General features: G+C 38.0%; 88 protein-coding genes and 6 tRNA genes (2 of these 94 cut by a window edge). 50 read left to right on the top strand and 44 right to left on the bottom strand.

What is annotated here, in order from left to right; genetic code table 11:
* A protein-coding gene (locus AC27H3_RS07465) for a lytic murein transglycosylase (protein WP_487104978.1) crosses the window boundary here: on the bottom strand, window positions 1-326 show its start. 958 nt of this gene lie to the left of the window's left edge; the window shows 326 of its 1,284 coding nt (coding positions 1-326); it begins with the start codon at window positions 324-326; the stop codon falls past the left edge of the window.
* Window positions 327-591: 265 nt separating this feature from the next.
* Between AC27H3_RS07465 and AC27H3_RS07460 the strand changes: the two genes are divergently transcribed.
* Window positions 592-1,374, top strand: a complete 783-nt coding sequence (locus AC27H3_RS07460) for a phytanoyl-CoA dioxygenase family protein (protein ID WP_487104976.1) — start codon at window positions 592-594, stop codon at window positions 1,372-1,374.
* Window positions 1,375-1,641: 267 nt separating this feature from the next.
* The gene (locus tag AC27H3_RS07455; RefSeq protein WP_487104974.1) at window positions 1,642-2,511 is read left to right on the top strand and encodes an MYG1 family protein; all 870 of its coding nucleotides are present in this window, start codon (window positions 1,642-1,644) and stop codon (window positions 2,509-2,511) included.
* A gap of 155 nt (window positions 2,512-2,666) precedes the next feature.
* Here the strand turns inward: AC27H3_RS07455 and AC27H3_RS07450 are convergent, their stop codons facing one another.
* The 8 genes from AC27H3_RS07450 to dnaK form a co-directional block, all read right to left on the bottom strand.
* Entirely contained in the window at window positions 2,667-3,992 is a 1,326-nt protein-coding gene (locus AC27H3_RS07450) for an aspartate aminotransferase family protein (protein WP_487104972.1), read from the bottom strand.
* Between the two features lie 603 nt (window positions 3,993-4,595).
* Window positions 4,596-5,300 carry a TorF family putative porin gene (locus tag AC27H3_RS07445; RefSeq protein ID WP_487104970.1) on the bottom strand — a complete coding sequence of 235 codons (705 nt, stop codon included), beginning with the start codon at window positions 5,298-5,300 and terminating at the stop codon, window positions 4,596-4,598.
* A gap of 19 nt (window positions 5,301-5,319) precedes the next feature.
* Window positions 5,320-6,537, bottom strand: coding sequence for a BCCT family transporter (locus AC27H3_RS07440; protein WP_487104968.1), 1,218 nt, complete (start codon window positions 6,535-6,537; stop codon window positions 5,320-5,322).
* 181 nt (window positions 6,538-6,718) lie between these two features.
* Complete coding sequence (gene betA / locus AC27H3_RS07435; protein WP_487104966.1) at window positions 6,719-8,404, bottom strand: choline dehydrogenase; 1,686 nt, start codon at window positions 8,402-8,404, stop codon at window positions 6,719-6,721.
* Between the two features lie 80 nt (window positions 8,405-8,484).
* The gene (gene betB, locus AC27H3_RS07430) at window positions 8,485-9,948 is read right to left on the bottom strand and encodes a betaine-aldehyde dehydrogenase (RefSeq protein ID WP_487104964.1); all 1,464 of its coding nucleotides are present in this window, start codon (window positions 9,946-9,948) and stop codon (window positions 8,485-8,487) included.
* Entirely contained in the window at window positions 9,939-10,544 is a 606-nt protein-coding gene (gene betI, locus AC27H3_RS07425; protein ID WP_487104962.1) for a transcriptional regulator BetI, read from the bottom strand. The genes betB and betI overlap by 10 nt, the downstream gene beginning before the upstream one ends.
* A gap of 665 nt (window positions 10,545-11,209) precedes the next feature.
* Window positions 11,210-12,781 (bottom strand): endonuclease, encoded by a 1,572-nt coding sequence (locus AC27H3_RS07420; RefSeq protein WP_487105062.1) that lies wholly within the window; start codon window positions 12,779-12,781, stop codon window positions 11,210-11,212.
* Between the two features lie 393 nt (window positions 12,782-13,174).
* A complete protein-coding gene (gene dnaK, locus AC27H3_RS07415; protein WP_487104960.1) occupies window positions 13,175-15,076 on the bottom strand; it encodes a molecular chaperone DnaK in 1,902 nt (633 codons plus the stop codon).
* A gap of 366 nt (window positions 15,077-15,442) precedes the next feature.
* On the opposite strand from dnaK, the gene AC27H3_RS07410 reads away from it, so the two are divergent.
* Window positions 15,443-16,207 (top strand): Crp/Fnr family transcriptional regulator, encoded by a 765-nt coding sequence (locus tag AC27H3_RS07410; RefSeq protein ID WP_487104958.1) that lies wholly within the window; start codon window positions 15,443-15,445, stop codon window positions 16,205-16,207.
* Between the two features lie 128 nt (window positions 16,208-16,335).
* Window positions 16,336-16,803 (top strand): type II secretion system protein, encoded by a 468-nt coding sequence (locus AC27H3_RS07405; protein WP_487104956.1) that lies wholly within the window; start codon window positions 16,336-16,338, stop codon window positions 16,801-16,803.
* Window positions 16,804-16,982: 179 nt separating this feature from the next.
* On the opposite strand, the gene AC27H3_RS07400 is transcribed toward AC27H3_RS07405, so the two are convergent.
* Window positions 16,983-17,930 carry a DnaJ C-terminal domain-containing protein gene (locus tag AC27H3_RS07400; RefSeq protein WP_487104954.1) on the bottom strand — a complete coding sequence of 316 codons (948 nt, stop codon included), beginning with the start codon at window positions 17,928-17,930 and terminating at the stop codon, window positions 16,983-16,985.
* A gap of 276 nt (window positions 17,931-18,206) precedes the next feature.
* Here AC27H3_RS07400 and AC27H3_RS07395 point away from each other — a divergent pair, with 276 nt between their 5' ends.
* The gene (locus AC27H3_RS07395; protein WP_487104952.1) at window positions 18,207-18,479 is read left to right on the top strand and encodes a GNAT family N-acetyltransferase; all 273 of its coding nucleotides are present in this window, start codon (window positions 18,207-18,209) and stop codon (window positions 18,477-18,479) included.
* A gap of 77 nt (window positions 18,480-18,556) precedes the next feature.
* Here AC27H3_RS07395 and AC27H3_RS07390 read toward each other — a convergent pair whose 3' ends face one another.
* Both AC27H3_RS07390 and AC27H3_RS07385 read right to left on the bottom strand, forming a co-directional pair.
* Complete coding sequence (locus AC27H3_RS07390) at window positions 18,557-19,024, bottom strand: hypothetical protein (RefSeq protein ID WP_487104950.1); 468 nt, start codon at window positions 19,022-19,024, stop codon at window positions 18,557-18,559.
* Window positions 19,025-19,083: 59 nt separating this feature from the next.
* Window positions 19,084-19,743 carry a PEP-CTERM sorting domain-containing protein gene (locus AC27H3_RS07385; RefSeq protein WP_487104948.1) on the bottom strand — a complete coding sequence of 220 codons (660 nt, stop codon included), beginning with the start codon at window positions 19,741-19,743 and terminating at the stop codon, window positions 19,084-19,086.
* Between the two features lie 612 nt (window positions 19,744-20,355).
* Here AC27H3_RS07385 and AC27H3_RS07380 point away from each other — a divergent pair.
* The 3 genes from AC27H3_RS07380 to AC27H3_RS07370 all read left to right on the top strand — a co-directional run bounded on the left by AC27H3_RS07380 (window position 20,356) and on the right by AC27H3_RS07370 (window position 23,618).
* Entirely contained in the window at window positions 20,356-21,960 is a 1,605-nt protein-coding gene (locus AC27H3_RS07380) for an ABC-F family ATPase (protein ID WP_487104946.1), read from the top strand.
* A 451-nt stretch (window positions 21,961-22,411) separates the two neighbouring features.
* A complete protein-coding gene (locus AC27H3_RS07375; protein ID WP_487104944.1) occupies window positions 22,412-23,101 on the top strand; it encodes a 2OG-Fe(II) oxygenase in 690 nt (229 codons plus the stop codon).
* A 40-nt stretch (window positions 23,102-23,141) separates the two neighbouring features.
* Window positions 23,142-23,618, top strand: coding sequence for a hypothetical protein (locus AC27H3_RS07370; protein WP_487104942.1), 477 nt, complete (start codon window positions 23,142-23,144; stop codon window positions 23,616-23,618).
* A gap of 87 nt (window positions 23,619-23,705) precedes the next feature.
* Here AC27H3_RS07370 and acuI read toward each other — a convergent pair whose 3' ends face one another.
* The gene (acuI, locus tag AC27H3_RS07365) at window positions 23,706-24,692 is read right to left on the bottom strand and encodes an acrylyl-CoA reductase (NADPH) (protein WP_487104940.1); all 987 of its coding nucleotides are present in this window, start codon (window positions 24,690-24,692) and stop codon (window positions 23,706-23,708) included.
* Window positions 24,693-24,749: 57 nt separating this feature from the next.
* Window positions 24,750-25,382 carry an acrylate utilization transcriptional regulator AcuR gene (acuR, locus tag AC27H3_RS07360; RefSeq protein WP_487104938.1) on the bottom strand — a complete coding sequence of 211 codons (633 nt, stop codon included), beginning with the start codon at window positions 25,380-25,382 and terminating at the stop codon, window positions 24,750-24,752.
* Window positions 25,383-25,613: 231 nt separating this feature from the next.
* Here acuR and AC27H3_RS07355 point away from each other — a divergent pair, with 231 nt between their 5' ends.
* The 7 genes from AC27H3_RS07355 to AC27H3_RS07325 all read left to right on the top strand — a co-directional run bounded on the left by AC27H3_RS07355 (window position 25,614) and on the right by AC27H3_RS07325 (window position 39,993).
* A complete protein-coding gene (locus tag AC27H3_RS07355; RefSeq protein WP_487104936.1) occupies window positions 25,614-26,735 on the top strand; it encodes a sensor histidine kinase in 1,122 nt (373 codons plus the stop codon).
* Window positions 26,736-26,738: 3 nt separating this feature from the next.
* Window positions 26,739-27,569: a LytR/AlgR family response regulator transcription factor gene (locus AC27H3_RS07350; RefSeq protein WP_487104934.1), complete on the top strand. Its 831-nt coding sequence runs from the start codon at window positions 26,739-26,741 to the stop codon at window positions 27,567-27,569.
* A gap of 264 nt (window positions 27,570-27,833) precedes the next feature.
* Window positions 27,834-30,473, top strand: coding sequence for a family 16 glycosylhydrolase (locus AC27H3_RS07345; protein WP_487104932.1), 2,640 nt, complete (start codon window positions 27,834-27,836; stop codon window positions 30,471-30,473).
* A gap of 130 nt (window positions 30,474-30,603) precedes the next feature.
* Window positions 30,604-33,555: a TonB-dependent receptor gene (locus AC27H3_RS07340; protein ID WP_487104930.1), complete on the top strand. Its 2,952-nt coding sequence runs from the start codon at window positions 30,604-30,606 to the stop codon at window positions 33,553-33,555.
* Between the two features lie 132 nt (window positions 33,556-33,687).
* A complete protein-coding gene (locus AC27H3_RS07335; RefSeq protein ID WP_487104928.1) occupies window positions 33,688-34,962 on the top strand; it encodes a sugar MFS transporter in 1,275 nt (424 codons plus the stop codon).
* On the top strand, window positions 34,962-37,592 hold the full coding sequence (locus AC27H3_RS07330; protein ID WP_487104926.1) for a glycoside hydrolase family 3 protein: 2,631 nt from the start codon (window positions 34,962-34,964) through the stop codon (window positions 37,590-37,592). Before AC27H3_RS07335 ends, AC27H3_RS07330 begins: the two co-directional genes overlap by 1 nt.
* A 211-nt stretch (window positions 37,593-37,803) precedes the next feature.
* Window positions 37,804-39,993 carry an OsmC domain/YcaO domain-containing protein gene (locus tag AC27H3_RS07325; protein WP_487104924.1) on the top strand — a complete coding sequence of 730 codons (2,190 nt, stop codon included), beginning with the start codon at window positions 37,804-37,806 and terminating at the stop codon, window positions 39,991-39,993.
* A gap of 463 nt (window positions 39,994-40,456) precedes the next feature.
* Here the strand turns inward: AC27H3_RS07325 and AC27H3_RS07320 are convergent, their stop codons facing one another.
* A complete protein-coding gene (locus AC27H3_RS07320) occupies window positions 40,457-42,412 on the bottom strand; it encodes a diguanylate cyclase (RefSeq protein ID WP_487104922.1) in 1,956 nt (651 codons plus the stop codon).
* Between the two features lie 816 nt (window positions 42,413-43,228).
* Here AC27H3_RS07320 and AC27H3_RS07315 point away from each other — a divergent pair.
* A complete protein-coding gene (locus AC27H3_RS07315; protein WP_487104920.1) occupies window positions 43,229-44,050 on the top strand; it encodes a M90 family metallopeptidase in 822 nt (273 codons plus the stop codon).
* A gap of 75 nt (window positions 44,051-44,125) precedes the next feature.
* Here AC27H3_RS07315 and katG read toward each other — a convergent pair whose 3' ends face one another.
* Window positions 44,126-46,348 (bottom strand): catalase/peroxidase HPI, encoded by a 2,223-nt coding sequence (katG, locus tag AC27H3_RS07310; RefSeq protein WP_487104918.1) that lies wholly within the window; start codon window positions 46,346-46,348, stop codon window positions 44,126-44,128.
* 296 nt (window positions 46,349-46,644) lie between these two features.
* Between katG and AC27H3_RS07305 the strand changes: the two genes are divergently transcribed.
* A complete protein-coding gene (locus AC27H3_RS07305; protein WP_487104916.1) occupies window positions 46,645-47,556 on the top strand; it encodes a LysR substrate-binding domain-containing protein in 912 nt (303 codons plus the stop codon).
* A 384-nt stretch (window positions 47,557-47,940) separates the two neighbouring features.
* Here the strand turns inward: AC27H3_RS07305 and AC27H3_RS07300 are convergent, their stop codons facing one another.
* The gene (locus AC27H3_RS07300) at window positions 47,941-49,278 is read right to left on the bottom strand and encodes an MATE family efflux transporter (RefSeq protein WP_487104914.1); all 1,338 of its coding nucleotides are present in this window, start codon (window positions 49,276-49,278) and stop codon (window positions 47,941-47,943) included.
* A 422-nt stretch (window positions 49,279-49,700) separates the two neighbouring features.
* On the opposite strand from AC27H3_RS07300, the gene AC27H3_RS07295 reads away from it, so the two are divergent.
* From AC27H3_RS07295 to AC27H3_RS07285, 3 genes are all read left to right on the top strand, one after another.
* A complete protein-coding gene (locus AC27H3_RS07295) occupies window positions 49,701-50,513 on the top strand; it encodes a tetratricopeptide repeat protein (protein WP_487104912.1) in 813 nt (270 codons plus the stop codon).
* Window positions 50,514-50,787: 274 nt separating this feature from the next.
* Window positions 50,788-51,987, top strand: a complete 1,200-nt coding sequence (locus tag AC27H3_RS07290; RefSeq protein ID WP_487104910.1) for a DEAD/DEAH box helicase — start codon at window positions 50,788-50,790, stop codon at window positions 51,985-51,987.
* Between the two features lie 180 nt (window positions 51,988-52,167).
* Window positions 52,168-52,428: a DUF2999 family protein gene (locus AC27H3_RS07285; protein ID WP_085304522.1), complete on the top strand. Its 261-nt coding sequence runs from the start codon at window positions 52,168-52,170 to the stop codon at window positions 52,426-52,428.
* Window positions 52,429-52,506: 78 nt separating this feature from the next.
* Here AC27H3_RS07285 and AC27H3_RS07280 read toward each other — a convergent pair whose 3' ends face one another.
* Entirely contained in the window at window positions 52,507-53,172 is a 666-nt protein-coding gene (locus AC27H3_RS07280; RefSeq protein ID WP_487104908.1) for a peptidylprolyl isomerase, read from the bottom strand.
* Window positions 53,173-53,439: 267 nt separating this feature from the next.
* On the opposite strand from AC27H3_RS07280, the gene AC27H3_RS07275 reads away from it, so the two are divergent.
* The 5 genes from AC27H3_RS07275 to AC27H3_RS07255 all read left to right on the top strand — a co-directional run bounded on the left by AC27H3_RS07275 (window position 53,440) and on the right by AC27H3_RS07255 (window position 56,746).
* Window positions 53,440-54,264 (top strand): DUF2059 domain-containing protein, encoded by an 825-nt coding sequence (locus AC27H3_RS07275; RefSeq protein ID WP_487104906.1) that lies wholly within the window; start codon window positions 53,440-53,442, stop codon window positions 54,262-54,264.
* Window positions 54,265-54,325: 61 nt separating this feature from the next.
* The gene (locus AC27H3_RS07270; RefSeq protein ID WP_487104904.1) at window positions 54,326-54,787 is read left to right on the top strand and encodes an RDD family protein; all 462 of its coding nucleotides are present in this window, start codon (window positions 54,326-54,328) and stop codon (window positions 54,785-54,787) included.
* Between the two features lie 259 nt (window positions 54,788-55,046).
* Window positions 55,047-55,874, top strand: a complete 828-nt coding sequence (locus AC27H3_RS07265) for an SDR family oxidoreductase (RefSeq protein WP_487104903.1) — start codon at window positions 55,047-55,049, stop codon at window positions 55,872-55,874.
* 93 nt (window positions 55,875-55,967) lie between these two features.
* On the top strand, window positions 55,968-56,372 hold the full coding sequence (locus tag AC27H3_RS07260) for an SHOCT domain-containing protein (RefSeq protein WP_487104901.1): 405 nt from the start codon (window positions 55,968-55,970) through the stop codon (window positions 56,370-56,372).
* A gap of 107 nt (window positions 56,373-56,479) precedes the next feature.
* Entirely contained in the window at window positions 56,480-56,746 is a 267-nt protein-coding gene (locus AC27H3_RS07255; protein ID WP_487104899.1) for a hypothetical protein, read from the top strand.
* A gap of 191 nt (window positions 56,747-56,937) precedes the next feature.
* On the opposite strand, the gene AC27H3_RS07250 is transcribed toward AC27H3_RS07255, so the two are convergent.
* The 4 genes from AC27H3_RS07250 to AC27H3_RS07235 all read right to left on the bottom strand — a co-directional run bounded on the left by AC27H3_RS07250 (window position 56,938) and on the right by AC27H3_RS07235 (window position 62,058).
* The gene (locus AC27H3_RS07250; RefSeq protein WP_487104897.1) at window positions 56,938-59,217 is read right to left on the bottom strand and encodes an FdhF/YdeP family oxidoreductase; all 2,280 of its coding nucleotides are present in this window, start codon (window positions 59,215-59,217) and stop codon (window positions 56,938-56,940) included.
* 72 nt (window positions 59,218-59,289) lie between these two features.
* Window positions 59,290-59,781 (bottom strand): GNAT family N-acetyltransferase, encoded by a 492-nt coding sequence (locus tag AC27H3_RS07245; protein WP_487104895.1) that lies wholly within the window; start codon window positions 59,779-59,781, stop codon window positions 59,290-59,292.
* A 27-nt stretch (window positions 59,782-59,808) separates the two neighbouring features.
* Window positions 59,809-60,684: a hypothetical protein gene (locus AC27H3_RS07240; protein WP_487104893.1), complete on the bottom strand. Its 876-nt coding sequence runs from the start codon at window positions 60,682-60,684 to the stop codon at window positions 59,809-59,811.
* Window positions 60,685-61,005: 321 nt separating this feature from the next.
* Window positions 61,006-62,058 carry a hypothetical protein gene (locus tag AC27H3_RS07235; RefSeq protein WP_487104891.1) on the bottom strand — a complete coding sequence of 351 codons (1,053 nt, stop codon included), beginning with the start codon at window positions 62,056-62,058 and terminating at the stop codon, window positions 61,006-61,008.
* 349 nt (window positions 62,059-62,407) lie between these two features.
* Here AC27H3_RS07235 and AC27H3_RS07230 point away from each other — a divergent pair, with 349 nt between their 5' ends.
* The gene (locus tag AC27H3_RS07230) at window positions 62,408-64,441 is read left to right on the top strand and encodes a methyl-accepting chemotaxis protein (RefSeq protein WP_487104890.1); all 2,034 of its coding nucleotides are present in this window, start codon (window positions 62,408-62,410) and stop codon (window positions 64,439-64,441) included.
* A gap of 82 nt (window positions 64,442-64,523) precedes the next feature.
* Here AC27H3_RS07230 and AC27H3_RS07225 read toward each other — a convergent pair whose 3' ends face one another.
* Window positions 64,524-65,042: a VF530 family protein gene (locus AC27H3_RS07225; protein ID WP_487104888.1), complete on the bottom strand. Its 519-nt coding sequence runs from the start codon at window positions 65,040-65,042 to the stop codon at window positions 64,524-64,526.
* A 174-nt stretch (window positions 65,043-65,216) separates the two neighbouring features.
* Between AC27H3_RS07225 and AC27H3_RS07220 the strand changes: the two genes are divergently transcribed.
* Window positions 65,217-65,780 carry a DUF2780 domain-containing protein gene (locus tag AC27H3_RS07220; protein ID WP_487104886.1) on the top strand — a complete coding sequence of 188 codons (564 nt, stop codon included), beginning with the start codon at window positions 65,217-65,219 and terminating at the stop codon, window positions 65,778-65,780.
* 540 nt (window positions 65,781-66,320) lie between these two features.
* Here AC27H3_RS07220 and AC27H3_RS07215 read toward each other — a convergent pair.
* The 4 genes from AC27H3_RS07215 to AC27H3_RS07200 all read right to left on the bottom strand — a co-directional run bounded on the left by AC27H3_RS07215 (window position 66,321) and on the right by AC27H3_RS07200 (window position 68,882).
* Complete coding sequence (locus AC27H3_RS07215; protein ID WP_487104885.1) at window positions 66,321-66,740, bottom strand: tetratricopeptide repeat protein; 420 nt, start codon at window positions 66,738-66,740, stop codon at window positions 66,321-66,323.
* 194 nt (window positions 66,741-66,934) lie between these two features.
* Complete coding sequence (locus tag AC27H3_RS07210; RefSeq protein ID WP_085304462.1) at window positions 66,935-67,129, bottom strand: helix-turn-helix transcriptional regulator; 195 nt, start codon at window positions 67,127-67,129, stop codon at window positions 66,935-66,937.
* On the bottom strand, window positions 67,126-67,560 hold the full coding sequence (locus AC27H3_RS07205) for a hypothetical protein (RefSeq protein ID WP_487104883.1): 435 nt from the start codon (window positions 67,558-67,560) through the stop codon (window positions 67,126-67,128). The genes AC27H3_RS07210 and AC27H3_RS07205 overlap by 4 nt, the downstream gene beginning before the upstream one ends.
* A 209-nt stretch (window positions 67,561-67,769) precedes the next feature.
* Window positions 67,770-68,882, bottom strand: a complete 1,113-nt coding sequence (locus AC27H3_RS07200; RefSeq protein ID WP_487104881.1) for an AraC family transcriptional regulator — start codon at window positions 68,880-68,882, stop codon at window positions 67,770-67,772.
* A gap of 118 nt (window positions 68,883-69,000) precedes the next feature.
* Between AC27H3_RS07200 and AC27H3_RS07195 the strand changes: the two genes are divergently transcribed.
* The 6 genes from AC27H3_RS07195 (at window position 69,001) to AC27H3_RS07170 (ending at window position 80,061) form a co-directional block, all read left to right on the top strand.
* Window positions 69,001-70,593, top strand: a complete 1,593-nt coding sequence (locus AC27H3_RS07195) for an FAD-binding oxidoreductase (protein WP_487104879.1) — start codon at window positions 69,001-69,003, stop codon at window positions 70,591-70,593.
* 107 nt (window positions 70,594-70,700) lie between these two features.
* Complete coding sequence (locus AC27H3_RS07190) at window positions 70,701-72,341, top strand: glycerol-3-phosphate dehydrogenase/oxidase (protein ID WP_487104877.1); 1,641 nt, start codon at window positions 70,701-70,703, stop codon at window positions 72,339-72,341.
* The gene (locus AC27H3_RS07185; RefSeq protein ID WP_487104875.1) at window positions 72,338-73,948 is read left to right on the top strand and encodes an FGGY-family carbohydrate kinase; all 1,611 of its coding nucleotides are present in this window, start codon (window positions 72,338-72,340) and stop codon (window positions 73,946-73,948) included. Before AC27H3_RS07190 ends, AC27H3_RS07185 begins: the two co-directional genes overlap by 4 nt.
* A gap of 122 nt (window positions 73,949-74,070) precedes the next feature.
* Window positions 74,071-75,414 carry an exonuclease subunit SbcD gene (sbcD, locus tag AC27H3_RS07180; protein WP_487104873.1) on the top strand — a complete coding sequence of 448 codons (1,344 nt, stop codon included), beginning with the start codon at window positions 74,071-74,073 and terminating at the stop codon, window positions 75,412-75,414.
* Window positions 75,414-79,364 carry an AAA family ATPase gene (locus AC27H3_RS07175; protein WP_487104871.1) on the top strand — a complete coding sequence of 1,317 codons (3,951 nt, stop codon included), beginning with the start codon at window positions 75,414-75,416 and terminating at the stop codon, window positions 79,362-79,364. The genes sbcD and AC27H3_RS07175 overlap by 1 nt, the downstream gene beginning before the upstream one ends.
* A gap of 529 nt (window positions 79,365-79,893) precedes the next feature.
* Window positions 79,894-80,061 (top strand): hypothetical protein, encoded by a 168-nt coding sequence (locus AC27H3_RS07170; RefSeq protein WP_198946910.1) that lies wholly within the window; start codon window positions 79,894-79,896, stop codon window positions 80,059-80,061.
* Between the two features lie 11 nt (window positions 80,062-80,072).
* On the opposite strand, the gene AC27H3_RS07165 is transcribed toward AC27H3_RS07170, so the two are convergent.
* On the bottom strand, window positions 80,073-80,825 hold the full coding sequence (locus AC27H3_RS07165) for an MBL fold metallo-hydrolase (RefSeq protein WP_487104868.1): 753 nt from the start codon (window positions 80,823-80,825) through the stop codon (window positions 80,073-80,075).
* Window positions 80,826-81,237: 412 nt separating this feature from the next.
* Between AC27H3_RS07165 and AC27H3_RS07160 the strand changes: the two genes are divergently transcribed.
* The 3 genes from AC27H3_RS07160 to AC27H3_RS07150 all read left to right on the top strand — a co-directional run bounded on the left by AC27H3_RS07160 (window position 81,238) and on the right by AC27H3_RS07150 (window position 84,348).
* Window positions 81,238-82,125: an EamA family transporter gene (locus tag AC27H3_RS07160; protein WP_487104867.1), complete on the top strand. Its 888-nt coding sequence runs from the start codon at window positions 81,238-81,240 to the stop codon at window positions 82,123-82,125.
* A gap of 168 nt (window positions 82,126-82,293) precedes the next feature.
* Entirely contained in the window at window positions 82,294-82,788 is a 495-nt protein-coding gene (locus tag AC27H3_RS07155; protein WP_085304447.1) for an FKBP-type peptidyl-prolyl cis-trans isomerase, read from the top strand.
* Window positions 82,789-83,043: 255 nt separating this feature from the next.
* Window positions 83,044-84,348, top strand: a complete 1,305-nt coding sequence (locus AC27H3_RS07150; protein WP_487104865.1) for a metal-dependent hydrolase family protein — start codon at window positions 83,044-83,046, stop codon at window positions 84,346-84,348.
* A gap of 100 nt (window positions 84,349-84,448) precedes the next feature.
* Here AC27H3_RS07150 and AC27H3_RS07145 read toward each other — a convergent pair whose 3' ends face one another.
* From AC27H3_RS07145 to metG, 5 genes are all read right to left on the bottom strand, one after another.
* On the bottom strand, window positions 84,449-85,360 hold the full coding sequence (locus AC27H3_RS07145) for a DMT family transporter (protein ID WP_487104864.1): 912 nt from the start codon (window positions 85,358-85,360) through the stop codon (window positions 84,449-84,451).
* Window positions 85,361-85,457: 97 nt separating this feature from the next.
* Window positions 85,458-86,219, bottom strand: a complete 762-nt coding sequence (tsaA, locus tag AC27H3_RS07140; protein WP_487104862.1) for a tRNA (N6-threonylcarbamoyladenosine(37)-N6)-methyltransferase TrmO — start codon at window positions 86,217-86,219, stop codon at window positions 85,458-85,460.
* Entirely contained in the window at window positions 86,219-86,641 is a 423-nt protein-coding gene (gene rcsF / locus AC27H3_RS07135; RefSeq protein ID WP_487104860.1) for an Rcs stress response system protein RcsF, read from the bottom strand. Before rcsF ends, tsaA begins: the two co-directional genes overlap by 1 nt.
* A 60-nt stretch (window positions 86,642-86,701) precedes the next feature.
* On the bottom strand, window positions 86,702-88,825 hold the full coding sequence (locus AC27H3_RS07130) for a cation:dicarboxylate symporter family transporter (RefSeq protein ID WP_487104859.1): 2,124 nt from the start codon (window positions 88,823-88,825) through the stop codon (window positions 86,702-86,704).
* A 182-nt stretch (window positions 88,826-89,007) separates the two neighbouring features.
* Entirely contained in the window at window positions 89,008-91,131 is a 2,124-nt protein-coding gene (metG, locus tag AC27H3_RS07125; protein ID WP_487104857.1) for a methionine--tRNA ligase, read from the bottom strand.
* Window positions 91,132-91,251: 120 nt separating this feature from the next.
* On the opposite strand from metG, the gene apbC reads away from it, so the two are divergent.
* Both apbC and dcd read left to right on the top strand, forming a co-directional pair.
* Window positions 91,252-92,355, top strand: a complete 1,104-nt coding sequence (gene apbC, locus AC27H3_RS07120; RefSeq protein ID WP_487104856.1) for an iron-sulfur cluster carrier protein ApbC — start codon at window positions 91,252-91,254, stop codon at window positions 92,353-92,355.
* Window positions 92,356-92,538: 183 nt separating this feature from the next.
* The gene (gene dcd, locus AC27H3_RS07115; RefSeq protein ID WP_487104854.1) at window positions 92,539-93,132 is read left to right on the top strand and encodes a dCTP deaminase; all 594 of its coding nucleotides are present in this window, start codon (window positions 92,539-92,541) and stop codon (window positions 93,130-93,132) included.
* A gap of 147 nt (window positions 93,133-93,279) precedes the next feature.
* On the opposite strand, the gene AC27H3_RS07110 is transcribed toward dcd, so the two are convergent.
* Window positions 93,280-94,209: a gluconeogenesis factor YvcK family protein gene (locus AC27H3_RS07110; RefSeq protein WP_487104852.1), complete on the bottom strand. Its 930-nt coding sequence runs from the start codon at window positions 94,207-94,209 to the stop codon at window positions 93,280-93,282.
* A gap of 442 nt (window positions 94,210-94,651) precedes the next feature.
* Between AC27H3_RS07110 and AC27H3_RS07105 the strand changes: the two genes are divergently transcribed.
* The 5 genes from AC27H3_RS07105 to AC27H3_RS07085 all read left to right on the top strand — a co-directional run bounded on the left by AC27H3_RS07105 (window position 94,652) and on the right by AC27H3_RS07085 (window position 95,540).
* Window positions 94,652-94,727: transfer RNA gene (locus AC27H3_RS07105), tRNA-Ala, on the top strand.
* 136 nt (window positions 94,728-94,863) lie between these two features.
* Window positions 94,864-94,939, top strand: a tRNA-Glu gene (locus AC27H3_RS07100).
* Window positions 94,940-95,084: 145 nt separating this feature from the next.
* Window positions 95,085-95,160: transfer RNA gene (locus AC27H3_RS07095), tRNA-Glu, on the top strand.
* Window positions 95,161-95,296: 136 nt separating this feature from the next.
* A tRNA-Glu gene (locus AC27H3_RS07090) sits at window positions 95,297-95,372 on the top strand.
* 92 nt (window positions 95,373-95,464) lie between these two features.
* Window positions 95,465-95,540, top strand: a tRNA-Glu gene (locus AC27H3_RS07085).
* A 647-nt stretch (window positions 95,541-96,187) separates the two neighbouring features.
* Here the strand turns inward: AC27H3_RS07085 and AC27H3_RS07080 are convergent.
* Window positions 96,188-97,108 (bottom strand): LysR family transcriptional regulator, encoded by a 921-nt coding sequence (locus AC27H3_RS07080; protein WP_487104851.1) that lies wholly within the window; start codon window positions 97,106-97,108, stop codon window positions 96,188-96,190.
* Between the two features lie 178 nt (window positions 97,109-97,286).
* On the opposite strand from AC27H3_RS07080, the gene AC27H3_RS07075 reads away from it, so the two are divergent.
* From AC27H3_RS07075 to AC27H3_RS07065, 3 genes are all read left to right on the top strand, one after another.
* Window positions 97,287-97,973 (top strand): type 1 glutamine amidotransferase domain-containing protein, encoded by a 687-nt coding sequence (locus AC27H3_RS07075; protein WP_487104848.1) that lies wholly within the window; start codon window positions 97,287-97,289, stop codon window positions 97,971-97,973.
* Between the two features lie 73 nt (window positions 97,974-98,046).
* Window positions 98,047-98,475 carry an organic hydroperoxide resistance protein gene (locus AC27H3_RS07070; protein WP_487104846.1) on the top strand — a complete coding sequence of 143 codons (429 nt, stop codon included), beginning with the start codon at window positions 98,047-98,049 and terminating at the stop codon, window positions 98,473-98,475.
* Between the two features lie 248 nt (window positions 98,476-98,723).
* On the top strand, window positions 98,724-99,896 hold the full coding sequence (locus AC27H3_RS07065; protein ID WP_487104844.1) for an iron-containing alcohol dehydrogenase: 1,173 nt from the start codon (window positions 98,724-98,726) through the stop codon (window positions 99,894-99,896).
* Window positions 99,897-100,294: 398 nt separating this feature from the next.
* Here AC27H3_RS07065 and AC27H3_RS07060 read toward each other — a convergent pair whose 3' ends face one another.
* Window positions 100,295-101,866: a cation:proton antiporter domain-containing protein gene (locus AC27H3_RS07060; protein WP_487104842.1), complete on the bottom strand. Its 1,572-nt coding sequence runs from the start codon at window positions 101,864-101,866 to the stop codon at window positions 100,295-100,297.
* 6 nt (window positions 101,867-101,872) lie between these two features.
* Window positions 101,873-102,547 (bottom strand): arylesterase, encoded by a 675-nt coding sequence (locus AC27H3_RS07055; protein WP_487104840.1) that lies wholly within the window; start codon window positions 102,545-102,547, stop codon window positions 101,873-101,875.
* On the opposite strand from AC27H3_RS07055, the gene AC27H3_RS07050 reads away from it, so the two are divergent.
* The 3 genes from AC27H3_RS07050 to AC27H3_RS07040 all read left to right on the top strand — a co-directional run bounded on the left by AC27H3_RS07050 (window position 102,546) and on the right by AC27H3_RS07040 (window position 107,088).
* On the top strand, window positions 102,546-103,331 hold the full coding sequence (locus AC27H3_RS07050; RefSeq protein WP_487104838.1) for an ABC transporter ATP-binding protein: 786 nt from the start codon (window positions 102,546-102,548) through the stop codon (window positions 103,329-103,331). The two genes, AC27H3_RS07055 and AC27H3_RS07050, sit on opposite strands and share 2 nt — an antisense overlap.
* Window positions 103,332-103,333: 2 nt before the next feature.
* Window positions 103,334-105,916 carry an ABC transporter permease gene (locus tag AC27H3_RS07045; RefSeq protein WP_487104836.1) on the top strand — a complete coding sequence of 861 codons (2,583 nt, stop codon included), beginning with the start codon at window positions 103,334-103,336 and terminating at the stop codon, window positions 105,914-105,916.
* 119 nt (window positions 105,917-106,035) lie between these two features.
* Window positions 106,036-107,088: an AI-2E family transporter gene (locus AC27H3_RS07040; RefSeq protein ID WP_085304411.1), complete on the top strand. Its 1,053-nt coding sequence runs from the start codon at window positions 106,036-106,038 to the stop codon at window positions 107,086-107,088.
* 709 nt (window positions 107,089-107,797) lie between these two features.
* Here the strand turns inward: AC27H3_RS07040 and AC27H3_RS07035 are convergent.
* The 5 genes from AC27H3_RS07035 to AC27H3_RS07015 form a co-directional block, all read right to left on the bottom strand.
* Window positions 107,798-108,274: a DUF2947 family protein gene (locus AC27H3_RS07035; RefSeq protein WP_085304407.1), complete on the bottom strand. Its 477-nt coding sequence runs from the start codon at window positions 108,272-108,274 to the stop codon at window positions 107,798-107,800.
* A 154-nt stretch (window positions 108,275-108,428) separates the two neighbouring features.
* Window positions 108,429-110,357, bottom strand: coding sequence for an alpha/beta hydrolase family protein (locus tag AC27H3_RS07030; RefSeq protein WP_487104834.1), 1,929 nt, complete (start codon window positions 110,355-110,357; stop codon window positions 108,429-108,431).
* A 185-nt stretch (window positions 110,358-110,542) separates the two neighbouring features.
* A complete protein-coding gene (locus AC27H3_RS07025; RefSeq protein WP_487104832.1) occupies window positions 110,543-111,736 on the bottom strand; it encodes a leucine-rich repeat-containing protein kinase family protein in 1,194 nt (397 codons plus the stop codon).
* 129 nt (window positions 111,737-111,865) lie between these two features.
* A tRNA-Val gene (locus tag AC27H3_RS07020) sits at window positions 111,866-111,942 on the bottom strand.
* 165 nt (window positions 111,943-112,107) lie between these two features.
* Window positions 112,108-113,442, bottom strand: a complete 1,335-nt coding sequence (locus tag AC27H3_RS07015) for an MATE family efflux transporter (RefSeq protein ID WP_233131410.1) — start codon at window positions 113,440-113,442, stop codon at window positions 112,108-112,110.
* A 108-nt stretch (window positions 113,443-113,550) separates the two neighbouring features.
* Between AC27H3_RS07015 and AC27H3_RS07010 the strand changes: the two genes are divergently transcribed.
* Entirely contained in the window at window positions 113,551-114,174 is a 624-nt protein-coding gene (locus tag AC27H3_RS07010) for a riboflavin synthase subunit alpha (RefSeq protein WP_487104830.1), read from the top strand.
* A 136-nt stretch (window positions 114,175-114,310) separates the two neighbouring features.
* Here the strand turns inward: AC27H3_RS07010 and AC27H3_RS07005 are convergent, their stop codons facing one another.
* Together AC27H3_RS07005 and fdxA are read right to left on the bottom strand one after the other, a co-directional pair.
* Entirely contained in the window at window positions 114,311-114,517 is a 207-nt protein-coding gene (locus tag AC27H3_RS07005) for a CPXCG motif-containing cysteine-rich protein (protein ID WP_487104829.1), read from the bottom strand.
* A 523-nt stretch (window positions 114,518-115,040) separates the two neighbouring features.
* Window positions 115,041-115,343, bottom strand: the 3' portion of a protein-coding gene (gene fdxA, locus AC27H3_RS07000; protein ID WP_487104827.1) for a ferredoxin FdxA. The gene runs 30 nt beyond the window's last position; 303 of the gene's 333 nt are visible here — the last part of the coding sequence; the start codon falls outside the window, past its right edge; it ends in the stop codon at window positions 115,041-115,043.

Here is a 115,343-nt window from a genome sequence, read left to right as displayed (position 1 = left end):
TTTAGCTTTTCTTTGCCAACGCGAACATGATAATTACTTACTCTGGCTTTGATGTATTGCTCGTACGTTTGGCTAAATTCAGGCTGCTTTTTATCTAAAGTAATTACTCGCTCAATAGGGGTAATATTATTAATTACGGTTTGCGTGATATAAGTGGAGAACCCTGTGTTCTTTGCACGCTCAGCTAAGTTTACCTTGCACTGCTGAAAATTTTCGTCAGCAATAGTTGCGTTTGCCATCATGGGTAAAAGTGCACAAGTGGTTAGAAGCTTTCGGTAATTGAAAAATGTGATAATTTGTTTGACTAGATAGTTCGATGAGGCCATGAAAGAAATATTCCTTAACTAATATTGTCGGTGAATTTGAGAAATAATACGAGAGTACAATACCATGGCTAAATAATACATTGATGACAATCTTTTATTAAATATTTAATTGTTTATTTAACGGTTCATTGTATTAGAAAATGTTGTTTGCACATTATTTGTCAAGCGCTAGCTGATAACAACAAAAGCAATATACTGACTAGGCATTCGTTTTTTCAAACGGTTATAATAACCACCATAAAGTATCTTACGGCAAGCTTCGGTAATGTTAGAAAGTAGTAAAACATGGCAACATAGTTATCAAGAATTAGGTTTCTTTGTGGTTAGAAATTATTTCAGTGCCTCTGAAATAGAAGCGCTTAGAGCTGTAGTGTTAAAGTTTCATCACTTGTGGCAACAAGACAATGCCAAGTTTTATCAAGAAGAAGCCTTTAACTCTTCTTTAATTACCGGTAGTGAGTACTTAGCTACACAAGAGCGTATTTCGCTTTTTAACTTTATCAGTTCAAAGAAAGTCATGGCGGTTGTTGATGCCCTCATTGCTAATAATCCTGCGTTTATGAATACTCAATTGTTCTTTAATCCTGTTAATCCGGCGCAAAAAGATTTCTGGCATCGTGATTGTCAGTATGATCATGATCTTGAAGGACAAAAGAACGCGATTGCACAAACTCAGGTTGTGCATTTACGCGTGCCACTTTTTGATGAATTAGGCATGGAGCTAGTTCCAGAAACACATAAGCGCTGGGACAACGAAGAAGAGTTTAATGTTCGCCAAGAAGAAAAAGGCAAAGTAAGTAGTGATGACTTATCTACGGGTAAAAAAATAGGCTTAGCGGCAGGCGATTTATTAGTGTTTTCTGCCGATATGATCCATCGTGGTTTATATGGTTTAGACAGACTAGCGTTAGATATTTTGGTGTTTGATTCAGCAGGAGATTTTGCCGATTTTGTTGATGATGACTGTTTACCCGATAGCTCGATGTTAGATGAAATTGTTGAGCCAAGGCTATTTATTAATACCCTTAATTTAAAGGTTAGTGGCTAGCTTTAAAAAAAACATTAGCTTTATATTCAATGTTTTTTTCAGTACAAGTTATGTATTAGTTATGTATAGACTCAATGGCTAGATTAGTTTTTTCTCAGTCGTATTCTTTATTCAGTATGTTTAATTTACGCTATAGAGTTTTAAAGTTAGCTGTTGTTATGCGTGGTATTCAGATAGAATTCGGCACTTACTTTTTCGCTACTTTTAAACGTAATATTTAATTCGCAGCATCTTTCTCTTTTTCTAAAACGGCATGAAACAAAATAAATGAATGATAAAACAATAGTAACTCATAATGGTAATTTTCATGCAGATGATGTGTTCAGTATCGCTGCGCTTAAGAGTATTTTTCCTGACTTTAACCTTGTACGTACACGAGATTTAGCGGTTATAGCGCAGGCTGATATTGTGATTGATGTGGGCGGTGAATATAACCCAGACACTGGCCGATTTGATCATCATCAACGTGGTGGTGCCGGTGCGCGTGAAAATGGTATTCCTTACTCATCTTTCGGTTTAATTTGGCAAAAATATGGCGTAGAAATATGCCAAGGCTCTCAAGAAGTAGCTCATTCGGTTGATGCGGGTTTAGTATCGACAATTGACGCGATTGACTGTGGTCATGTTGAAGGTGTGTCACAAGGTATTAGTCTCAGCCAAACTATTTCAATGTTTAACCCAACGTGGCAAGAAGAAAGTAATTTTGATACTTGTTTTGATGAAGCGGTGGCGTTTGCATCACGCGTTTTAACTCGCTTTATTGCTTCTGCTAGCGGTGGCATAAATGCGAAATCAATTGTTGCAAAAGCGATTGAAAATGCAGCAGACCCAAGAGTTATTGTATTAGAAAAATACACACCGTGGAAAACAACGGTTCATACGTTATCTAAAGAAGCTTTGTATGTTATTTACCCGTCGGGCTCTGGTCCGTTTAGAATTCAAACCGTGCCTGTTGAACTTGGGTCATTTGAAGACAGAAAACCATTGCCTAAATCATGGGCGGGTTTAGCTGATAAAGCGCTGCAAGATGTAACGGGTATTGATGACGCTATGTTTTGTCATAATGGTTTATTTATTGCTGGCGCACAATCGCTAGAAAGTACAATGAAAATGGCCGCTATAGCGCTTCAAGAATAGAAAAATGCTTTTATACCTAGTTATGTGATGTACCTAATACAGGGTATTTAGTGTGATTTATAGCTAGGTTTTATGCGTTTACCTTTTATTTTGGTCGGTAAACGCATAATTTAAAGTGGTGGTTGTTGGGCGCGAACTGAGTGCCTATTTAGCATTTACTGCGCTTTAATTGCTGCCGCCATCGATTTTTCAGCCACTTGCTCTAACCAATTTAAATCCATGGTTTGATGCGCTTCACAAATAAACCAAGGTTCACGCGAATCCGGTTCTAACATTACACCATTGTCTATTAAGTTAAGGGCGAATTGCGTGTATAAATCGCTGTTTGTTCTTTTCCAGTCACGATAGTTTTGCGGTACGTTTGTGCCAAAATGCACCCCAAACATGGCGTTAGGGCCTGCAAAACAGTGTTCAACACCAAACTTGGTAAACACACGTGAAAGTAATGTTTGAATTTTTTGGCCAACCAGGTCAATGGTTTCAAGTGCATCAGTTTCTTTAAGTAATGTTAATGTTGCTTTTGCCGCACTTAATGCCACCATGTTTGCGGTATAAGTACCGCCATGAGTAACGCCACCTTTATCAAAAGAAATAGTGTCCATTACTTCAGCTTTACCACCAAAAGCAGCAACAGGATAGCCATTACCCATAGCCTTAGCATAAGTGGTAATGTCGGCGTGTATATTATATAAAGCTTGAGCGCCACCTTTAGCTACGCGAAAACCTGTTTTTACTTCATCCATTATCAGTACAGAGCCATTGCTGTTACAAACATCGCGTAGTTTTTGCATGTAGGCTTGTGTTGATGCAATAGAGCCACAATTACCCATAATAGGCTCAATTAAAATGGCCGCTATGTCATGACCATATTCTGCAAAAACAGCGTCTATAGCTGAAATATCGTTTAGTGGCACACTAACTTGGTGTTCGCGTGTACTTTGTGGAATACCCGCACCAAAAGGAATTATTTCTGGTGAGTTTTTATCGTCTGCATCCCAGTTATCAACGTCAGACTTCCACATAACTTCGTCATGTAAACCATGAAAACCACCTTCAACTACAACAATTTTATTGCGCTTGGTATAGCCTCTAGCAGTACGCACAGCGCCAATAACTGCTTCGGTGCCTGAATTGGAAAAGCGCATTTTATCAATGTTAGGGCAGAGTGATTTAACTAATTCAACTACATCAGAGTCAAGCCCAGTAGAAAAACCAGAAATAGTACCGACGTTAGTAATGGCATTAATAACTTCGTTATCTACACGCTCATCACGATACCCTAATATAATTGGGCCATAGGCTAAACGAAAATCAACGAATGTTTGTTCGTCACAATCAGTAATAGTGCAACCTTGCATGCTTTTCAAAAATACGGTGTTTTCTTCACCCCAATAACGGTAGCTGTCAGCAACGCCTAAAGGCATATTGGTGTGTGCTCGTTTAAGCATTTTGGCACTATTTGGCTTGTGTGTTTTGGTCATTATTTTTTTCCAATCTAACGGGTGTATTTTCTACATTTGGGCGGTAAATTTAATGGTGCAGATAATACAGGGATAGTTTGATGTCAGGAAGTGCTACCTTTGCTTTTTCGATACTTAATGGTGAAATTAGCTTGTTTTTAGGGAAAGTTTTCAAGTAAAGCTTTTATGTAAACTTTCTAAGCAAGATTTTATCTATGGTTTAACCCAATGCTTTTTTTATTTTATGTCATTAAGGTAATTGCTAAGACTTACTTTTTACTGGTGAATTAGTAAATAACCTGAACTCTGGATAACTGGATAAGCGCCACTTGCTCAATGCTCCTTTTTAATGCAGATAATTGCATAAAATGAAGCATTGATGGTGTCTATTCTTAATGTTCACCTTTCTACGGCATTTACTTTACCACCTAATTTTTTGGTTCACTTGAATATCAAGCACTCATTATCCAGAGTTCAGGTTAAATAAAAAAGCGCCCTTACATACGATATGTAAGGGCGCTTGTATGCAAATGTGCGACTAATATTTAAGTTTGGCCATTCATATTATTAGCCTAATGTTTATAGGCCTGGATATTATTAACCTGGCTCTTAACAATTAGCGCCTTATAAGCCAAAAGTACGAGATACAGATAAAATAATGCGTGAATCTGCACTATCAATATTCATATTCGTGTCTTCAACAGCAAGATTAAAATCGAAACCTTCATAGCTAGTCATGTATTCGAGACGAACATGGTTGTATGACTTATTGCCGTTCCACGCCCATTTGTTTACATCATTTGACGTTGAGCGGTCAAAACTTGCTCTAATGTTATGGCCTTGTGTTACTTCAAAGGTATGAGCAATCATTGTTATATAGTGACCAGCATCAAGCCCGAAATAATCCCAGCTGTACCAAAAGTTTAATTCTGTATCACCCAAAGATGAATTATAACTAAACTTGGCATATGCCTCTGGATAATTGTAAGTATCTGAAGCTGAGTCGCCATGATAGGTATAGTAAGCAATACCGGCATCTAGGCCAATTTTTTCATCAAGCTGAAAAAATTTACCTGCGTATGCGTCTAATTCAAGATTGGTGTCTTCACCGCTACCAAAGTCAACCGTAGACGCCCAAACACCGGCGTAGAAACCGTCAGTGCCAGCGTAATCTAGACTTGCTTGTAATGCGGGATCGTTACCCGTTTGGCTTACACCATTAAAGGTATAGTCAGAAGTTACGTTTACGGTGGTAGATACGTCAGCTAATGCAGCTGATGAAGTTGCTAGCAAACTACATGTTGCTAGGGCAATAAGATTGCTTTTCATTACTTGTATTCCCATTTTATTATGTCACTTGTTCTAATTTAGTAAAATCAATTTTATTTTCTTTTGGTGAGCTTTCTATTGCCGCTACTTCGTTAAATTTTCTGAAGATAATATAACCAAAGCAAGAGAAAAATAGCCCAATAACTAAAGCGCCAACCCACTGAATTGCTAAGAAATCTAATTTAAAGAGTAAGGTAAGCAAACTTAAGGCAACAAGATTGCCTAAGAAATATTTAACTTTACCTATACGGGTTACTCCTATGTTCAAATTATCAGTGTATAAACGGATCAGTGAATCTAGCGAGTTAACTACAAAGGTAATGCCAACCAATACCATGGCAATATTATAGAACCCTGTAGTTTCTATAGCGTTCATGCTGTAGTAATACAATACGCTGAACCATAATGCGATCGGAATAGACGGAAATATCAACATAGCCAAGAGCACTTGATAGGTACGTAAACCACCAACAAAACGTGATGTAAATTGGCCGATCATAATGCTCCATGCAAACCACCAGTAAAGATAGAATTCATGATAAGCATTCATTGGCAGAACAAACTCGTGAATGTTACCGAAGTAGCCGCCTAACAGAGAAAAGGTAGTGGCAAATTGACCGATATTCGAGCTTTCACCTAAAAATGCACCGCCCCACATCACGGCAATTAATGCGATAAAAAGCCAAGTGGTTGCTAGGCTTAAAATGCGTACATAACGTATGTTGGTACTTGAATAAACCGCAAAGGCAATAACGAATAATACGATTAAGTAGAAGCTACCGATAACAGATTCACCATCACCAAGCTCTGGCATATACCAAGGTAAGTTAGACAGTAATAAATAAGCCGTAAATGCACAGGTACCTATTATGACAACATTATTAATGAATTTTACCAGCGGAATTTCAAAGAACTTTACGCGTGGCTCAATAACACAAAAATAAAAACAAGTAAGGAAGTAAAAACTCCAGATAAGAAAAGCCCAAAAACCAAACTCTATTGCTAGCGGGTTAGTAAACCCGTATTCAGGGCTGGAGGCTAAGTCTGCGTAGCCTGCAAACTCAGTTAATGGGAACATAATAAGCCCCACATCGAGTCCTGAAGTAAATAGAATAGCAATAAAGGTGAAGGTTTTAACCGGTGTTACACCAACACAGCGAATGTTTCCCCATCGATATAAAATGAATGCGATAGCTAAAAAAGTAAATAATATTCCGGCAGATAACCATGCAGTCATGACAATTTCCTCGTAAAGTTTTTAAACAATTTAAAGATAAATTAACTCCTATTTTTTCTCATAATTATAGTGATTATTTCTAGGCGATTAAGCTTAAATATTGATGGTTGCCATGGTCTATGGCGAGGTAGAAACCATGGCGATAATCATTAATGTTTGAAATAACACTGGCGATAAAACATTATTTTGTTGTGCGCTTTGGTGCATTTGAACGTTGTTGTTCTTGCCAGTTAGGTGCTAGCGTAACGTTTGCGTTAGCTGGCGCTAATAGTGTTCGCTTACGTATTATATCGGCGGCACGTTCAGCAACCATAATGGTGGGTGAATTGAGATTACCATTAGGAATTGTTGGGAATATTGACGAATCAACCACTCTTAATCCTTCAATGCCATGAACACGTGTTTGTGGGTCTACCACTGACATTGCATCTGTACCCATTTTACATGAGCAAGAAGGGTGGTAAGCACTTTCAACAGATTGACGTACGAAAGTATCAATTTCTTCATCTGTTTGTATTTGAATACCCGGCTGAATTTCTTCCCCACGAAACGCATCAAGTGCTTGCTGGTTAATAATTTCACGCGTTAGACGAACACAGGCACGAAACCCTTCACGGTCTGCTTCGTGCTCAAGGTAATTAAATCGAATTTCTGGATGCGCTTTAGGATCGTTTGAAATAGCTTTGATCTGCCCACGACTTTTAGGTTTGTTATGGCCAACATGTACTTGAAACCCGTGACCGGCAAACGCTTCTTTACCGTCATATCGCATTGCCGCCGGTAAAAAATGATATTGAAGATCTGGCCATTCAACACTTGCTTTTGAGCGAATAAAGCCACAAGATTCAAAATGGTTAGTTGAACCTAAGCCTTTTTTGCTTAATATCCAGCGAGTGCCTATGAGTAATTTACTCCACCAATCTAACTTACCATTAAGTGTAATTGGCTGCTTGCACTTAAATTGAAAATAAAACTCTAGGTGATCTTGTAAGTTTTCACCTACGCCAGGTAAATCGTGTTTCACTTCAATATTGGCGGCTTCAAGCACGGCTTTAGGGCCAATACCTGATAATTGCAATATGTGTGGTGAACCGATAGAGCCAGCGGATAAAATAACTTCTTTATTTGCTGCCACATCAATTATTTTGCCTTTATGCTCGTACTTAACGCCAACAGCTTTTTTACCTTCAAGTATAACTTTATGTACCAAGGCATGTGTAATAACCGTTAAGTTATTACGCGACATTGCTGGTCGTAAATATGCATTTGCTGTAGAAGCGCGCACACCGTTATTAACCGTCATGTGCATTGGGCCAAAACCTTCTTGTTGAGCCGCATTATAATCTTGCGTTTCAAAGTAACCGGCTTCAACTCCCGCATTAATAAATGCTTTGTAAAGCGGGTTTTTCATTTCATTGCCGTTGTTTACGCCTAATAGACCGCCTTTTGCGCGATATTCATTGGCACTAAATGCCCAGTCTTCAGATTTTTTAAAATAGGGTAAACAATGATCGTAATCCCAGTCTTGGGCACCATGTTGCTGCCATTCATCAAAATCTTTTGCATGTCCACGTACATAAACCATGCCGTTAATTGAAGATGAACCGCCTAATACTTTACCTCTAGGGCAGTGCATGCGTCGATTGTCAAGAAACGGCTCTGGCTGGCTTTCAAATTGCCAAGCGTATTTTTTTGAATTCATCGGAATAGACAAGGCCGTTGGCATTTGAATAAAAATACTTTTATCGCTGCCACCTGTTTCAATCAGTAATACGTTGTTATTACTGTCTTCACTAAGACGATTTGCTAAAACACAACCCGCAGATCCTGCGCCAACAATAATGTAATCAAATTTTTCACTTTTCATTTAAAACCTTTAAAATAATTTAGGACATGAAGACTTTTTACAGCCAAATTAACGAACAACAAACTGAGTTGCTCTATTGCTTAAAAAGGACTGTCTAGTGGCTGTAACCCAACATAAACCGCTTTTATTTGAGTGTAATGGTTCAGAGTAGCAAGGCCATTTTCTCTACCAATACCCGACTGTTTATAACCACCAACAGGCATTTGGGCTGGTGATGCACCATAGCTATTGATCCAACAAATACCGGCTTGCATTTGATGAACTACGCGGTGTGCGCGGGTAATATCTTGGGTAAATACACCGGCGGCTAAACCAAACTCTGTAGCATTGGCTCGGCTGATCACTTCCTCTTCATCGGTAAATGTTAATACGCTCATTACCGGGCCGAAAATTTCTTCACGACAAATGGTCATTTCGTCTGTACAGTCACCAAAAATAGTAGGCGCAACAAAGTAACCGTTTGGCGCACTGTTTGGTTGTAACGCTTTGCCACCATGAAGCAGAGTTGCGCCTTCTTTAACGCCAATATCAATGTAGCTTTCTACTAATTTTTTGTGTTTAGCTGAAATTAGTGCACCAAAGTTTGTGTTAGGGTCCATAGGATCGCCCGCAACAATATTATTTTTAGTGCGCTCAAGCAGTTTTTCAATAAAGGTTGGATATAGTGACTCTTGAACGAATACGCGAGTACCGTTTGTACAAACTTCGCCTTGGGTATAAAAATTACCTAACATGGCGGCAGAAACGGCATTATCGATATCGGCATCATCAAAAATAATCAGGGGTGATTTACCGCCGAGTTCCATAGTGACATCTTTAAGTGAGCTTGCAGCTGCAGCCATAACTTTTTTGCCAGTTCCTACTTCACCAGTAAATGAAACTTTAGCAATTTCTGGATGATGTGTTAACCAAGCACCTACTTCACCCGCGCCTTGCACAACGTTAAATACGCCGTTAGGCAAGCCTGCTTCGGTAAATATTTCGGCTAATTTTAATGCGCCAAGTGGCGTTTCTTCAGAAGGTTTAAAAATCATTACATTACCGCAAGCTAATGCAGGCGCTGCTTTCCAGCAAGCAATTTGTAATGGGTAATTCCAAGCACCAATGCCTGCGCAAATACCTAAAGGTTCACGACGGGTATAGTAAAAATCACCATCAACAGCTTGTTGATTACCTTCAATACCAGGAGCTAGCCCAGCAAAAAATTCGATTGAATCAGCGCCTGATAATACATCAACTACTGAAGCTTCTTGCCATGGCTTGCCAGTATCAAGTACTTCAATTTTGGCTAATTCTTCATTACGTTCATGTAATAACGCAACAGCTTTAAGCAAAATTCGGCTACGTTCAGTAGCGCTCATTGCAGACCAAGTTTCAAAACCAAGCTTCGCGCTGGCGATAGCTTTTTCTTGAACTTGTGCATCAGCAACTTCAACTTGATAAATAACCTTTCCTGTAGCGGGGTTAATCACATCAAATGTTTCACCACTGGCATTATCTATATAAGTACCATCGACATAATTTTTATAACATATTAATGACAAGTAATATCTCCATATTGTTTAATTTGTTCGTCTACAAAGCTTTTACATAGTTGCTCAGCTTTGATGAATTCTTCTTCAGGTGAAGAACTTAAGGCACAGCGTAACCATAAGCCATCAATCATCGCTGCGGTTTTTTGAGACGCCATTATGGCAACATCTTCTGCTAATAACTGACGATATGAAAAAAGCAGATTGCTATATAAACGCTTACTATTGATATTTTGTAATCTTTTCAGCTTTGGATCATGCATTGACTCTGCCCAAAAACTCAGCCACGTTTTTATGGTTGGAGTAGAGCGCTGAAATGAGGTGAAATTTGCCTCGATAATCATATTGAGTCGTTCAGCAGCATTAAGTTTTTTTGGCGACACACGTTCAAGTAAAACTACTTTTAATTGCTCTAAAAGGTGCATTATTGTTGCTTCTATTAGGCCTTGTTTACCTCCAAAATAATGACTAATAATGCCGGAGGATAACCCCGCGATTTTACTGATGGTTATAATGGTTGTACTTTGTAATCCATGTTCACCAATAGATACTAAGGTTGCATCAATTAACTGTTGTTTACGCAGAGATTTTACTCCAACTTTAGGCATATTATGGCTTCTTTTTTATTGATTGAACGTTCAATTAATTTTTATTCTAATGGTTTTTGATGGAATTATCAACTCAGCTTTAAAAGCTGACCTTAGCGGAATGAACCTGGAAATAAGCTTTTCTTTGTATTGGATATACGTTATGGGCGAGTATTGAACGCTATTAATTAAATTATAAAAAGGTAATTAAAGGTTAGTGGTCTAACTATATTTTTACCGTGGACTGATAATCGTGTTGTTGTTTAATTTATGAATTAGAGGCCTAAAAAAGACTTAACAAAAAATAATCGAATTTATTCGAGGGAAAGGGATAGTCAAGCTGTAGTGAAGTTGATGATTAAATATTGATGGACATATCTATCGTCATTGCTAGCCAATTACAATTTAGTTTGCCACTCTAAAATGTTTAAGTTTTTATAAGCAATGGTGAAACGTGGATCATTAAATTTATCTGAAGGAGGGATAGTTTCTAGAACAATATCTGCCATTATTCTCTGATCACTTTTGAATTAGGTTAAGGCTCATTATTGTCGTTGAAGTTATTATGAATCGCTTGATAATTGTTAAAGTGTACCTGACCCCACATAATAACTTTAAAATTGTGAGCGAAAATAGGAAGTAAACGAAATGGTGACTTTCACACCATTTCATTTACTAGGAGGTTGTTAATTAACTGTCCAAATTCTTTCTACATATTCAGGGTGGTCAACAAATGGGTTGCGATTACCTTGATGTAAATAAGCCGCTTCATTTCGGTCAATTTCTTTCTGACTAACGGGGTCATTTGCATGCCAGCGTAGCAACATATTTAACTGCCATGTTTCAAACACTTTATTGCTGCTACCATCTAATATTGCATTGCCGTAAGTGCTATTAGTTTGCCAAGATGAAATAACGTTTTGATAGCGAGTTGCCATATAAAGTTGAGCGCGTGCTAAATCACCTTTGAATTCATCAATAGGTTCGAATACGGTGCCGTTATAACCTAGTGCAGACGTTGCCGAGCCTAGTTTACTATTGTTGGTCGATGTAAAGGTGGCGCTTGCTACTTCACCGTATGGAAAGCCACTTCGCTTAGCATTTACAAAACCATCGGTAGCGAAAATATGATGAATGTCTGAATTCATCGGCTCTATTTTGCCGCCAAACCAGCTTTTTGGAAATGAATGTTCACGGTTGTAACAATCACCTTCGCCGCTATAAGAGCCACATTGATTAGTTACTTTGGTATAAGAATAACTGTCGCTACCGAAAGGTTTTTCAGCATAAATATCTAAAATTGTACCGTCGTTATCGTAATAGGTATCTAATGAATGATTAGCGTAGAAGGTCCAAATTGCGCCATAGCCTTGAGCGGTGTGGTTTTTAATTAGATTGTGTAAAGCGGTTTTAAGGCTGTAGCCGCTTTGCGTTGTAATCCCTTGATAATAAGTACCTGGATTACCGCCAGAGCCGCCACCTGCAGTACCAAGGGTGAAGGTTTTACTTTCTGTTTGAGTAAACGTACCACCTGAAACAAGTGAAGTACCTGCAAGCGAGATATCATAAGAGCCGTTACCATAAGTACAGCAAATTCCATCGCCATAGCTATCGTTTATAGTGAAAGTATAATCGCCATCGGTTAAGCAAATGTTTTCGCTATAACTAGTAGAATTAGTTAAATTACTGCCACTGGCTTGCTCTACATTACTACTATTTTTTATTGACCAACTGGTTTCATAGCCATATTGATCTGTAGTTAAGCTAAAGGTGATTTCATTGCCTGAACAGCCAGCTCCGCCGCCTGTGCCTGCACTTGCAGTGGGTTCAAAGTCATCAACATAAACGGTTTCAGAGCCGTCGAAGCCTGTGGTGTCATAAAAGCGCAAGCCAACTGCTATTTCTTTTGTGGTGCTGGCTGAGTATGTATAACTAACTTGTTGCCATTGATTAACTAAATTAGGATCTGAATAACCTCGATAACCGTCAGCGAAAAGTCTAGCTTTAACACCTCCTTCGGTATGATAAACCCAAACAGAAAAATCATAATTTTGGCCTGCGGTTACGGCTATATTTTGTAAAAAATCGGTTGAGCCTTGTGTTGCGGTATTAACCGAAATAGCGGCAGAGCTTGTGCCAGTTTTTATCGTAGTGGTGTTTTGGCTAACGCTGATGCCCGTGTCTACAGTTGTCCAATTGTTGGCACTTGCATTTGACCAAGCTTCGAAATTACCATTAAGTACATCAGCATTTGCCATAAAGCTAAGGCTACTGAGTAGAGTAAGTATTAATTTTTTATTATGTTTCAAAGAATGTTCCTTCTTTTTATTATGCTTGCAATACAGAGTAAGATAAGTCACTCGTTAGATCACAAAATTATATAACCAAATAGTTAAGTCTTTAATTTTAACAGTTTGTTGTAGTGTGTTTACAAACTGTTACATTTGAAGCAGTGCGCATATTGCCTCAATTTGTAGACCATTAATAGTGATAGTTTTACTTAGGATAATGAGGTGTAGGGTTTAGTTGACTAACTGGTTTGTTTTTATTGGGAAAATTTAATAAAAAACCCTGACAATAAATGTCAAGGTTTTGTCGTTAGCACTTTCTTATGAATATTTAATGGTGCAAATTTAGTGCATTGTTAGTATTTAACCGTTACTAACTTCTTCAAAGTCTGCATCAATAACATCCCCTTGGTGAGCTTCATCATTAGCAGCATTTCCTTGTGGTTGTTCTGCTTGCTGTGACTGCGATTGTTGAGCTTGCATCATACTAGTGTAAGTTTCTTGTAATGCTTTTTGTCGCATTTCAATTGCGCCTTTATCATCACCATTAACCGCCATTTTCAGTTGCTCGATTAAGGTGTTAAGCTCGCCTTGTTGTTCCTCGCTTAACGTGTTCATCGACGTTTGTACGGTATGAATTAATTGATCCGCTTGGTTACGTTGCTCAACTAACTCACGCTTTTTCTTATCTTCAGTTGCATGCATTTCTGCATCGTTCACCATACGGTTCACTTCATCTTCAGTTAAGCCACTTGAGGCAGTTATTTTAATACTTTGCTCTTTACCTGTTGCTTTGTCTTTTGCGGTAACATTTAAAATACCATCGGCGTCAATATCAAAAGTAACTTCAACTTGAACCGTGCCGCGTGGGCCAGGGTTAATATCCGTTAAGTTAAATTGCCCTAACGATTTATTATCTGTTGCCATTTCACGCTGGCCTTGCAGTACATGTACCGTTACCGCTGCTTGATTGTCTTCAGCTGTGGCAAACGTTTCAGATGCACGAGTAGGTATCGTGGTATTTTTATCAATAAGCTTAGTCATAACTCCGCCTAAGGTTTCAATACCTAATGATAATGGCGTTACATCGAGCAATAACACATCGCCAACGGTTCCTGACAACACGCCTGCTTGAATTGCAGCACCCATAGCAACGGCTTCATCTGGGTTTACATCTTTACGTGGTTCTTTACCAAAAAAGTCTTTTACGGCTGCTTGCACTTTTGGCATACGAGATTGGCCGCCCACTAAAATTACTTCGCTGATATCGCCTTTACTTAAACCCGCATCTTTTAATGCTTGCTCACAAGGGGCAATAGTACTTTTTACTAGATCATCAACCAACGACTCTAACTTAGCGCGAGTAACTTGTATTTTTAAATGTTTTGGCCCACTAGCATCAGCGGTAACGTAAGGTAAGTTAACGTCGGTTTGTAATGCTGATGACAACTCGATCTTAGCTTTTTCAGCCGCTTCTTTAATGCGCTGTAAAGCTAAAGGATCTTGTTTAATATCAATACCATTTTCTTTTTTGAACTCATCAGCTAGGTAATTTATTAAGCGTAAATCAAAATCTTCACCACCTAAAAAGGTATCACCATTGGTTGCTAATACTTCAAATTGTTTTTCACCGTCAACATTGGCTATTTCAATAATAGACACGTCGAAGGTACCGCCGCCTAAGTCATAAACTGCTACTTTTTGGTCAGCTTTACTGTTTTTGTCAACACCGTATGCTAATGCTGCCGCTGTTGGCTCATTAATAATACGTTTAACATTAAGCCCTGCAATTTTACCCGCATCTTTGGTTGCTTGACGTTGTGAATCGTTAAAGTAAGCCGGTACGGTAATTACGGCATCGGTTACAGTTTCACCTAAGTAGGCTTCGGCGTCTTTTTTCAACTTACGTAAAATTTGTGCTGACACTTCTTGCGGTGATAACGCTTTGCCGTTTACTTCAACCCAAGCATCACCATTTTTAGCTTTTACAATTTTATAAGGCGCTAATTTGATATCTTTTTGTACTTCTTTATCTTCAAATTTTCGTCCAATTAAACGTTTTATAGCAAATAGCGTGTTAGCCGAGTTAGTTACCGCTTGTCTTTTTGCTGGCTGACCAGCTAATGTATCGTTGTTAGCATAAGCAACAATCGATGGTGTAGTGCGGCTACCTTCTGAGTTTTCTATAATTTTTGCAACGCCGCCTTCCATAACAGCAACACATGAGTTTGTTGTACCTAAATCAATACCAATAGTCTTAGACATAATAATCACCTATTTTAAACTTCGTAAAAGGTCTGATGCTTAAGGCTATTTCCCAGTAAGCAATTTGACCGTATAAACAAACTTGTATTAATGGTTTAATGCAAGCTGTTTGGTTAGTGGGGCTATAATACGGAAGGTGGAGAACTGCTTCTGTCACAAATATGACAGTTGTAATGATTTAATGTTTTTTATGATTAATGACGCCGTACTGCACTTATCAACGGCTTAAATTGTTCTTTAAATAATGCTGTTGTTATTCATGTTTTTAGATTATCCGCATAAACCTGAAGATTAATTTTTGCTATATAGCTACAACTCAGTAAAATAAAATTACTCGTTTACGCCAAAGCTTAAATCACACTCCTTATGAAGAAAGATGTTACGCATTTACCCCATAAAGCCAGCCCAGTGTTAGTTAAACAAGCTAATATTTTTGCCGACTTACCGACCAAGTTAATTGAAGACTTTCAACAAGAGTTTCAACTTGATGAATGGCAAAAAGGTGATTACTTTAATTCAAGTTTATTAACTCAGCGCTTTTATGTTTTGCTTGAAGGCAGTATAGAAATAAAACAAAGTAATCCCGAAACTGGCAGAGAAGCAACCGTAGATATGCTTTATGCTGGCGATTGCTTTGATTTAATTGTGTTATTAGATAACCAGCCTCACGAGGTGATAGTCTCTCCTTTAACAAAGGTTAAATTATTATCAGTTAAACTCGCTACTATGCGAGATTGGTTATGGACTTATCCCGAATTTAATCAGCAGTTTATGCCTTATTTAGCACAAAAAATGCGTGAAAAAGAGCAACAAGCGAGTAGTTTAGTTTTACATGATGTAACTACGCGTTTAAGCCGTATTATTTTAGAGCATATTAATAAAATTAAATTTTACACGGGTGCAAAATCTCAAGAACATCAACATCATTTAGTCAATGGCTTGAATGATGAAACCTTGGCGAGAATGAGTGGGTCGGTGAGGCAAGTGATTAATAAGCAATTACAGCTGTGGAAGAAACAAGATATTATAGATAAAAAACGCAATCAATTGGTAATCAAAGATTTAGAAGCTCTAGAAAAAGAGGCAAAATATACTCAAACCTTAGCTAACGCGCCGTCGGTTAAACGTTAGTCAAATATGTAACGTTTTTATTACGAACGAATAAATAGCCTTCACACTGATTAGAGTGACAATATTTTCATTAAAAATAGAGAGATGTTAAGTTACGCGAAAATTCCATTATAGAGAAAAGTTGTCCTATGAAGAAACAGTCCGGTTTCACATTGATCGAATTGGTTGTTGTAATTATTATACTGGGAATTTTATCCGCTACGGCATTACCTAAATTTATAAACCTGCAAGATGATGCAAGACAAGCGGTAATGAATGGCTTGAAGTCCTCACTAGAAGGGGCATCTAATTTAACTTATACAAAAGCAATTATTGAAGGTCTTGGTGACTCTTTTGATGAAGAGCTCGAATCAGGTATAAGAATTCGATATGGTTATCCATTTGCTACACAGGCAAATTTAAAAAAAGTGCTTAACTTTACTGAAGATGAATTTAAGTTAACCGGTTCAAACCCCGCTATTACTTTCACACTGACAAAAGATACTGAAGATTTGAGCACAAGTGAAATTGACAGTGCAGATGTTTGCAAACTCGTGTATACCCGAGCAGAGAAGGGTGAACGTCCCGATATCACAATCTCTGGTTGTGTTGATTAAATATAGAGTCCTTATCGCATTTGTTGTTTAATGCATAAAATAAAGCGCGATATTATTACCATAAGTGGCAAAAATATCGCGTTTCAATTCAAGCAAGTCAATTTCTACTAACCTTTATCTTTCTCAGCAGCTGCATTACATATAAAAGCTTAATTAAAGACTTGCGCGGCGCTGAGTATTTAGGTTTTACTCCCACTATATACATTCGTTTCTATTGTTTTTAACGATTGATAAAGGGTTTCCTCTTCTGTTGAAAGCGTTTTAGGGAAAGCGATTTTCAGTTTTACAAAAAAATCGCCCGCAACTTTACACGGTAATCCACGGCCTTTTAATCGCATTTTACTGCCACTACTGATCAATTTTGGTAAACTTAAATCAATATGACCAGTAGGTGTTGGCACTTTTACTTTTTCACCTAGCGCCGCTTGCCATGGGCTAATGCTAACTTCTGTTGTAACATCAGCGCCTTCAATAACATATAGCGGATTTGGATTGAAACCAACTTCAAGGTATAAGTCGCCATTTGGTGCGCCGCCAATACCTGCTTGTCCTTGCTTTTGTAAACGTATTTTTTGACCCGGCTTAATCCCCTTTGGAATGCTCACTTTTAATGTTCGATCTTTAGACTGTGTTCTGCCTTGTTGATCAACTACTTGGTCTTGCAGCGTAAAATTACGGGTTGCTCCAGTGTAAGCGTCTTGAATGTCGATCAAAATTTTTGTGTTACTGTCTTGTCCTTTCATAGAACGTCGGCCACGGGGCGCTTGTTGTCCTCCGGCGAAACCTCCACCAAATAATGATTCGAAAAAATCACTAAAATCGCCTTGACCACCAGCATTGGAATTTCCATTGCCTTGTTGATATTGATTTTGCCAACTTGGCGGTGGCGTAAAGCCAGATTGACCTGCCTTCCAATTACTGCCAAGTTGATCATAAGCTGCACGCTTTTCTTTATCGCGTAATACTTCATAAGCTTCGTTTATATCTTTGAAGCGAGTTTCGGCATCTTTTTCTTTACTTACATCTGGGTGAAACTTACGTGCTAGTTTCCGGTATGAGGTTTTAATTTCATCTTGGGTAGCAGTTTTATCAACGGCCATGATTTTGTAGTAGTCTTTATAATTCATACTGACCTCCTGCGTATAATTAATTTCATTAGCTTTGTATATCTTTTATATAGTTGTAATAAATAGAGTTGATAATTTTTTAAATTCAAGCGAGAAATCACCAACGAATAATTTGAGTAAATCCTATTCGATAGTATGAGTATAAATATAAATACTTAGGAAAATGACTAATGTCAGCAATATGACACTGGCAACGAATTATGACATGTACCCGTTAAGGTTTCGTGTTATTTTCAGAAGTAAAAGTTAACCCTGACGATTTCAACGGAGAAATTTATGGCCACATTAATACATAACTCAAAAGACTCTAAATATGAATTCCATATTGATGAACATATTGCTTACATAACTTACGACGATCAAGATGGAAAAATGCATTTAACGCATACCGTTGTACCTGAGGCACTTTCAGGTAAAGGGTTAGCTAAAACTCTTTTAGAAGAGGTACTCGAGCAGATTAAAAATGATAATAAAAAAGCTGTGGCTGATTGTTCGTATATTGTGAACTATCAGCAGAAACACCCTGAAAAAAGCGACTTATTCGTATGATTAGAAGCAATAAACGAGGCTGTTAAAAGTTATAACGGCTAATTTTATAATGGATATATTACGTTAGAAGTTAGAAGTTAGAATTTAAACTTAACAGATTTAAAAATGCGCTCTGCCTCTTCAGCTTTCAACGTATCTTTATACTCTAGCAGCATAGAGAATCTATCATTACCTGCTATTTTCTCTATGGTGAGTGCTATGGTATTTTTAAAGGTTAGTACTTTTCCTGTATAACCATCAACCATTATTGGTGTTGAGCTAGCCGATGTTAGTTCGCGAAATGTTGACGCATACAGCCCTAAATCATAATGCAAAACAGTATTATTATTCTCTAACTGTCCGGCAAGCGAGTCAATTACTTGTACGCTAGCAGGTTTTAAACTTGCAGGGTGCTCAAAACACAGTCGTTTACTTGGACAATACTCAATCCAACTCTCTATTGCCGTTTGCTCATGGCTATTCGCTGAGCTTGCATATATTAAGACAAAAAATATGGTAAATAAAACGTACTTTAGCGTTTGCATAACAGTCCTGCTATTTAACATAAAAAAACCTACGCGATTACCGTAGGTTTTAATATTGATGATTATTGGTAAAGTTTAAACTAGCTTTTTAAACGATTTTTTCTCACTAAAAAACTAATAGCTAATAAGAGTAATAATAAAGTGCTAGGCTCTGGTACTTGTGTCGTAGCGGCAGCGACTATTGCTACAGGGTTGATGTTAATCCAAAAGTTTTGGCCATCAGTTTGAACTAATCTACTGCTTCTGATAGTTGAAACTTCAGTTGAACTTAATAATGTACTGTTATTAATATTAGGGTCCATTAAGCCGCCTGAGCGATGGTCTAATCCTAAGTTATGACCCAACTCATGCGCTAATAATTCACTGCCATTAGAACCTGCTGCAAAACTTGACTCTACAACAAAGTCGTTCCCTGGAAATTCACCACAGCCAACAAAACTGTTGTTAGTGTCGTTGCCACAGGCACTGATGAAGTCAATAAAGTAAAAATTTACAAAATCAAATGGACCAACATGCTGGTTAAAAAGTTTAGTCACTTGTTGTTTGGTGGTTATGTTTAGCAGGTCTGGAAATACTAATTCGGTTGCTGTGCCAATACGAATGTCGATAGGACTATTATCAAAACTCGATTGAGAAAATATGCCATCAAGCGCTGATTCATTGATAGTGATAAAGCCAGCTTTGGCTTGAGAAGCCACTAGTAAGCTGAAAGCTAAAAGTAATGTTTTTAACGCGTTCATAAACGTTCCTTATTTCAAGAGAAAACTATATTGGTTATTTGTTTTTTGCATTGATTTTAATTATTCATTATTAGCGAAAAACACAATATGTACAGTATGTGATGTGAATAAATTATAGCGGAAAAATGAATTATAAGGGGAATATTTTTTAAAAGTTTACATTAAGTATATTGAAAAAATTGTGGCTTAATTAATACAAGAGTATTTTATAAAATTAATAATGAAATTAAACACTTAACATTGATGTTGGTGTTGTTAGCAATTCGTCTGTATTGTTCATAATTACTTTTAAAGCAAATTGAACATTTAAGTACTTATTATTCATGTACTTTAATGACTGCTTTATGAGTGTAATGCTTAATGGCTGTAAGGAAAGTGCGTAAAGAATAAAGTAAACTGGCTTTGTCTATAAAATAATCATTTTAAAGCAAAGTTTAAGTGGGGATCATAGTGTTATTACTGTATAATGCGCGCCTTTATTATGGTGGCTGGCAGTTGTTTATCAATATAACTGGCTTGGTTACAGCAATTACAGTATTAACTCTTACTTTAACGCTAACTTTTAGTCGTTGTTAATTGGTGAGTTTAGTTAACAGAAAATAGGATTATCTCTTGATCACGACATCGAACATTACTATGCAATTTGGCGCAGAGCCGTTGTTTGAAAACATTTCGGCTAAATTTGGCAACGGTAACCGCTACGGTTTAATCGGCGCAAATGGCTGTGGCAAATCTACATTCATGAAAATATTGAGTGGCGATTTAGTGCCAAGCTCAGGTAATGTGTCGGTTAGCACAGGTAACAAGGTGAGTACATTAGGGCAAGATCAGTTCGCTTTTGAAGCACACAATGTTATTGATACTGTAATCATGGGTGATATGCCGCTTTGGAAAGTTAAGCAAGAGCGAGATGCTATTTACGCACAGGCTGAAATGAGTGAAGCCGACGGCATGCGCGTTGGTGACTTAGAAAGCCAATTTGCCGAAATGGACGGTTACACTGCTGAAAGTCGCGCGGGTGAAATACTGCTTGATGCCGGTATTGAAGAGTCTTTTCACTATGGCTCTATGCAGCAAGTTGCGCCAGGTTGGAAACTACGTGTATTACTAGCACAAGCTTTGTTTGCAAACCCTGATATTTTATTACTTGATGAGCCAACCAACAACTTGGATATTCATACGATTAGTTGGTTAGAAGGTGAGTTGAATAAACGTAAATGCACCATGATCATTATTTCCCATGATAGACATTTTCTTAATTCTGTTTGTACTCATATGGCCGACATTGATTACGGTGAATTACGTATTTACCCTGGTAACTATGAATTCTACTTAGCTCAATCGGCTTTATTACGTGAGCAGCTATTAGCGGGTAACGATAAAAAAGTAGCTGAAATTGCTGAACTACAAGACTTTGTTAACCGTTTTGGTGCTAACGCGTCAAAAGCCAAACAAGCAAGTTCTCGTGCTAAAAAAATGGATAAAATTAAGCTTGATGACGTAAAATCATCAAGTCGTATTACACCTAAAATTGCTTTTGCTCCCGGTAAAAAAATGCACCGTCAAGCCCTAGAACTTGAAGGCTTGAGCCATGGTTTTGATGGCGAAGTACTATTTAAAGGTGGCGATTTATTACTAGAAGCCGGCGCCAAGTTAGCTATTATCGGTGAAAACGGTGTTGGTAAAACTACACTATTGCGCTGTTTAATGAATGAATTTGAAAACGTTGAAGGTGTAGTTAAGTGGTCTGAAAATGCTTCAGTTGGCTACTGTCCACAAGATAGTGGTCACTTTTTTGATAATGACTTAACACTAATGGACTGGATGTCTCAATGGCGTAGACCTTGCCACAACGATTTAAGTGTTCGCGGCATGTTAGGCCGTATGTTATTTACTGATGACGACGCTAATAAAAAAGCCCGTAACTGCTCTGGTGGTGAGAAGAATCGCTTGTTATTTGGCATGTTAATGATGGCTGATGTTAATGTGTTAATTATGGATGAGCCAACTAACCACATGGACATCGAAGCCATTGATGCTCTAAACAATGCCTTAAAAGATTTTGAAGGCACGTTAATATTTGTTAGTCATGACCGTGAGTTTGTTTCAAGCCTAGCGACTCGAGTTATTGATATTAAAGATAAAAAATTAATAGATTTTCAAGGCTCGTTAGACGAGTACCTTGATACCGTTGAGCAAATGAAAAAAACAGCTTAGTTAACTCGTTATATAAATAGCGAGTTAAAACCTGAATTGTTAATAACGCTTAAATATAGTTTATAACACTGTATTTAAGCGTTTTTTAATTTATGGTTAGTACAATCATCTATTTAAAAATAAAATTTAGGCGACATGCTAAATATGATATCGAAGGCTTATTTGAACTGTAAGTTTCATGCCTAATTTCGTGGTGTTAACTCCAGACGTTAACTCCAGACGTTAACTCCAGATGTTATCTCTAATCGTTAACTCAGAAATAGCTATTGATAGCCGTGACAATTATCGAAATTTAGTCGTTTAGCCTTGCTTAGCAGATCATCTGAACAATTTATTCAATTTATAAAACAAAGCTTAAGTTAATGCCGATACTTGGTGTTACTATGGCGCATATTCAATTTTATTTAATTAGCTACGCCATGTTAACTTTCCTCACCAAGACATATTCTCGTTGAACCATATTCAAAAAGTTGCGCTTACAAAAGACCTTACATTATTTGAGCCACTGTTTGAGCGCATATCGAATGATATTATCGAGAAGGGCTTTAGTATTTGTCCTTACGCTTTACCTGAAAGTTTAACCACTTTGTTAGCAAAGCATATTATCGACATGCCACAAACCAATTTTAAGCGTGCTGGTATAGGTCGAGCAACAGATCATGTTATTAATAACTTTATTCGCACAGATGAAATTTGTTGGATAACAGGTAACAGTGATGCGGGCTCTGCTTGGATAGAATGGACCTCAGAATTACAGCATTATTTGAACAGGCGACTGTTTTTGGGCTTATTTTCTTTTGAAAGTCACTTTTCACATTATGCCAAGGGCGATTTTTATAAGAAGCATAAAGATGCCTTTAAAGGTGAGGGTAATCGCGTATTATCTGTGGTGGTGTATCTTAACCAAGAGTGGTCTGCTGATGATGGCGGCGAGCTTGTGCTTTATCCAGACAAAAAAGCCAGTTCTTCATTAATAGATAATAGGAATATTTCGATAACGCCAAGTTTTGGCACTATTGTGGTGTTTTTAAGTGAAGAGTTTCCACATGAAGTACTACCAGCAATGCGAGATAGATATGCCATTGCAGGTTGGTTCCGTTTAAATAGCAGTATTGCTAACAACATTGATCCGCCACGTTAGTACTAAACTTTAGATTAAAGAGAAATTAAGGAAACTTTCATTGCCAAAGAAACTGACTAAACCGTTGTATGTTATGCGTGATCTTACTGATATTAACCAAGAGTTATTGCCGCTTAAAGCATTAGCCGATCGTGAACTTGCCTCTATTTATGGCCTAACAGGTAAAGTTTATACACCACACATTGATGCATATATGCTGGTTAGTATTAAAAAAGCTGAAATATTAGCCAGTTTAAAAACTCAAGGATATTTGCCTTTATCGGAAGTTGAAATAATTACCGCAGCACTAGACTTTTTACACAAAAGAGCGCGAAACAATGCTGTTTTCGAATACCAAGGTAATGAATACAAGCGCCGTTTTTTGCCACTTAAGTTGAGTAAGTCAGGTAAAAATGTGCAAAAGTGGGCTAAGTTTTGGCTATTACAATTACCCGATGGCAAAGTTGACCCACAATGGGAGCGAGAAGTGCGAGAGATTTGGCCAAGCTATTTTCTGATCAGAACAGTCGAGATGTAGTTGCTGATATTAGTTTTATACATCAATAAAAAGACATCAGGAAAAGACAGACATGAAGATAAACTTCTTTGTCTGTCTTTTCTTTATCTATGCGTTTACATCAACAACAACACGACCAGTAACCTCACCATTGAGTAACTTCTCAGCTACGGCGATTGATTCTTCTAAACTCACGGTAGTTGATATTTGCTCTATTTTTTCGGCTAGTTTTGACTGTTCAAGTCGACTCCAGGCTTCTAGCCTGTCTTCTTGAGAGCGCATAACGCTGTCTATTCCTAATAACGAAACGCCTCTTAATATAAAAGGGACAACCGTTGACGGAAAGTCCATACCCTGAGCTAAACCACAAGCAGCAACACAGCCGCCATAGTTTATGCTGGCACAAACGTTTGCAAGTGTTGTGCTGCCAACAGAGTCAATAGCTGCTGCCCAACGCTCTGGCATTAATGGTTTGCCTGGTGCAGATAACTCAGCGCGATCAATAATTTCTTTTGCACCTAGTTTTTTTAAGTAAGCGGCTTGTTCTTCGCTGCCGGTTGAAGCAGTAATGGTATAACCCAACTCAGCAAGAATTCTGATAGCAAAACTACCAACTCCGCCCGTTGCACCGGTAACTAAAATATTGCCGCTTTCAGGCGTAATACCGTAGTTTTCTAATGCCATTACACATAACATGGCTGTATAACCAGCGGTGCCAATAGCCATTGCATTAAAGGGAGTTATTCCTTCTGGCAATGGAATAAGAAAATTACTTTTAATTCGTGCTTTTTGTGATAAACCGCCAAGGTACTTTTCTCCAACACCAAAACCATTTAAAAGCACATGATCGCCAATGTTAAATTTATCATTATCACATTGCTCAACAACACCGACCAAGTCGATACCAGGTACCATCGGAAAACGTCGAATTACCGGAGCTTTGCCTGTTATCGCTAAAGCATCTTTGTAATTAATTGTGCTATATAGCACTTTAATCAGTACATCACCGTCGGTTAAACTCTCTTCAGAAAGCGCTTCAATACCTGTGTGATAGCCTTGACTATCATTTTTATTAATGACTAAACTCTTAAACATGTTTATCTCCGATGTAGATTGATTGTTTATATGCAATCAACATTATTTTGTAATTACTTATTTTTTAACTAATAGTAGAAAAGTATCGATAAAACCATCAATTGGCGCTAGGTTTTGTGTCAATTTACTTTTAGCAATCGCACCTTCCCATCCTACCCAAAAAAAACTTGCTAAGGCATTACAATCTAATGAAGTGGCTATGGCATTTTCCTGTTGTGCTAATTGTAGACAAACGGCCATTTTTCGCTGCCAATCCTCAAATGTCGCTAATAATTGTAGTCGATGACTTTCAGGCAATTGAGTAACTTCTTGTTCGAGGTTACCAATTAAACAACCGCGTTTAAAATTGTAACGTGTCATGCCTTCTTTCGCGTCAATGGCAAAGTTAGCTATACGTATTAATGGTTTGTTATTTTCATTAAGTAAATGTATATCTAACTTTTTAGCGAAGTAGCGACTATATTCCTCAATAACCGCAAGTCCAAAGGCTTCTTTACTCGAAAAATAGTGGTAGAAAGAGCCTTTAGGTACAGACACTTTCTTTAAGATCAGATCAATTCCTGAAGCGGCAAAGCCAAATTCAGTAAAGTATTCAACACCACTTTGTATCAGTAGTTGTTTCGTTTGGTTACTGTCGCGACCTGATTTAGCTGGTCGGCCACGTTTGGGTAAATTAGTATCTTTGTTCATTTTTATATATTAGACCGATCGTCTATTTAATTGCAATGGTTAATTAAAAATCTCTTTTAAAGTGCTTTTTACGTTTACGTTTACGTTTAGGTTTAGGTTGTGTTGTATTGAGTGAACTTAATAATAATGGGTTGTCGCAGATATAACTCGTCTTGACTCATTTCTTGCTCGTTGACTGCTATTTGTTATATCTTTAGCCATGACGTTGGCTAATCAAGTGACTTATCTACAATGGAAATAGCGCCAAAAAATCATGAAGAAGGCACTCTTGAATTAGGCCCGCAGGCTTTTTCCAAGCAAAGCCATCAGTTTTGGACCTTACAAATTACGGGTTGGTTAGGCTATTCCGTAGTGGTGTTCTTAGCTATTATCCGCCCGCAAATTGGGCTTGAAGGCTTTAATTTTTCTGGTCAAATGATAAATTTAGTACTGGAAACGCTCAGCGGCTTTATTTTATCTTATTTACAGTGGCAGCTGATCCGTAAAATTGTGCACTTGCCACTTAAAAAAACTTTATTCCTAAGTTTTGTTTCCGCAGCTTCATTGGGCTTGTTATTTAATGTGCTCAAATTAAGCTTTTTTAAAATGTTGGTTTATCAACAACAATGGAATGAAGCATGGAATACTTTAGAGTTTGGTGGCTGGTTAATGTTCTCATTGACCACTATGTTTGTATGGACTTCAATTTATTTTATTATGCTTTATAACACTAAGTTGCAAGGCGAGCATGAAATGTTATTACGTGCGCAAACCGCTACAAAAGACGCACAATTACAAATGTTGCGATATCAACTCAATCCGCATTTTATGTTCAATACGTTGAACGCCATTTCAACTTTAATTTATAAGAACGAGAATGAAACAGCCAATGAAATGTTAGATAAGCTGTGTGAATTTTTCCGTTATTCGTTAGATAAAAGTGATAAAAGTAAAACGAGTTTACAAAAAGAGCTGGAGTTAATTGAGCTTTATCTCTCGATTGAAAAAGTTAGATTTGGTGACCGACTTAAGGTGAAAGTTGATGTTTGTAACCGTGTTCTAGCTTGCCAAGTTCCTTGCATGTTATTACAGCCCTTAGTGGAAAATGCCATTAAATATGCCATTGAATTAAGAAAGTCTGGCGGTACAATCTGCATTAGCGCTAAACAACTAAATGATCGATTACTACTGCAAGTTATCGACAATGGTCAAGAAAGTCATGATAAGGTCAGTGATGGTTTTGGTATTGGTTTAAGTAATACTAAAGCCCGATTAAGTGCCATGTTTAATGGCGACTTTGAAGTAAATATTACCGATACTGCAGAGGGTGGAACTATGGTTGCTATTTCTATTCCATTTGAGAAAAAGGGTTAATTTATGATAAAAAAAACACTGACGGCAATCATTGTTGATGATGAACCTCTCGCCTTGGAAGGGTTAAAATTAAGGTTAGAAAAGCTACCTGAAATTAACGTTATCGCAGAAGCTAGTGATGGAGATGAAGCTATTCATTTGTGCCAAACATTATGCCCCGATGTTCTGTTTTTAGATTTACGCCTACCTGGATTAAATGGTATTGAGGTTGTGCAAGCATTACAGGCTGATATTATGCCTATGGTGGTTTTTGTAAGTGCTTACGGGGAGTACGCGCTAGAAGCATTTGAACTTAATGCTATAGATTATGTTTTAAAACCAGCTAATTTAGGGCGCTTACAAAAAACAGTAGAGCGTATACTACAGCGCATTGAACCTAAAGACTCCAGTAATGAAAAGTTCAAGCTTTTACGTGCATTAGGTGAAACGTCTGGTTTAGCGGTAACAGAGTTAGAGAACTGGCTAGCAACAGACTTACCTTTACCTACGCTTTTTAATCAAGAGTTAGTGATTAAAAACAGTGATAATGAAAAAGTATTCTTACCCATAAAAGCGATTCGGTGGATTGATGCCGCTGGCGATTATATGTGTGTTCATACGGCTAATGAAACCCATGTTGTGCGAATAACAATGAAAAAATTAGTGAGTCAACTCGACCCGAAAATATTCTCTCGAATTCATAAATCTACCTTAGTTAACGTTAACTGCATTAAAAGCATTAAGCCCTTGCGTAATAGCGAAAGTATTCTTGATTTAGGTGACGATGTGCAGTTAAAAGTAAGTCGTAATTTTAGCTCTAGTATCCAAACAATTGTTGAATCAAAACAGCTTTAACCACTTATCGTGCTTTTGTTTCGTCTTGTCGCTAATTTTTTGAAAAAAACCTTCTATGGCGCATGCTACAACCATGATGGCGCATTTCATTTGTAACTATTTGTAATTTAAATCAGTATGATTTTCGGGGGTAGTCTGTTCTGTTATGCAAATAACATTATGGCTGCCGAACTATGCTACTTGTGAACTCGTATCAGATAATATAATTACAATCATACGCGTTTCTAGTACAACAAAAATAGTTGGGTAATTGGAAAACAAATTATGTTAAAAGCTGCAAAAAATATAACACAGTTGCTTGCTTTGCTATCAACCATCACCTTAGTTGGGTGTGGTGGTAGTAGTGCTGAAACTGAAACAAAACCAGATAAAATTGATCCACAATTGCCAGTTAGCGACTGGGGATTAGTATGGAGTGATGAATTTGATGGCACTGCAATAAATAGCCAAAACTGGACGCACGAAGTTAACTGTGACGGTGGTGGTAATCAAGAAAAGCAGTGTTATACCGATAGTGCTGATAACTCTTATTTAGCCGAAGGCATGCTAAATATTGTCGCGCTACCTGCCGAAGAAGGCGCGGCACTGCCTTACACGTCAGCACGTATGATTACTCGTTACAAAGCAGACTTTAAATACGGCCGTGTAGAAATGCGCGCTAAAGTGCCTGCCGGACAAGGTAGTTGGCCAGCGTTTTGGATGATGCCGACAGATGAAGAGTACGGTGAATGGCCACGCTCTGGTGAAATCGATATTTTTGAATCTGTTAACTTAGGTGTTTCCGATGCTGAAGGTAACGTAGAGAGCAATGTTCACGGTACGCTACACTACGGAAAAAGTTGGCCTGATAATTCGTCATCGGGTAAGTCATATAGCTTAGCTGATGGCGCAAACCCTGCAGATGGCTTTCATACTTATGCTATAGAGTGGCAAGAAGGTGAAATACGTTGGTATATGGATGGTTATTTATATGCCACACAACGTCAATCAAGCGTTCGTTACAACAGTAAAGATGAAGCGGTAGGGCTTGCACATAAAGGTTGGTTTACCGAATATTATGAACAAGTATCAGGTGAGCTTAAAACCTTTTGGGATACCGCTCCTTTTGATAAAGAATTTTATTTAATTCTTAACTTTGCTGTCGGCGGAAGCTGGCCTGAAAACGTAAACGAATTAGGTGTTGATGCTACGGCTTTTCATGCAGACAACAAATTTGAAGTTGATTACGTAAGAGTTTACCAATGTTTGTCGAACCCAGAAACAGGTAAAGGCTGTGAAACAGTCAGAGCTGGCTACGATAGCTTAGAAGACGGTCTTGTTGAAGGTAAGGCTCCAGTGCCTGTGCCTCCTAGTGATGGTATTGCTAAAAACCTTAGTATTTTTTCAGGCGCTTTTAACCCAAATTGGCCTGCATGGGATTGTTGTGGTGGCTCAACACCAGCACTAGTTTCTGATGCAGACAAAGGCGATGTGGTTGAGTTTGTTATTGGTGGCGAGCCAACAGTAGTTGGCTTTATTTCACGTGATACTTTTATTACAGACCCCGAAGGTAAAGGCACTCCATTCGATGCTTCTCCGTTAGTAGATCTTAATGGCGTGATCACTTTTGAAATGAAACTGATCACAGCTCCAGCGGCTGGCGCAAACTGGAATTTCAAAGTAGAAAGTAACGATGCTGACACGGCAGCAGACATGCTGTTAAATCAAAGTAATGAAGGTGTAGAACCTGTTGTTGGCCAATGGCAAACCTATACATTTCCATTGTCAGCCTTTGTAGCGAAAGGCTTAGACGTTAGCGCAATTGACGTTGTAATGATATTTCCTGATTGGGGGGCTGGCGAAGGTGCCGTTTACCAAGTTGCTAATTTCTCAATTGAAGGCGATATAGGTGCTTCTCCTGAATTAGTTGTTTTTACTGATAACGAAAATCCAAGCTGGCCAATGTGGGATTGTTGTGGCGGTTCAACCCCAACGGTTGAACTTGATGATGACGCACATGGCAATGTGGCTGAATTTTCTATTGGCGCAACGCCAACAGTTATGGGCTTTATTTCACGCGAAGGAAATACTGAAACACCTACACCATTTGATGCCACGGGTATTCTTGCCAATGGTGTTATTCAATTTGATATGAAAGTAACCTCAATGCCGAGTGCTGACACTTGGCTTTTTAAAGTTGAAGCTGACAATAATACTTCGGCGGTTGAGCTGGCATTAACAGACAGTGTTGAAGGCGAAGAACCAGCCACAGACCAATGGCAAACATACACATTTAACCTGGCTGATTTAGCTGATGCAGGTTTGGATGTAAGCGCTATTGATGTACTTATGGTATTTCCTGCATGGGGTGCTGGCGATGGTGCAATTTATCGTATAGACAATGTGAAAATTTACGACCCAACTAGCGCACCACAAATCAACGTTTTATTTGGTGAAGCTGCTGCAACAGGCTGGTCTATTTGGGATTGCTGTGGTGGCTCTACTCCGACACTTGAAAATGATGATACTGACCATGGTATGACCGCAGAGTTTGTTATTGGTGCTCAGCCTACGGTGATGGGTATTCTTGCTGATGATGAGGTATTTCTAGATGCTTCAGCTATTTTAGCCAGTGGTGTTGTGCAATTTGACCTAAAAGTTGTTTCAGCGCCAAATGATGCTTCAGCAACGTGGCTATTTAAAATTGAATCTGATGGCGCAACTACTGCTGTTGAGTTGGCTTTAAATGCTAGTACTGAAGGCCTAGACCCTGTTGTTGGTGAATGGCAAACCTACACATTTCCATTACAAACACTATTCGATGCTGGCTTAGATATTAGTTTCATTGATGTAGTGATGGTCTTCCCTGCATGGGGTACTGGTGACGGTGCGGTATATCGTTTAGACAACGTAATGGTTTACTAGTCAATTTACCAATTTACCAATTTACCAATTTACCAATAGACGAATAATAGATAGCAATTAAAAAGTTAAGCGGCTTTTCAGAGAACAACAAGTCGCTAATAACAAACTATTTTAAGTAAGTAGGGCAATCATGAAACAATCAACTTTTACCAAAACGCGTATAGCATTGACTATATCGTCAATATTAGCGGCAAGTATAAGCACGCAGTTAGTTGCAGCAGAAGAAAATTTAATAGCAAACAATAATGATGAAGTAGAAGTCATTGAAGTTAAAGGTATCAAAGGTAGTTTGATCCGCTCAATGAATGTAAAAAGAGAAATGTCAGGCGTCGTTGATGCGATTTCTGCAGAAGAAATGGGTAAGTTTCCTGACACTAACTTAGCAGAATCTTTACAGCGTATTACAGGTGTTTCGGTTAGTCGTTCAAATGGCGAAGGTAGCCAAATAACGGTTCGAGGCTTTGGCCCTGAATTTAACTTAATTACCCTTAATGGCCGCCAAATGCCGGGTACGGGTAATTCTCGCTCGTATAGTCTAGAGAACTTGTCGTCAGACGGTGTTAGTGCTTTAGAAGTTTACAAAACTGCTCGTGGTGATTTACCTAGCGGTGGTTTAGGGGCAACCGTTAATATCCTTACGGTTAAGCCGTTAAATAGCCCAGGTGAAAAATATTCAGTATCAGCAAAAGCCATTTATGATGAGTCAAATGTACAAGGTGATGATGTTACACCTGAAGTATCTGCCTTATACAGCAACACTTTTGCCGATGAGACCTTCGGTGTAGCACTTTCTTTTTCACATCAACAACGTGACTTTCAGCAACAATCAGCGGGTATTCAAGGTTGGCAATTTCAACCTGATGCACAACTTCCTAGTTTAGACGCTGATAAAGTTGTTGATAACCGTTCTGCTAACGCAGCCGCTGGCGCATTTTTCCCGCGCGATATGAACTACGGTATTGCTGATGTTGAGCGCGAAAGAACTAATGCCAATGTAACTTTTCAATATGCACCGCTTGATAGCTTAGTCATGACCCTTGATTACACCACAGGCTTATCAACTACCGGCACAAATGCCATTGGTTGGGGCCAATGGCATGATTATGGTGGCAACATCAATGCGTACGAGTTAGATCAAAACGGCACCGTTATTTATGCTGACTTATCGGGTAATGATGGTTCATATACTGCCAATAGAGATACCACCGAAGTTGAAGAAAACTCAGTGGGTTTTAATATTGAATGGCAAGCAACTGACGAGTTAAGTCTTTCATTTGACTATCATAACTCAGAAAGTAGTACTGATAATGGCAAAGATAAAGGCATGAATGGTACTGGTTCACTAGTATTTGGTTCAGACCAGTTAGTAACCAAAACTTATGATTTTCGTGATGGCGATATCCCACAAGGCACTATTTTTTGGGATAATGGTTCAACTACGCTTGCACCCAGTGAAATGGATTCACATTTTAGCCAATTTATTCACAGCCCAGGGAAATCGGAAGTTGAGCAATTACAAATAGATGGTTCGTGGGATAACACTTTCGACATTCCATTGATGACGGTTAAGTTTGGTATTGCACGCACAGAGCAAAAAATGAGTGGTTCAAGTGCTTGGAGTGGCTTAATTGGTGGCTTCTTATTTAACCCTAATTACTCTGCTGCTTTTCCTGACAGTATGTTTACTTACAACACGACAAGCGGCTTTTTAGATGAGTTTTCAAATGGTGGCAGCCCTATTGGAGCTGGTTACTACTACAACTTTGATTTTGACGAGGCGGTTGCTCGTTCACAAGCTTACTTAAACCAAAGTTTACTTGGCGATGATTACTTCAGTACTGATCCTTACCGTGAAGGTAGTGTGAAGTCGCAAGGTTCGGTTGAAGAAAACACTAACAGTATTTATGTTTCTTCATTATGGGACTTCGATGTTGCAGACTTCCCCGTCCAAATTAACGTAGGTTTACGTTATGAAGAAACAAAAGTTGAAAGTAATGTCTTACAAGACGTGCCTACCAGTGTTTGGTGGTTAGGTGGTACAGAATGGCATACGCAATATACACCGGGTGAAAACAACTTTTATGTTGAAGAAGGTGAATACGATATTCTTTTACCTATGATCGATATTCGTGTTGATTTAACCGATGACATTGTGGCTCGTGCATCTTGGAGTAAAACAATTTCTCGTGCGCCATTAGGTAATCTTGCTGGTGGTTTAGCGTTAAGCCCAAGCCCAGGTTTAGACTCGCGTACTGGTAGCCAAGGTAATACGGATTTAGATCCTTACGAATCTAAGAACTTGGACTTTAGCCTAGAGTATTATTACGGCGAAGGTAGCTATGCTGCAGTGGGTTACTTTAGAAAAGACGTTAAAAACTTTATTAGCAGTCGCAGTACTAGCAGCCAATATGATGGTATCCAAGATATTTCTCAGGGTCCTCGTTATGCACAAGCCATTGCTGATTTAACGGCAGAAGGTATAGCAACTACAGGTGATAACGTCTTTGCAAGAATGCAAGAAAATGGTGCTGAGATAAATGCACAAGGTTACATCGTACCAAATGCTGATGATCCATTAATGGTTTGGAATATCAGTGAACCATATAACTCTGATGAAAAAATGGTTGATGGCTTCGAAGTTGCTATTCAACACCTTTTTGGTGAATCAGGCTTTGGTTTTGGCGCAAATGCTACCTTTGTTGATGGTGACGTTAACTTTGATACCGAAAGTTTAGAGCAACAATCTCCACTTGTTGGTTTAAGTGACTCAGCAAACTTTCAAGCATTTTATGAGAAAAATGGCTTGTCAGTTAAGTTAACTTACGCTTGGCGTGATCAGTACCTCATTGGTGTTGGGCAAGATCAAGGCTCTAACGATGCTCCTCCACAGTTTGCTAAAGAGTTTGGACAAATTGATATGAGCGTTAACTACGATGTTAATGAAAACTTAACAGTTTTTGTTGAAGGGGTTAACTTAAATAACGAAACTGAAGAGTCTTTTGGTCGTTACGAAGCACAGTTTTTATCTGCTCGACAATACGGTACAAGATACACTTTAGGCGTTCGTTATAGCTTTCAGTAAACGTAAACATAGCGCCTGTTTAACCAATAGGCGCGCACTTCTCTTTATTTAGTATTACCACTTGTTAAGTGTGCTTAATTGAACTCAACAAGACGATGGTATGACTAATTCCAAAGTATAGGAATTTATCTTATGGCTAGTTCTTCAGTCGTAGTAGACAAACAACTTAGCACTGCAGATTTAGGTGCACCCAACCAAAATCGATTTGCGCTGGTTTCATTAACATCGCTGTTTTTTATGTGGGGTTTTATCACCTGCTTAAACGACATTCTTATTCCACATTTAAAAGCTATTTTCGATTTAAGCTACACGCAATCGATGTTAGTACAGTTTTGTTTTTTTGGTGCTTATTTTATTGTGTCTTTACCAGCAGGGCAGTTAGTGAAGAAAGTAGGATATCAAAAGGGAATTGTTGCAGGTTTAGTGATCGCCGCCTTAGGTTGCTTAATGTTTTATCCTGCTGCATCAATGCACAGTTACCCAATGTTTCTTTCGGCATTGTTCGTTTTGGCAAGTGGCATTACCATTTTACAAGTTTCGGCTAACCCATACGTTACATTACTGGGGCCAACAGAGTCAGCTTCCTCACGACTAACCATGACTCAAGCATTCAACTCTTTAGGTACCACAGTTGCGCCATATTTAGGTGGTTTGTTTATCTTAAACGAAGCTGTGCATTCAATGGCCACAGAGCCTTCAGCCGATTCAGTAAAAGTACCTTATTTAGTATTAACTGCAGCGTTATTAATTTTAGCGGCTATTTTTGCTTGGTTAAAGCTACCTCATATTGCTAGCGCTGAAACTAAAGCGGATGAAGTTATTTCAGGTTCAGCTTGGCAGTATCGCCATTTAGTTTTAGGTGCATTAGGCATATTTGTTTATGTAGGTGCAGAAGTCTCTATTGGTAGCTTTTTAATCAACTTTTTTGGTGAAGCTAACATGGGGGGATTAGAAGAATCACAAGCGGCTAAATACCTCACTTATTATTGGGGCGGCGCTATGGTAGGGCGCTTTATCGGCGCGGCGGTAATGCAGAAAGTTGATGCTGGGAAAGTTTTAGCATTTAACGCATTTTTTGCAGTGATTTTAATTACCATTGCCATGCTAACCAGTGGCAGTTTAGCTATGTGGTCAATTCTCTTAGTTGGGCTTTGTAATTCTATTATGTTCCCTACAATTTTCAGTTTAGCGTTAAACAGCTTAGGTAAACATACTAGTCAAGGCGCAGGCATACTTTGTTTAGCCATTGTAGGTGGTGCGATTGTGCCATTAGTACAAGGTGTTTTAGCTGACATAGTTGGCGTGCAATTATCTTTTATCATACCAATAGTTTGTTATATTTATATTGTTTTTTATGGTGTGAACGGCTCCAAGCCTGCGGCGAATACTTTGAAGGAAGCAGCATAATGAATAAATTTTCCTACCTATTTATTTCAACTATCTCAGCATTAGGTTTAACGGCTTGTAATTCAGATACTAAATTGCAATATGCTGCAGAGACAACTGAAGTAGTTAAGCAGCAACTCGCTGTTGAAACACCGGCATTAGCCAAAAAAGATCTGTCAATTTGGCCTACGATTGATTCTGAAGTTAAAAGCGATGAAGCGATTGAGCGTAAAGTACAAAGCATCTTGTCTACAATGACTTTAGCGCAAAAAGTAGCGCAAATGATCCAACCAGAAATTCGTGATATTACGGTAGACGATATGCGTAAATATGGTTTTGGTTCTTATCTCAATGGTGGTGGTGCGTTTCCAAATAATAACAAACATGCCACACCACAAGATTGGATTGCTTTAGCTGAGTCTATGTATCAGGCATCAATTGATGATTCGCTTGATGGCTCAACCATTCCTACTATGTGGGGTACAGATGCGGTTCATGGTCATAACAACGTTATCGGTGCAACTTTGTTTCCTCATAATATTGGTTTAGGCGCGGCAAATAATCCTGCTTTAGTCGAAAAAATTGCAAAAATAACCGCCACCGAAGTTATGGTAACGGGTATTGATTGGGTTTTTGCTCCAACGGTAGCAACGGTTCGAGATGACCGCTGGGGTCGAACTTATGAAGGCTACTCTGAAGATCCTGAAATTGTTAGATCTTATGCTGCATCAGTGGTTAAAGGTTTACAAGGCCATGCGGGTAATGACTTTTTAGGTGACGATCGCGTGATCAGTACCGTAAAACACTTTATTGGTGATGGCGGAACAGTTGACGGTGACGACCAAGGCGATAACTTAGCGTCAGAGCAAGACTTATTTGACTTGCATGCCCAAGGTTATGTGGGTGGTTTAACCGCAGGCGCGCAATCAGTTATGGCATCATTTAATAGCTGGCATGGTGATAAAATTCACGGTAACCGTTATTTGTTAACTGATGTGTTGAAAAACAAAATGGCTTTTGATGGTTTTGTTGTTGGTGATTGGAATGGCCATGGACAAATTGTTGGCTGTACTAATGAAAGCTGCCCGCAAGCGGCAAACGCAGGCTTAGATATTTTTATGGTGCCAACAGATGCTTGGAAGCCATTAATGGAAAATACGATAGCGCAAGTTAAGCAAGGCGTTATTCCACAAGCGCGTATCGACGATGCAGTTAGCCGTATTTTACGTGTTAAGTTACGAGCAGGTTTATTTAATAAGCCTAGCCCAGCTAATCGACTTTTTTCAGGTAAAACTGAATTAGTAGGTAGTGAAGAACATCGTGAAGTTGCTCGCCAAGCTGTAAGAGAGTCTTTGGTATTGTTAAAAAACAAAGCTAATTTATTACCACTTTCACCTAAATTAAATATCTTAGTCGCAGGTGATGCTGCCCATAACATTGGTAAGCAATCAGGTGGCTGGAGTATTACGTGGCAAGGTACTAATAATAGCAATGAAGATTTCCCTGGCGGCACTTCAATTTATCAAGGTTTAGCTTCTCAAGTTAACGCTGCAGGCGGAAAAATTATGTTGAGTGAAAGCGGTGAGTTTTCACAAAAGCCAGATGTTGCCATTGTTGTTTTTGGTGAAGAACCTTACGCCGAAGGGCATGGAGATAAAGATAATTTAGCCTATCAACGTGGTATGCAAACCGATTTAGCTTTATTGAAAAAGCTTAAAGCCCAAGGTATTCCTGTCGTCAGTATTTTTATCAGCGGTCGACCTATGTGGGTAAATGCTGAGCTGAACGCCAGCGATGCTTTTGTTGCTGCTTGGTTACCGGGGTCTGAAGGTAAGGCTGTAGCCGATGTGCTATTAACCGATAAAAACAAGCAAATACAGCACGACTTTACAGGCAAGCTTTCTTTCTCATGGCCAAAAACGGCGACACAAATTGTTAACCGATTTGATGAAGTTTACGAGCCGTTATTACCTTACGGTTTTGGTTTAACGTACAGCAACAATAAAGGCCAAGTGCAATTATCGGATACACTATCTGAAGAGATGAGTAGTGATGAAGGCCTCGCCAAAAACACCTCGATATTTGCTGGAAAAGTGGCTAAACCATGGCGTATGTTTTTATCATCTGAGCAGCAACTTTCTGGTCAACAGTCATCTGAGCTACGTTCAAATAGTGCCAAACTTCCCGGTATTACTTATCGTACGGTAGACAAAATTGTTCAAGAAGATGCCTTTCGAATTGATACTTCAGGCACGGCAAAAGCAGGTGTGGTATTTTCAAGTAGTTTCAGAGAAGACCTTGGTTTTGAATTAGAACAAAATTCTGCCTTGGTAATTTCTGTTAAACGTGATTCAAACATAACTGCGCCAGTAACTGTTGAAATGCACTGTGAATCTATTGGTGACGCTTTAGGCAGCTGTCGAGCAGCTGTTGATATTACTGAGCAAATGCAAACATTAGTGCAAGGACAATGGCAAAATATCGCCATCGATTTACAATGTTTTGTCGAAAAAGGTATTGCGATGGACAAAATTGTTTCACCGTTTGCCCTTTATACCAACGGCGCTATTAAACTTTCAGTAAGCGATATTCGCTATCAACCTCAAGCTGAAATTAATACACCTAAAGCGCTATTAATTCAGTGCCATTAAGGGTGAAACACTAAAGTATAAATGCTGATAAAAAGGCGAGTAGTTTTCTTCTCGCCTTTTTCTTTGCTCAAATTTAGGGTTTTATGCAATTAACCCAAGACTATTGCGGCAAAAACCACGATAATTCCTGCATTAAGATAAATTCGCTGATTCGCAAAGTTTCAAAGTGAAATTTTGGCTGTTACAGCAATCAATTGTGGGATCCAATCTAATGGAAATTAAAGTTAATTTTCTCGACAACGTAAAAGTTGAAGCCAAATTTGATGACTTTACCGTCGTCGCCGACCAACCAATTCGTTATAAAGGTGATGGTTCAGCGCCCGGACCGTTTGATTACTTCCTCGCTTCGTCAGCTATGTGTGCGGCGTATTTTGTTAAGGTGTATTGTAATTCTCGTGATATTCCGACCGAAAATATTCGTTTATCACAAAACAATATTGTTGATCCTGAAGATCGTTATAAGCAAATATTTCAAATTCAAGTTGAGTTGCCTGAAAGCATTTCAGAAAAGGACCGTTTAGGTATTCGACGCTCAATTGACCGCTGTACCGTTAAAAAAGTGATACAAACAGAACCTGAATTTAAAGTTGATTTGGTTGATAGCTTAGAAGATGACGCACAAGCCATGCTAATGGCAGGCGCACAAGGCACAGACAGCACTTATATTCTAGGTAAAGATTTACCGCTAGAAGAAACCATTAAAAATATGACCGCGATACTAGCGGGCTTAGGCATGAAAATTGAAATTGCCTCATGGCGCAATATTGTGCCAAATGTATGGTCATTACATATTCGAGATGCCGCTTCTCCAATGTGTTTTACCAACGGCAAAGGCGCTACAAAAGAAAGCGCACTATGTTCAGCCTTAGGTGAGTTTATTGAACGCCTTAACTGTAACTTTTTTTATAATGATCAGTTTTTAGGGCAAGACATTGCTAACAGCTATTTTGTGCATTACCCGAACGAAAAGTGGTTTACGTTAGATGAAAGCGATGATTTACCTAAGGGTATTTTAGATGATTATTGCCTAGATATTTACAACCCTGATGATGAACTTCGTGGCTCAAACCTAATTGATACTAACTCAGGAAACGCTGAACGTGGTATTTGTGCTATTCCTTACACGCGCCAATCAGATGGTGAGACGGTATATATTCCTTCAAATTTGATTGAAAACTTATTCCTAAGTAATGGCATGAGCGCCGGTAATAACTTAGCTGAAGCACAAGTGCAGTGTTTGTCTGAAATTTTTGAACGCGCAGTTAAACGCCAAATTATTGAACAAGAAATTGCCTTACCCGATGTGCCTAAAAGCGTATTAGATAAATACCCAAGTATTCTTGCTGGTATCGAAGCGCTTGAAACACAAGGCTTCCCAGTAGTAATTAAAGATGCCTCGTTAGGTGGTCAATTTCCGGTAATGTGCGTTACGTTAATGAACCCAAAAACCGGTGGCGTATTTGCCTCGTTTGGTGCGCACCCAAGTTTTGAAGTCGCGTTAGAACGTAGCTTAACTGAATTATTACAAGGCCGTAGTTTTGAAGGTTTAAATGATGTGCCAAGACCTACATTTAGTAGCCTTGCGGTATCTGAGCCTGAAAACGCCGTTGAGCACTTTATTGACTCAACCGGTGTAATTTCATGGCGCTTCTTTAGTAATAAGGCAGACTTTGAGTTTTGCGAGTGGGACTTTTCTGGCACTAGCGCAGAAGAAAACGATCGTCTATTCGGTATTTTAACAGACTTAGGTAAAGAAGCTTACGTGGCGGTATTTGACCAACTAGGCGCAACCGCTTGTCGTATATTAGTGCCTGATTATTCAGAAATATATCCTGTTGAAGACCTAGTTTGGGATAACACCAACAAGGCACTTAATTACCGCGAAGATATTCTGAACCTGCATATTTTAGATGATGATGCACTCGAAAGCTTAGTAACACGCTTAGAAGACAGCCAATTAGATAATTATATCGATATTAGAACATTAATAGGTATAGAGTTCGACGAGAACACCGTGTGGGGACAGCTCACTATTTTAGAGCTTAAAATACTGATTTATCTAGCCTTAGGTGCCTTAGAAGACGCGCAAGAATTAGTCGAAGAATTCTTACAGTTTAATGATAATACCGTTGAGCGCCGTTTGTTTTATCAAGCGATGCAAGCGGTACTTGAAATTGAAATCGATGAAGACATGCTGCTAGAAGATTATATTCATAACCTTAATAGAATGTTTAGCGAAGAAACAATGAATAATGTTATTGGCTCAACTGAAGGCACAGTGAAGTTTTACGGCTTAACAAAAACCGGCATGAACTTAGAAGGTTTAGATAAACATTTAAGATTAATCGACAGTTATAAGAAGCTTCATCAAGCAAGAAAAGTGCAAGCTGAAAGCAAATAACACTAGATTTTCCTATGTGTTAACTATCAATAACTATCGTTAGCAAACGCTAGGTTGCGCAATAAATAGTCGCATGAGTCATAACTTTAAAAGCCAATACCAGAACATAGGTATTGGCTTTTTTATAAAAAATGTTTGTAGCTTAGTGTATATCTATTACGTATTTAATCTTTAATCGTATATTTCATCACACGAGTTCAGCGGCCGTTGCATCTTTACATCATTATGCTCGTTTTTTTGACATTGTGAGCTACGTCAAAAGATAGCCGCAAGCTAACATTAGCTTCTTGTGTATGCTTTATCACTCGTAAAAGTATATTAGCCAATTATTTGTCAACTACTGAAAGGTAGGTGTAACTGTTGAGTTAATCCGGTCGTTAAAATTATTATTGTAAGGCTGATAGGTATTAAAGTTGACCCTAGTTAATATTGTTACTGGGTCGTACCGACTAATACAATTAACTTATATCAATACCGCTTGATTTCTTCCGCCTTCTTTAGCTATATATAAGGCGCTATCGACTTTCTTGAGTACTTCTGGCCACGTTTCCTTATTGAGTTGACCAGGTTTAATATTAGTTGCTCCTGCTGAAACGGTAACCCGTATTTCACCAACACTTGTCGTGATAGCCTTACTTGAAATAGTTTTAATTATTCTATTAGCAACAGAGGTTTTGTTGTCTTTATTTTCCCCCGCAATCACCAAAACGAACTCTTCTCCACCCCATCGAACCAGTTTATCTTTGTCCCTAGTTTCAGCACTCAATCGATTTGCCACTACCCCTAGAATTTCATCTCCTACCATGTGACCATAGGTATCATTTACATTTTTGAAATGATCAATATCAAGGATAACAACATAGTGTTCTATATTTTTTGTATTACCCGCAAGCATCTTAATATATTCGGCAAGCGCTCTTCTGTTTCCGACTTTGGTTAATGGATCAATAAAGCTGTTATCAAGTAACGTAGCATTTGATTCTTCTAAAAAAACTGTTTGTTTTTTAATCTTTATGTAGTTGCGAATAAAATACAGTAAAAAAATAATTGAAAAAATTGATATGATAATTATTAGCTGGTTAGTTAATGTGTTTTCTCTTAATCTAGCTGACTGTAATTCATTCTTAGCTTTAAGGAGTGCTATTTGTTTATCTTTTAATTGAGCCTCAAAAGCCTCTTCTATTCTAGATATCTCTTTTGTTCGTTCATTAAACATTAGATCAATGTTTTGTTCATAATACTTTTTCAATTGTTGTAATGCAGTGTAATAGTCGCCTGAGCGCTCGTAAGCAACACTTAAACTAAGTTGTTGCTGTATGGCAGCTTTCAAATTATTCTTTTTCTCAAAGCTACTTTTTGCTTGTTTTAATAACGTAATAGCTTCGGAATAATTGCCTAATTCAATTTCAATATGAGCTAAATTTGATTGGCAGTAAGACAGGGTAGAACTTAAACTATGTTGAACTGAATCTGCAATACATTCTAAAATCACTTTTTTGGCTTCATTTGCTTTATTATCCGCTAATAATGCGCCTGAAAGGTTACTTTTTACATTCAAGATTAGATTGATTAAACCTGATTTTATGGCACTATTTTCAGCTTGATAAAAGGTTTTAATTGCTTGCTCATAATCATGGGTATTTTTCAAGAAAAGAGCTTTCATTATTAATAGTGATGTTTCAATTTGATCGTTTTCTATTTTTTCTTCTTTAAATAATTCGAATGCTAAATCGTTTATTTCCAGACCTTTAGCGTAGTCTTCTATCTCTAAGTAGATAATAGACATGTTTGAATAAATTGTTATAGCCCAGCCTTCATTTTGATAACTAGATGGATTATTTAATGCTAAATGGAAGTCTTTCAATGCACCGCTATTATCCCCACTGTTTTGCTTTGCAATAGCTCTTAAATTATAAAGACGATTAACAAGGTGTTGAAAATTAATTTCAATAGCTTTGGGTAATGTTCTATTAATAAGCTCAAGAGTCGTGTTGTTGTCTCCGTCATTGATTAAGGCAGCATCAGCTCTATGGTAATTTGATTCCAAAACTAACCATTCAATATCGGTACTATTAGCAAATTGCCTAAATTCTTCGATTAGCCCTTTAATCTCTGTTGAAGCTGATAACCTGCTAAGAATTTTCAGCTTCAAACTATAGTATCTAGCTATTGTGGTAGAGCTATCTACCCAACCTTCTGATTTTTTGAGAAAATTTAAACGCTCTAAAGCTTTACTTGCTTCATTCTGATAACTTTTCTCAACATCTAATAACGCTAAACCCAGTTGAGTTTTATTGAGATGGTCGTAGGGATAAAACTCTGAAGTAGCAGCCAGTGTGGGTAATGAAGTATAAACTGTACATAGAAAGATAAGATAGAAAAAGAGAGTTTTTAGGTTTAATATTTTACTAGACGACATAACCAACCTTTAGAGGATAAACCAAATACTTACAATATTCTAAACATCCTTATATGAGTACTGAAATTGCATTAAACTATACTAAACTATATTAAGACTAGCTTCTAATCTTTATTATATGTTGCTTGGATAATTCCTCTTATATTGGTAATTAATTATTGAGCTAATCACGTTCTTTAATTCATATAACCTCACCTATGCCAGTATCTAGCTGCTGCATCGTAAAATAGTATTAAAAATTAATGTGTTCTATTACCAGCCATGTGATCTGATAAATGTTAGGCAAAAAAAAAGCGTTTATCTAAAAGATAAACGCTTTAAAAAACATAAAATATAAACATAAAACACTCAGGGAATTAAGTCTCTCATATAGTATGAACGATGTTTTTAAGATAAGTTCAATTAGTTTTAATATTATTTGTTTTTGCTAATTTTTGGGCAAAAAAAAGCGTTTACCTAAAAGGTAAACGCTTTAAAAAACATAAAATATAAACTCAGGGAAGTAAGTCTCTTATATAATCAGAGTGGTGTTTTTAGGATAAGTTCAATGGGTTTTCAATACTTTTTATTTTTGCTAAATTTTAGGCAAAAAAAAGCGTTTACCTAAAAGATAAACGCATTACAAAACAAAATATAAAAACACTTAGGGAAGTAAGTCTCTTATATAGTATGAGCGGTGTTTTTGAGATAAGTTCAATTGACTTTCAATTTTTTTATTTTCTTTATTTGCAATAAAATAATGAAAAATGCTCCATTAAATTGATATTTTAAGCTTGTGTCCTCACCTTATAATAAAACTCCTTTGTGAAATGTATTATGTTTTCCTTTTTATTACCTGTATTTATTGGTTTACTGCTGATTGCTTATTTGGTTGGAAAACCCCATTGGCTAGAATATAAGCGGCGTTTAATAAAAGCCAAACCGTTTAAAAAGCAATGGCGTAAAATTATTCAGCAGCGCATGCCATATTTTAAACAAATGCCAACAGACTTGCAGTTGCAACTAAAAAAACATATTCAGGTTTTTTTAGCTGAAAAAGAGTTTGTTGGTTGTAATGGTGTGGTGATCACAGATGAAATTAGAATAACTATTGCCGCTCAAGCTTGTTTATTATTACTCAACCGTAAAACTGACTATTACCCGAAGTTACGCACTATATTGGTTTACCCCAGTGCCTTTGTAAAGCAGCAACAAGCACGCAGTAATGACGGGGTTTATTTTACGCAAAAATTAGTGCTAGCCGGTGAATCATGGGATTTTGGCAAAGTAGTGCTGTCGTGGCAAGATGCTTTAGAAGGCGCACAAATACCTGACGATGGACGAAATGTGGTGATCCACGAATTTGCCCATCAACTTGACCAAGAAGACGGTCGCGCTAATGGTGCACCTATATTGGCAGAAAATCAAAGTTATCAGTCTTGGTCGGCCATTTTTAACAAGCAGTTTGAAACATTACAAAAACAAGCTAGTAGGGGAGAGCCTTCGTTGTTTGATTATTATGGTGCAACAAATCCTGCAGAATTTTTTGCTGTAGCGAGTGAGGTGTTTTTTGAGCAATCCAGGCAGTTTAGTCAGCAACACCCAAAACTATATCAACAGCTAACTCAGTATTATCATGTTGATCCTATGCACTGGTAGGATTGATGCTACAAAAAAGCGAGTATAGCTACTAAGCCATACTCGCTTTAATCTTAAACTAACTCTGTATTACATTTACTTTAAATCGAAGCGATCAAGTTGCATAACCTTGACCCATGCTTTAATAAAGTCATTAATAAATTTATTGTTTGCATCATCAGAAGCATAAACTTCCGCAATAGCACGTAACTCTGAGCTTGAACCAAAAATTAAATCAACGGGGGTTGCCTGCCATTTTAATGCATTAGATATGCGGTCGTATCCTTGATAAACGCCTACGTTGTTTTGGTCTTTTTTCCATGTGGTAGACATATCAAGTAAGTTGATAAAAAAGTCATTAGTTAATACTTCGGGTGTTTTAGTTAATACGCCCAATGAAGAACCATCAAAATTAGCGTTCAATACACGCATACCGCCAACCAAAACTGTCATTTCTGGTACATTTAAGCCCAATGAATTTGCTTTATCAACCAACATTTCTGCAGGTGACATGTAACTATCTTCATTGTAATAGTTACGAAAAGCGTCGGCGTCAGGTTTTAAATAATTAAATGACTTAATATCAGTTTGCGCTTGAGTCGCGTCGGCACGGCCAGCTATAAAAGGTACATCAACATTATATCCTGCCGCTTTAGCTGCTTGCTCGATTGCTGCAGCACCCCCTATAACAATAAGATCAGCCAACGACACTTTTTTGCTCTTTGACTGCTGATTAAAGCCTGCTTGAATAGACTTTAACTTTGCTAGCACTTTACTTAACTCTACAGGATTATTTACCGGCCAACTCTTTTGCGGCTCAAGTTGAATACGGGCACCATTGGCACCACCGCGCATATCGGTCACACGGTGACTCGCTGCTGAGGCCCATGCCGTTTTAACTAATGCAGAAGTGGCTAATCCAGAATCTAAAACTTGTTGTTTTAGCTTGCCCATATCTTTAGCAGAAATTAACGGGTGCTTTACTTCAGGTAGCGGATCTTGCCAGGTTAGCACTTCACTAGGTACTTCTGTGCCTACATATCGAGCACGAGGTCCCATATCGCGATGGGTTAATTTAAACCAAGCTTTAGCAAATGCTTTGTCGAATTGTCTTGGATCTGCTCTAAAGCGCTCAACAATTTTAAGGAAACTAGGATCTTCTTTTAGTGCTAAATCTGTTGTGAACATAATCGGCGCATTACGTTTGTTTGGAATGTGTGCATCAGGCACTAAGTTTTCAGCGCCTTTTTCGCTTGGTATCCACTGAATAGCACCTGCTGGGCTTTTAGTTTGCACCCAAGTAAAGTTCATTAAGTTATCTAAATAGTTAGATGACCATTGTGTTGGCGTTACTGTCCATGCGCCTTCTAAACCACTGCTGCTGGTATCTGCTCCAACACCTGAGCCACATTTATTTTTCCAACCTAAACCTTGCTCTTCAATAGCGGCAGCGGCTGGCTCTGCGCCAACACACTTATCAGGTTTTTTCGCGCCATGTGCTTTACCTAAAGTATGGCCACCGGCAATAAGGGCAACAATTTCTTCATCATTCATCGCCATGCGACCAAACGACATTCTGATATCATTAGCAGCTAATAGTGGATCAGGTACGCCATGAGGCCCAACTGGGTTTACATAGATTAAGCCCATTTCTACAGCGGCAAGCGGGCCTTTTAATTTACCTTTTTTGTCGCGACGTTTGTCATCAAGCATTGTTGTTTCTGGTCCCCAATAAACTAAATCGGGTTCCCAATCATCGCTTCTGCCACCGGCAAAACCGAAGGTTTTAAAGCCCATTGACTCTAATGCTACATTGCCAGAAAGTACCATTAAATCAGCCCAAGAAAGTTTACGGCCGTATTTTTGTTTTACAGGCCAAAGCAGGCGACGTGCTTTGTCCAGGTTTACGTTGTCTGGCCAGCTATTTAATGGGTCAAAACGTTGTTGTCCGCCAGAAGCTCCACCGCGACCATCATGTACGCGATAAACCCCAGCGCTATGCCATGCCATTCGAATCATTAACGGACCATAATGTCCCCAATCGGCAGGCCACCAAGCTTTAGAGTCGGTTAATGTCGTTTCAATGTCTTTTTTGAGTTGCTGTATGTCTATAGTGGCAAATTCTTTTGCATAGTTAAATTCGGCCCCATACGGGTTAGATTCGGCGCCGTGTTGACGAAGCGGGCTTAAGTTTAGTTGTTCTGGCCACCAAAATTGGTTGGTCTTTGCCGCGTCAGTAGCTAAAGCGTTACTCGACAGTGTGATGGTTGAAAGCGCAACTGTAATTGCCGCAGCTATTGGAAGTGATTTTTTAAGCATAATAGTTCCTCAGTATTTTCTGACGGTTAACTGATTGTCAAAATTAATGTGCTATAAGCTTAGTGTGGAACCGCTATCTTGGATAATCGATTAGATAGAAGATAGTCTTCAATTTTTTAGGATTATTTGTTTTCTATCTTTAAATCAATACTTTAATTTTTACATTAAGCAATATCTAGTTAACTTAACTCAGTAAAATTAACATGGTTGCAAAAAATTGATTAAACTAAGAAAAATGTTCGATATTATCTATTAACAAGATTAACGATTTTACTGAGGTTTTGAAATTTAATATTATGATTTCACTTAAACAATTACATTACGCCCTTGCCGTAGAAAAAACCTTACACTTCAAAAAAGCTGCAGATGCTTGCAATGTTTCTCAATCGGCTTTAAGCACGGCCATTATTGAGCTAGAAAAACAGCTAGGTACCACTATTTTTGAGCGTAACAATAAACAAGTGCTGATCACTAACCATGGCCAGTTAATTTTAAATAAAGCAAAATCGATAAAGTTTGAGATTGGTGAGTTACTACAAATATCGCAATCGAATAAACAACCTTTTGCTAATGCTATGACCATAGGCGTTATCCCCACTATAGGCCCGTATTTATTACCGAAAGTGCTGCCAGAAGTGAGACGACAACATCCTGACTTTAAATTAAGAATAATTGAAGAGCAATCGCAAGTTTTAGTCGATATGGTAAGGCGAGGTGATATAGACGCTGCAGTACTTGCGCTGCCGTTTCCGATAGAGGGCTTAATGAGCTTTAACTTTTGGCAAGAAGATTTTTATTGGGTTAGTCATAAAGATGAATGTTCGAATCAGCTGAAAGAAATTACCAGTGAAGAATTAGAAATTGACAAGCTTATGTTGTTAAAAGATGGCCATTGTTTAAAAGATCATGCTTTAGCGGCTTGTAGTATGCAAAACGATAAACAAGATACAGATTTCGATTCTGCAAGTTTACACACCTTAATCCAAATGGTTGCAGGTAAGTTAGGAACAACGTTAGTGCCACAAATGGCGTTAGATCAATTAATTTATAATGAATCAGAAATTAGAGCGATACATTTAAATGAACCTGGTCCACATCGCACTATCTCGTTAGTTATTCGTCCTAATTACGTACGCGTAAATGAACTTACCCTGTTAAGAGATATATTTAGCCAAGAACTGTCTAAAAAGTGCAGCTTAAGCCTTTAGTGTTGGCAGATTACTAAGTAGATTTAATGTATCTGTTTTATAGAATGACTTTATTGATTTAATCAAATTTACCGAACTAATACTTTAAGTCATCATGAATACGTTATCAGAGTGTTATATCTAATTAAGAGGAAAAACAATGAAAAATATATTGATAAATATAACTGTAAACCTTCAAAGCTTTTTGAAACCTAGCCATCAAGCTAATGTAAATACCAATAAATCGAATGTAATGTGCAATTACAGTAATAATTATTATGGCGATCAGCAATGTAAGCCAATAAAGGACTGATAATTAAACTATTTATATTGAGGAGCATACATTACATTTTTCTGTTTTGTTGCTAGTGATACCAATATGCAGTGTTATTGTGGCTAAAGTCGCTAAGGTAATAAGCGACTTTTAAACTCTCTTCGTAAAAAGTAATAACTGAGCAGCGCTTGAAAACAAACGGTTGATACAGATATGTACCACAACTGCTCAATCTTAAAATTACTTTGATTCGACAACCAAAGCGCTGGAAAAATAAAAGCCAGTAAACGCGCTGCTGTACTTATTAGCCCAGGCCAAGTATTACCTAATGACTGAAACATACCAGAACAAGTAAACACTATGCCTGAGGGAATAAAGTTCCAGCAAATAATTTGTAAAAAAGCGGCACTGATCATGATCACTTGCTTATCGGTAGTAAAACTTACGAGTAATAATTCTGCTTGCCATAAGCATACAATTGTTAGCAGAGTCATTAAGCTGCAGGTCATAATTGCAGACCACTTAAATGTTTCCCGAACCCTTTGGTAATTTTGTGCACCAAAGTTTTGTCCTGCAATGGCTGGAGCAGCAAAAGCAATAGCCATTGCAGGTAAAAATAGCGCCTGCATTACTCGTGAGCCTAGGCCAAACCCTGCTTGTGCGTTGGCACCAAAGTGCTGAATAAGCCAATAAATAGTGGCCATATAAAGAAACATGAGAAAGAACTCACCGCCTGCGGGTAAACCTATTGCAAATAATTTTTTTATACTTGTTTTATCGATTTGCCATTGATTGAAATCAAGGCTGATGTACTTCTCTGAGGTTTTAAAATAGTACAGTAACAAAATAACGGCAAAAACTACTGAAATAGAACTGGCCAAGCCAGCACCAGCAATGCCCATTGCGTAACCTGTACCCCAACCGGCAATTAATATTGGGGAAAGCATAATATTAACCAAAATAGATAACATTTGAATCATCATCGTTGGCTTTACTATGCCCGTTCCTCGAAGTGCAGCGCTGATAGAAACCATTAAAAACTGTAACGCCATACAGGGAATAAACCAATATAAATACGTTAAACCCATAACGACTGTTTCTGCGTCTTGAGAAACAAAACTAAGATAACTGTTTGCGCCAAGATAACCGATCATACAAACGACAATTCCAATAGCACTTGAGATCATCATTGATTGGTTGAATATGTCATTGGCACTTAATTGATCTTTTGCTCCAACCGCATGTGATATAAGGGTTGCGGTGCCAATATTTATAATTTGTGTTAAAGCAAAAATTAAAAACATAGCATTTCCCGCTAAGCTTAATCCAGCCAAAGCCGTTGCTCCTAATTTACCGACAAAATATAAATCAACAAGAAAGTACAAGGTTTGTACAAACATTCCTATCATCATAGGCATTGCCATAGAGATTAAATGCTTTGGAATTGAACCTTGAGTTAAGTCTTTCATTTCGTTGCGGGCCATCTTAAAGTTTAAATATCAATAAGATGAATTCTATACTGTCTAAAAGTATATTGCTTTTATTGATTCTTATTTAGCGCGTTTTTATTATCAATTATTTTAAATAATAGTAGCCCTTTGCAGAACGATGTTATTAAAAAAATATTGTTGTAAATTTAACTATTATATATCTTGACCAAACCATAGATATGCTTGGGTTCATTAGCTTTTGGTTAACGTGAAACTACACTGTAGATGAATAATTAATCAGGCGATAAATTAACTTAGGCTAGGTAGGTTAATGCTCAAAATTAGTTTTGTTACATTAATAAAGTTGATAACTATATGTACATAATTTATGCTGATTACGTTAATTAAATGTAAATATTAAATGGATTAAAACTCTATTCACACAATACGGAAGGACATATATGAAGAACTTATTAGGAGTGGTACTGACTTTTTCCTTATTATTTCTTTCAGTTAACTTGAAAGCGGAAGAAATTGTAGAATGTCAGAGCAAATACTGTGTTGACTATTTTAAAAAATTTAAAATGGGTGCAAAACGAGGTTATGTTCAAGCGAATGCTACTTTAGGCCAATTTTATTACATTGGTTATGGTACTGATAAAGATGAAGATAAAGCTTTAAAGTATCTTAAAAAGGCCGCTAAAAAAGGAGAGCCATCATCTCAATATCTTGTCGGTGTTATTTCTTTAATTAGTGAAAAAAATAAAGATGTTGCTACCGGCGTAAAATATTTAGAGAAAGTGGCTAAAGATAATTATAAAGATGCAAATTATCTCCTAGGTACACTATTTATAAATGATAAATTAGTGAGTAAGAACTTGTCGAAAGCTGATCTTTATTTAGCAAAAGCGTATAAACAAAAAGACAAAAGGCTACCTGAGCTATTAACGTCAATTAATGAGTCTATTAATAAAAACTCAGCGTCATTTCCGAAGCTTTTAGCGGCGATGGAAAAAAAGCCATTAGTTAAAAATAAAGATGATAACTTTGCTTGGCCAAAATCACATATAGAAATAATAACGGTTAGCTCTGCGCCGTTAACGACTTTATTTGATGAGCAATTAATTACTTTTAAAAGAAGAAAGAAAACGACTGGTTCAAAGTTACAAGGAAAAACATGTGATGAACAAGTAGGTTGTTACCAAGCTAGATTAGGTCGTCAATCTGCTGATACTTTCTTCAACATTACTTCTAACTATTCATACTCAAACTAAAAAATTAGATTAGATAAAACCAGTTAACTGGTCGTTAAAAAAATGCCAATTAATCATATTAGTTGGCATTTTTTATATAATGATTAAAGTATTATTTAAGAATTTATAACGAATTAGCTTTAAACTCCTCAGTAAATAAAATACTTATTTAAACTCTGCTCAAGCTACAAGCGTAATTTTAAAACTGCTATACTCGCACTTAACCTCCCTGTTAAATATTTTGAGTTTATTTGGTCTTACTTTTTGTATGCCAATTATACATTTTGGACACCGTATGCCATTTTCCAAACTCGGGCTTTCTAGCCCAATTATCAACGCGATAGCTGATTTAAATTATAGCGAAGCGACTGATATTCAAAAACGTGCAATACCGGTTATTTTATCAGGTAAAGACCTGATTGCTGCAGCGCAAACCGGAACGGGTAAAACCGCGAGCTTTGTATTGCCTTTATTAGAAAAGTTGCACGCTGTTGACAATGAACCAGAGCGAAATCTTCGCGGTAAGCGCATTCGTGTGTTAATTGTTACACCAACACGAGAACTAGCGATTCAAGTTGAAGCTAGCGTTGCTCAATACAGTAAATATTTAAATTTCAGTTCTATGGCTATGTATGGCGGTACAGAAATAGAGCCACAGAAACAACGCTTAATTTGGGGTATCGATATTCTGGTAGCAACGCCAGGGCGGTTACTTGATATGTTGCATCAACGAGCAGTCTACTTTGACCAACTTGAGGCCTTTGTTCTTGATGAAGCCGACAGAATGCTAGACATGGGTTTTATTGATGACATCAATAAAATTATTGAGCGCTTGCCAGAACAACGTCAAAACTTATTATTTTCAGCGACAATTTCTGATGATGTTAGGACACTGGCAAAACGAACTTTGCATTATGCTACGGAAATATCAATTGCTCAAAATAGCGCATCTAAGCCGAAAATAGCGCAATGGTTAGTTACCGTAGATAAAACCAATAAGTCAGCATTATTAAGTTATTTAATTAAAGAACAGCAGTGGCAGCAAGCATTAATTTTTATTGAAACAAAACATGGTGCGGCTAAGCTTGTTAGTCAATTAGAAAAACGTGGTATTGCTGCAGAATCAATTCACAGCGGCAGAACACAAGCCGTGCGCGAACAAATATTAAATGACTTTAAGGCCGGTAAAGTTAACTTTTTAGTGGCAACAGGTATTGCGGCTAGGGGCATAGATATTGGTGAGTTAGCGCGCGTAATAAATTACGACTTGCCGGATAAAGTTGATGACTATATTCATCGTATTGGCCGAACGGGTCGAGCCGGTAAAAATGGTGAAGCAGTATCTTTTGTTGCCAAAGATAACTTTAGAAACCTTTGCGCTATAGAGAGCCGGTTAGGGCACGTTATTGAACGAAGAGAGTTTGAACCGTTCCCAGTTAAAAAAGTGGTACCTGTTTCAATTTTAAATTATGTGCCGAAAAACCAGCGCACTTAATCAGTACTATATTTTGTTTAACAAATTATAGTGTAAGTTTTTACATTTAAAGCGGCAATAGTATAATTGAAGCCACGACAGTAAAGCTTGTAATTGATATGCTCAAGCCCAAAGTTAGGCAAATCCTAATTAACAATTAAGCACCAAAAATTAAGTTATAAAATAGAGAGTAGGAAATTCATGAATCCAATTATTGCAATTTTAAAAGAACATAACGTAAGTGACGAGCAAACAAAAACAGTATTTCAAGCATTAACAGAAAACCCTATGATGGCGATGGTAACGGTACAGCAGTTAGGTATTCCACAAGAAAAACTTCAAGCACTCATGATGATGTTAATACAAAACCCTGGCTTAATTGAAGAAGCAGTAAATGAACTCGGTTTTGATTTTTCAAAAGTAGAAGCGGCTAAGGCTTCGTTGAATAAAGAAAATTCTTAACCGTAGGTAATTAGGCAGAGTTAACAGCAGAATACTTGTTTATCTGCTGTTAAGGTCTATTTTAGCGCTTCAAGGCTGTTATTCTTCAACCCGAATAGTGGCTTTAATAATTTTTACTTCTTTTTGTGTACGGCCAGAGCGACTGCCAAGGCTTTCAATGGCTGGCAATGTGGTATCTAACCCTTCGACCACCTCTCCAAAAATAGTATGTTTACCATCTAACCAAGGTGTTGCAGCAAAGGTTAGGAAAAATTGACTTCCGTCAGTATTGGGTCCTGAGTTTGCCATACTGAGTAAGCCAGGTTTGTCGTGACTTAATTTACCGTCAAATTCCCCCGCATATTTATAGCCAGGATTACCACTGCCATTTCCTAAAGGATCACCACCTTGAGCCATAAACTTATAAATAACGCGGTGAAATACTAAATCATCATAAAAACCAAGCTTGGTTAAATATAGAGTACTTGTGGCGTGCATCGGTGCTGTTTCAGGAAATAACTTAACTACTATCTTTCCTTCTGTTGTTTCAAGGTCCCAGAAGTATTGAGCTTCAGGGTTAAATGTTACCACTTCAGGTTTTTCTAGTTTAGTTTTCCATTGTGCTTGAGTTTTATCTATTTTTTGTTGCTCGATATATGCATTGACTGCTTTTACAGCCGGATCAGCGTTAAAACAACCGGTGAGTATGATGGTTAATAACGGTAATAAGTAATACTTGAGTGATGAAAATTTACCTTTGAGCATGTGTTTTTCATTCCTTTCATTGAGGTGGCTTAGCACAGAGTAAATTCGGCGCTTACATCTTAGCTTTGAAATAGTAGGTTAGTGAATTAACCCGTGTTAATCAACTTTAATTTCAATGATTTATGTTTATATTCTAGGTAGGTTGAACGGCGTAATTAATTTATATAAGCAGAAAGAAATAACTTTCGTCAATAATAATACTATGTGATATTGTTCAGAGGTTAAACAATATAAATTTAAATAACTTATAAAGTTAAAGGAATGACAATGAAAAAAATAAACTTACTGAATTTTATAATACTCTTACTGTCTTTAAGCTTCAGTCAACTTAGTGCAGCTAAAAACATTAGTGATGAAGATGTAACACAATATTTAGCGCTTTCAGGTATAGATTCTGCCTTGCAAGGGATTCCTGCACAAATGCGCGCTATGAATCAGCAAATGCAGATGACGGCGAAAGATCCGGAGCAATCTCAAAAAGTAATGGAAATTTTGTTGAATGCTTGGCAGCTAGAAGAGGTGAAGCTTGTTGTTTCTGAACACGTTAAAGACAATTTTACCGCTAGTGAAATGCAGCAGTTACTGCAGTGGTTAAATGGTGATTTAGCCAAAAGAATAAAATTGGCTGAAGAAAAAGCTTCAGCGCCTAGCTTTAACCAAGACTTTATGAGCTACATGGCTGCACTTCAAACAACCCCACCAACACCTGCTCGAGTTAAAGTCATCAGAGAATTTGTGGAAGTAACTAACTTGGTCGAGCATTCGTTAAACATAGTATTAGCAGTTGCTAAAGGTACGGTTGAAGGTTTAACGGTTGCTAACCCCGGTCAGAGCATTAACACTGAGCAAGTTCAGCAGCAAATGGCTCAAATGGAACAAATGATGCGTCCAGCCTTAGAGCAACAAATGATCATGGTTTCATATTTTATTTACGATCAGTTAACAGAGCAAGAAATTGAACAATACACGCACTTCTATCAACAACCGTTAGGCCAAAAAGAGTTAACCGTTATGTATGATGGTATTGGCCAAGCGTTAAATTTTTGGTCAACTACTGCTTTTGAAAATATTGCATCAGAATTTATTGAATAAGCCTTTGTAAAATAATAATTTTAAGCGAGTCAGTTTTAAATAATCAATCTAAGGTAGTTCAATGGAAAATAACGATATATCAGAACACGATAGGGCACAAAATATTGAAGCGGTTCAATATGTAGGTTTTGGGTCTAGATTTTTAGCCAGCATTATTGATTCAGTACTCGTGGTTATGTTGACATTACCTATCTTATATTCGATTTATGGCGCTGAATATTTTGAAACAGACGCCTCGTTTAAAGGTTCAAGCGATTTTATTATCAGTTATATTCTACCTGTTTTAGTTGTTATTTTATTCTGGATATATAAATCAGCAACGCCAGGTAAGATGCTTGTTTCAGCAAAAATTGTAGACGCTAAAACCGGTAATCAGCCTACACCATTGCAGTGCATTACTAGGTACCTTGGTTATTATGTATCTATGTTTGCTTTAGGTTTAGGCTTTTTATGGATTTTATGGGACGATAAAAAACAGGGTTGGCATGACAAAATGGCAGGCACTGTGGTTATACACTCTTAAGAACTATTAAGGGGCAATACAAACCTTAACGTAAATTACTTACTCACTTGATGTAGTTAATTCAAATCAAAAAGTAACTTATGCTCCTGATTTTTAGCATTATTTATAACAGCACTGTCGTAGTATAATTACTGACAGTGCTAACTTATTTTTAACTTAGCTATTTTTCTTTTTTCTTTCACTCTTTTCCTGTTCTCATCAAATGGGTATTAAAGTAAGCTATTGTTTAACCATTGTTAATATTTCGAAAGCTTATTTTATGTCCACAAAATCTATTCTAATTACTGGCTGCTCAAGCGGCATTGGCTTACATGCAGCCTTAACCCTTTCTGCACGAGGTTATAAAGTATTTGCCACGGCACGAAAAGCACAAGATGTTGCTGATTTGAAAGCTAAAGGCCTGTTGGCATATCAACTTGACCTTACAAACACTGAGAGTATTACCCAAGCGGTTAATCAAGTGCTAGAACAAACAGGTGGACGTTTAGATTATCTATTTAATAACGGGGCTTATGGGCAACCAGGAGCATTAGAAGATTTACCCACGCAGGCATTGAGAGAGCAATTCGAAACCAACGTTTTTGGCTGGCATGAACTCACCAAGCAAATAATACCAATAATGAAACGCCAAGGGCATGGTCGAATTATTCAATGTAGCTCAGTTCTAGGTTTTGTCTCTATGGCATATCGCGGTGCTTATAATGCCTCAAAATATGCCATTGAAGGGCTTACAGATACCTTAAGACTAGAATTGAAGCGTGTGAATATTGATGTGATTTTACTTGAGCCAGGACCGATTAATACGCAGTTTCGCGCTAATGCACTAGTGGCTATTAACGCCAATATTGATCTAGACAACAGTGATCATAAAGAACAATACCAACAACAGATCACGCGCTTAAATAGTGAAAAATCGAATGCGCCTTTTACCTTAGAGCCACTTGATGTTACCCAAGCGTTAATTCATGCCTTAGAGAGTAAAAAGCCTAAAGTGCGCTATAGAATTACCACGGCAACAAAGTTATTTGCTGTACTTAAACGACTATTGCCAGCACGCTGGTTAGATTATATGCTCGCTAAAGGGTAATAAACTATCTTTAAATATCATGAATAATAAGCCTATATAGCGTTAATCATGATGTTTTTCGAGAAGTACAAACTAATTAAAATGGATTTCTAAATGAAGTTATTTGGGACATCAAAAACCAAAGAATCAAAATATAATTCAACTGTTAGTTTAGTTGTTGGGATCGGGATGTTAATCGTTGCCTTAGTGGCATTCGATTTTTCAGAGATGCCACTTTTTGGTAAGTTATTTATGATCGTTTGGCTGATTGTGGTTTGCGCAAATATTTATCAGTCTTACCGCAATGCTTTTGGTAAGAAGAGCCTTCACCATGAAGTAACCGACCATGATTTAACGCTGAAAGGTTTTAAAAGTACAAAGCCAGATAGTTCGCCTCCTGAGAAAGATTACGCCAACCGTTTAAGAAAACTTGAGCATTTATATCGAGATGGTTTAATTACAACAACAGAATACGAAGCGAAACGACAAGATATTTTGGATGAGGATTGGGGCAGTTAATCAAAAATTAGCTAAAACATGAGCTAAGCTTTACTAAGATTTTAGCTAAAAAACTAAATCTAAAAACTATTTCGCCTTTAAAGGGCACTTATTTTATCGAGGTACGGATGCTATTTAAAATACTATTTCTAATTGCGGCGCTTAAATTGCACGATATTAAAACAGAGCCATTATCTCCAACATTGCTTTATTGCATACCTATTTTTTTCTTTAGCCTGTTCTCAGATATTCCACTTTTAGCGCTCTTTATTGGTAGCATAATTATGTTGTGTGTTACCTATGTGTATTTTGGGTTATTGACTAAATTTAACCAAGGGATTGAATATTTCGCCATTATGGGCGTTGGTGGGGCAATTTTACTTTTATTTATATAAAGTTATAAGTTTCATGTTATTAGCGATATAAAATATTTCAGTAACAATGAATTATTAATCAATAATTTAGCTAATTCATTTTACTTTTTAGGTAGCTCAAACTTTACTTTACCATACGAGCGCATCAGCAAAGGTGCACTCGTTCATCGTATTGGTTAAATGCTATTAGCTATATTAAGTTGATTAATACCTCATAACTTATCAAACGTAACCGCAATTGATTTATACGTGGGTGTGCCACAATTATCAGCTGTACTTTCCAATGGTACTAAGGGATTTGTTTCCGGGTAATAAGCCGCTGCACAGCCTTGTGGAATAGCATACTCAACTATTTTAAAGTCAGTAATTGAACGGACGATATTGTCATTTGATACGGTAGTTATTTTTACCTTGTCACCATTTTTTAGTTGCTGTTTTATCATATCTTCAGCATTAACAAATACCACACGACGTTCGCCATATATACCGCGATAGCGATCGTCCATACCATAAATAGAGGTATTGTATTGATCGTGTGAGCGCAAAGTTTGCAGCGTTAAAATTGGTTTTTCGGTATAAGCTTGAGCAACTTCATGTGCTAATTGTTCGGGTAACAGGGCGCTTGAAAATTCTGCCTTAGAAGAACGTGTTTTCCATTGACGTTGCGCCGCTTTATTTTCTAAATGAAAACCTCTACCAATTTTTATTCGTTGGTTATAGTCAGAAAAATCAGGCAACACTTTACTGATATCGTGACGAATTAAGCTGTAGTCGCTCATGAGGTTTGTCCAATTAACCACATCTTCACCAACAGCCGCTTTGGCTATTCCGGCAACAATGGCTGTTTCAGAGCGTAAATGCTGTGAAGCTGGTTCATTTTGGCCAGTAGAACTGTGTACCATACTCATGGAGTCTTCAACTGTAATGCACTGCTCTCCACTGTTTTGGTTATCAATTTCAGTACGTCCCAAGCAAGGTAGAATCAACGCTTGTTTACCGGTAATAACATGACTGCGGTTGAGCTTAGTACTTATTTGCACGGTTAAATCACACTGTTGCAATGCTTGATAAGTTCTTGTGGTATCTGGTGTTGCAGCAGAGAAATTACCACCTAAAGCAATAAACACTTTAGCCTTACCGGATAACATAGCGTGTAAAGACTCAACCGTGTTTAAGCCATTTTCGCGCGGTGACTTAAAGTTATATTGTTTTTCTAAAGCATCAAGAAATGCCGTAGACGGTTTTTCATTAATGCCGACGGTGCGATTGCCTTGTACATTTGAATGGCCACGAACAGGGCATGCTCCAGCGCCTAGCTTGCCAATGTTACCTCGAAGCAATAATACATTAACCAGTTCTTGAATGGTTGCTACCGAGTGCTTATGTTGCGTAATACCCATAGCCCAGGTAAAAATCACTTTTTTCTTACTCGCGTAAATATCAGTAATTTGTTCTATGTCTGCTTTTGTTAGCCCACTTTGGTCGATTATTTGTTGCCAAGGCGTTGCTGTTACGCTGTGTTGATAAGCTTCAAAGTTATGGCAATGTTCTGCGATAAAGTCGCTATCAAGTACGCTTTTATCATGCTCGAAGCGCTCTAATAATAACTTAGCGACACCACGAAGAATGGCCATGTCGCCACCCAGTTTAGGGGTAAAATAATACTGGCTAATATTGGTACCAGTAAAAAGGATCATTTCTTTCGGGCTTTGCGGATCTAAAAATTGTTGCAAGCCACGCTCTTGTAAATTATTGATACTCACAATAGTTGCACCTCGCTTAATGGCTTTTCGTAAGGTACCTAACATGCGCGGGTGATTTGTCCCTGGATTTTGTCCAAAAACGAAAATAGCATCAGCTTCATCAAAATCAGCCATGGTAACCGTGCCTTTGCCGGTGCCTAAGCTGCTGGTCATGCCTATACCAGAAGCTTCATGACACATATTAGAGCAGTCGGGGAAGTTATTAGTACCTAAAACTCGGCCAAATAATTGATATAAATAAGCGGCTTCATTACTCGCCCTGCCAGAAGTATATAAGAGTGCTTCGTTAGGAGTTGACAGCTTTTTCAAGTTGTTAGCGATAATACTGAACGCATCGTCCCAAGTTATGGCTTGATAGTGATCATTTTTACCATCAAAAAACATGGGTTGTGTTAATCGGCCACTTTTTTCGAGTGAATGGTCATCCCATTGTTGTAGCTCGGTTATCGAATGTTGCTGGAAAAAGTCAGCATCTACTCTTTTACTTGTCGCTTCCCATGCGATAGCTTTCACGCCATTTTCACAAAAATCAACTTTACCGGCTTTAGGCGAGTCGCCCCACGCACAACCAGGGCAGTCAAAACCCCCTGGCTGGTTTGCGCGTAATAATGCTTTAACGTTTTTAGCGGCATTCTCACTTTTAATTAAATGTTTAGCTGAGCTTTTAAGCGCTCCCCAACCACCCGCAGGTGAAGTGTATGCAGGAGAAGATTTTGTAGGTTTTGACATGTTAATTCTCATTTGGGTGTTGCGTTAACATTTATTAAGTTGAACCGAGCAAACTCGTATATCTTGAAGATTTTATGCTATTAAACGTTGATATAAGTGATCTTTATGTAACTCTGTTTCCATTTTAAAGTCACAACAGCCAATAAACTTAAAACCTTGGTTTTCATAAAATGCCTTCGCTTTTACATTACCTGAATATACCAAAAGGTTTAATACTTGGTAACCTGAGTTTTTTGTATAATCGATAACGGCTTTATACAACTTTTGTGCAATCCCTTGGCCATGATAACTGGGTAAAACATACAATTTTGATAGCATTGGACTTTGATCACATTTAAGATCGATAACCGCCAGCCCAACGGGTTCATTTGAATCAAGTGCCACCCAAACCTGAAGTTGATCATCACTAATAAATCGTTGAAAGTGTTGAGCAGATAAGTGCCTAGCTATATAAACTGATTGCAAATCTTTATCAGAGGTTGCTGGACAAGCAAGATGAAAAGTTGCTTGTATTATCTCTGACAACCTTTCTGCATGTTTATGTTTAGCTAGCATAATGTTCATCGTTATAACCTTGTGTTAGGTTTTAAATCACTTACCTTGCGCCATATTTTGCAACAGTTGTAATCGCTGTTGTTCTTGCTGACTAGGCTGGTATGGTAGCGCACTCAAACTTGAAGTGGCAAAGTCTATTATTTCATGCTTTTTGATACTGCTATCGCCATATTTTGTTGGCTTACCAGGTGCTGGAGACATTAACTCAACAGAAAAAGTTGAGAGATAAAACGGTGCTTTCCTGCCTTGTAATACACTTCGATGGGCTTTTAATTCAAGCGAATCAGAACCTTTATTAAGCCTTTCTTTACTCACTAAATGTGCGATTGGCTGGTTGTTAGCATCAAATAAATTAGCCCTTACACGATAAAGCCCTTGCTCTCTGGTAGTTAAGTTTGCCGTAATTACCATATCTGCATCTTGGCTGATAGCAGGTTCGAAACTTTCAAGAGTGGCAACCGAGTCAACATATTGTAGTGCTAATGCTAAGCTTATCACTTTACCGTTAATACTTGCTTTAACCGTTGCTTGAAGCTGGTTTGGTAGGTTTCGCTCGCCGTCAAACTCTGCATACCAAGTGTTATCTTCTTGTTCAAACGAACGTGTTAGTAGTGTTTTACCACTATTTATATCGACAAGTAGTAGCGATGCTTTATCGATACTCTCACCTGAGAGAGTCGCATAAACAGTTTCAGGATAAGTATAACGATATTTAGATAATGCTGCCGATACGCTGTTGCCAAAATCATCAACTGGAATAGATTGTGGGTTGAAATGATTAGGTTCTAGTCGGTCAAAATCTTGTGAGGTTAATGGTTGTGAGTAGGGCGGGAAATTAAGTTCGCTAGCATAGGCTTTGGCTACGAGTGTTGCTGAGTCGTTAGAGGTTATTTTGTCTGGTAAAATTGACACTGCTGCAGTCTGTGGGGGGCTCTCATTTTGTTTGGGGCTGTTTGATTGAACTGTTTTTTGAGCCAGCTCCGGTTTGGTTTTTGGCGTTTTTTGCTCCGACATTGTTGGCCAGAACAGCCATGTAGTAAAAACTACTAGGCTTAATATAATTGTTCGCTTTAAAACAGCTTTTTTTCTCATATCAAAGTCTTCTACTTTTTAAATTTTTTATTCGTATTTAGTTAAATGGCTGTGACTCTATAGTGCTTAAATTTATAGATCACAGCCATATTTAACTCAAGTTGATATTTTTGCGGTTATTAATAAAAACTAAGGTAAACTTTAATTAGGGATAGCATCATAAATCAACGTTGACATACTATCTGATGCTGAATTTTCTACATAAAGGTAGTTACTTTTCCAAATCCACCAACCACTTGTTTTAGTGTATGTGTCAAAGTGAACACTTTCACCAGATAACGTATTTTGATGATTACTTGCTGCTGTAACTTTACCCGCTTGCGAAGGTTCAAGCAGTGAGCCATGGCTATATTTCTCGCCCATTAACATAGGGTAGTGATAAGGCATGAAACCTGAAACAGCATTATTTTGATTGGCAATTTTGCCGTTAAAATCAACTTGTGAGCTACAACTGCCAAAGCGTGCTTGGCGATTACCACCACATGCCGAATGACTACCAACAACACCGTCGTCATTACCTTGAATAAAAGGGCTTGTAACCCCTAAATATTCTGAAGCATCTCCCACAAAGCGTAAACGTGGAATTCGTGCATCAGGTAATGGTGCTAAGCGTCTGGCATTATTCACTTTTAGGTCGTGAAGTACACCCATTTCATCACTTAAGTCGCCTCCAAGCCAAGCCTCTAAAGCCGCTTCAATAATGAAGGTCCAAGTTTCTGTTCCTTGGGCAACACTTACCGCTAAATCTGCAAGTTCACTGCCGCCGCCAGCACCAGCAATATCAAATGTTGCAACAATATTAAGTGGTGCAAGGCCAGCATTTTCTAACCAAGTTTCTTGATTGTCGATAATGTATCGTGCCACTAAATCGCCGGTTGAATGTGTTACAAATATACAACCAGGGTCGCAAAAGTTGCTTTGCGAGAATGATTTTAACTTTGGCCATAGATAGTCTGTGGCTATTTTACCTTCAATGCGCTCGTATGAAGGCCAATCGATTCTAGCGTCACTTACGTTATTCCAATAACCCTGCCAGTAATCTTGTCCACTGGCTGTTACGTCTCCATCTGATATCAGTTGTTGTGGTTGTAGGCCGTGAATCAACACTATTTTGTGCTCTTTACTTTCTGCTGCGGTAGAACAAAGCGTTAAACCGAGTACAGCAATCGCTGCTACATTTTTGATTAAATGCATATATATCCCCATAATTTATAATTTTTATTTTACGTCATATTTTTATTGTTTAGCTTTTGCTGATCGGACGTTCGACCAGTTAGATGATAATAGAGCAGACTTAAGGTATAATCCAGTCCAAACTTTTCACGATTTAAACTGACTATTTAGTGAAAACTCACTTATTTTCCAGAAAAATTGCTAAAAAGTTTGTTTACCAACCATAATATATAGAAGGAGTTGAGTTTTTAATTGTTGTGCGAGGTGTTTGTTTTCAGTGTTGTTTACATTCCCCATGTTCCACTTATAATCGTGGCTAATCGAATCGATTGATATTTTAATACATAAGAAAGTTTATATAGAGGTGTCTATGTTCAACCTACCATTAACAATAAAACAAAAAATAATAATGGGGTTTAGCACAATAGGAATTTTGTTGGTTGCAGGAAGCATATTTTTTTACAATTCATTAAACCAAATCAGCCAAGCTAACACTAATGTTGAGTTGTTGGCTGTGCCCGTTCAGAAACAAAGTAACGCTTTACAGATCAAATTACTGAATATGATGAAAGTAGGCGCCTTGGGGTTTACCCAAACCAATACGTCGGACTTACTTAAAAGTGAACAAGCGTACGCTGATTTAAACCAAGAATTTCAATCGGCAGTAACTGTGTTAAAAGGCAAGTTAGTTGACCAACCTAAGATGCTAAAAACACTGGAGCAGGCAAAAATACATTATCAAGCATATGTAAGCCAAAGTGAAAAATTCTATTTGTCTAAAAAAAATGTAGCTTCAGCAAATGAAAGGTTTGAAGCTAACTATCAAACCTTTTTAACAAGTCGTGATCGAGCAAGTAATAATATGCTCGATGTAGAGTTACTTGTATTGCCCGGCGAAGCACGTTTATTAGAAGATATTATCGGCAACGGTACAAGAATAGATGATATGTTGTTTACGTTGCAAAGCACTATGTCAGGCTTAAAACAGGTCTCTGAACCTAGTGTTTTGGCGCAGCACAAAGATGATGTAAGTTTTTTAATGGCTAATATCAACGATAATTACGAATTTATGCAGCGGTTATTTACCGATGTTAACGATAAGTCGTTACTAGAAGCATTTGCTATTGTGTTTGCAACTATAAATAACTTATTAGTTGAACCGGCTGAGTTATATCAAAATAAACAACAAGCGCTTGATGATTTTACCAATGCAATGATTGCATATAATCTTTCTGTTGAGAGTTTCAATGAAAGCTACCATCAATTAACCTTGCTATTGTCACTCGCAGAAGAACGTTTCGATGAGTTGCAATCAACGACAAAATCTAAAGTCGCTACCGGTGTTAATTTAGCTATATATATGGCATTGATTTTTATAGTTTTGGCGACCTTTATCGCGGTAGCAACTACACGCACTATGTTAGGGCCTTTAGCATCAGCGAATAAATCTTTGGCGTTAATTGCACAGGGAGATTTAACGCAACGTTTAACAATTACCAATGAAGATGAATTTGGTGATTTATTTAATAGCATCAACAAACTCAGTGATGATTTAACGCTATTGCTTAAAAACATAAGTCAAAATGCATACTCTTTAGATGAATCAGCGAAAGTCACCAGTGAGCAAAGCCATCGAATTGCCGAATCTACTTCAGCACAAATTGCTCGCGTAAATAATGCCAAGCAAATCGCTGAAAAAATGTTTATTAGTTCCTCTAACGTAACTGATGAAGCCACTTTAACGGCTAATAATGTTTCTGAAGCTTCAAAGCATAGTTTTGAAATACGCACGATAGCTGACGATAACAGCAGTCGTATTGAGTTATTATCAAGTAGCTTAAGTGACTCAGTTGACGTAATGGCAAGGCTTAGTAAGCACAGTGATAGTATTGGTGGGATTTTAGATACAATTGGCAGTATTGCTGATCAAACTAATTTGTTGGCTTTAAATGCAGCCATTGAGGCAGCAAGAGCGGGTGAACATGGTCGTGGGTTTGCTGTTGTAGCTGACGAAGTTAGGTCACTTGCTTCTCGCACTCAAGCATCTACAGCTGAAATTCAGCAAATGATTAACTCATTACAAAAAGAAACTCAATCGGCGGAACTTGCCATTTCTCAAGGACAAAATAAAGCAGGGGAATGTGTCGCCCAAAGCCAAGAATTAAATAATGCTATCAAACAAATTGAAAGTGCATTACATACCATTGATGAAATGAGCAAAAGTATTAGTGTCGCTTCAAATGAACAACTAGGCTTTAGCCAAGAAATTGAAGTTACAATGAATGAAGCCGCGCAAGCTGCGACACATAATGCAGCAGAATCGCAAGAGTTATCAAACCGAAGTGATGATGTAAATCAACTAGCGCACTCGTTAACAGACTCTGTAGCTCGTTTTAAACTTTAAATTGTTACGTATAAACTAATAAAAAAAAGCCCTAAATAATACAAGTTATTTAGGGCTTTTAAGTGTTTAAATTAAGCTGTTTTTATCGAGGCGCATCAGCATAAGGATCAAATGGTTTATTTTCATTAGAACCTTTTGTAGAGCCACGTTCACGTTTGTCATTTGATTTCACGTTACTATTACTGCGACTGTGTTCAGACTTATAAGGCTTTTTATGCTCAGGTTTACTTCGATGAGTTTCTTTAAAGCTATCTTTACTCAAAGGAATAATGGCTTCGCCGCGCACTAAAACTTTCGGTTTCTTCGACTTTACATGTAATGGAATAATACGCTTACGTGGTGGTATTTCAAATTCGTCTTCACCCGGCTCAGGTAAATTTTTAAAATCGTAAAGGTAAAAACGCTCTAGTTTCTCTCTCGCCCATTCGGTTTTGCGGAGAAATTTTAAACTTGATGCAAGGCTTGGATTACTTTTAAAGCAATTAATTCGCGTATACTCAGCCAAAATATCAAAACCATAATGAGTGACTAGCTCGTTTAAAAGTGTATCTAGTTTTAATCCGTGCAAAGGATTATTTAATTGTTCGTTTTCTTGACTCATGATTGACTTAATTTGGCTGAAATTACTTAATATTATACACCTAATTGCCAGGGTTATAAGCTTTGATTTTTCAGTTTTAACCTAATGTAAAATTTAGCAGTACGTATCCTGAAGTTAATTGTTGTACAATTACTGCAACACATAGAAACTATTTGATTATAACGGATAATACAAATGAAAAAATTGATCGTACTTTTAACTATTTCTACTTTAAGCACGTCGGCCTTAGCAGAAGAAACTAGTTGGTTTGACAGCTTAAAAAGCTTAGTTGGTTTAGGTGAAACTAAAGAGCAAACAATCGAAGCACCAGCAGTAACAAAACAAAGCACAGATGGTTTAGTAGATATGTTAACTAGCTCATTAGATGTTAACGCAGATCAAGCAGCTGGTGGCATGGGTGCAATTTTTAACTTTGTTAAAGATAATGTTTCTGCTGACCAATTTAGCACCTTGGCTAAATCTGTACCTGGCGTAGAAGGGCTTGTTGATCAAATGCCTGACCTGAGCCAATTAAACTCTGGCTCAAGCGAAGGCTTTGGCGGTTTACTTGATAAAGCTTCAGAATATAGCGACTCTTTAAAGTCAGTAAACGATATTAAAAAACAATTTGAAGCTTTAGGTTTAAAACCAGAAATGATCACTAACTTTATTTCTACAGCCCAAAGCTATTTAGATACAGAGCAAGGACAACAAGCCAAACAAATATTAACAGACGGTTTAGGCAAATTTTTAGGTTAATTTAACCTTTTAATTTTTGCCGTGTTTTTTGTTATTTATTGAACACTTTCGAGTAATGAAGTTTACTTGAAAGTGTTTTTTTCATTTTATATTTATTACCTTCACCGCAGAGCCAATCTCGCAATATAAAAACAGTTCAGTTTAGTGTTTTTATAACTGCGCCATTTTATAAAGTAACGACTCTTTCTACTAACACACCCTTATTTTCTTCTCATGGTTTCTTGTAAAAATAAAACCATCTCACAGGGAGAACAGAAGGAGGGTTGCAGGAGATCAACACTAAGAAAAAAATTAACACAGACACTCATCATAAATTGAAAATATTAAATTCAACGCTAAACAAAGAATGTTTATCAAAAAGTATAGCTAATATAAAAAGTGTTATTACATTTTTGTGGTTACTTACTGCACTAAAACATGATCTCATTGTTTTCTCTTTCATTTCTCCTTGTAAAAAAAAGATCTCACAGGGAGAAAAGAAGGAGGACTACAGGCGATCACAACACTAAGAAACAAACATCGTTCGAAATACCAAAAGCATTAAGTACTTTGCAACTCTTCTAGTAACTCACTAATTTCAGCTTTTAATTCTTTATCTGCAATTTTATTACTGTTAATTTTAGCGCTTTCTAAGTGTGCGATTGCACTTGCTTTATCACCTAGTTCTACTTGTAATGAAGCAATAGCGAATGCAATGGATGAAAGAAAATCTTTTGAATTAATTGCTTGTGCCTTAAGTAAAGCTTTTTGGTAAATGCTTACCGCTAATTCTAAGTCGTCGGTAAAGTCAGCCAGGGTTTCCCACTGAACGGGGTGATCTTTATCACTGTCTTCATGTTCTTCACATAATTGCTTTAATTCGAGGTAATATTCATCGAATGTCGCTTGATTTTTTCTTACAGATGCCTGTAATAAATCTTTCGCTAACGCATGAACGTGTTGGTATATTTTTGTATTCATTGATCTACCTTACTTACAAATTTTGATAAAACTAATGGGGAGATTATAGAGGTTTTATCAAAACTAAACAGGTAATAGTCAGCTAACGACAATAAAATATAATAAACCCGAGTTAATATATTTGGGTTTATTATATTTAGTGTTAATTTTCACCATTTCAGGCACGTTAACAGCTTGGCACTTTTTATACTGTTTTAAACTTCATCTTGAAATATGTCTTCAATGGCTAATTTGAACAACCTAGCTGCTTTAAAAGCTAAAGGTAAACTAGGGTCAAATTTACCCTTCTCAATGGCGTTAATTGTTTGTCTAGAAACGTCTAAAGCCTCAGCAAGTTGTGCCTGTGTCCAGTCTCTTTCAGCGCGTAGTACTTTGAGTTTATTTTTCATTGGTATTTACTCTGGCCAATAAAAGTCGCTATTAAATAAGTTAAGCCCATAAAAATAACTAAATGCGAAATTTCAGCATGATAACTAATTAGGTTTAGTACATCTAAATTCGAATAAGCTAGTCCTACAATTAAACTCAGGCCCAAGGTTATACCCATGGCGTTGAGCTGAATGCGCTGTTGCATTTCATCTAAACCTTTTAAATGAGTGATATTTGCTAATACCATTTTAACACCTAAGGCTAAATTTAGTATGACTGCTAAAGCCGAGAAAGTAAGGTTGTAGTCCCATAGCAACCAAGGCCCAAAATTTGTTAATGCCATGGTTAATACCCACATGGCGGTCCAAAATTTTAATTTTACGATATTGCTTTTATTTCTTTGTTTAAACGAGCTAGGTTTGCTCAGCGTATCACCATTATTGTCTGTCATTGTTACTCTCCAATGTCTGCTTTTGATTACAAAAAGTAATGTGTGCTTTACATTTTTAATCTTAGGTGGGTAGATGAGTTGTGTCAAGTTTAATTTACTTTTAGGTTGGTTAGCTTTACTTTGTTGCAGTGTGAATTATTTTTTAAATATAAATAACAATTGTTTAGGAAGTGAAAAACTAGAAGCTAAAGATCTACAGGGTTATAAAGTTAAGAAATTAAGCTATGTTTTCTAAACTCACCTGGGGTTTGTTGGGTGAGTTTATTAAACCAACGGTAGAAAGATCTTGGTTCAGTAAAGCCTAACTCGATACTAATTTGATTTAAATTTAAGCTATTGTTCGCTAGATGCTTTTTAGCCATAGCGAGTCGAGTTTCATCAAGTAAACTCTGAAAACTCAAGCCTGATGCTGTTAAACGGCGCTGTAACGTTTTGGTGCTAATGCCAAATTTATCTGCCATGTCTTTCTGGTGAAAAGCCCCGCTTTTTAACGATTTTTCAATTTGATTTCTTAATTGCGCCGCAATATCTTCTTCTATTGTTAAATTAGAAACTAAGGTTTTTGCATGATTTTCAAGAGTAGATAATAACTGTTGATCACCTTTGTTTAATGGCACCGACAATAAGGCTTTATTAAATATTATGGCATTCTCACTTTGACCATAGTGAATTATACACTTAAACATCGCTTGATATTCTTGTTGCTGGCTCAACGAAGGTTGCTGGCGACTTAAGCGCAGTTCACTTGGGTTGCTGTCTTGGCTAACCAAATATCGGGCAAAGGTTAGCCAAGACGCGAGACAATTATCGACCATATGACGCTTAACACTTGTGTCGGTAAACTGGCAATGCCAACTAATTTTTACTTGCTCACCTAATGGCGAAAAAGTTGTTGTGCCCATATCGCCAACTAATTTTTCAAAAGGTTGAATTTTACTGATAACTTGTCCTAGGTTTTCGCAGTTCATCGAAATAAAACCCAAAACACTATAAGACCCAGCTTGCACATATTTTGCGGTATGTAAGCCGAATAACTCATCGTTAGATTGTTCAAGTAAGGCCGCAATAAGTTGTTGAAAAAGCTCGCCGCTAATGTGCTGGCTGTTATCAGATAAAAGTGATTTATCTAGGCCGATAGATTGGCAGATGGTATCAATATCGAGTTTTTGTTCGTCGGCCAATTGTAAATATTGCTTAATAGCGGCAACAGAAGCTTGGCCGAGACTATTATCGAAGCTTGAATCTAAGCTTGTATCGTTTTGCTTTTTTGATTGCTTGCTTAATTGTTTGTCGTTATCTGATAAATGAATAAAACTGCTCATTGCTGCCTGTCGCCTATAAGGTTGTCCAAATATGTCACCTCGACTGTCTTTTTAGGACATTTCATCACTATACACTTGCTTTAATATAATACGTAATAAAATTATAAAGGGCTGTAAAATGAGACGTTGGAATGGCTGGGGAGATGAAAGCACCTCAATGGAGTTACCACAATCGGCTGGAGAGTTTTTAAGTACGCTTGTCGGAGCAGGACATCGTCTTGATGATATTGGTTTAGCCGAGGTGATTAACACCGTACCAGAATCTCGTTTACCTCAGCACCCATTAGTCTCTGTTGACGCCGAACAACGGGTGCGTCATGCAAAAGGGCAATCATTACCCGACTGGCTAGCCATGCATAGTGGCGAAATCAACTGTTTTCCTGATGGTGTGTGCTTTCCTGAAAATACCCAAGATGTTAAAGATATTCTTAGCTACGCAAAAGCAGAAAATATTGTTTTGATTCCTTACGGCGGTGGTACAAGTGTCGCTGGACATATCAATGTCGAACAATCTCCGCGCCCCGTGCTAACAGTTAATATGGGGCGAATGAACCAATTACTGCATTTAGATGAGCAAAGCCAAATTGCCACTTTTGGCGCTGGTACGCCTGGCCCCATGGTAGAAGCGCAGTTATTAGCTCGCGGGTATACGCTAGGGCACTTTCCGCAATCTTTCGAACTATCAACATTAGGTGGCTGGGTTGCTAGTCGCTCAAGTGGTCAGCAGTCATTACGTTATGGTCGAATAGAGCAATTATTTGCTGGTGGTAATATGGAAACCTTTGCTGGCTCGCTTGACGTACCAACATTTCCGGCATCTTCAGCAGGACCTGATTTACGTGAGTTATTACTAGGATCTGAAGGTCGCTTTGGTATTTTAACTGAAATAAAAGTGCGAGTAAGTAAAGTTGCTGATGCAGAGAAGTTCTCGGTGATCTTCTTTAAAAATTGGCAAGCAGCAAGTCAATTTTGCCAAGCTGCGGTGCAACAACGTATTGCTTTGTCTATGCTGCGAGTGAGTAATGCGGTTGAAACACAAACGCAATTAAAACTTGCGGGTCACGAAAGTGCGATAAAGTGGTTAGAGCGTTACTTATCTATGCGAGGCTGTGCAAACGAGAAGTGCATGTTAACTTTTGGCTTAACCGGCACTAAACAACAAGTTTCAGCCAGTAAAAAGCAATTAAATAGTGTGGTAAAAAAATTCAAAGGTGTTAGTACGGGCGAGCTATTAGGTAAAAAATGGCAAGCAAATCGCTTTCGTTCGCCTTATTTACGTGAGGCTTTATGGCTAAAAGGCTACGTTGTCGACACCTTTGAAACCGCCACAGATTGGAGCAATGTTGATAATTTAATGGCAAAAGTTGAAGCAACGATGCGTGTTGGTTTAGCAGCAGAAAATGAAAAAGTTCATGTATTTACTCATCTTTCTCATGTTTACAGTCAAGGTTGTAGCTTATACACCACTTATGTTTATCGAAATGCTAGTAGTTATTCGGCAACACTTGCGCGTTGGAAAAAGCTTAAGCATCAGGCAAGCCTGACCATAGTTAACAATGGCGGCACCATTAGTCATCAACATGGTGTTGGTAAAGATCATGCGCCGTACTTGTCGATAGAAAAAGGTGAGTTGGGTATGAAAGTTTTGGCAAACCTTGTTGAGCACTTTGACACCGAACAGCAACTTAACCCCGGTACATTATTAAAATAAAATTCATATCTATATAAGTAAGTTCAATGACCCTTAATAGTGAAGCTTAAAACAATGAAAATATTGATATTCTTAATATGACTATTACACAACTTAGCCGAAATATAATGCAGTCGCGCACCGAACGTATCGCTGACATTGAAAACACCTCTGATTGGGATTTAGTGATTATTGGTGGCGGTATTACTGGCGCTGGCATTTTAAAGTTGGCCTGTCAAATGGGCTTAAAAGTGTTGTTGTTAGAGCAAAAAGATTTTTCATGGGGCAGTTCGAGTCGTTCTTCGAAAATGGTTCACGGTGGTTTACGTTACATGGCACAAGGGCAAGTGGCATTAACCCGAGAATCTGTGATTGAGCGTCAACGCTTATTAACAGAAGGGCAGCCTCTAATTACCAAGCAAAGCTTTGCGCTAAGTCATTATAAAAAAGCGTTTCCAGGACCTTGGTTATTTAATCGCTTATTGTCTTGTTATGACTTTATCGCTGGCGAAAAACAGCATAAGTTTTGGCCAAAATCCGCATATTTGTCTTTAGCACCGCATGTGGTTGAGCCAGACTTACTTGGTGGCACACAGTTTTTTGATGCACTAACCGAAGACGCTCGATTAGTACAACGTTTGATCCAAGAATCATTGCAGCTCGGCGGACAAGCACTCAATTATGCGCAAGTGTCAGCACTTAATATTAATGAAAAAAATAGTCAATTATCAGTTGTTCTTGAAGGGCAAGACCAAGCATTAATAATTGATTCTAAAGTGGTTGTTAATGCTTGTGGCGCTTGGTCTAACTTGTTGCAAGTAAATCATGATAAGCAAAGCGATAGCCATAAAAAATCATCAGTAAATATGCGACCACTGCGCGGTAGCCATTTAGTAATAGCGAATTGGCGCTTACCGGTGGCTAGTGTTATTTCTGTTCAACACTCTCAAGATAAAAGACCTGTGCAAATATACCCATGGCAAAATGTAACTATAGTGGGTACAACCGATGTTGATCATAATGATGACATGTCGTTTGAAGCTAAAATAAGTCAGTTAGAATTTGATTATTTACTAGCGGCGGTAGAGCAGCAGTTTCCAAACGCGAAAATAACCAAAGATGATATTATTTCAACTTTTGCCGGTGTTCGTCCCGTCAGTACAACAGATAATGCATTGACGCCATCGAAAGAAAAACGCGATCACCATATCACGCAACAACAAAGCGTATTCACCGTTACTGGCGGTAAGTTAACTACTTTTAGGTTGATTGCACAGCAAGTGCTAGATCAGGTTTGTCAGCAGTTAATGCTTGAAGGTAAAGCAAACGAACTCACGTTAACAAGAGCACTTAATGTTGCGAGTCAGCAACCTATTTTATCGCAATATGATGGCCAGCTAAAACTAACTTTTAGTCATCATATTCAACAACAAATAATAGCCTGTTATGGTGAATTTAGTGCTGCATTTATTCAAGCCAATGCAAAACATGATTGTCAGCCGATACGTTATAGTAGGCACTTGTGGGCAGAGTTAGTTTGGGCGGTAAGATTTGAACAAGTGCAACATCTCGATGATCTATTGCTACGCCGTACACGACTGGGTAACGTATTACCTGCGGGCGCTCGTGACATTTTGCCCCAAGTTCAAGCACTTTGTTCGCCTTATTTATCTTGGAGCGAAACAAAATGGCAACAAGAAATTAAGCGATATTTAGCGCTGTGGCAATGTTCATATAGTTTGCCACAAGCTAATGGTGCATCAATATGAGTGATAACATGACCGAAAGTGATAAACCCGAAAACACTGAAGAGCAAACAAGTAATTTAATGTTAACCATAGATAATGGAACACAAAGTGTTCGCGCTTTACTGTTTGATCTAGCAGGTAACTTGGTCGCTAAAAGCCGAATAGAACTTGAAGCTTATTTTTCTAAAAATCCGGGGTGGGCTGAGCAAAATGCTGATTACTTCTGGCAAATGCTAGGTCAGTGTTGCCAACAACTTTGGCAGCAAGACGAGGTTATTGAAAATGGTTATCGCGATAGGGTGACGGCGGTTACGGTAACCACTCAGCGTGGAACCGTGATCAACTTAGACAAACATGGCGAAGCGCTTCGGCCGGCTATTCTTTGGCTTGATCAACGTTTATGTCAACAAAACAAGGCAATGCCTTGGTATTGGCGCACCGCATTCTCCTTAATAGGTCAAAGTAAAGTTATTGAATATTTTCGTCGTAAATCGCAAGCGAACTGGCTTGAGCAACATGAACCTGATGTTTGGCAGCGTACGGATAAATTTTTACTATTGTCAGGATTTTTAACTTACCGTTTAACGGGGCAATTCAAAGACTCAGTAGGTAGTATTGTTGGTTACTTTCCCTTTGATTATAAAAAACAAAACTGGGCAAAAGCTTGGGATTGGAAATGGCATGCATTACCTGTAAAGCGCTCAATGTTACCAAGTTTAGTTAAACCGGGTGATGTTTTGGGGGAAATCAGTAGTGATGCTGCCACGCATACAGGGTTAAAAGTAGGAACAAAATTAATTGCTTCAGCGTCTGATAAAGCCTGTGAAGTGTTGGGCTCAGGTTGTATTCAACCTGACACAGCAAGTTTAAGTTATGGCACAACCGCAACTATTAATACAAACAACACTAAGTATGTTGAGCCGCACAGTTTTATTCCACCTTATCCGTCAGCTATTCCAGAGCAATACAGCAGTGAGGTGATGATTTATCGTGGTTTTTGGATGGTTAACTGGTTTAAGCAAGAATTTGGTCAAAATGAAGTTGAAAAAGCGCAAACATTAGGCGTTAGTGCCGAGAGCTTATTTGATCAACTCGTTGCCCAAGTACCGCCAGGTTCTATGGGGTTAATGCTACAACCTTATTGGTCTCCAGGGTTAAAAAATCTTGAAGCAAAAGGGGCGATTATCGGCTTTGGTGATGTGCATACGCGAGCGCATATTTACCGCTCAATTTTAGAAGGTTTGGCGTATGCATTAAGAGAAGGTAAAGAGAACTTAGAAAAACGTCAAAAATGTAAAATAACCAAGTTGATGGTTTCAGGCGGCGGCTCGCAGTCAGATGCCGCATTGCAACTAACCGCTGATATTTTTAATTTGCCGGTACACAGACCGCATACCTTTGAAGCGTCAGGCTTAGGCGCTGCCATTAATGTCGCTGTTGGCTTAGGCTATTATGACAACTACCGCCAAGCAACCAGCGCAATGACCCGTACTGAGCAAACTTTTACTCCTAGTCCAGCTAACGTAAAATTATATAATCAATTATACAAACAGGTTTATCTGAAAATGTATCAACAATTAAAGCCTATTTATCAAAATATTAAAAAAATAACTGGCTACCCTGATTAGTTGTCTAAAATTAAGATGATTCTGAATTATTTAGCCATGTTTCAAACAAGTGCTGTAGCAACCTTTCAAGAGAGTCGGTAGAATAATTACTTTGATTTTAAGCTGTTGGCGCACACTAAATTATGAGAATTATTCACACATCCGACTGGCATTTAGGCCAACACTTTTATGGCAAAAGTCGCGCACGTGAGCATCAACAGTTTTTAGATTGGCTAGTTGAACAATCGCAAAGTCAGAAAATAGACGCCATTATTGTTGCGGGCGATATTTTTGATACCGGCACACCGCCAAGTTATGCTCGCGAAATGTATTTTGATTTTATCGCCAAACTCCATCAAGCCGACTGCCAGTTAGTGATATTAGCGGGGAATCATGACTCAGTTGCCATGTTATCTGAGTCACAAAAGTTATTGCAGCAGTTATCAACTAAGGTGGTATCAACCGCCAGTGGCAATTTGTCTGAACAAGTGTTTATCCTAAAAAGCCTTAAAACGGATCAACAAGCGGTTATTTGCGCTATTCCCTTTATTCGAGCACGCGATATTGTCAAAAGTTATGCTGGACAGTCAGCCAGTGAAAAACAACAGTCATTGCAGCAAGCTATTTCAGCGCATTACCAAGTGTTATTTGAGCATGCACAAACGTTATCAACACAGCAACAAGATAAAGCTACTCGTTTACCCATTATTGCTACCGGGCATTTAACCACTATTGGCGCATCGGTGAGTGAGTCGGTACGTGATATTTATATTGGCACATTAGAGGCTTTTCCTGCCAGCGAATTTCCTGCTGCCGACTATATTGCTTTAGGTCATATTCACCGTCCGCAAAAAGTAACTAAAAGTGAGCATATTCGTTATAGCGGCTCGCCTATCGCATTAAGTTTTGATGAAGCTAAAACTCAAAAAAGCATTGTTATTGCAGAGTTTAAAAATGGAGAGCTCGGCGAAGTAACATTATCTAACGTGCCATGTTTTCAACCTTTAGCTATTGTAAAAACCCATTTAGATACGCTCACCCAAGATATTACTGCGGTTACGGAATCGTTAGCCCTTGAACTAAGTGCTAGCAAGTCTACTAGCCAAGAAAAAATTTGGTTAGATATTGAAGTTGAAAGCGCAGAATACTTACTTGATTTAAGCGCTAGAATAGAACAAATCGTGAAAGATTTTCCGGTTGAAGTGTTATTGGTCAGGCGCAGTAAAAAAGCGCGCCAACAAATGCCAAGTCATGAGAAAAAAGTGACTTTAAGCGAATTAAGTGTTCAAGAGGTATTTGATGCACGATTAGCGCTAGAAAATTGGCAAACTCCAGAGCAGCAGCAACGTAAACAACGCCTAAACAGCTTATATTTAAATATTGCTGAGCAAACACAACTCGCCAGTTCAACCAAACGGGCGTTGGTTGAACATAAAGAAGCTGAAGTAAGCTCAGCTAAAAATACTAACAACGCGGAGGCTAAATAATGAAAATATTGTCGCTTCGCTTTGAAAATATCAATTCTTTAAAAGGTCATTGGAAAATTGACTTTACCCAGTCGCCATTTGATACCAGTGCGCTTTTTGCCATTATTGGCCCTACGGGAGCAGGAAAAACCACGATACTCGATGCCATGTGTTTGGCGCTATATCACCAAACCCCAAGGCTAACGATATCAGATAAGCAAAATCAATTAATGACCCGCCAAACAGCGAATTGCTTAGCTGAGGTTGAGTTTGAAGTTAAGGGACAAGCTTATCGTGCTTTTTGGAGTCAACGTCGAGCAAAAAACAGTATTGATGGAAACTTACAAAAACCGACTGCCGAATTAGCTAAACTAATTGTTACCCACGACACTGTCCATAACGCAGAGACTAGCTTGGGTGAAGCAAAAGTTATCGCAACAAAGGTTTCTGATATTCGCACAGAAATAGCGCGTTTAACGGGCTTAGACTTCTCACGTTTTAAAAAGTCGATGATGTTATCACAAGGTGAATTTGCTGCCTTTTTAAATGCTCCCGCTAATGAACGTGCCGATTTATTAGAAGAGCTTACCGGTAGTGAAATTTATGGTGATATCTCTAAAGCCGTATTCGAGCAACATAAAAGTGCAACTAATGAGTTAAAGCTATTGCAGGCTAAAAGTACAGGCATGCAGTTGTTAACTACAGAGCAACAAAACGAGATTAACAACCAACTCAATAAAGTATCAGCTCAGCAGCAGCCTTATGAAGCGCAGCTTGCGCACTGGCAACAAGTTCGAAATTGGCTAGTGAATGTGCAAAATGCTAACCAGCAAAGCACCATTGCTGAGCAACAACAAGCTGCTGCACAACAATTGCAAGTAGATAACGCCGCACAGTTGCAAACGTTAGCCTTGTCAGAGCCTGCAGAAAACTTACGTGCAGATTTTCAACAACTTAATCATTTTAATCATCAGTTTTCTGAGCTTAAAGACCAAGAGAAAGCCCTTGAAGTTGATACCAAAAAAAGTCAGGTACAACTAGAAACTGCCGAACAGGCCTTAAAAGCATTTTTAATATCCCATGAAAAATTCATTGCTCATCAGCAAGAAACAGAGCAATTAATTGTTGAGCAAGTACTACCGCTTGACAGTAAAATAGCGCAATTGGCAGAGCAAAAAAATCAGCAAACTAATCGTGTTAAGAGTGCGAATGAAGCAACAACTCAAGCGAAAAATCAAGTTGTTCAACTAACGTTACAGCAAAAACAGCAGTTAGATAAAATCTCCCATTCACAAAACATTATTGAGCAACAAGCTCATTTATCGGCTTTACCTGAGCACTTGCCATTGTGGCGAAATATGCTTGAGCAAATGTTTAATGAAAAGCAGGGGAGTTTTGAGTTAATAGCGCAAAATACAAACTTACAAAACCAAACTGAATTACTAACCAGTGAACTTAGTAAAGAGCAACAGCAATTAGTTGAATTAGAAACAGAGTGTCAACAACAGCAACTAACGCTTAAGGCTCATGAAAACGACGTAAATCAGTTGTTACAGCATTATCATTGCCAAAGTGAATCTGTGCTCAGCCAACAATTGCACGAGCTGCAATCAAGCTTAAATGAGCAAACACAAGCATTACATAATGCGCAAAGGTATCAAGTACTCAGTGCTGAGCTAGGCAACATAGATCAAGTCATTGCTGCAGACAATCAGCAGCTCACCAATGTGATTGAGCAATTAGCACCGTTGCGAGAGCGCTATAAAAGCCAAAAAGCTGAATTGATTGATGTGCAACTGATTGTTGAGCAACAAAAAACCATTATGTCGCTTAGTGCGCATAGAGCAAACTTAAAAGCCAATGAAGCTTGCCCATTGTGTGGTTCTGAACACCACCCAGCCGTTGCTGATTATCAAGCATTGAGTGAAAATAATTCAGCGGACAATGAGCACCAGCAGCGCTTGAAACAGCTTACTGCAGAATTAGAACAACTTGAACTTCAAGGTAAAAGCTTATCTGCAGAGCAAGAACGACTAAAAGAAAAGCTTAACTTAATTAATGAAAATAAAAGTACAAAGCTACAAGAACAACAGCAGTTGTCACAGCAGTGGTTAACCTTACGCGAGCAGCTGAAAATTGAGCTTGAGTTGTCAGCATTCGAGCAAATTAATACCGATATTCAAGCTCGAAGACAGCACTTTGAAGCGCTCAACAATGCCAATAACCAACTACAAAAATTAAAACACACTAAGCACCAACAAACAGAGTTAGTGCTGGAGCTGGACAAGCAGTTAGTCAACTTAACTAACCTTAGCCAAAACAAAACCGTGCAATTAAATCAATTGTGCCAGCAAATAGAACAAAATAAACAAAACTTAGAGCAGCTGCTGGCTAAAGTAGATTCAACTTATCAAAAATTAAATGCGTCAATGCAAAAAAGTCAGCTGGCTTTACCTGAAACATTCAATGTATATCAACACTTAGAGTCTGCAAGCAGTGAAGTAGCAGCTAATGAATTTACTAATGTTTTTCCGTTACAAAATGCTTGGTTAAGTGAACTAGAACAACAAGGTGAAAAATATCAAGCCGCGCTGAATGGTGTAGTTACAGAAAAAGAGCAATTTCAACAAGTACAGCAGCAGCTTGCTATTGCCAATAGCAAGATAGAACAGCTTAGCCTGACAGAGCAGGCGATTAAAGATGAGTTAATACTGATTGAGAAACAGCAAGATGAAACACGCTCACAACGTAATACACTATTTGCTGAGCAAGATACACAACAAGCACGTCAACAATTAAAACAGCAGCAACAGACCCAAGAACAGTCGTTGTTGCAGTTGCAAAATAACCTGCACGATCAAAAAAACCTGCAACAAAACATTGCTGGAAAGTTAAACGCAAACCTTGAAGCAATAAATCGTTTACTGCCACAACAGCAAGTTGCACAGGAAACTTGGAAAAATCAGCTCGCCCAGAGTGACTTCGCAACAGAGACAGACTTTAAAGCTGCGTTATTAACCCAAGAGCAAAGGCTTAACTTGAAGTCTTTACAACAAGATATTACGCAAAAAACTCAACAGGCCAAAGCGCAGTTAGCACAAGTACAGCAACAATTATTGCAACTTGAACAAGATAAAGAAAAGCTTCAAATACAAACCAAAGCACTGGTTGAGTCGACTTATGTTGATGCCGATAATGATGCAGGAAATGACACCGGAATTATTAACAACGACGAGTACTTAAACGACTTAATGTTTACTCAGTCGTTAGTGCTAGAAAAAGATTTAGATGTGGCTGAATTCGATCATAAAGCCGCTGTTTGTACCGAAACGTTGAAACATCTGCAAATTCGTCAAGGCCAATTAAGTCAGCAAATTTCGCAAGATATACAACAGCGCGATGAGCAAAAGTCGCTACTCGATGAAATTACAAAGCAGCAAATAGCGCTTGACGATCTCTCACATCTTAATGGTTTAATTGGCGCAGCAGACGGTGCAAGATTCAGACGCTTTGCCCAAGGCTTAACACTGTCGCATTTAGTATATTTAGCCAACCAACAGCTAAATAAATTACATGGTCGATATCAATTACAATGTCAGCAATCAGAGAACTTAGCGCTAGAAGTTTTAGATACTTGGCAAGCCGATAGTGTGCGCGATACCAAAACCTTATCGGGTGGCGAAAGCTTTTTAGTTAGCTTGGCGCTAGCACTAGCGTTATCAGATTTAGTCAGTGCAAAAACCAGTATTGATTCACTGTTCCTTGATGAAGGTTTTGGCACACTAGACAACGACACCCTCGAAATTGCGCTGTCTGCGCTTGATTCGTTAAATGCTAGTGGCAAAATGATCGGTGTTATAAGTCATGTAGATGCCTTGAAAAAACGCATTGATGTACAAATAGAAGTGAAAAAACAAAATGGTTTAGGTGTGAGTGAGCTAGCTGAGTGTTATCGATATCATGGGAATTAAAAGAGGTTAAAAGTATTGGAGGTTATTTGCTTTGTAAATACTTAGCGAACAATTTTACTTTATTACATTTTTGCGGATTACCAGTAAGCGTAAGAAGGAGGCAGACAATAATAAGTTAGTAGATTCTGTTATTTAGTGCTTCTGTCAGTTTTGATGCATATTTTGATCTACCTTAGCACTTACTGATACTTTTATTTTGCCCTCGTTCAAGAGGGCTAAATGACTTTAGTTATAAAGATTTGATAAATAAATCATAAAAGAGCATTAAAAAACATTTACTTGTTAAACAAATAACATTATAGTGCGATCGTTAACTATTCCCATCTAGTCTATTTAACCGATTATTTATAAAATCGTGTTTGCCTTTCCCTTTCACAGTTAGTCATCACTTAATTTATTAAGCTTAAATTATTGTCTGATTTTTCGAGCCCGGCTCGCAAAAAATTGTTATTTTTCAAATAAAAAAGTTCCAGTACACAATAATATAGCTTTTGTTCATGCGTTTTAACGCACACTAAAAGAGTTTATTATGTCTTATACATACCAAGGTACGATCTATTCGATCGCATCACCAATACAATCAATTTCTGTTAACAAAAACAATGTTGCAGTAACTGATAAAAACGGCACAAAATTAATTTCATTTACCAACGTGAATGAATCTAAATCATTTTTAGCTTGGGTATATCAAAGTTAAGCTTTGATCCCTTAGCGGCTAAATAATACCCGTTTAAGCTTTGTTTTAACTGAACGCCAATGTGTGGCAGGTTTCGTTGGAGCCAACGAAATAAGTTGCTGCCATTGTTGTTCAGTTAATTGCACCTTCTCACCATGTGCCAAAAGCACCGATTCTATATTCAACGCCTTAATTTTGGTTAATGATTGTAAATAGCGCTTTGGGTAAAAAACTGGATAAGGTGGGATAAATGCACCACGTACTTTTACCATTAAATCGGCAACATAAATTTGCTGACTTACTTGGTGATGCAATGATATATCTCGGTCAGTGTGACCTTGTGTAAAGTGCACCTGCCAATCTTCAAAACCAGGTAAAACCGCTTGATCGCTCAAGTAATAATCGGGCGTTAATGTACTTGGGTAATAAAGATATTTTTTAGCTTTTTTCTGCCGACCCGCCACCCATAGCGTTAGTAAAATATCGGTTAAATGCATCAACTTTCCATCAAATCCTGAATACCATTGCCCAGCTACATTTGCAGCTGCTATTTTACATGCATATTTTTTTCGTAAAAAATTGGCGGCACCAGCATGATCTGGATGCATATGGGTAACGACAATTAAAGCAAGATCAGACATAGGACGTTTAAGTTGATTAACAATAAAGTCTTCTATTACGGTAATGTCAGCACGACAACAGCCATCAAGTAACAATAATTTATCGGCATATTCTGCTAGATAAATATTTTGAATATAACCATTTAAGCAATGTAATTTTAGCATTGTAAAGCCTAGAATAACCTCGAGATAACTAAGGTAACTCTTTATTGATTTAACCTCAACAGGTGTGACCAGTTACACCAAATCAAATAAGTTTTTGACGATTTAAACCGCCTTAAAATGATCCGTTATTTATTTCAATTGGTATTATTTGTCCGATGCTTTAATAGCATTAATACCAGTGTTTAATATAGCGACTGATCTCACTAAATAGTTATTAAATATTTTAGTTACGTTATTAATTTGTTTAGTAAATCCTGCCTTGGCTAATACCCCAAGGTATAATCTCAACAACTTACATCACTACTGTTATAAAAAATTAATCTCATTGATAATGAATATAGTCATTGATAGATAGTTTTTTAAAAAAGTAAGTCATACAATACTGCTATATAAGGCTTACATTGGAATTTCTTTGGAACTCTGGATTTACTTCACCTTACTTGCTGCTTTTATGCAAGCAATTAGAACAGCAGGCCAAAAACAATTAACGCAACACCTTAATGCGATGGCAACAACTGGAGTGAGGTACATTTATGCACTACCTTTTGCCTGGCTTTATTTATGGTGGGTATCAGACTATCGCGCCCTAGAAATCCCCGATTTAAATACACAGTTTATTCAATACGCGCTCATTGCTTCTGTGATGCAAATTATTGGTACGGCATGTTTAATGATTGCATTTAAATACCGAAATTTTGCTGTGGCAACGAGCTTAGCTAAAACAGAAGCAATTCAAGTTGCGGTTGTAGGCTTTTTTCTATTCTCCATTGGTTTAAGTTTTATGGGCTGGTTTTCTATCATAATTGGTGTGATTGGAATTTTGTTAGTGTCGAAAGTAAAGTTTACCGCTAAAGATGTTTTTCAAAACCCTGGGGCGGGTTTTGGTTTAGCGTCAGGTTTAGGGTTAGCCATTACCACCTTGCTAGTTCGAGAATCAAGTTTGGCCTTAAATAGCGATTTACTATTAAGCGCGGCGCTGACCTTAACTTTTATGATCACAGTACAGTCGTTTATTTCTTTGATTTACGTTTATTGGCAGGACAGGCATCAACTTATCACCATGATAAAGCAATGGCGATTATGTTTATTTGTAGGATTAACCAGTGTTGTTGGCTCGATAGGTTGGTTTACTGCGATGAGTTTTCAGCATGTAGCTTACGTTAAAGCTCTAGGACAAGTAGAATTTTTTATAACACTGTTTATTACTTATCGTATTTTTAAAGAAAAAATATCGGCTGTTGAATACTTAGGTATGTTTTTGATAGTGCTCAGTGTCTTGATTTTATTGCTTTGGGCATAAATTGATATCGACTCAATATCCTAGTTACCCGCGATAAAATTCATACTAAGCATAAATTCTTAATTCAATTGCCTGTACTATTTTGTTAAACTCTGGCGCAACGATTTACGCATTATTTTTTGCCGACTTTATTGGCAAATTAACCTAAATGACTAGCTTGGAAATAAAATGAAAATTACTGATAAAACCGTTGTTCAGTTTCACTACGTACTTAAAGATGAAGCAGGCGTAGAAATAGAAAATTCTCACGCAGGTGAGCCATTAGCTTATCTTCACGGTTATAAAAATATGTTAGTGGGCGTAGAAAACGCATTAGCAGGCAAAGAAAAGGGCGATAAGTTCTCAGTAACTTTGCAACCTGAAGATGCCTACGGCGAACGCCAAGAGGACGCTATTCAGCGTGTACCCGTTAAACATTTACAAGGTTTACCTTCGCCAAGTGCTAAATGGAAAGCGGGCATGACTGCGGTAGTTAATACCGAAGGTGGGCAACGTCAAGTTACTGTAGTTAAAGCGGGTAAATTTATGATAACTGTTGATATTAACCCGCCATTAGCAGGTAAAGTATTAACCTTTGATCTTGAAGTTGCTGATGTACGTGAAGCAAGTGCAGAAGAAATTGAACATGGCCATGCGCATGGCGCTGGTGGTCATCAGCATTAAGCGAAACACATTACGCGAATTAACAGTTTTGTGATTAAGAAACCAGCCTAGCGCTGGTTTTTTGTTTTTATGGCCGACAAAGAACATGCTAAGGCGATAAAAATAAAGCTCCTCACTGTAAGTTAAAACTAATCATTAAATTAACCGAGTGGTTATTGAACTGAATAATCTCCCCATTTATCGATTACAATTTTCATTCTTTTGCCATACTGTTATAACTATAGGTAAACATTAAAATAACAATAAGGTCGAGACATGCTTAGATTAAAATCTTCAATAACAACTATTGCGCTGATGGTTAGTGCAGCGATATCTCATACAGCATTCGCACAAACAACCGTTATACATGCCGGAGAGTTATTAGTTACTGCCGGTAACGCACCACTTAAAAAACAAACGTTGGTGATTAGCGATGGTAAAATTACTGAACTTAAATCAGGCTTTGTTGATGTAAAAAGTATTGCAACAGATGCCAAACTCATTGATCTGTCTTCGAGCTTTGTTATGTCAGGCTTAATGGATATGCATGTACATTTACAAGGTGAACTTGGTCCGAGCAACGACAGTGATACGGTGAACTTATCTGATGCCGATACTTTAATGAAGAGTGCTCATTTTGCCCATAAAACATTAATGGCTGGGTTTACTACTGTTCGTGATTTAGGCGCGAGTGCTGAGCAAATATTTGCCTTACGCGATGGGGTAAAAAAAGGGTGGATATCTGGACCAACTATTGTTGCTGCTGGTAGTAGTGTTGCTGTTACCGGTGGGCATGGTGATGTAGATGGCATGGCGCCCGATTTAATGAAACTGCACACAGCAGAAACCGTTTGTGATGGCCCTTACGATTGTCGACGTGCTACTCGTCACGCGATAAAATTTGGTGCCGATGTCATTAAAATCACCTCCACAGGTGGTGTGTTATCAGACACAGATACGGGTACTGGCCAACAAATGGCTGACGATGAAATTAAAGAAGTGGTTGATACTGCACATTCGCTAGGACGTAAAGTGGCAAGCCATGCACATGCTGCGGCGGGTATTAACGCCGCGTTACGCGCAGGCGTTGACAGTATCGAACATGGCAGTTATGCCGACAAAGAAAGTATTAAACTCTTTAAAAAAGGTGGAGCGTATTTAGTGCCAACATTAATGGCCGGAGACACCGTAGTTAATTTAGCAAAAACTACTGATTTTATGTCACCTGCGATTCGCGCTAAAGCGATCCGCGTTGGCGGCGATATGACCGATAACTTTAAACGCGCTTACAAAGCCGGCGTAAAAATAGCTTATGGTACTGATAGCGGTGTTTCAAAACATGGTTATAATGCGAGAGAAGCGCAATTAATGTTTGCAGCTGGTATGACGCCACAAGACATTTTAGTATCAGCAACCATTAATGGCGCTGACTTAATTGGCAAATCAAAAACCTTAGGCACATTAGAAGTGGGGAAAGTAGCCGATATTATTGCCATGCACGCTAGTCCGTTAAATAATATTGATGAATTACTCGATGTAGACTTTGTGATGAAAACAGGTAAGGTTGTTAAGCAAAAATAGCCAAATAAGAGTATATTAGCGTACAAATAAACGGTATTAAAAACCGTTTATTTGTACTCTTTATTTGCAGTTTATAGTTTGTATTTGTAATATCTATTCATTACTTTTTACTTTGCAGTATTCCTGTCGTTAACGCCACGCCAAGCAAGGTTACACTACCACCAATAAGCATCATCAAACTGATAGTTTCAGCTAAGAATAAAGCCCCCCAAAGAATGCCAAATGCAGGAATTAAATAAGTTACTGATATCGCCTTTGCAGGGCCGAGTTGGGCAATAAGTCGAAAAAATAATATGTAAGCAAAGCCTGTACATATTATGCCAATTAACAGAGCAGAGCCGATAGCATTAGTGCTGGGGATAGTTTCAGGTAGAAAAAGTAAACTCAACGGTACTAGCATAATGGTGGCTGAAGTTTGACTGCCTGAAGCTAAAGCCAATGGCTTTATAGCGCTTAAATACTTTTTAGTATAATTGGCAGAAATGCCATAACAAAGCGCAGCAAGCATAGCCGCTAATGTGGGGAGCAAGGCGTTGTGTTGCATTGCTGGCGCTGAAACTGTTACGCCAAAATGTAAATTGTCGGATACTAATAAATAGACCCCAATAAAACCAATAAATAAGCCGAAAGTTGCGCTAAGACTTAACTTATCTTTCAACCAAATATAAGCAACAATAGCACCGAACATTGGGGTGGTAGCATTTAAAACTGAAGCTGTTCCAGCCGTTAGGGTTAAGGTTGCGTAACTAAACAAAGCAAATGGCAGCGCAGTATTGAGCGCACCAACCACAAATATTTTACCCCAGTAGCCTCTCAAGGCTTTAGTTTGTTTGAATAAAATTAAACACACAATCAAAAAAATAGCCGCGATACCCGTTCGAAGAGCTGCAAATACTATCGGACCAAATTCAGGGACTCCTACTCGCATAAACATAAAAGATGCGCCCCAAATAGCGGCGAGTAACAACAGCTCAAGATAGGCTTGGTAATTTTGGCTATTCGGTGTGTTCAATGAAAATCCTTAGATATTGTAGTCACCTTTAGTATAAATAGATAACCAATGAATCATGGCGATAATCGGACATTACATAGTAATTTAGTGGCTAAACTTAAGTGTGTTTAGCGTCTTCTATTGTGATCACTTGTAATGTTGTAAGGTCAGTCATCTGCCATTTAATATTAAAACTATACAGGCTCATACCATAAACTTTATCGTCAGTTTTATGGTGCTTATAAGCAGGGCGGGGATCTTGTATTAACACTTGCTCAATAAGGTTTTGCAGTGTTGGGTAGCACGCTATATTGTCAGCTAAGGTTTTAAGTGATAACGGTGAAAATTCGACAGTGATATTATTGCTTGGTTGGTTTTGCGCATAGCCACCATGGGCGTTTTCAACAATATCTGCATAGGGCAAGTAAGGTTTAATATCGATAATAGGTGTACCGTCAAGCAAGTCTAATTCGCTGATATGTAATATCACCTGAGACGTTTTATCTTCTTTGCTATTTCTATTATCTGAGTTAACCGTACAATGCTCAATTCTATCTAGCTTTACCACCGACATACCAATAGGGTTGGGCCTGAAAGTTGAACGGGTTGCCAGCACACCTAGCTTTTTGTTACCGCCTAAACGTGGCGGCCGCACAAGGGGTTTCCAACCTTGCGACAGCGTGCCATGAAAAACAAATAACAACCAAATATGGCTAAATTGCTCTAATCCTCGCACTAACTCTTCGTTATTCGCTAAGCCAGTTAGGCGTAATTGTCCTTGCGCCGCCGTAACAATACCCGGCTGCCTAGGAATGGCGAATTTTTCCTTGTAGGGCGAAGCAATTGTGCCAATAACGTTGAAATTAACGCTGCTTGTCATTATTTTACTTGTTCAATTTGGTAAGCTCGACCATAGCAAACCGTTGAAGACAAACAATATTTAGCGGCTTTATCTTCTTCAATCAGTACACACTGACTAAAAATAATGGCATTGGCACCTAGTTTGTATGCTTTGCCTCTAGCCTCAGTGCGAGCATCAATTTCGTTCGGCGAAGCATGATGAGCTTTTTCTTGGCAAGACTCGCCTTCAACCAAACCTAGGAATTTATGTTTACCAACAAATTCTTTTTCATCAGTATAAATTTTTACCTTGGTTGGCGAAAAGTAACTTTTAAAGTTTTCGCGGTCTAAGTTCGTTGAAATATCGTTTATTTTTGCACAGCCAGTAATGAATGCCGCAACAAATATAATTATTGCAATACTGGGTTTATTTGAGAAAAGTGCCTTTATCGTTTTTTTCATTGTTGTTTTTAACTCTTGATTAGTTTTCATTTTATTGAGTAAATAAAGCTTTATTGGCTTTTAAGGGCTGATACTTTTGTCGCCTCTGATCCAATAATCGAACAGTTTATCAATGGTTTTACTCTGTTGTTTCATGGTAATCCAATTGCGCATAAACAACTCAAAACTATGGTCATTCTTATTGATAGGAAATGCCATAAACAGTGGCGATAATTCAGGTTTAGGGACTACCACGGTGTAACTTGGGTTTAGCATTGTCCATGCAGATGATGCTGCGGCACCAAATAACATAGCGTCTATATGTGAATACTCGGGTTTAAAAAACAATCTAGGCGTTGATATTTCCCAAGCTTTGCCATGAGTAAAGGTTCTAGCGATGGCTTTTTCATAATAAAAGCTTTCTGGAATACCTAAAATAAGATCATCACGTTGTAATATATTGTCCCATTTTGTGAACTCTGCACGACGTTTATCTTTAACTATAATCGCTAAGCTCTGCGAACTATAAGGCATAGTTAATGTGTATTTTGTCATGTTGTCAGGAATAACCGGTACGCCGGTAGTAATATCCAAATAACCTGATGTGAGTAATGTTTTTGCTTCATTATGAAAGATTTTAACAAACTCAATATCAACATTAAGATCTAAAGCTAGTTGGTGCATTATTTCAATATCGAAACCAACAAGTTTGCCTTTATCGTTGTGAAAAGAGTAAGGTAAATCATCGCGGAAATATCCTACACGTAAGTAACCTCGCTCTTTAATACGGTTTAATACACTTACATTAGGTTGCATGTTTTCGTTAATGGTTTGTGCTTTATCTAAAAGTGTAGTGTTTACGCTTTCCATTAAAAAATCACGCTCTATGAATTTAGTGTAGCCTTCATATTGGTAACTTATAGAGCTGAAAGCATGCTTTAAACTGATGAAAGATATAACAGACAGAGTAGGAATAATCAGTAAGTATTTAAGCAGAGCTTTTTTCTTTAGGGTAAATGATTTTGCCATACTGGTTGCTACCAATATAGGTAAGCAACAGGCAAAAGTAACAGATAGCAAGGCAGACAAACGGCCAACAACTAAGTTTTCAGACACAAGGAAAAAGTCGAACATGCTATGCGAAACATTAAATATCTCTAACAGGTTTTGCATTGCTAAGGTGCTAGTACCAAATAACTGCGGAATGCCCATTACAACAAGCTTTACATAATCTTCAAAACTTATGTAAGCACCTGAAAACCAAGCGGCAAACAAAACAAAAAGCAGTGAAAGTAATTTACCACCTACCGGTAAACTGTAACTTATAGGTACGATAACATCTGATACTTTATCAACGTTGTCAGTATCGGGGTACTGCGAGGAAATCAGTTGTTTAGTTTTTTCAACAATAATGGGAATAACAACAAAAAAACTACCGGTTGCAAAAGCCGTGATCATGGCCTCTCTTGAAGCTTTTAAAATGGCTCTATAACCAAATGGCGTTACAGTGGCTAATAGCGCAGGAAATACAACAAAAGCCAATAAAACAGTTAATACCAGTGCACTGGCAACATAAATCATTAAGCCATCAAGTTGAGATGCATCTAGCGTTGCCGCTGCTCGCCAACCAATACAAAACACACCAATAGGTGCTAAACGCATCACTAAATGACTGATATTGCTTACCGATTGCCTTAAGTTACTCAATACAGCTAACGTTTGACGCTTATTTTTGATTGGCATTAAACCAACACCAATAAAAACACTGAAAAATACCACCGCAGGGATCAACGCATTTGCAAAAGCGTTAAAGGGGTTTGACGGTATAAACAATTCTATGATGTTAAATTCTTGGCTAACCTTAACGGTATTAGCACTATAAAATTCGGCAGTTTGCCAGTTGGGAAATGATAAAGGTGCCATCAAAATAAAGCATAACATCAGGGCTATAAGTAATATCACGAGTATCAAGGTAACTTTAAGCGCTGACTTAGCTTTGCTAGCAGACAAGCCGCCAATACCAACCATCAGAGACAGTGCGATATAAGGTAGGGCGGTCATTTGTAATAACATGACAAAAGCATTAGCAAGGTGATTAACTGTTGAGTACAACGGAACGCTGAAACTACCTATAATTAACCCCAAAAACATGGCGACAATTATGCGAGTAGAAGTTGGAACATTGCTGAGCTTAAATAATGTCATAGAGAATAATAGTATTATATTTATGCTTTATTATTGAAAATATTATAATAAAGCGAGTTAATGAAAGTTACGAGATGTAATATCAAGTTGAGTAATATTAAAAAAGGCAAACCTTATTTTAGAATCTAGGTTTGCCTTTTTACTTTAGCTAGCCACTTTAAATGGCTACTTTTCGTAGATACCTATTTAACACGCATTCCCGCTTGCGCACCATCATCAGGATTTAATATCCATAAGTCTTTACCACCTGGTCCTGCAGCTAAAACCATACCTTCTGACATACCAAAGCGCATTTTTCTAGGTGCTAAGTTCGCCACCATCACAGTATGTTTACCAATTAAGTCTTCAGGTTGGTATGCAGATTTAATACCGGCAAATACTTGGCGTGTTTCGCCATTTTCTTTGTCATCTAACGCTAAAGTTAAACGTAGTAGTTTATCCGCTTTTTCAACATGTTCAGCGTTAATGATTCTCGCAATACGTAAATCTATTTTAGCAAAGTCTTCAAACTGTATTTCATCAGAAATAGGATCTGCTGCTAAAGGATCTGCAAGCGCTGCTGAGTTATCAACCACTTTTTCAGCTTTAGCTTTCTTAGTATACTTTTTCTCTGCATCAGCAGTTTGTGTCGGGCTCATGTTATCTTTTGAGGCGTCAGTCATCGCATTAACTTTGTCCATATCAACACGCTGTAATAAGGCTTTAAACTTGTTGATTTTATGATCTGTTAATAAGGTTTTATGACCTTCCCAAATAAGCTCGTCATTTAAAAACTGAGTCGTGCTATCAGCTAAAACTGGCAGTACAGGTTTTAAATAAATCATTAATGTGCGGAACATATTAATGCCCAACGAGCAGATATCTTGCACTTCTTGCTGTTTTGTTTCGTCTTTGACTAACTGCCAAGGTTCTTTAATGGCGATATATTCATTCACTTTGTCAGCAAGTGCCATGATTTCACGCATACCACGAGAAAAGTCGCGCGCTTCGTAGTGAGCAGCAATACTATCACCGGCTGCCATTACTTCGTCAGCTAACGCTTGGTTGTCAATGTTAGTTGAAAGCATGCCGTCAAAACGTTTAGTAATAAAACTCGCACAGCGCGAAGCGATATTAACCACTTTACCAACAAGGTCTGAATTTACACGTTGCGCAAAATCTTCAAGATTTAAATCTAAATCATCAATACGGCTAGTCAATTTTGCCGCATAGTAATAACGTAAATATTCAGGGTTTAAATGATCTAAATAAGTACGGCCTTTAATAAAGGTGCCTTTAGATTTAGACATTTTAGCGCCGTTAACGGTAACAAAACCATGCGCATAAACTGACGTTGGTTTTCTATAGCCCGCACCTTCAAGCATGGCAGGCCAAAATAAACTATGGAAGTAGATAATATCTTTACCAATAAAGTGATAAAGCTCAGCTTCAGAGTCTAATTGCCAAAAAGCGTCAAAGTCGATACCTTTTTTGTCACATAGATTTTTAAAACTACCCATGTAACCAATTGGCGCATCTAACCAAACATAGAAGTATTTGCCAGGAGCATTAGGAATTTCAAAACCAAAATAAGGCGCATCACGGCTGATATCCCATTGTTTTAAACCTTGCTCAAACCATTCAGCTAGTTTGTTGGCCATTTCTTCTTGTAAAGAGCCACTGCGTGTCCATTCTTGCAACATATCGCCAAAAGCGGGTAGGTCGAAGAAGTAATGTTCTGAATCACGCAAAACTGGTGTTGCACCTGAAACGACTGAACGCGGGTTTAATACTTCAGTAGGCGAGTAGGTTTCACCACAGTTATCACAGCTATCACCGTTTTGGTCTTCACTTTTACATTTAGGGCACGTGCCTTTAACAAAGCGATCAGGTAAGAACATGCCTTTTTCTGGATCATATAACTGTGAAATAGTACGGGTTTTGATATGACCATTAGCATGTAATCGGTTATAAATTTCTTCAGCAAAGGCTTTGTTTTCATCACTGTGCGTAGAATGGTAATTGTCGTAGCTGATATGGAAGCCAGCAAAGTCTGCCATGTGCTCTTCGCGCACTGCGGCTATCATCTCTTCAGGTGTAACGCCTAGTTCTTGTGATTTCAACATAATTGGTGTGCCGTGAGCATCGTCAGCACATACAAAATAAGTTTCGTGGCCGCGCATACGTTGAAAACGCACCCAAATATCAGTTTGAATATGTTCTAATAAATGACCTAAATGAATAGAACCATTGGCATAGGGAAGGGCACAAGTGACTAAAATTTTACGCTTATCTGCTGCTTGCACAGATGACTTTGATAAAGACATATAAAGTTTACATATTATTGGTGGTAATTATGCAGGGAATGGTACAGAATTTGTCGTTACTTTTCATTAAGAATTATCGTCTTTATATCAATAAAGGCGAGATAAAAGCGCGTTTTAATCATGTTATCAAATTTCTTTTCCAAAAATGAAGTCAGTGTCGATAGTCAAAAAGCCATTAATGATTTTTTAGCGGCTTATCGCTCAGATATATTTCCACATGGCATACAAGCTATTGCCCAATCTTTAACGATGCGCATGGCTAAAAAAAACATTGTCGTTAAAATGGTACTGCCGTTCCCGTGTGACGGGCAGCTTCATGATATTGCTGAGCAACTCTCAGCATTAGTTCAGCAAACCGTTAGCTTTGACGTTGAATATAATATCAACGCTGTGCGAGAGCATAATATTAAAGGTATAAAAAACATTATTGCCGTGTCGTCAGGTAAGGGCGGTGTTGGTAAGTCAACCACGGCGGTAAATTTAGCTTATGCTTTAATTGCTGAAGGGGCCAATGTTGGTGTTTTAGATGCTGATATTTATGGTCCGTCAATTCCAACCATGTTGGGATTAAAAGGCGCAAAACCTAGCTCTATTGATGGTAAGTTAATTACACCACTTGAGGCTCATGGTTTAAGTGCAATGTCGATTGGTTTTCTTGTTGATGATGCCGACGCTACGGTTTGGCGAGGGCCAATGGCAAGCCGAGCTTTTTCACAATTACTGAACGAAACCGACTGGCCAGAGTTAGATTACTTAATTGTAGATATGCCGCCTGGTACGGGTGATATTCAGTTAACCTTAGCTCAACAAGTGCCTGTAGCCGGCGCGGTGGTGATCACAACACCTCAAGACATTGCCTTAGCTGATGCTATTAAAGGTATGGCAATGTTCGAACAAGTTAAATTGCCCGTGCTCGGTATTATTGAAAATATGAGTTATCACCAATGTGAAAATTGTGGTCATCAATCACACTTATTTGGTGAAGGTGGTGGCACACGAATAGCGAAAGAAGCAAATAGTCTATTATTAGGACAATTACCGCTAGATATTCGTATTCGAGAAGATGCTGACACGGGGCGTTTTGCAATTAATGAAAATAGCACTGGAGAAGTTGCGCTGCTGTATCGTACTATAGCGCGTAATGTTGCAGCACAACTATATTATCAACTCGATATGGGTAGCCCAGTAACCGCTGAAGTCGAAGTAAGTGATAGTGAAAAATAGTTCAGTGCATAGCTAAATTAATCATAGAAATATAGTGAAACAAAGCACAACAAGCAATAAAACTAAATACAAGAATAGCGTAAAATTAACAGCAGAATTAAGCATAATTTTACGTTAATACAATACAACATAATTCAAGCAATGAATTAGAATTTATAACAACGAAACCTAAGAAGAGTCATCATGAGATTAAGTGACATAGATATAGAAGAATGCCTTAGCAAAGGGCAAATAGCAATTTCACCGCCACCTGACAGAAGTATGATATCAGGTGTTAGCGTAGATATTCGCTTAGGTAATGAGTTTCGTGTTTTTCAAGACCATACTGCGCCTTATATCGACTTAAGCGGCCCTAAACCTGAAATGCAAAAAGCCATGAACTCTGTTATGAGTGATGAGATTTATATTCCAGACGGTGATGCTTTTTTCCTTCATCCAGGTGAATTAGCTTTAGCCGTTACGCTAGAGTCAGTAACCTTACCTGACAATATAGTTGGTTGGTTAGATGGTCGCTCTTCTTTAGCTCGTTTAGGTTTAATGGTGCATGTTACCGCGCATAGAATTGATCCCGGTTGGTCAGGACAAATAGTCTTAGAATTCTTTAACAGTGGTAAATTGCCTTTAGCTTTACGTCCAAAAATGAAAATTGCCGCATTGAATTTTGAAACTATGTCGTCAAGCGCGGCTCGTCCTTATAACAAGCGCCAAGATGCAAAATATAAAGACCAAATGGGTGCAGTTGCTAGCCGTATAAGCCAAGACGAAAGTCACAAGTAGCATTATCAAATTGAATCATTAGATACTAATTTCTTACCTATGAAGAACTAGGTTACTTAATTTATTCAATGACTAAAAAAAATTATGCGAACAAAAGCCAACGAATGTATCGTTGGCTTTTTGGTTTTAAATAATGAATATATTAACTTAGTTGGCGCGCAAGGCAGCTGCTTGCGCTATTTTGATATGGTTACTTGCCTTTGAAATACAAATATTTAAAGCCGCAATTAATTTATCGCGACTATGGTAATGACCAACACTATCACTGTTTAATTCATGATGACAAACATCGATACGAGTCGAGGTTACACTAGTGTCGTGACATATAGCGCTATCAATTGGCAAACAACCAACGTTTTCTTCTATCCAAGTTAGCTTTTCATCTAACGTAAGAGCAGCAGCAGGACTATCTTCAGCTACTATATTATCAATAAATACTCGGTGAGCATTTGTTTGATCTAAAGCATTGCTAATATCTCGCACAAGTAGAGGAGGGATCACGCTGGTTAAAAAGCTTCCTGGGCCTAGTATAACTAGGTCAGCGTTTAAAATGGCTTCTACACAGCTTGGTAATGTTTTAACTAAAGGAGCCAACATTAAATTCTTGGGCATCATCGACATTTTATCAACAGATATTTCGCCGACACGGCAAAGTCCTTCAGGGTAAAAAGCCATAAGGTCGGTGGGTGTTTCAGACATAGGTAATACCGGCGTTTTAACTCTTAATAACCGACGAACAAGTTTTATCGAATCAAGCGGACGAGAATGTATTTCTCCTAATCCGTACAAAATTAAGTTACCAAGATTATGACCACCAAGTTCATCTTCACCATCGAATCGAAAGTCAAACAGTTGGCTACCAACTGACTTTTCGTCAACAAGTTGAGTAAGACAGTTTCGTAAGTCACCCCAAGCAATTGAACTACTGCGTTTTCTTAAACGGCCGGTAGAACCACCATTATCTGTTGTGGTAACAATACCAGTAAGTTGGTTGCCTAAAAAGGAGAGGGTAGATAGTACACGTCCTAAGCCGTGTCCACCACCAATGGCAACAACGTTGAGCTCTTTTAGCTGCATATAATTTTTTATCTTTTCAATTGAAAACCAACTTTACCTTTTTATGATTAATAAATAAAGCAACTCGCTATAGTCTATAGTGCTGTTAGAAGGATTAATCAACAAATCACTATATACTCAGGTATTGTTATTCATTTTAGTTCAGTTGGAATTTATATGGATGTTGCTCATTGTTGTTGGCAAATGTATGCGTTATTAATAACGCATACATTTTGACGATTAAATTAACTCGAATAAGTAAAATTTAGGTAAAATTTAAACAACTTGTATTATAAGTAATCAGTTAACTTAAATCTTTAAAAAAAATGACCTAATATCTAAAATAAGGGTTGACAGTATCATGGTCGCTGCTTAGAATGCGCCTCGCTTTCAACGAGTAACTGAGTTACTTTTTGGATGTTGGAGTAAGGTAAGTATTAGGCCACTTATTTTATTTCTATGTGGGGCTATAGCTCAGCTGGGAGAGCGCTTCGCTGGCAGCGAAGAGGTCTGCGGTTCGATCCCGCATAGCTCCACCAATATTATTCACTCGTGTTGATAGCACAAGTGAAAGATAGTTAAAAAGATAACGGCGATTGGATGAATTAGGTTGAAAGACTAGGTTAATCGGATAGCCAGAAACAAAGCTTTATTGCTATGTTTTATCGTTTTAGTGTCCCTATCGTCTAGAGGCCTAGGACACCGCCCTTTCACGGCGGTAACAGGGGTTCGAATCCCCTTAGGGATGCCACTTCTTCGGAAGCTTCTTCGGAAGTAAAATGAAAATGAGTTCGTGTTTTAAGACACAAACAAGAAATATATAATGTAAATCATAAGTTCACTAGGCTAGAGCTTTATACGGTTTTATTATGGTAAGTATTTTGAGTTTATAATGTGTCCCTATCGTCTAGAGGCCTAGGACACCGCCCTTTCACGGCGGTAACAGGGGTTCGAATCCCCTTAGGGATGCCACTCGTTTTTAGTTTGATAAGTTTATTGGTAAGTGTTTTTTTGACACATACTATAGAATATACAGTGTTATTATAAGTTCACTAGGCTAGAGCTTTTTACGGTAACAAGGTGTTAAGTTTTCTATTGGTATTAATGTGTCCCTATCGTCTAGAGGCCTAGGACACCGCCCTTTCACGGCGGTAACAGGGGTTCGAATCCCCTTAGGGATGCCACCATTAACTTAGATTGATAAGTGTTTTTATACATTTAGCAATCAGATACAAAACATGAAGTAGCTAATTAGCTATGTTCATATTGTTTTAGTGTCCCTATCGTCTAGAGGCCTAGGACACCGCCCTTTCACGGCGGTAACAGGGGTTCGAATCCCCTTAGGGATGCCACTTATTATTTTACTTTTAGTAATTTAAGCAGTGCTTAAAAGTGAAATAAAAAAGCCGACTTTTGTCGGTTTTTTTATGCCTGAAATTTAGTGAGTATTGAACGAAGAACTTCAAGTTGCTAGTGTTGATACTTTCAACGAACCTGTCCCGCAGATAACTGATATTAACCTTGTCGAAGCAAATCCCACTCATTGTTTTCTTATTCTTTCCTTCCTGTAAAAAGAATGAACCATTCACAGGGAGAAAAGAAGGAGGACTGCAGGAGAAGTGCTTATACCAATTGAAATAAATAATCGATCATTTTAAGGCGGTTTAAATCGTCAATAACTGCGTTGTTTTCAATCACACACGCCCGCTATTACTCGACAATTGCTCCTGCATTGTTCTACTTACGGGCATCCATGCCCTAATCAATCAAACGTCTTGCCTGCAGGGATATGCAGGTACTTATGTTTAGTCTGGAACAATAAACATGTATTCTTGAACAATTTATCCTCGCTTAAAATTGCTCAATAATTTATTACATTTGGTATTATAAAAGGCAACTTTGAGCTTGTTACAATTATTAATAGATAAACGGCTACCCTATAAAAAGAGACCAAGAAGGTTAGATGTGTCGAATTTTTTGTGTTAATACTGGGCAGAGGCTAGGTAATATTAGCCATATCATTACTTATTTGACGAGTAAAATACTCTTTAAGAAAGTTAAGCAGTAACCTCAATTTTTTAGAGTTGGCTGTGCCTGGCGGAAAAACACCATAAACGTTTATATCGCTAAAAACATAGTCATTAAGTACGGTTTCTAAGGTTCCTGCTTTTATTTTCGGCCAAGCGTCGTACTTAGGAATTCGGGCTAAGCCATGTCCTGCCTCAACAAATGCGGTACGTGCAGCCGAGTTATTAGTTCTAATGCTTCCTTTGGTGGCAATACTGAATGAGCGACTGCCTTTCTTTAGCGTTAAGACGCCTGAAGTTAATTTATAAATCACCCATTGGTGTTCAGCTAAATCTGAAGGTTTAGTTGGCCGACCATGCTGTAGAAAGTAATCAGGGGCACCACAAAGACACGTTTCTAGAATGGCAAGCTTACTTGCTTGTAAACCAGAATCGGGTAATGGTGCACCACGTATGGCTAAGTCTATCCCTTCTTTCATAATGTTTACCACTTCATCAGTCAGCATAACATCAAGCTCTATTTTAGGGTAAATCTTCTTAAACTCATTTAGGGCTGGCACTACAGTCTGCAAGCCAATATTTACTGGACAGGTAATTTTAAGTAATCCAATAGGTTCATTTTTGAAATTTTCAATTTGCTGTTTGGCCACACTTGCTTGCTCAGCAATGATGCGACAGCGTTCATAATAGGCTTGACCTGCTTCTGTAAGGTTAATAGTGCGCGTTGAACGATTAAGCAGCTTTACTTCAAGTTGTGCTTCAAGCTTTTTCAGATGATAACTAACTACAGCGCGAGATAAGCTTAAATGTTTCGCTGCCGCACTTAAGCTACCTTGTTCAATAACTTGAGCAAAAACAACCATGCTTTTAAGCTGCTCAAATGAAATATCCATAAACACTACCTAATTAATCAAAATACATAGCCAATCTTACATTGTATCAATTATTGATACAATGTTGTCAGTTTAATCTGCATTGTTCATGTGGGTTTCTGTGCATATACTAACTGTATTGAAAATGAAGACGCAAACGCACTTACATTAACTTATACAAATAAATGGATGAATGAATATGACTAAGAAAATATTGATGGTACTTACTTCACATGACGAGCTTGGCAACACAGGTCAAAAAACAGGTTTTTGGGTTGAAGAATTTGCCGCCCCTTATTATGCATTTATCGACGCTGGCGCTGAAGTAACTATTGCTTCACCACAAGGCGGTCAAGCACCTATTGACCCAACAAGTAAGCTGGAAGATTTTCAAACAGAAGCCACTGACCGTTACGACAATGATGCTGCAGCACAAGCTAAAATTTCAGCTACAGTAAAATTATCTTCAGTTAACGAAAGTGATTTTGATGGCGTATTTTACCCTGGTGGGCATGGTCCATTATGGGATCTTACCGGTAACATTGACTCGATCACCTTGATTGAAAGCTTTTTAAACGCTGGTAAAGCCGTAGCAACTGTTTGTCATGCGAGTGCAGCGTTGTTAAATGTTAAACAAGCATCGGGCGAGTTTGCCATTAAAGGTAAAGCAGTAACTGGCTTTACAAACAGTGAAGAAGAAGCGGTAGAACTAACTGAAGTAGTGCCGTTTCTACTAGAAAATGAACTTATTAAACGTGGTGGTGAATACCAAAAAGCAGAAGATTGGCATGCCTTTGCAGTACAAGATGGCCTAATTATTACTGGTCAAAACCCTGCGAGTTCAGCGCTAGCTGCTGAGAAATTACTTGCTCAACTTTCTGCTTAAATTTACTTAGCTGTAACTTAGAAAGTCACGTATTTATAAGTGACTTTCTAAACCCAATGTATAGGAATGTGTCATGAAAGAATTACAAAATATAGCTTATACCGCAAAAGCAACAGCCACTGGTGGACGTGAAGGTAGTGCAAAATCAGACGATGGCCGTTTAAACCTTACATTGTCAACACCTAAAGGTTTAGGCGGCGATGACGGGCAGGGTACGAATCCAGAGCAATTATTTGCTGCCGGTTATGCCGCCTGCTTTATTGGCGCACTAAAATTTGTTGCCGGCCAAGAAAAAATTACTTTACCTAGTGATACCTATATCAACTCAGAAGTTGCTATTGGTGCAGTTGAAGGTGGTTTTGGTATTGCAGTTAAACTTGCGGTGTCGTTAGGTGATATGGATAAAAACGAAGCACAAGTCATGGTAGATAAAGCGCACCAAGTCTGCCCATATTCAAATGCAACACGCGGTAATATTGATATAGTGTTGAGCATTATTTAATAGTTTTTTGAACAGAATAAAGACTCAAATTTTCTGTTCAAAAAGCGCATTTATACCAATTGATTTAATGAATCGATCAATTTTAAACGAGGATAAATTTTCAGTAGCAAGGCGCTTGATTGAGCAATAGCAGGCTATTGGGATTTAAAGCAACGTAGATACTGGATATTTAAACCGCTTTAGAATGAGCGATTGTTTATATCAATTGGTATTTTACATGACTTACAGAATAATATTAGGAAATAACAATGTTAAATTTCAGTTTTCAAAATCCAACACGCATTCACTTTGGTGAAGGGCAAATTGCCGCGGTATCACAAGAAATCCCTGCAAATGCAAGAGTTTTACTTGTTTATGGTGGCGGTTCTATTAAAAGTAATGGCGTGTATCAACAAGTAATTACAGCGCTTAAAGAACATACTTTCTTCGAGTTCTCAGGTATTGAGCCAAACCCAAGTTATAACACCTTAATGAAAGCTTCTGAAATTATTAAAGCTGAACGAATTGACTACATACTTGCTGTAGGCGGCGGCTCTGTTGTTGATGGCGCTAAATTTATTGCTGCAGCAGCCTTATATGAAGGTAGTGCTGAGCAGGGTAATGATCCTTGGGACATTCTTGCTAAACAGCAAGCCGTTAAAAAAGCTTTACCTATTGGTGCCGTTTTAACGCTACCTGCTACTGGCTCTGAAAGTAATGGTAACTCTGTAGTAACAAGAGATGGCAATAAACTTGCGTTTTCAAGCCCGTTAGTTCGTCCTTTATTTGCTGTGTTAGATCCTAAAGTTACTTTGTCTTTATCAGATCGCCAAATCAGTAATGGCGTAGTAGACGCCTTTGTTCATACTATCGAACAGTACTTAACTTATAGTGTTAACGGCAAAGTGCAAGACCGCTTTAGTGAAGGTTTATTGCAAACCTTAATTGAAGAAGGCCCTAAAGCATTATCAGCCGACACTAAAGATGATTTAGACATTAGATCAAATATTATGTGGTCGGCAACCATGGCACTTAATGGTCTTATTGGCGCAGGCGTACCACAAGATTGGTCAACGCATATGATAGGTCATGAGCTTACCGGCGCCTTTGGTATTGATCATGCACGTACTTTATCGATTGTTTTACCGGCGGTAATGAAAGTACGTAAAGCACAAAAACGTGAAAAACTGCTTCAATATGCAACGCGTGTTTGGCAAATAACTGAAGGCGATGAAGATGCTCGTATTGATCAAGCTATTCGTTTAACTGAAGAATTTTTTGAAAAAATGCAAGTACCAACACGGTTATCAGACGTAGAACTTGGCAGCAAAGATATAGATTTATTGATTGAACGTTTAGAGCAACACGGTATGACGGCGTTAGGCGAAAACAGCGATATTAGCTTACAAACAAGTCGTGAGATATTAACTCTAGCGGTATAATCATAACACCAGAAAAGTAGCGTGTTGACTTGCTTTAATGGGTTAACACGATATTAGTTCATCCTCTACATTAGTTTTTATAAAGAGGTTGATAACTTAGCAAGTGAGTGTTGTAAGTTGGGGCTGATAACCTTAACTTAAGTTAGCTAAACAAATTGAAAACGGTGATATTACAATACATATCACCGTTTTTTATGCCTGAAATTTATATGTTACTCTATATTCATGACGAGTCTTAACTTTGTTGAATTTAGTTACTGCTCATTACTTCCTCCTTTTCATCTCCTTGTAAAAAGAACTATTCACAGGGAGAAAAGAAGGAGGAGTGCAGGAGAAGCCATAATTAATTTGGAATTAATTAAGCTTTTTGGTTGTTAAATAAGCGTAAACCTCAATCGTTATGAAATTTTCTTAATTAGGCTCATACTTTCTTCAGCAAAACCCACACCAGCTTCGTTATAAAAGTTAAACACTTTATCAACCCCGAAGCTTTCTAGCGCTTCATGTTCATCATCATAACGGGCAATAGCAGCTATTTTACCTTGGTAATTTGTGCGTCTTAATTGACGGGTGATACTTTTCATGTCGAGTATTGAGGGTAAAGCTAATAGTATTAGCTCAATTTTACTCAAGTCTATGCTTTCCCAAAAATCGGCATCTTCAGCATCGCCAAAATAAGCCTGAATGCTTTGTTCATTTAGCCATTCTACTTTTGCTTTATCAGTGTCTAAGCCCCAAACTTGGTTACCAACTTGAGCATTTAAAGCATTATATGCACCGATACCAACACGGCCCAAACCTATTATGGCAATAGGGGCATCGCAAGGTTGAATAAAGTCATCTTCTATTAAACGTTTTTTACTTTCAAAACGCTTAAACCTTTCTTTATGGTTGGCAAAGTAGTCGTGGGCATAGTTATATAACACGTTAGTAAGGATAAATGACAAGGCTACCGTTAATGATAATATTACTAGCCACTCAGAACTTAACCAGCCGGCTTTTTCACTTAATGCGGCGATAATAAGGCCAAACTCACTGAAGTTACTTAAGGCTAATGCGGATAAAAATGCTGTTCTGCCACGCAGTTTCAGTTTAACTAAAATAAAGAAAAACAGCATAAACTTAATAGGCAGCAACAATGTTAACACTGAGGCAATTACTAGCATTTCTACTGTAGGTAATGCGGTAAAACCGATAGATAAAAAGAAGCCAATTAAAAATATATCTTTAAAGCTCAGTAGTGACTTAGTTATTTCACTCGCTTTGGTGTGAGACGCTAAGTACATGCCAGCTAACAATGCGCCTAAATCCCCTTTAATATGCACTAATTCGAACAATTCGTAGGCACCAAAGGCAATGAAAAAGCCCATTAATGGAATTAACTCTCCATGGCCTGCTTTATCAATAGCTTTATTTATTAATGGCTTTAAAGGAATGAACAACAGCAATAAGCCAGCCCAAGGGGTTGGTATTTTACCGGTAGCTACAACTAAAAATATTACAGCGATAACATCTTGCATTACGAGTATACCAATGGCGAGTTTGCCATGGCGTGTTCGCATTTCTCCGTGTTCTTCCATTAATTTAACAACACAAACGGTGCTACTAAAGCTTAGGGCAAATACAATTAATGCTGAAGTTGTTAAACTTAAACCGCTGATAAAAGGAATAGTAATTAATGCCATACCTTTTATGATGATCACACCAACAACTAACCAAACTGCGGTGTGGCTGATACTGCCCAGCCAAACTTCGGCTTTGAGTAAGTCTTTTATATTGAGCTTTAAACCTATGGTAAATAACATTAGCGTGATACCAATGTCAGCTAATACATGAATCATGCTATCAGCTTCATAACCTAGAAAAAGTAAGATAAACCCGGCAGCCAAATAACCAATTGACGGCGGTAAAGCCACCAACTTTGTTAATAAGCCACAAATAAACGCAAAACCAATCCAAATAAATTCCATTGTTATTTACTGTTCCATCGTCATTAAATTATTAAGTTGCTGCTCAACATAATCGGCAATTATTGGTTGGGCTTCTGCGTTCGGGTGTATACCGTCGGCTTGCATAAGGCTTTTATCGGTGGCAACCGCTTCCATGAAAAATGGTAGTAAGGTTATATTGCTTGCTTTAGCAACGTCTTCAAAAACTTGCTCAAACATTTTATTATATCTTGGGCCGTAATTTGGTGTGATTTTTATCTGAATCATTGAAACTTTAATGTTTTTATCTTGTGCAAGTTTCACCATTTGTAACAAATTATTTTTTATTAACTTAGGAGAATAGCCTCTCAAACCATCGTTTCCACCTAACTCAATCAATAAATGGTCAACATCTTGATTAGCTAAAATGCCTGCTAGCCGAGATAAACCGCCACTCGTCGTTTCGCCACTAACACTGGCATTAATTATTGTGTAAGGTTGATTTTGCTCGTTAAGCTTTTTATTAAGTAAATGTACCCAACCCTGTGTGGGTTTCATCCCATAACTTGCACTGATACTATCACCTAAGAGTAAAATATTGCTGGTTGGTGTGATACGAATGCTGTTATCGAGCGTATTGGTTTTATTACCCTGTGCAGTTACGTTCGTTGAAGTAATAAAAAGTAAGCTAATAAACAATAAATAAAGTGGATAATTTTTCATGCAAGTAAATTCCGAGAGTATTCTAAGCGTTAAAGACCTAACTAAGTCAGTACAAGTTGAAGATAAAACCTTAGTTTTACTTCAAGCGTTAAATTTAAACGTTGCTGCGGGCGAATCAATTGCCATTGTTGGTTCATCTGGTTCGGGTAAAACGACTTTATTATCAATTTTAGCCGGGTTAGATTTGCCAAGTACCGGACAAGTGTATCTTAAAAACCAGCCATTACACCAGTTTAATGAAGAACAGCGAAGCCAAGTTAGAGCGCAGCATGTAGGTTTTATTTTTCAACAGTTTTTGTTAATTAACAGTTTAACCGCACTTGAAAACGTTATGTTACCTGCGGAACTGGCTAACATGCCCGATGCACAAGTTCGAGGCGAAGCTTTACTTGCACAAGTAGGGTTAGCTGACAGACTTGATCATTATCCATCTCAACTTTCTGGGGGGGAACAGCAACGTGTTGCTATTGCTCGTGCTTTTATTGCCCAACCTGATATTTTATTTGCTGATGAGCCTACCGGTAATTTGGATAGTAAAACTGGCCAACATATTACAGACTTAATTTTTGACTTAAATGCGAAAGAAGGTACAACACTGGTACTCGTTACTCATGATGCTAAATTAGCGGCAAGATGTCAGCGACAAGTTGAAATGGACAGCGGCATTTTAACCGAACCTTCAGCTTTAGTGGCTACTGATGATTTAGGCAAAGACCAAATCAATAGTAACAACATCAAGCAAAGTGAGAGTGAAACGCAAACGCCAGTTTCGCAAGAAGGTTAATTATGAGTAGTGCTAAACCAACAGCCGCTACGAAGTGGCTTTCTCAATCGTTACGCCTGTTACATCATGAGCTTCGCCGTGGTGAATTAACCATTATATTTCTCGCTATTGTACTTGCCGTTGCCACGGTATTTTCGCTTACCGGGTTTTCTGGCCAAATTAAACATGCAATTGTCTCAAACAGTACTAATACCATAGGTGCTGATCGTGTGTTGCGAATGTCTTCAGAAGTTGATAGCGCTATACTCGAGAAAAGCCAGTCTTTAGCGATAAAATCTGCACGTAAAATTGAAACTGAGTCAATGGCTTTTGCTGGCGATAACATGCTGCTTAGCGAGCTTGATGCGGTATCAGACACTTATCCTTTACGTGGTGAATTACGGGTAAAAACCTCATTAACACAAGCTGAAAGTACAGTTGTTAACGCGCCAAGCCCAGGTAGTGTTTGGGTAGAGCCAAGCGTGCTAAGTCGTTTGAATGTTGAAATCGGAGACATTATTGAAATTGGTGTGGCGCCACTGACTATTGCTGGCGTTGTTACTGATATTCCTGATCGTTCGTATCGGGCGTTTATTGCCGGCCCTACGGTGATTTTGAACATTGCTGATATGCCAAAAACCGAGTTAATTCAGCCAGGTAGTCGTATTACTTATAAATATTTATTTGCTGGCGAAACTGATGCTATTGAAACCTTTGAGACTTGGATAAAGCCACAAATTAATGAAACACAACGTTGGTATGATGCAAAAGCGGCACAAAACCGTTTATCAAGAATATTAGACACCGCAGAAAAGTTTCTTTCACTAGCAAGTATGCTCGGTATTGTATTAGCTGCAGTTGCTGTTGCGGTAGCTAGTCGCCGTTATGGTCAGCGACATCAGTCAACCGTGTCAATTTTTAAAGCTTTAGGTGCTTCTATTTCTCATGTGAGAAAACTCTATTGCTTGCACTGGACCTTATTAAGTTGCTTGAGTATAGCTACAGGTTTGTTGCTTGGGTATGGCTTGATGTTACTTGGCGTTAACGCCATTGCGAGCTATTTATCGCTAGCAGATGCCCCAGTAACCTTTAAGCCGTTTGTAACCGCTATTTTTACTGGGTTATTGTGCGCTATTGCTTTTGCTATTCATCCTATTATGAGTCTAGTAAAAAGCTCACCATTAAACGTTATTCGTGGATTTAAGCAAGTGCAAGTTGCGCGTTTTGGTTGGCATCAATTACCACCAATATTAGCCTTGTTTTTACTGCTCTTTATTTTCAGTCAAGATTTAGTCATGAGCGCTGCTTTGTTATTGGGCGGTGTGGTCGTTTCGTTTATTTTATTGTTATTTGGTCGCGGGTTAATGAGCGCAGGGCGCAGTGTTGGCACCAAGGCGGGCAAGTCTTGGCATTTGGCATTAGCAAACTTAAAGCGTCGCGCCAGTGAAAACAGTGTGCAGTTAGTCAGTTTTACCATCGCCATAAAGTTATTGCTGTTAATCACCGTAATGAAAAGCTCAATATTATCTGAGTGGGAGCAACAGTTTCCAGAAGATACACCTAATCATTACTTAATTAACATTACGCAAAACCAAATAGATCCATTAAAAGCATTTGTTGAAGAAAATAATATTGCTAACCAAGGTTTCTATCATGTTTATCGAGGGCGCTTATCGGCCATTAACGGGATAAAAACTGTTGATGAAGATAAAGAAGAAACACCTGTTACAAGCGGCGAAAATGCAGCTAATGATAAAAAGCCAAAAGCTAAGAAAGCAGAGCAACAAGAAAGCAGACAAGGCATGGGCCGTGAGCTTGGTTTAACTTGGCGCGACGAAATACCGGAAGAAAATGAAATAATATCTGGCCAGTGGTGGCAAGTTGGCGACGAAAAACCTCAAGTATCGGTTGAAAGTAATATCGCCGAACGTTTGGCTATTAAGTTAGGTGATGAGTTAACGTTTACGATTGGCTCAGACGTTTTCACTGTGCCAGTTACTAGTATTCGTGAAGTTAATTGGCAAAGTCGTCAGTTAAACTTCATCATGGTCTTTAATCAAAGTGTGCTTGATAAATTTCCTACAACATCAATCTCTGCTTGGTCGATTATGGATAAAGACCGTGACTTGGTTTATCGCTTTTTGGCAAACTTTCCAACCATAACCGTGATGGACTTTGCTGCGATTATGGCGCAACTTAATAGTATTATTGAGCAAGTAACGGTTGCTATACAGCTGATCTTAATTCTAGTAGTGCTAGCGGGCAGCTTAGTATTAGTGGCGCAAGTTCAAGCAAGTATGGAAGAGCGTGAACGAGAGCTAGCGATATTAAGAACCTTAGGCGCTAAGGGCAGTTTGCTACGCAATAGTGTGCTGTTCGAGTTTGTCGCTTTAGGTGCTATTGCCGGCTTAATGGCCAGCATTGGTATGGAAATAGCCGTTTACATCTTGCAAAGCCAAGTATTTAACATGCCAGGTAGTTTCCATTTTCAATATTGGTTAGTAGGTATTGGAGCAGGAGCACTTTTTGTTGGCAGTATTGGTATGCTTAGTTGTTGGCGTTTACTTAAACTATCGAGCGTTACATTAATTCGACGTACTATGTAACTTGCTCACTAGCGGTTTAGTTTAGTAAAACTATATGCTGGTTACAGTAGCGAGCATGGTGTTAAATAGCGTATAGTTTTAAGTACTTATGATAATAATTCTAAAAATAGGTTTTAAAAATGGGTTTACAAGGAAAGTCTGAAGGCGCAGTGAAGTTTTTACTCGTTACTGCTGCATTATTTGTTGTACTCGCGGGGATTAAAACAGCGGCAACGTTACTCGTGCCTTTTTTACTCTCGGTTTTTATCGCCATTATATGTAACCCATTAGTGGTAATGGCTGCGCGATATAAAATACCAAAACCAGTAGCAGTTATCTTCGTGATAGGCATTTTTGTTTCTATCGCGCTTTCATTAGCTGGCTTAGTAGGAAACTCGTTAAATGAATTATCACAACTTATTCCAGAGTATCGTGAGCAGCTTCAAGCGCAATTTGTTTGGTTAACTAAACAACTCGATAATTACAATATTATTATCTCGCCTGAACTGTTAATTGAATACTTCGATCCAGCTGCCGCTATGGGCTTAGCTGCCAAAATGCTCAGTGGTTTAGGTGGGGTAATGGCCAATTTATTTTTGATCATTATTACGGTAATTTTTATGTTGTTTGAGGCGTCATCATTATCGCATAAACTTCACTTAGCGCTTGATGATCCACAAGCACGTTTAAAACAAATTGACCAATTTTTAGCGTCAGTAAATAACTATTTAGCGATTAAAACCTTGGTGAGTATTGCCACCGGCGTCATCGTATCAATAATGTTATGGGCCTTTGGTTTAGACTTTTTCTTACTCTGGGGCGTGTTAGCCTTCTTACTTAACTACATTCCTAATATCGGATCTATTATCGCCGCTGTACCAGCTATGTCGTTAGCGGTATTACAATTAGGGCCGGCAGCAGCAGGTTTTATTGGTTTAGGTTACTTAACCATAAATACAGTCATGGGCAATGTGGTTGAACCGCGTTATCTGGGCCGTGGCTTAGGGTTATCAACTTTAGTGGTGTTTATTTCATTAATCTTTTGGGGCTGGTTACTTGGCACAGTAGGCATGTTGTTATCAGTACCTTTAACTATGGTGATAAAAATAGCGCTAGAAAACTCTGCAGAAGGGCACTGGTTTGCCGTGTTATTATCGAGTGAAGATGGAAGTAACAACGAAAGTAAAGGTTAGTCAGTATTATTTAATACAGGGCTGAACAACACGGAAAGATAAACATTGAAAGGGGAATTTAATTCCCTTTTTTTGTGTGCGAAAACTACAGGCAAAGCCTATTTCACTTCATCTTGATATTGTTTTTAAATAAACCTTGTTAAGTTAGATTATTACCCAGCAGTAAAAGTGAATTGCAAAAATATAGTATTGTACTTAATTAATAAGTTCAGATAATAGACTAATAAGCAACATAGATTTATTGTAAAAAAATCAATCTATTTAGTGTTGAGTTCTAGCGGTTTATTTTGATAGCCGCTATGGTTTTATAAAATGCTGACTTGAATTGGTGAGTTAATCTTACTGTGATTGTGGCGATATGTGTCTCCCTGCCAGAATAGAACCATCTACAGGGAGAGCATTAATAGGACTTTAATCGGTAAGTTGCAATAAATATAATTGAAGCGTTTCTGTGTTAAATTGCCTTAACTTATTCTAACTAACCTGAACTCTGGATAAGCAGTACTTGCTCAACCCTCAATTTTAAGCCATTTTCTTCGTTAAAACGTCGATAAATAGCTCGCTATTCATAAACGTTTTGCCTTGAAAATGGCATAAAATGAAGCATTGATGATGTCTATTCGTGATGTTCACCTGGCTATAGCGTTTACTTTACCACCTAAGCTTTTGATTCACTTGAGTATCAAGCACTCATTATCCAGAGTTCAGGTTAACTAGGTTTATTACCCACTTTAAAATAGCCGGTTGATAAAAACTGCACCGCTTCATTGCGCTTTTTGCCAATTAAAATCGCACCGTCATCCATAAACAAAAAGTTTTTCCAACAACGCTGAAATACCGCCCAGGTAGTTTCAATAACATTGTTTCGAGCGCTGCAATAGTAAACAACGGTGTTATTATCCCAGGTTAAGTGCGCTAAAATTAACTCAGGTAATAAACTCTCATCACTTTCCCAGATAGTTTCCCACTTGCCATTATCAGACCAGTTCGCTGAATTTTCTGGCCAATCACCTTTTTTAAAAAAGTCAGGATGATCCGATTTTTTACTAATAGCACCGTCCCAAAGTATTTTTGCACGATTACTCACCATAGGTTTTATTTTTGTTTTGTCGCTATCGCTAATCGGTAGGCTAGCATGCTTGAAAATCCAAGCGTTTTTTAATTCTTCAATTGTGGTGTAGTTCATAAAGGTTTTGTCGATAACTTTTGGTTTAGTATAACAATAATGGTTAGTATCTCATTAATTGAAGTGAAATTGCAGGCTTAAAACCAACAAAGGCAGATAAAGTATCTGCCTTTGTTGGTTTTAAGGGAACGTTTTAGTTGTTAATAATGGTTAATTAAAACAGGTGTTTTTTCAGAAAATCATCTATGGCGGTTAAAGCTTTTATTCTAGATTCATTTTTCAATAAATAATGCCCTTCACCTTTTAGTTCTAGCAACTTAACATCTTTATCAGCATCTTCTAGGGCATCAAAAAAATCATCAGACTGGTCAAAATCAACCACTTTGTCACGCTGGCCATGAATTAATAGCACAGGGATTTTAACTTTATCAACAAAGTTTATCGGTGAAATACCGTGTAGAAAATTTTCATCTTGGCTATTTTTATTAATAACTTCTTGCCAGTAACTATATGTTTCACTGTATTGACCATGTTCACGCTTTTCAAAATCTAACATGGATTCAACATCACTAATACCATTGATAGAAATGGCACATTGATATAAATCAGGTGTAAAGGTTGCACCGGCTAAGGCCGCATATCCACCATAGCTCCAGCCAAAAATACACACACGGTCAGGATCAACCATGTTTTCTTGACTCAGTGCTATAACGGCATCTGAAATATCATTTTGAATTTTTTTGCCCCATTCACCACGACCTTTTAACAGGTGAACAATACCAAAGCCTTTTGAACCCCTAAATTGTGGCTGAATAACTAATACACCTCGACTTGCTAAGTATTGTGCTAGCCAATCATAACTAATTCGATCGTAAGATTCTGGTCCACCGTGTGGCATAATAACCGCTGGGAGCTTTTGTTTGGTTTTTCCTTTCGGGTGGGTAAGTAGTGTTGGAATGTTTAAACCGTCTCGTGCTTTATAGCTGTATTCTGAAACAGGGTTTACAATATCAGCAGAAACTTTTGCCCGACTTGCGGCTAAAAAGCTGAAACTATTATTAGCAAACATTATGTACTCACCCGCTTGCTCACCACCTTCTAGTTTAAAAATCATTTTTGACCAATCGGGTGTGTGGTCAATTAAACTAAAGCTGCTTTCAGGCATAGCTGATTGAATAACTTTAAAATTTTGAGTTAATTGCTGATCAAAAAAAGCATAGCTAGGTTTAAAACCTGAATATCGAACACCATAAACAACTCGTTGAATATCAGTTAGCACTTGTTCAACATCAGCATCATCCCGACTAAATATAGGCTCAGATATGGTGCCATCTTTTAAAGACATGGTGAAGTATTGTCGACGACCGTTGTCACCAGTTTTGGTCATGACCAAAGATTTTCTATCAGGCGTTAACCCTGAAAATGAACGATAGCGGTAAGCCGTAGTTTCTGAGAATATGTCAATCCATTCACCATTTATATAGCTTTGTACTCTATGATTGTTGGTTTTGTCATTAAACCTTTCACGAACTAGTGGTTCGCCGTTTTCATCAACAAAAAAATCTACCGCGTCTTTTGTGCCAATAAATATTTGTCTAGGTTTTTTCTTTTTCTCAAGGTTAACCTTCATTAAGGTATAAACATTAGAACCTCTGTCACTACTGTAATAAGCAGGCATATAAGCGGTGTTTTTATCTGGCGATAAACCTACAATGCCACCCAAGCTTGTTTGGCCTTTATAAATACCATAACCAGGCGTTAGCAGCTGTCTAACTTCTTTGGTTTTAAGATCGTAAATAAAGGCGCTACTTACATTATGCATACCTTTAAAACCATGAAGTTTTTTGTATTCAGACGCGCGTAATATCACTCTAAAGTTATCAATAAAATAGGCAACTTTTACATCAATGCCACTTAGTGCTGTTCCGCCTAAGGTTTGTCCGGAAGCAATATCTTTAATAAGAAGAACTTCTTGTTCATTTTGAAAGGTTTTGAACGCTATTCTTGAGCCATCTGGTGATAGCGTCATTAAACTTATTTCTGGATTTTTGGCGAATATGTTAAGAGCAGGTAGGTTTTCTTTAGCGTTAGAAACTGAGCAAATAGCAAAGGTAAGTGCAATAAAAGTGATTATTCTAAACATCAAAACATCCTTGAAAATATAATTATTACACATACTACTTACGTATAATTAATAAGCAATAGTTAATTTAATTAATACCTTACAAGTGTTTTAATATAAGTGACTGTATATCTGGTAACACTTTAACTCGCGCAATTTAGTGTAAATTAATCAACCGAGCTTTAAAGTTTTATTCAAGCGTATGTTTAATTGTTATTACAAACGCTGAATAAATCTTCAATAAAATAGGCTAAAGCACGGCGCTCAATCTTTTCAATTAGCGCTTGCTGAGCAGGTGTTAGCATGTGATACATAGTGGCAGCGCCAAAGTCGCCAAAAATAATATTAGCCTGTGCATCAAACAAAGTGTTATGAGCATATAAATCGCCATGACATACTTTATTTGCGTGTAAATGTTCAAACACGTTTTCCATTTGTGTCACTATTTTTTCAATTTGTGCAGCGCTTAAGGTAAAGCCTTCGGGGAAGGTGTCACGAGTACAGGTGTTAAAATTTGGTGGTAAACCTAAATTTTTAAAATCACTCGGAATTAAGTTCATGATTAACGCTAAGTAGCCATCTTCGTTCACTTGTGCCAAAGATCGTACTAGATTTTGATGATGACCTACTTTTAAACAAGCTTGTAATTCGTCTTCAGGGTAACCGTCGCTAGTAACTTTACCTTTAAACACTTTCACTGCTACTTCATCAGGAAAGTTTACTGGCTTATCTGTCCAAGTGACGCTTGAAATAACCCCTGACGCACCTTGCCCAAGTACATTTTGTAAGTTAAAACTTGAAGAGGGCAGCGAAGGCACTGTTGCTACGTTAAGCGTTGAGCGGCTAAACGGGTTACCTGAAAACGCAAACCACGCAAGCTTAGGTAAATTTAATAACTGCTCAGGGCATTCGGTTAAGTTGTTTGCTGAAATACGCACTAATTCAAGATTGTTTGCTTTAGCTAATGTTAACGGCAGTTTGGTTAGTTTATTACCGGCTAATGCTAGTTTTTGTAATCTTGGGCGCTCGCCTAATGTGTCTGGTAAGGTTTCAATAACGTTATCGGTTAAAATTAACCAACGTAGTTTTTCAGGTAGCGAATTAGCAGGTACATGATGAATTTGGTTAGACTTAAAACCGATCATTTCTAAATTTTCGCACTGTCCTAAAACTTCTGGTAGCACAGTAAATAAGTTGTTTGAGGCGAAAATTATTTTAAGCTTTTTAAGTTGAGCTAATTCGCTTGGCAACGTGGTGAGTTGGTTGTCAGATAAATCTAAAATTTCTAAGCTGTCGGCTAAAGTTAAAATTTCCATAGGAAATTCATTTAATTGTTCAGCAAGCTTTAAGCGTGAAATACCTTTGAGATTACCTGAAATTAACCGCGTTAGCGTATGCATTGACTCAACCATCCTAATCTTGTTTTAGTAGGTGAAAATAAAATGCCATACTAGTTCTTTAGATATAAAAAAACCCGACAAGCGTAATAAAATGCTTTCGGGCTTTTTCTGGGTTAATAAACCCGAATATGGTGCTCGCTACTGGACTCGAACCAGTGACACCTTGCATGTCATGCAAGTACTCTAACCAACTGAGCTAAGCGAGCAATATTTTCATGTAAACTGTTGAGTAACTCAACGAGGCGCTATGTTAGCGATCTGCTTTGGCAAGTGCAAGCAGTTTTATTTAAAACCCGATGTAACTGCTGATTAATTCAGCACTTGTTGTCAGCTTTGTTTATTTTAGCTACATTTCAGTGCTATTAATGAGTTTAACTTGCTAATGCTGCTTTTTGATCGAAGCGATTTTGTATTACTTTTAAACGCCAAGCTAATAATATAGCAGCAACCGTTAAGCCAGAAATAAAGCCTATCCAAAAGCCGTAAGGGCCTGAAGCTGGCGCAATCCAGTTGGTTAGTCCAAGAATTAACCCAACAGATAATCCAATAATCCAGTATGAGAAAAAGGTGATGTACAACACTGACTGGGTATCTTTATAACCCCTAAGCGCACCGGCAGAAATTACCTGAATAGCATCTGAAAACTGAAATAAAGCCGCTAAAAACATTAAACTGGCGGCAAGTTCGAGTACTTCGGTATCTATAGTGTAGATAGCGGCAATTTGCGTTCTAAATAATAAGGTAATAGCGGCCGTTACTACGGCAATAATGAGCCCTAAAATAACCGAGTATCGACAAAGCTCTTTTGCCTTTTCAAGGTTTTTGTTACCGACTTCAAAACCAACTTTAATGGTAACAGCCATGGCTAAACTTAATGGCACCATAAACACTAAGCCAGAAAAGTTAATCGCTATTTGATGGCTTGCAACCACATTTGCGCCAAAGGGTATTAATATTATGGCAACCGCAGCAAACAGGCTTACTTCAAACAACAACGAAAATGCGATAGGTGTGCCTAAAGCAAGAATGACTTTAATTTCTGACCACTGCGGCCAATAGAATTTAGTAAACAGTGGTGCGTGCTTTAAATGTTTTGAAAAATAAGTGTAGGCAAGCATTCCGAGAAACATTACCCAATAAACAATCGCTGTTGCTATACCACAACCCGCACCGCCTAAGGCTGGCATACCAAACTCACCATAAATAAAAATATAGTTAGCTGGTATGTTAATCAATAAACCCAAAATGCTGATGATCATAGTCGGACGACTAAAAGCGAGCCCTTCTGAATAGTTACGTAATACTAAGTAAAGACAATAACCTGGGCCACCCCAAACTATGTAACCTAGGTAGTCAAACATCAGTTGTTTGAGTTCAGGCTCCATGTCAATAGAGTCTATCAACAAAGGTGTTGCTATGTAGTAAAGCATAATAATGATGATGGAAAAGGTAACGGCTATCCAAGCGGTTTGGTAACTAGCCTTTGCTACCTCATCGTACTGTCTAGCGCCAGATAACTGCGAAACAATACTGGCTAATGCCATGATTAAACCTGATATAGCTAAAATTAAGGGTAACCAAACACTACTCGCCACAGCAACTGCTGCCATGTCAGTGGCGCTAACACGACCTGCCATTACGGTATCAGCAAAGCCCATTAAATTTTGGATCAATTGAGCAATTAAAATTGGATAAGCCAATTTCATCAGATTTTTACTATTGGAAAAAAAGCGGTTAATGTTCATCAAGGCAATTATATCATCGAGTTTTTCTTGCTAAGATAGCAAAAAATAAAGTATTTAACTGGATGATATATGTTTACCGGTATAGTGCAATCACAAGCTGAAGTAATTGCGATAATTAGTAAAGATAATGCGATAAGGTTAACTGTTGCGTTAGCACCTTCATTAATTGAAAATCTTGAAATTGGTGCAAGTGTTGCCATTAATGGCGTTTGTTTAACGGCTGTTGAATTTGGTGAGTTAGACAATGGCAGCAGTTTTATAAGTTTTGATGTGATTGATGAAACCCTTCGAGTATCAAACCTTGTTGATATAAAGTTAGGCTCAAAGGTCAATGTTGAGCGTTCGTTAAAAATTGGCGATGAAATTGGCGGTCACATGCTTAGTGGCCATGTTCATACACAAGCTGTAGTTACTGAGCGTAAAGATAGCCAAGATAATTGCACCATAAGTTTTACCATAGCGCCTGAGTATCAAAAATATATTTTTGCTAAGGGCTTTATTAGTATTAATGGTATTAGTTTAACGTTAGGCGCTGAAGTCGCTGATACATTTTCAGTACATTTAATCCCTGAAACGTTATCGCGTACCAATTTACAATTTGTTGGTATTGGCGATAAAGTTAATATTGAGATTGATCAGCAAACTATGACCATAGTTGAAACAGTTGAACGTATGAAGCTTAACCTAAATTAAATAAGCTAAGCTTTTAGTTTACACATTTTAGTTGTTGTATTTTAATTGTTAGCAAGTAAGGTAATTAAGCCTTACTTGCATTACTGTTTAAAGCATAATACAGGTTTGAGGTTAAGCCTTGCCTTACATTCTTAGCTTAAAAGTACTGTTCATTATCGCTGGCAACCGCTAGCTGAATTTTTTTATTATATTCGTCTATGTGCAAATTCAAATGCATTTCCATGCAACAAGCCGGGCATTCTTCATAATAGTCTTGGTCGCCTTCACTAGCGTCTAATGATACACGGATATGATGGCCGCAATGTGGGCATTCAATGCGTTGTTCTTTAATATCATGGGGCATGTTGCCTCCTCGATGTTATACCAATTGATATAAACAATCGTTCATTCTAAAGCGGTTTAAATATTCAGTATTTACGTTGCTTTCAATCCCAATAGCCTGCTATTGGTCGACAATATGCTCCTGCATTGCTCTAATGACTTACATCCATGTAAGAATCAATCAAGCGCCTTGCTACTGAAAATTTATCCTCGTTTAAAATGGTCGATTCATTAAGTCAATTGGTATTAATATTATAAAACCTAGCTTTAAGTATGGTCATTTTTAATGAAAATGCGAGTGATGTAATCGTAAAAAAGTTAAATGCTATCGCTATGATGATAAAGCTTAATGGCTGTAACCAAAGACCATACATAGGCTTGTTTTCTTGTTAGTTTTTTTATGTCAGCATCAAGGGTTAGCTTGGTATGATTAAGATGAGGTATTTAGATGATGAGTTAAGGTGAGGAGTTAATTACTGAATTTAGATTGCCGAATGCTTTCTACTCAACAAGCACTCAACAAGTACTCAAAAACTACTCAACGATTACTTAATATCGATAATTAAATTTTCTATTTTATTAGCAACACCGTCCCATTGCTCGGCATCGGCAGGGGCAGGAATAACTTCGGTAATAACCGGCCATGTTTTTGCCAATTCAGCATTAAGCTCTATAAAGTCTTTTTGATCTTCTGGTACTTCATCTTCCTGATAAATTGCCTCTGCAGGGCATTCAACCGGGCATAAATCACAATCAATACATGAGTCGGGGTTAATAACTAAAAAGTTAGGGCCTTGATGAAAGGCGTCAGCAGGGCATACAGCGACACAGTCTGTATATTTACATTG

This window comes from Colwellia sp. NW0002-52-1 (assembly GCF_057550865.1).
The sequence above is the reverse complement of the archived record's forward strand: the minus strand, read 5'-3'. Positions and strand labels throughout refer to the sequence as shown.

What these genes read in the sequence shown, in the direction of transcription:
- AC27H3_RS07460 (WP_487104976.1), top strand. Translation starts at nt 592, where the DNA reads ATGTTAGAAAGTAGTAAAACATGGCAACATAGTTATCAAGAATTAGGT.
- AC27H3_RS07455 (WP_487104974.1), top strand. Translation starts at nt 1,642, where the DNA reads ATGAATGATAAAACAATAGTAACTCATAATGGTAATTTTCATGCAGAT.
- AC27H3_RS07450 (WP_487104972.1), bottom strand. Translation starts at nt 3,992, where the DNA reads ATGACCAAAACACACAAGCCAAATAGTGCCAAAATGCTTAAACGAGCA.
- AC27H3_RS07445 (WP_487104970.1), bottom strand. Translation starts at nt 5,300, where the DNA reads ATGAAAAGCAATCTTATTGCCCTAGCAACATGTAGTTTGCTAGCAACT.
- AC27H3_RS07440 (WP_487104968.1), bottom strand. Translation starts at nt 6,537, where the DNA reads ATGACTGCATGGTTATCTGCCGGAATATTATTTACTTTTTTAGCTATC.
- betA (WP_487104966.1), bottom strand. Translation starts at nt 8,404, where the DNA reads ATGAAAAGTGAAAAATTTGATTACATTATTGTTGGCGCAGGATCTGCG.
- betI (WP_487104962.1), bottom strand. Translation starts at nt 10,544, where the DNA reads ATGCCTAAAGTTGGAGTAAAATCTCTGCGTAAACAACAGTTAATTGAT.
- AC27H3_RS07420 (WP_487105062.1), bottom strand. Translation starts at nt 12,781, where the DNA reads ATGGCAAATGCTGATGTACTTAATGGTAATTTCGAAGCTTGGTCAAAT.
- dnaK (WP_487104960.1), bottom strand. Translation starts at nt 15,076, where the DNA reads ATGTCTAAGACTATTGGTATTGATTTAGGTACAACAAACTCATGTGTT.
- AC27H3_RS07410 (WP_487104958.1), top strand. Translation starts at nt 15,443, where the DNA reads ATGAAGAAAGATGTTACGCATTTACCCCATAAAGCCAGCCCAGTGTTA.
- AC27H3_RS07405 (WP_487104956.1), top strand. Translation starts at nt 16,336, where the DNA reads ATGAAGAAACAGTCCGGTTTCACATTGATCGAATTGGTTGTTGTAATT.
- AC27H3_RS07400 (WP_487104954.1), bottom strand. Translation starts at nt 17,930, where the DNA reads ATGAATTATAAAGACTACTACAAAATCATGGCCGTTGATAAAACTGCT.
- AC27H3_RS07395 (WP_487104952.1), top strand. Translation starts at nt 18,207, where the DNA reads ATGGCCACATTAATACATAACTCAAAAGACTCTAAATATGAATTCCAT.
- AC27H3_RS07390 (WP_487104950.1), bottom strand. Translation starts at nt 19,024, where the DNA reads ATGTTAAATAGCAGGACTGTTATGCAAACGCTAAAGTACGTTTTATTT.
- AC27H3_RS07385 (WP_487104948.1), bottom strand. Translation starts at nt 19,743, where the DNA reads ATGAACGCGTTAAAAACATTACTTTTAGCTTTCAGCTTACTAGTGGCT.
- acuI (WP_487104940.1), bottom strand. Translation starts at nt 24,692, where the DNA reads ATGTTTAAGAGTTTAGTCATTAATAAAAATGATAGTCAAGGCTATCAC.
- acuR (WP_487104938.1), bottom strand. Translation starts at nt 25,382, where the DNA reads ATGAACAAAGATACTAATTTACCCAAACGTGGCCGACCAGCTAAATCA.
- AC27H3_RS07355 (WP_487104936.1), top strand. Translation starts at nt 25,614, where the DNA reads ATGGAAATAGCGCCAAAAAATCATGAAGAAGGCACTCTTGAATTAGGC.
- AC27H3_RS07350 (WP_487104934.1), top strand. Translation starts at nt 26,739, where the DNA reads ATGATAAAAAAAACACTGACGGCAATCATTGTTGATGATGAACCTCTC.
- AC27H3_RS07345 (WP_487104932.1), top strand. Translation starts at nt 27,834, where the DNA reads ATGTTAAAAGCTGCAAAAAATATAACACAGTTGCTTGCTTTGCTATCA.
- AC27H3_RS07340 (WP_487104930.1), top strand. Translation starts at nt 30,604, where the DNA reads ATGAAACAATCAACTTTTACCAAAACGCGTATAGCATTGACTATATCG.
- AC27H3_RS07335 (WP_487104928.1), top strand. Translation starts at nt 33,688, where the DNA reads ATGGCTAGTTCTTCAGTCGTAGTAGACAAACAACTTAGCACTGCAGAT.
- AC27H3_RS07330 (WP_487104926.1), top strand. Translation starts at nt 34,962, where the DNA reads ATGAATAAATTTTCCTACCTATTTATTTCAACTATCTCAGCATTAGGT.
- AC27H3_RS07325 (WP_487104924.1), top strand. Translation starts at nt 37,804, where the DNA reads ATGGAAATTAAAGTTAATTTTCTCGACAACGTAAAAGTTGAAGCCAAA.
- AC27H3_RS07320 (WP_487104922.1), bottom strand. Translation starts at nt 42,412, where the DNA reads ATGTCGTCTAGTAAAATATTAAACCTAAAAACTCTCTTTTTCTATCTT.
- AC27H3_RS07315 (WP_487104920.1), top strand. Translation starts at nt 43,229, where the DNA reads ATGTTTTCCTTTTTATTACCTGTATTTATTGGTTTACTGCTGATTGCT.
- katG (WP_487104918.1), bottom strand. Translation starts at nt 46,348, where the DNA reads ATGCTTAAAAAATCACTTCCAATAGCTGCGGCAATTACAGTTGCGCTT.
- AC27H3_RS07305 (WP_487104916.1), top strand. Translation starts at nt 46,645, where the DNA reads ATGATTTCACTTAAACAATTACATTACGCCCTTGCCGTAGAAAAAACC.
- AC27H3_RS07300 (WP_487104914.1), bottom strand. Translation starts at nt 49,278, where the DNA reads ATGAAAGACTTAACTCAAGGTTCAATTCCAAAGCATTTAATCTCTATG.
- AC27H3_RS07295 (WP_487104912.1), top strand. Translation starts at nt 49,701, where the DNA reads ATGAAGAACTTATTAGGAGTGGTACTGACTTTTTCCTTATTATTTCTT.
- AC27H3_RS07290 (WP_487104910.1), top strand. Translation starts at nt 50,788, where the DNA reads ATGCCATTTTCCAAACTCGGGCTTTCTAGCCCAATTATCAACGCGATA.
- AC27H3_RS07285 (WP_085304522.1), top strand. Translation starts at nt 52,168, where the DNA reads ATGAATCCAATTATTGCAATTTTAAAAGAACATAACGTAAGTGACGAG.
- AC27H3_RS07280 (WP_487104908.1), bottom strand. Translation starts at nt 53,172, where the DNA reads ATGCTCAAAGGTAAATTTTCATCACTCAAGTATTACTTATTACCGTTA.
- AC27H3_RS07275 (WP_487104906.1), top strand. Translation starts at nt 53,440, where the DNA reads ATGAAAAAAATAAACTTACTGAATTTTATAATACTCTTACTGTCTTTA.
- AC27H3_RS07270 (WP_487104904.1), top strand. Translation starts at nt 54,326, where the DNA reads ATGGAAAATAACGATATATCAGAACACGATAGGGCACAAAATATTGAA.
- AC27H3_RS07265 (WP_487104903.1), top strand. Translation starts at nt 55,047, where the DNA reads ATGTCCACAAAATCTATTCTAATTACTGGCTGCTCAAGCGGCATTGGC.
- AC27H3_RS07260 (WP_487104901.1), top strand. Translation starts at nt 55,968, where the DNA reads ATGAAGTTATTTGGGACATCAAAAACCAAAGAATCAAAATATAATTCA.
- AC27H3_RS07255 (WP_487104899.1), top strand. Translation starts at nt 56,480, where the DNA reads ATGCTATTTAAAATACTATTTCTAATTGCGGCGCTTAAATTGCACGAT.
- AC27H3_RS07250 (WP_487104897.1), bottom strand. Translation starts at nt 59,217, where the DNA reads ATGTCAAAACCTACAAAATCTTCTCCTGCATACACTTCACCTGCGGGT.
- AC27H3_RS07245 (WP_487104895.1), bottom strand. Translation starts at nt 59,781, where the DNA reads ATGAACATTATGCTAGCTAAACATAAACATGCAGAAAGGTTGTCAGAG.
- AC27H3_RS07235 (WP_487104891.1), bottom strand. Translation starts at nt 62,058, where the DNA reads ATGCATTTAATCAAAAATGTAGCAGCGATTGCTGTACTCGGTTTAACG.
- AC27H3_RS07230 (WP_487104890.1), top strand. Translation starts at nt 62,408, where the DNA reads ATGTTCAACCTACCATTAACAATAAAACAAAAAATAATAATGGGGTTT.
- AC27H3_RS07225 (WP_487104888.1), bottom strand. Translation starts at nt 65,042, where the DNA reads ATGAGTCAAGAAAACGAACAATTAAATAATCCTTTGCACGGATTAAAA.
- AC27H3_RS07220 (WP_487104886.1), top strand. Translation starts at nt 65,217, where the DNA reads ATGAAAAAATTGATCGTACTTTTAACTATTTCTACTTTAAGCACGTCG.
- AC27H3_RS07215 (WP_487104885.1), bottom strand. Translation starts at nt 66,740, where the DNA reads ATGAATACAAAAATATACCAACACGTTCATGCGTTAGCGAAAGATTTA.
- AC27H3_RS07210 (WP_085304462.1), bottom strand. Translation starts at nt 67,129, where the DNA reads ATGAAAAATAAACTCAAAGTACTACGCGCTGAAAGAGACTGGACACAG.
- AC27H3_RS07205 (WP_487104883.1), bottom strand. Translation starts at nt 67,560, where the DNA reads ATGACAGACAATAATGGTGATACGCTGAGCAAACCTAGCTCGTTTAAA.
- AC27H3_RS07200 (WP_487104881.1), bottom strand. Translation starts at nt 68,882, where the DNA reads ATGAGCAGTTTTATTCATTTATCAGATAACGACAAACAATTAAGCAAG.
- AC27H3_RS07195 (WP_487104879.1), top strand. Translation starts at nt 69,001, where the DNA reads ATGAGACGTTGGAATGGCTGGGGAGATGAAAGCACCTCAATGGAGTTA.
- AC27H3_RS07190 (WP_487104877.1), top strand. Translation starts at nt 70,701, where the DNA reads ATGCAGTCGCGCACCGAACGTATCGCTGACATTGAAAACACCTCTGAT.
- AC27H3_RS07185 (WP_487104875.1), top strand. Translation starts at nt 72,338, where the DNA reads ATGAGTGATAACATGACCGAAAGTGATAAACCCGAAAACACTGAAGAG.
- sbcD (WP_487104873.1), top strand. Translation starts at nt 74,071, where the DNA reads ATGAGAATTATTCACACATCCGACTGGCATTTAGGCCAACACTTTTAT.
- AC27H3_RS07175 (WP_487104871.1), top strand. Translation starts at nt 75,414, where the DNA reads ATGAAAATATTGTCGCTTCGCTTTGAAAATATCAATTCTTTAAAAGGT.
- AC27H3_RS07170 (WP_198946910.1), top strand. Translation starts at nt 79,894, where the DNA reads ATGTCTTATACATACCAAGGTACGATCTATTCGATCGCATCACCAATA.
- AC27H3_RS07165 (WP_487104868.1), bottom strand. Translation starts at nt 80,825, where the DNA reads ATGCTAAAATTACATTGCTTAAATGGTTATATTCAAAATATTTATCTA.
- AC27H3_RS07155 (WP_085304447.1), top strand. Translation starts at nt 82,294, where the DNA reads ATGAAAATTACTGATAAAACCGTTGTTCAGTTTCACTACGTACTTAAA.
- AC27H3_RS07150 (WP_487104865.1), top strand. Translation starts at nt 83,044, where the DNA reads ATGCTTAGATTAAAATCTTCAATAACAACTATTGCGCTGATGGTTAGT.
- tsaA (WP_487104862.1), bottom strand. Translation starts at nt 86,219, where the DNA reads ATGACAAGCAGCGTTAATTTCAACGTTATTGGCACAATTGCTTCGCCC.
- rcsF (WP_487104860.1), bottom strand. Translation starts at nt 86,641, where the DNA reads ATGAAAAAAACGATAAAGGCACTTTTCTCAAATAAACCCAGTATTGCA.
- AC27H3_RS07130 (WP_487104859.1), bottom strand. Translation starts at nt 88,825, where the DNA reads ATGACATTATTTAAGCTCAGCAATGTTCCAACTTCTACTCGCATAATT.
- metG (WP_487104857.1), bottom strand. Translation starts at nt 91,131, where the DNA reads ATGTCTTTATCAAAGTCATCTGTGCAAGCAGCAGATAAGCGTAAAATT.
- apbC (WP_487104856.1), top strand. Translation starts at nt 91,252, where the DNA reads ATGTTATCAAATTTCTTTTCCAAAAATGAAGTCAGTGTCGATAGTCAA.
- dcd (WP_487104854.1), top strand. Translation starts at nt 92,539, where the DNA reads ATGAGATTAAGTGACATAGATATAGAAGAATGCCTTAGCAAAGGGCAA.
- AC27H3_RS07110 (WP_487104852.1), bottom strand. Translation starts at nt 94,209, where the DNA reads ATGCAGCTAAAAGAGCTCAACGTTGTTGCCATTGGTGGTGGACACGGC.
- AC27H3_RS07080 (WP_487104851.1), bottom strand. Translation starts at nt 97,108, where the DNA reads ATGGATATTTCATTTGAGCAGCTTAAAAGCATGGTTGTTTTTGCTCAA.
- AC27H3_RS07075 (WP_487104848.1), top strand. Translation starts at nt 97,287, where the DNA reads ATGACTAAGAAAATATTGATGGTACTTACTTCACATGACGAGCTTGGC.
- AC27H3_RS07070 (WP_487104846.1), top strand. Translation starts at nt 98,047, where the DNA reads ATGAAAGAATTACAAAATATAGCTTATACCGCAAAAGCAACAGCCACT.
- AC27H3_RS07065 (WP_487104844.1), top strand. Translation starts at nt 98,724, where the DNA reads ATGTTAAATTTCAGTTTTCAAAATCCAACACGCATTCACTTTGGTGAA.
- AC27H3_RS07060 (WP_487104842.1), bottom strand. Translation starts at nt 101,866, where the DNA reads ATGGAATTTATTTGGATTGGTTTTGCGTTTATTTGTGGCTTATTAACA.
- AC27H3_RS07050 (WP_487104838.1), top strand. Translation starts at nt 102,546, where the DNA reads ATGCAAGTAAATTCCGAGAGTATTCTAAGCGTTAAAGACCTAACTAAG.
- AC27H3_RS07055 (WP_487104840.1), bottom strand. Translation starts at nt 102,547, where the DNA reads ATGAAAAATTATCCACTTTATTTATTGTTTATTAGCTTACTTTTTATT.
- AC27H3_RS07045 (WP_487104836.1), top strand. Translation starts at nt 103,334, where the DNA reads ATGAGTAGTGCTAAACCAACAGCCGCTACGAAGTGGCTTTCTCAATCG.
- AC27H3_RS07040 (WP_085304411.1), top strand. Translation starts at nt 106,036, where the DNA reads ATGGGTTTACAAGGAAAGTCTGAAGGCGCAGTGAAGTTTTTACTCGTT.
- AC27H3_RS07035 (WP_085304407.1), bottom strand. Translation starts at nt 108,274, where the DNA reads ATGAACTACACCACAATTGAAGAATTAAAAAACGCTTGGATTTTCAAG.
- AC27H3_RS07030 (WP_487104834.1), bottom strand. Translation starts at nt 110,357, where the DNA reads ATGTTTAGAATAATCACTTTTATTGCACTTACCTTTGCTATTTGCTCA.
- AC27H3_RS07025 (WP_487104832.1), bottom strand. Translation starts at nt 111,736, where the DNA reads ATGCATACGCTAACGCGGTTAATTTCAGGTAATCTCAAAGGTATTTCA.
- AC27H3_RS07015 (WP_233131410.1), bottom strand. Translation starts at nt 113,442, where the DNA reads ATGAAATTGGCTTATCCAATTTTAATTGCTCAATTGATCCAAAATTTA.
- AC27H3_RS07010 (WP_487104830.1), top strand. Translation starts at nt 113,551, where the DNA reads ATGTTTACCGGTATAGTGCAATCACAAGCTGAAGTAATTGCGATAATT.
- AC27H3_RS07005 (WP_487104829.1), bottom strand. Translation starts at nt 114,517, where the DNA reads ATGCCCCATGATATTAAAGAACAACGCATTGAATGCCCACATTGCGGC.